This window comes from Chitinophaga hostae (genome assembly GCF_018224885.1).
Lineage (GTDB): Bacteria > Bacteroidota > Bacteroidia > Chitinophagales > Chitinophagaceae > Chitinophaga > Chitinophaga hostae.
In genome coordinates this window covers 576,716-687,011 of sequence record NZ_JAGTXB010000002.1, presented here as the reverse complement: position 1 = coordinate 687,011, position 110,296 = coordinate 576,716, and the positions used below count along the sequence as shown (strand labels likewise).

Genomic DNA, 110,296 nt, shown 5'->3' with positions numbered 1-110,296 from the left:
CGGATTCTGTGTCAATGATCTGTCTCTCTCCAGATCGCCCTGGGTAATGGGAAACAGGTACATCTTATTGTTCCATACTCTTCTCTGGAAAACGGTACGCTTATAAAACCCGGTGAAAGAAAACCCGAGCCCGTCGTCGTTGGCATTTACGTCCATGCCGTAGATCACCTGGTTTTCCGGGTTACCCAGCAGCTTGCGGCGCAGCAGCGTAAAGGTGCGGTCGCTTTCAAAGCAAAACTCTACCTGTCTTTCTCTCAGGATAATTTTTCGCATCTGGTCTTTATTACCTACTGCTGCGGGATACACCTCTTCTATTCCGGGTATGCCCGCCCTTTTTCTTACCAGGTTCAGATAAGTTACGATGTCGGCATTACCCGGATCATATTCATTCAATGCCTCCACATAATCGAGTAATACTTCGGCATAACGGATAAGGATATACGGACCGCGGTAACCGGTGTTATCAAAACGGATATTATCGTTCGGACTTATTCTTTTCAGCGGCAGGTAGCCGGTAATGTTACTGCTTGCCATAGCGCGCTGACCGGATTTGCCGGTATAGTAAAATTCCTGGCGTCCCAGACCGTTTGCGTTATTGGGGGAAGAATAGTAGTTTTTATCATCTACTGTTAACGCCGGTAATACCGGGCGGCCGTTATAGGCGATATAGGCGTAGAACCTTGGTTCTCTTTTTACATACATATTCCAGTCGCCCTGTTTATAATCCCAGCTGTGGCTGCCGTTGCCGGGGGCAAAACCAGTTTCCACATAGCCGGAAGCCGGATCATCGATGGTGCGGCCGTTGTCCATGGAAAAGGCGTCTACCAGGTTTTGTGTGGCGTTATACATGTTATAACCACCCGGGCCGGGAGAAGCGCATTTGGTAAATCCCCAGCGGCTCCAGTCAATACTTGCCAGGATAATTTCATCATTCCAGGAAGTGAGGAACAGGTCGCGAACGGAGAGATAAGGATCAAATGCAGCACCGGTGTTATCGGTATTGGTAAACAGTTTATAGCGGGCGGAATCAATAATGTCTTTTGCGGCTTTGGCGGCTATCCTCCATTTGTTTGGGTCGGCGGAAAGCGGCGCCAATGCTGTTCCATCGGCATTTTTGAAGTTGGCGAAATCAGGGTTACCATTCCATAAAGGGCTGGCGGCCAGTTGCGCTGCCTTTTCTTTAATCGCCATACAGGCGCCTTTTGTAATTCTGCCCAGGTTACCGGAAGAGCTCCATGCAGAAGGCAGGCCTGCTGCTGATTTATCCATCAGGTTATTAATATCGGCAATGCATGCTTCAAAAGGGGCGCGTGCGTATTTACTGTAATCTTCATCCTGCCCCAGTAAACCGGGTACTATCACATAAGGGCCATATTTTCTCAGCAACAACCAGGAAAAGTAACCGCGCAGAAAATAGTTTTCAGCTTTGTACTGCTGCTTCAATGCGTCGCTCAACTGTGTTTCCGGCACCTTATCGATATTCTGTTCGAAGATGAAAGTTTTACGGATAAATGCATACTGGCTTCCCCAGTTATCCCAGGGCGAATTAGAAGGGTCCCAGTTGCCCGCCACCATGTTCCTTACAGCAACGGTAGGAATGGCGCAGGAAGATTCGTCTGAAAAACCAAGGCTGGCCCAGTCGCCGCCATCGGGACCGCGCATGCCGCTGTAAATATTATTCAGATAGGCTTCTGCGTTAGCCCGGGTTTGCCAAATCTGGTCTTCTGTTAACAGGTTGTCCGGTTTCTTATCCAGGTATTTGCTGCAGGATACCAGGCTGATAGCGATCATACCACAAAAGAAGAGAAACAGGTATTTATATCTGGTCATAACATGATCTTTTTTGCTTGATTAGAATTGCGCTCTCACGCCGATGGTCACAGTTTTCGGATAAGGATATTTCGCGGAGTTGTTACCCAGCTCAGGATCCCATAATTTAAACTTCGTGAAAGTGAGCAGGTTGGTAGCGGCGCCATATACCTGCAGGCTGCTGATACCTTTGCGCTTCATCTGCGGCGTAATAAAGGAATAGCTGAGAGACGCCTGTCTGAGACGCATAAAGCTACCGTCTTTCATCCACCAGGTACTGTTTAAATAGTTGTTATCACCGGTACTCGCCTGTGTTAATCTTGGATAATGTACGTTCTGGCTGGGGTTGTCCGGAGTCCACCGGTTCAGCATATCGGTGATGCCATTGGCCGGGTACTGTCCCATTCCCGCGAAAGGTACCACGCCAACACCGGGCGCACCATCCTGTCCATGAGATATTTCTGATCCATTGGCCATAATACCCACATCGGCTACACCGGCAAATACAGCGGACAATTCAAAGTTTTTATACCCGATATTAAATCCATAACCATATGACCATACCGGGAACACTGATTTGCCCAGGTATCCTGCATCGTTGGCATCTATTTTTCCATCGCCGCTTAAGTCAGCATACTTTATATCACCGGGATAAACTTTCCTGATCTGCGTAGGACTTTTATCCACATCATTCTGGTCTGCAAATAATCCCAGGCTCTTATAACCATACATCTCGCCAAAGCTGTGTCCTTCCAGTTGCTGATAAGGGAAAATGGCTTTAGGTTTATCTGCGAAGAGGATCTTGTTTTTTGCGTAGGTGATGTTACCGAATAAACGGAATGTAACGTCTTTGCCTATATGATCAGTATACTCTACGCTTCCGTCAATACCCCTGTTCACCAGCTCTCCGAGGTTGCCATAGATGTTGGTTCCGTTGTAACCGCCGATAGACGATATAGAGCTGCGTCCCACCAAAATGGAAGTTCTTTTATCACGGAAGGCATCTACTACAAAATTCAACTTATTCCAGAAGCCCAGTTCCAGGCCGATATTTGTTTTAGCTGATTTTTCCCAGGTAAGATTTTGGGTACCGATAACAGTAGCGGCTATACCACCATAATAGGTAGGTGTACCGGATCCGCCAAATGAAGTACCGTTAGCGCCATCTATATAAGTCAGGTAACCAAATCTATCGCCATTACCAATAAGGTCATTACCTGTCATACCATAAGAACCCCTGATCTTTAGCAAACTGATTGTTTTCGTCAGCGGAGTAAAAAAATCTTCTTTGGAAATCACCCATCCTAATGAGGCTGCGGGGAAATAACCCCATCTTTTCCCTTTCTCAAAGTTTTCAGAACCGGTGGCCCCCATGTTCACCTCCGCCAGGTATTTGTCCATATAGGAATACGTAACCCTTGCAGCTGTATTCTGACTACGGAAAGGAATCGCCGTTTTCAGTTCACCCGCTGATCCGATCAGTCTGTTCCGGATAGCTCCTACCAGCAAAGCGCCGATATTGTGTTTGCCAAAGCTGCGGTCATAGTTAACCGTTCCTTCCAGGTACATCATACGTTCGCCTGAGGAAGAGGAACTATAACCGAGATAAGTGTTTCCCGTGCGGGTGCGTTCAAAATTCAGGCTGCCATCTTCATTTCTTCTGTCAGCAAACCAGAGGTCATTCAAACCTGTTCTGCTATTATCAAATTCACCGTAGGTGTCGAATGAAAATCTCACATTGGCGCTCAGACCTGCAGCTATTGCATCCAGTTTTTGATTAACGTTTAATACGGATTGTATGGAAGGTCTGAATTCGGTACTGTAACCGGAATTCTGCACCAGGTTAAAAGGGTTGGTACCACCGTTATTCCTGGGGCCAGCCCATTTATTACCGGGGTATTGAACAGGGAATGAAATAGGATTGGTGCCATAGGCAGAATACCAGATAGCGCCGGCGGAGTTGCCGGGATAACGGCTGTTCACCAGCATCGAAGCAAGGTTAAGAGAAAGAAGGGTTGTTTTGGTGACATTCAGATCTACATTGCTTCTGAAATCATATCTTTTAAAATTCAGGTTAGGGTTATAATCAACTTTGGATACATTATACTGACCATCCTGGTTATAGAAGGACATGGAAACATAATAGCGCATGGCTTCTCCGCCACCGCTTACGTTTACATTGGCATTGGTCATGGATGCCCATTTCTTATAAATAGTATTCAGCCAGTCCACATTCGGATACAGGTAGGGATCCAGTCCGCTGGCTGTTTTCCGGATCGTTTCATCAGAGTAGGTTGGGTTGTTGCCCATATTTACCTGCGCTTCGTTGTACAGTTTCATATAGCTCACGCCGTCCAGCATTTTCGGCAACTGGGTAAGGCCACTGAAACCGGTTTCCGCTTTGGCAGATACTTTGGGTTTACCTGCAATACCCCGCCTGGTGGTAATGATCAACACGCCGTTAGCGCCCTTGGCGCCGTATACAGCTGTTGCAGAGGCATCTTTCAACAGCGAAATACTCTGGATATCTTCAGGGTCTATATTGTTAAAAGCACCGCCATAGGTACTGTTAACATCTTCGCGTTGCACACCGTCCACAATAATAAGCGGAGAGGTGCTGCCTGTAAAACTTCCAATCCCGCGGATGGTGAAGTTGGGATTATCATAGCCTGGCTCGCCACCACCGCTTTGCATAGAAATAATACCGGCTACTTTTCCTACCAGGGCGTTCGTTAAGGAACGAACCGGTGTTTTCATATCCGCCATATTTACAGATGCTACGGAACCGGTTACGGTTACCTTTTTCTGTGCGCCAAATCCCACCACCACTACTTCATTCAGCTCATCTACTTTAGCGGATAAACTGATCTTCAGTGTTTTCTGGCTGCTCACCCGCACCTCTTCAGGTTTCATTCCCATCATGGCAATTTTCAGGATATCATCCTTGGCTGCATTGATGGAAAAAACGCCCATTACATCAGTAACAGTACCTTTCTTCGAGTCCTTTACGGAAATAGTTGCACCGGGCAGGGGGTTGCCATCGGCATCCATTACCAGGCCCCGGATCAGCCATTCTGCCTGCTTTTCGTCCGGCGTATTGCCGGGGGCGGCTGTCACCGGTTCCTGTATTGCTGCCTTTTTATCCAGCACAATACGGTTCCGCTGAATAACGTAACTGATGTTTTTACTTTTGAAAATAAAATTCAGTACATCATCCAGTTTGGCGCCTCTGAAATCAAGCGAAATTTTTTCCGCATCATTCAGCAGCTGGTTGCTGTATACCAGTGTAAGCCCCGTTTGCTTCTTGATAGCACGGAATACCTGCAACAGTGATACATCATTTCCCTTAACGGTAACAACAGACTGTAACGAAGGCGTGGAGGTTTGTGCCTGTACACTAAAAAATGAAGTACATACAAGGCCACATAGCACAAGTAAGCGTACCACTTTTCGCATAGCCAGTTGGTAGTGGCGTATACTTTTTCTCATTCGGGAATTGTTTACAAGTTAAAGTGATTATACAGCAAATGGCATTTACAAATGCTTGTCAATAGAACTACATCGATTTTGCAAAAACGGGTGACAGCAAAACTTAACTTTTTTTTTAGAACCATAAATGTGTTGTGTATAGCGCCAAAAGCGATAACCCCGCCATAGGGCAGGGAACAGCGATCCCGTTTTTTAACGCGGGCGACAATCTTACTACGTTATCTGAGGGTGGTGTTGATTACTTCAGTGTAATTTCATTACCAGACAATTGGTATTCGATATGCGCGGTGGTTTTAAGATCGGATAAAAAATCATCCAGTCTTTTCCTGTCCATCAATCCTGTGAGGGATTTACCGGCCAATTTATCCTTGTCCACCATAAAACGCACGCCATAAAAACGGGACGCTTCTTCTATGAGTGGCCCAAGCGGCATATGGTAATAATAGTATACGCCAGTGCGCCAGGATAATACCTCGTCTGCATCAAAATGGGTGGTCGTAAATCCTTTATCGGCGCCATAGTCGGCCTGTATGCCTGGCTGCAGGGTTTGTTGCTCGCCGCCTTTGCCGCGGGCAATAACGCTGCCTGTTACCAGTGCCGTTTTCACCGTACCTGCATGGTAAGTATTCACATTAAATGCAGTGCCCAGCACCTGGATGCTGTTCAGGGCGGTACGCACGATAAAAGGACGCCCGGCATCCTTCGCCACGTTAAAGTAAGCTTCTCCCTCTACATATACTTCCCGGGATGCCTTTCCGAAACGGAAAGGAAAACGCAGCCGGGTAGCGGCATTCAGCCATACCTCTGTACCGTCGGACAAGGTAAGGCGGTAACTTTCACCGGCAGGAACATCCAATGTATTTTGCACCGTATCGGAAGAGGTATATTGTAAGGCGCCGTTGCTGGTGGTCAGCGTGGCATTGTTTAAGGCAATGGTTTTGTGACTGCTGTCGCCACTCAGCACTACCGCATCACCATTACTGGTGAGCAGCCGCACCGGCTGTTTTTGTTGCTGTATAAAAGTGCTGGCACTAAGTGGCTGTTTGCCGGTATTATTATTACGGGAGAAGAATACATAAGTGCTGCTGCCTAATAATAAGATCACGGCGGCAGCTATCAGTAGCTTTTTCAGTGGCACTACTTTGTCAGCAACCGGCGGTTGCCGTTGTTCCCGGATGGCTTCCAGCGCAGCATCGGAATTAATACGTTGCAGGTAACCACCGGCGTTCATGGTTTCATCTTCCTTTACCAGCAAGTCCCACTGTGCTTTGAATGCAGCATCCTGCCGCAATTGCGTTTGCACATAGCTTTCCTCTTCTGCCGAAAGTGTCCCCGACAAACGTTGTATGTATAATTCAAATATTTTTTCCGATGCGAGTTCCATGATGTTAACAAAACGCGGGCTAATACCCTTTATGAGTGATTGCATGACGTAATACCTTCAAGCCCCGCTTCAGATGGGTTTTGAAGGAATTGATACTGATACCCATCTCATCTGCCGCTTCCTGGTATCGCTTCCCCTGGATATACACCATTTGTATAGCAGACCGCTTCTGTATTGCCATATCATTGATCACCGTCAGTACCTGTTTGTAATAATCGGGCAACATTTCCGGGTTGCTGATACAGGTTTCTTCCTGCAACTGCGTAAATGCGGCCTGCTTTTCCCGTTCCGCCTTTTGCTTTTTTAACAAAGTAAGACAACGGTTTTTGATGGCCTGATGCAGGTAACCCTTTACATCGCCATCAAATTGAAGATATAATTTTTTGTCCCAAATATCGAGGAAGAATGACTGTACCAGGTCGTTGGCTTCCGCTTCATCGCGCAGAAACCAATAGGCATTCAGGCAAAGCAGCTTATGATACTTCATAAACAAAGCATCATAGGCGGTGGCGTCACCCTCCTTTAACCGCTGCACCAATTCTATGTCTGAAGAATGATTCATTTAACAAGACAGCCTTATTAGTAATAATACATTACACGTGGTATAAACACATAACCTACCTGTTTACCATATAGCAAACGGCTGGAACAGGTACTGATGATTTAAAATGGTGCTGGAAGATATTGTTTACTTCCATCGTTCACTTTGTGACACTAAAGATTCTGGCCTATGACTACTAATTTGAAATCAAGGTAAATAATAAATTCGTAAAAACATAAGGGAGCCGGTAAAAAAAGTAAAAGCCCCGGTATTGTGTACCGGAGCTTTTTTTCACAGGGGGTTTCAGTAGACAGCTTATAACTTAAAGAAGATTTTTTTCTTATATAACCAGTAACACAGACCCCATTCGAGCCCCAGCACCACAAAAGCCGATATTATTTCCCTGATCCCCTCCGGGATACCCACCATACCGGTAAACCCTTTTACAAAAATACCGGTGACAGGATTCACCCACTGCCCTCCTACTGTTTCAAAAAACAGGTAAATAAAAATGGCGTTCATCCCCACCACGGTGGCCAGCCACGCATAGCGCATATTTTGTTTTACATCGATCACCCAGTACAGGAAAGCCAGCAACAACATCACCCAGCCCCCGGAGGCCAGCGTAAAGGATGCAGTGGCAATCCGTTTGATAATGGGGGTAATCCCTGCCCAATCCAGCCCGAAACCGGTGATCAGCCCCACTGCTCCCGCAGCCAGCAATATCCGGATCTTTTGCCCGGAAGAACGGCTGCTGATCAGCAACTTCCCGGCAAGCACCCCCCATATGGTATGGGCTGCTGTAGGTAAAAAATTAATAGTGACCCAACCGCCACCGTCATTTAATTTTCCCATCAGCACCATATCTATAAAAGAACCAAAATTATGATCCTGCACAAAAGGCTGATCATAACCAGGTAACAAAACAAAACGATAGAGCAGGTCGGTCGCCAGCAATAATAAAAGGCTTACACCCAGCTGGAATCCATAGGAACGGCGTATAATCAGATAAGCGATAATGGTTGTAACGGATAGTTGAGTCAGCACATTCCATAACTCCCATACTAACCGTCCGGCATATACGCAATGAAGAGCGGTCCCAAATATAAACAACTTTAAACAACGTAGCGCAATATGCCGGAAGTTTTGTGACCAGGTTACCCCTTTTTGTGTCTTATAATAATAAGAAATATACATAGCGGAACCGGCCATCGTCATAAAGGCAGGTTGCACCAGGTCCCAGGCCCGCAGGCCATTCCAGGGGTGATGAAAGAACTGTTCTATGATACTGCCGGCAATGCCGGGAGGATGCAGTTGTGATATGGATTCATATATGCGGGCGCTTTCTCCGGCCAGGAGAATCATGATAAGTCCGCGCATCACATCCAGGGAAATCAATCGTTGGTTGACGTTGGTGGTATTGTTCATTGTCCTGATTGTAGGCTTAAAATAATAATTATTCCGGCATATTTAATAAAAAAGAGGACGCCCCCTCGTCAGGAATAGTTCCCAGTTGGGTGCCCCAGTCGCTGGTAGTAGCCACCATACCGATACGTATAGCCGCCCCCGTAAAACCTTTTATTTTTGAACGGTCCAGCTTTCCTTCGAAACGGATGACTCCATTGGCCTCCGCCACCGTACCCAGTGTATAAAAATCGGTGCCGGACTGCGGATCAAAAGTGAAACCGGTTTGTGGTCCGTTGTGATAATACATCGCCATTGGAATAGCTGCTGTCGACAGTTTCAGCAACAGCTGCCCCTCCAGTAATACATCGTAAGCGCCACCGGTAAACAGGGAAGTCAGTAACCCCGTGCCTGCGTTATTGTCGCTGTCGATATACATATCAAAGATCACCCCGTCAGATTGTTTGCCGGCCATTTCCACATAGAAGTACATGTTCTGTCCGTCGTAATCAAATTTGGCCTTCTTAAATACACCGCCTTTCGGCCCTGCCATCATCATATTTACACTGATGGTATCCCAGTCGGCCAGGCTGTTATCATTCAGTTTCACGGGCGACGTTTTGGAAATCCGTATAACCGTCGACCCTTCTGCCGTTACCCCATCTCCCGAAGTAGCATACAGGGTAGGCACATACTTGCCTTTACCTTTATAGGTATGCACCGGGCTTTGCTCAGCGGAGGTGGCGCCGTCGCCAAAATCCCATTTCCAGGAAGTGGCGCCGGTAGTAGTGTTATTAAACGTTACTTTGTTACCATCTACTTCAATGGTGTATACCACCACCGGAGCGGGTTTGGTATCATCCTTTTTACAGGCAGACGCTGCAAACAGCAGCAGGAATATATAGCGGAGTGGTTGTTGCATGTTGAAACATTTTAAGGATTCTGGGTGCACAGTTTATTGGTTTCTATTTCATCGATCGGAATGTAATAGATGATCTTCGGATTATCCGGCTGTATCATCATACCGGCATAACCGGAAGGATTCGATGGTTTTATATCCGATTGCTTTAAACCCGGCAGGTGATAGCCCCAGTAGGTTCTGTTCATTGTTCTTTTATTCCGGTAGATATCATAACTGCGGTGCCCTTCAAAAGCCAGCTCCAGGCGACGCTCCTTCAATACTATATCCAGCGCCGATTTACCGGCTGGCAGCTGGCGGTGATACTGCGCATTGGTTAAACCCCGGTTGCGGCGGATCATATCCACATCATCCAGGGCCGCCGCCGTATTCCCCGCTTTGGCACTGGCCTCCGCCCGGTTAAGATACAGCTCCGCCAAACGGAACAAGATCGGTGAACTCAACGTAGGACTTTTATCCTGCCCCGAAAATTTCGAGATATAATAAACGTCGATACCATTCTTTTGCTGCAATACGCCATTATCATCTTTCAACGGCACAATATACTTCCAGCGCACATCTTCGGGGTTGGCCAACATGGTATCCCTCAGCGAAGCAGACGCAAATTCTTCTCCCCAGCCGGAGTTACCATCAGAATAGATCATGGAAGCGATTGACCCGAATTTGCGGTAATCGTCCAGTGGTGTAAAAGCGGCGCAAAAAATGGTTTCGCTGCCGGTCATCGCATTGGCAAACAAACCCGGATAAGTATCGCCGGTGGTGAGCGTGTAGCGGCCGCCATCAATTACCTTGCTGGCATAATAAATGGTACTGTCGTTTACGCCCTCATACAAATATGCCCTGGAAAGCAATGCCCATGCAGCCTCCCGGGAGGCATACTGCGGCCCCCTTGCCTGCCCCATCAATGCGGCGCCGCGCTGTGCATCCCCAATGATCTGTTTGTATACCTCTCCTACAGAGGCTCTTGCCTTTTGCCCCGGATCACTGGTCGACGTGCGGAGAATAACTCCCGCAGCACCCGGATTTTGTGTATAAGGCATCGCAAATAATTTCACCAGGTTAAAATGACTGAACGCGCGCAGGAAATAACATTCACCCAACAGCTGCTGCGTGGTGGCGTCGGGGTTAGCCTGCTTCTCCACCGCTTCTATTACGGTGTTGGCATCGTTAATGATCTTATAGGAGATATACCAGAAATACCGTGTATTCGTTTGCGTTGGAGAATGATCCAGCGAGAAACTGTAAAACAACGGGTCCTCTGTTGTTTGTCCGCATACAATATCATCACTGGCGAAATCTGACAGCTGGAAATATTGCCGCAGGTACATATTGTTATCGTCGGTAGTACCATTAAACGGCACATGGTCTTTTAGCAGCGAATACGCGCCGTTCACCGCATTTTTCAACCCGTCAGGCGTACTGGTAATTGTTTCTGTAGTCAGCGCATCGCTGGGGTTTACATCTTTCATACAACCGGTTTGCCATAACAGCAACGGCAGCAGTATCAATATTATAATAGCTGATCTCATGACAGGCATTTTAAAATCTGAAATTAATGTTGAACAGGTACTGGCGGTTGTTCGGGTACTTGAAATCCGATACACCGGGCATCACCTGTGAACCAGGCGTGATGGTGGTTTGCGGGTCCTGCCCAAGAAAATTGGTAAACGTATGCACATTGTCGGCGGTAAAACCTACGGTAATGCCATCCATCTTTAACCTGTTCACCAATGCACGTGGCAGCTCATAACTCAAACTGATATTGCGCAATGCCAGGAAGCTGCCGTCTTTTAAAAAGCGTGTAGACGTTTGCGTTGAATTTGCTGAATGCTGCGGACTGGGTTCAGTAGCGTCATCGCCGGGTTTACTCCAGGTACTGCTGCCTTTGGGCAGGTTCACCTGGTTGTAGTAAGGCTCATTTCCATCGTTTTCCACAAAGCGCAGGTTGTTGCTGTATACTTTGTTGCCTGAAAGGAAATAGATATTCACCCCTAGCGAAATACCATTCCAGGCAAAGGTATTGGTCATACCTCCCTGGAATTTCGGCAGGGCAGAACCTACCTCCTGGTAAGTGGCGCTGGCATAATCGGAAGTGGATTTCCTGCTGCCATCCTTATCCACTATTTCCCATAGGGGCGCACCGGTTTGTTTATCCACACCTAACCATTTGGGCATATAAAATTCATAGAGGTTACCACCATTGCGGTAGATCTGTGAAATGCTCCAGGTAGATTGCGTATTGATAATATTGGCCGGAAACTGTTGCAGCTTGTTAGTGTTGAAGTTAATGTTGAAATCGGTGTTCCACTGGAATTTCCCGCTGCGGATATTCAGGGTGCTTAACCCCAGTTCTATCCCGTTATTCACCAGTTCTCCTACGTTCTCCCACCTGGTTTCAAAACCGACAGACAGTGGCTGGGATACCTGCAGCAACAGGTTTTTGGTGATGTTGTTGTAGACATCTACGCTCAGGTCTATACGCTTAAACAAACTGATGTCGAGTCCGCCATTCCATTGGTATTTACTTTCCCAGGTGAGGTTAGGGCTGGGTAGCTGCGAAGGAGTGGCAGCCGTACCGGAATTATATTGGCTGGACAATGAAAACAGTGCCAGGTAACGCGACGAGCCAATGTCTTGCGTACCGGTAACCCCGTAACTGGCCCGGAGTTTTACATTGGTGAAAACTTCATTGTCTTTCAAAAAATCCTCATTGCTCATCAACCACGCGGCAGATACCGAAGGGAAGGAAGCGTAACGGTTGCTGGAAGGAAAATTGGAAGAGCCATCCACACGGAAGGAACCTGTTACAAAATATTTATCGAGGTAGCTGTAGTTGAGCTGCGAAATGAAGGATTGTATGATGGCTTCATTTACACTACCGTTTACCACCTGGTGACTGGATACAACATTCAGCACTTTTAAACCCACCGGTAATCCTTTTCCGGAAGCGCCCATCAGGTCTGTATTACTGCCTTCAAATGCCACACCGGCCAAACCGCTGATACGATGATCCCCCATGTGAAAATCTACCTTCAACAGGTTGTTGGACACATAGCCATAATTAAGTGTACTCCCTTCATTGAGAAAACCATCTCCGTGATATTGGCCTGCTACCGTGGGGGAATACCAGGTTTTGTTTTTGTTATATCCCAGCGACAAACGGTTGGTGCTGGCAAATGTGAGCCAGTTTGTGATACCGATGTTCAGTCCCATGTCGTAGTTCACATCAAAATTTTTATAGGGATGTTCGGAATTACGGATGGTATGAATGGGGTTTACTTTATCGCGCGACCACCACTTAAACGGGGAGTTGCCATCTACATACATGGCATTGCCGCTGCTATCGTACGGGTTATCCCAGGGCATGTTGAGATAGGCATAATACATATCGTTGTAGTCGTATGTTTTACCAAAGGAACCACTGAGATTGATGTTATTGGTTAAGCTGATATTTTTGGTGAAATGATAGGTAGCGTTTGCCCGCAGGTTTACCCGCTGGTAATTGGTATTCATAAAGGTGCCTTTCTCGTTGTAGTAAGAGAGGCCCAGGTAGTAATCTGCTTTTTCCGTTTTACCGCTGGCGGAGAGGTATATATTCTGCATCGGCGCGCGGCGGAACATGTCTGTTAACCAGTTATAGTTCTGGTTTTTGAGAGACAGCGGGCGTTCGTTGTAAAATTTCAGGAGATCAATTTTATAGGAGTTGTCGGCGGCGCCGGGAATATAATCGCGGTAATATTCTTTCTGCCGTTCGTATAGTTCGCTGCCGTTCATCATATCCATGGTGCCGAAATCGGGTGTGCGGAAACCGGTGGTGATTTTTGCCTGGAATCGTGTTTTCCCGGAGGCGGCTCTTTTGGTGGTGATGATGAGTACACCGGCATTGGCCTGGGAACCATACATGGCGGTAGCGCCGGCATCTTTTAATACTGTAACGTTTTCGATGTCGTTAGGGTCGTAGTTACCGCCAATAATTCCATCTACCACTACCAGCGGTGTTTGGGAGGCATTTACCGAAGAGATGCCCCGCATGCGGATTTCAGCGGCAGCGCCGGGAACGCCGGAGCTGCTCACCACCTGCAGACCCGCCACCTTGCCCTGCAGCATGGTGGCTACATCGTTGGTGGTAACGTCTTTCAGTTTAGCGGCATCTACTACCGTTACAGCGCTGGTGAGTTCACTTTTTTTCTTATCCGAGTAGCCCACTACCACTACCTGGTCCAGCTGGCTGTTACTGGTTTGCAGCGTCACCTGCATTCCTTGCCGGGCGGGCATTTCCTGTTTATCGTAGCCGGTAAATGTAAACACCAGTATTTCGCCGGGGTTGGCAGCAACGACGAATTGTCCGCCACTATTGGTAGCGTTCCCCCTTGTGGTACCTTTCACTATCACGGTAGCACCGGGAAGCGGAGTGCCATCGGGCGCTTTTACCGTACCGGAAATCTTGCCCAATGTATCTGCTGCCGGCGCTGCCGGCGGCGATTTGGGACGGATCACGAACACGCCATCGCTGATCATAAAAGTAACGGGCTGATGTTGCAGACATTGCTCCAGCACTGATTGTACTGAAGCGTCGCTTACCTGTAAGGTAACGGGGAGCGTGTTTTTAAGGGCCGACTCGTTGTACACGATGGTGGCGCCCGATTGCAGGATTATTTCTGCAAACACTTTTTGTAACGGCATATTTTTCACAGAGAGGGTAACCTGTTGTGAAAAAGTCCTGGCGCTTACATGTAAGCAGGCAACCAGGATCAGCCAGGTGGTCATTTTCATAACCCGCAAAATTTTGGTTAATAAAAGTCCCTTGGGGAGAAATGGATTCTCCTTAAATTTTAAATGCATACTTTTAATAAGGTTTAGAATTCTTAAATGATCATTCGACCGATCTTACAGGATGCTGGACTATAGCCGGGGGTGTTGTCACCACCTCCGGTTTTTCCATTGTTCAACAATTTATTTCATACGTTTTCTTTATCTCTTTTATGGTAATACAATTACTTTGTTCCCATCTGTTTTAAAGTGGTTGGTTCCGTTTTCCTCGAGTACGTGCAACACGGCTGATAAATTAAGATTCCGGCTGATCCCTCCACCATACAGCTCTTTGCCGGGTGTAGCCTGGTATACAATTTCCACATCGTACCAGCGGACTATTTCCCGCAGGATGGTAGGAAGGTCCATATTATTAAACACGAAGAGGCCATTCTTCCAGGCCATAATTTTATTTACATCGGCTTCGCCAATGGTAAGCTGATGCCCGGCAAGTGCCAGCACCGCCTGTTGACCGGGCCGCAGGATCTTATCCTGTACTTTTATTTTTCCATCTAATAAGGTAGCATTGATAGTAGGTTCATCCGCATAGGCCATCATATCGAACCGTGTGCCCAGTACCACTACCTCCATTTCATTGGCCTGTACTTTAAAAGGCTGAGCAGCTTTTCCGGCTATTTCAAAATAGGCCTGCCCCTGCAGGATTACTTTTCTTTCCGCGCCATTGAAGGCAGTAGGGTAACGCAATGAAGAAGCGGAGTTGAGCCATACTTTGGAGCCATCCGGCAACACCACCTGGTATTGACCACCACGGGGCACCGTGAGGGTATTATACACGGCCTCTCCGCCTGCATGATCAGCCTCGTAAGAGAGCTGTCCGCCTGTATTTTTAACCACCCTGGCGCCTCCCTGTTTCCCAAGGGCACCGTTGGCCACATCATCCAGCGCAATGGTGCTGCCATCGCCCAGCGTGAGCATTGCTTTTTTATTGGCAGGAAGCACTTCTTTCGTGGCAGGATGCGTAGCAATTATATTTTTTGGGGGAGATGCGTTCCGGTGTTGCAGTACTGCTATTCCCGCAGCGGCTACCAGTACAGCCACAGTTGCCGCCGCCGCATAACGCCGGTAAAAAGGTTTTTGAGCCCGTACCGGCTGCATGGCAGGCCGCAGCCTGTTCAGTAAACGCTGTTCCAGCTGCTGACGATCTTCTCCCGGCTCCAGCGGCAGGGATACCTCACTGTCGTCGAAGCTATCGTACCACTCATTCAGCGCACCGGTTTCTTCGGGCGTGGCGTTGCCTTTCAGATAACGTTGGATCAGGTCTTTTAAATGCTGCATAATAGTAGAGTACAGAAATAGGGTTGCTACCCTTAGTCCGGGTCAAAAAAATTTTCAGAGAAGGAAAGAAAGGTAGGGATATACGTCTTTCAAACGCAGACGCAAATGCTTCAATGCCTTGGTGAGATGGGCTTCTACGGTTTTTTCCGACAGCTGCATGGCGGCGGCAATTTCTTTATTGCTATACTGTTCGCGGCGACTGTATAAAAAAACGAGGCGGCATTTTTCCGGCAGACCGGCAATTTCCACACCCAGTCTTTCCTGCAAACGACAGAAATCGAGGTGGCTCATATCCGGATCTTCCACCAGCTGCCGCACTACATCCGGGTTATCAAGTGGCTGATCGGGCAATAAGCGGCTGATCTGCCGGAATACGGCGTAGCGGGTAGCGGTGGCCAGGTAGCCGGAAAGATGGCGTATTTCAAGCACATCTTTCCGCACCCAGAGACTGGCCAATACCTCTTGCACTACGTCTTCCGCAGCCGTGCGTATACGCAAACGGTTATACGCGATGGCGTACAATTTTTCCCAGTATCGATGAAATATTTCGGTGTAAGCCGCTTCATCAGCCTGTTGCAGTCGTTTTAATAGCGCTATGTCACTTTGATCCTCCACGTGGTAGTTGGTTGATATCCGGCAGATGCTATAAAAATAGCAATTTTTTCTTTTGCCAGGGAGTAAAGACTTTACAACCGCTCCCTGATCACTTTCACTGCCTTTCCTCTTTCCAGTTCATTATGTTCCTGCCACCGGCTTTGCTGCTGGCTCATCAGCAATCCCGTTTGCCACGCCAGGAACTTTGCCGCGAGGCGTTCAAGACACAACTGTTTATTCTGTAACTGGGAACGGCTGTCCATCGCCAGCACCTGTAAACCACTGGGCCGGTGTGTACCGCGAACGGCTGTTTCCACTTTGTTGACATGCTGCCCGCCAGGCCCTGCAGCGCGGCAGGTTTCCAGTACCACGTCTTTCGGATTCCATTGCAACTGCTTTTTCACATCGAAAACCGTTACACCTGCAAACCAATTTTTACGTTTGTGCATTTTACGGTAGGGGCTTGTTGCCACCCATTGAATAGTGCCTTCCCATTCTTTGATGAGTGCGGGCAACTGGCTGCCTTTGGCCAACAGCGTGGCCGACAGCAGTGTGCCGTTGATATCGCCTTTTATATTTTCGAGCACCTGTATGTCGATAGATGCCGCCCTGGCTTGTTTAATGATGAGTTCCTGTACCCTGGCCACTACCCTGCAACATTCTGCAGGGCCGCGGCCGGAGGTGATCTGTATAATTGCCTGTTCCATAATATTAGTCTTTATTCATTCTTACAATGGCGGGCATAAACCTGCCTTCTATATCTACTAAATCCTGCTGCGCATTGATCACATCTTCGATGTTTTTATATGCGAGGGGGTTTTCTTCCACGCTGCCACCGATCAGGGTAACGCCTGCGCCGGACAGCATTTTCTTTAAACCGGATACGGTCATGTTTTCTTTGGCTCTTTTACGGCTCATAGCCCTGCCTGCACCATGTGAAGCGGAATACAACGCGTTGTCTACTCCTTTGCCTTTTACGAGGTAAGCGGCGGTGCACATGCTGCCTGGAATGATGCCCATTTCACCGGCATGCGCGGGCGTAGCTCCTTTGCGGTGAACAATCACTGCGCGACCATCTGCCAGGGTATCTTCCCAGGCAAAATTGTGATGGTTTTCCACTTTGGCCAGCGCCTGCAAACCGAGCGCTTTGGTGAGATTGGCATGGATGCGGTCGTGACAGGCTTTGGCGTAATCGCCGGCCAGGTTCATCGACAGCCAGTATTCCTGTCCTGCTTCACTGTTCATATCCAGCCAGGCCAGCTGCTGCGCCGACTTTGGCAGTTTACAGGTATCCATGGCAATACGGGTGTAGTGCTGCGCAATATTAGCGCCCAATCCCCGGCTGCCGGAATGCGACAGCAACGCCAGGTATTTTTTGGGAGGTAACTGCAGGGCATTGTCTTCATACAGTTCTATTAACCCAAATTCCACAAAGTGATTCCCGCTACCGGATGATCCTAACTGCCGCGCCGCTTTGGCCTGTAACTTTTTCAACAGTTCCGTAAACTGGAACACGGGGCTGTCTAATACAGCATGTTCCTGTGAAAACGCCAGTCCGCCTTCCATACCAAAGTGCGTATAGTCTTTCAACGCTACTTTCACCTGGTGTGAAAAACGTTTTAAGAAACTTTCTCCTTCATCCAGGATGGTAAGCGCCATGCGGCAACCAATGTCTACGCCCACCGCAAATGGCAACACAGCATTTTGGGTAGCCAGTACGCCGCCGATAGGTAAGCCGTAACCGGTATGTGCATCCGGCATTAAAGCGCCTTGTACCGTTACCGGCAAAGACATGGCCAGTTCCATCTGTTGTTTGGCAGAACGTTCTATTTCTTTGGCGCCGTATATTTTCAGCTGTCCTGTTTTCTCCAGTAAATCATAAGACTGGAAATTACACTCCACCGGTTCATCCAGGAAAGTGTCCGCAATTTTGCCTAACACTTCATCCGCCCGGTATTTTGCCGGATCCGATTTTATGTTTGTTAATAATTCGATGATCTCCGGCTTGCTATGATGTTTGAAATGCCTGGAGATAATATTGATAACGAGGCTTCTCGCCTGGTCGTTTGTATAACCTATTTTACTAAGTTCCTTTGTTTTTATGCTTCCCATAAAAAGTGTATTGGGTGCGACTTTCCGGCGCGCACAATGCCGGCACAGGCAGGTCTGCCTGCGTGATCATGATATAATTAAATGAGCATATTGTTCCGTAACGGAATAGCTTTCGCGGCAACGCTGAGGGGCAAACAAATAGCTATTAGCTATTAGCAGTTAGCTTTTAGTAGTTGCCTGGTGTCTAAAGCTAATTGCTAACAACCAATTGCTAATAGCAACTGCTAAAAGCTAATAGCTAACTGCTAAAAGCTATTTTTCCTGCTTATGCAAAAGTAAAAACACTGCGTTTGCCTGATCAGGCAATGAGCGAAAGGGGCGATATGTGTGAATGTTCTGTCATGATTCCCTGCATTTTAAAAATGAAGAGTAAGGAATTCGGCTGCAAAGATATGGGTATTTTTCAAATACCGGTATACATTTTTTATCATAGCAATTTTATTGCTTTTACGATAGATTTTAACATTTCGCAGACGGATAAAAAAGGGTTTATAACAGTGCATGACGTAAATTTGTATACGCCCGCAATATTAACCTCCGGAACCCGCTCCGGACGGGCCATTTCAACAATAGTAAAACTTTTTCTCATGGACAAACAGCTCATCCGCAACGCTTACAAAGTGTACTGGCTGGAAAACGGCAAAGCACCTGTATCTGTTTATGCGCTCTGCAAAATTGTAGACATCACGGAAGCGACCTTTTACGAACAATATAGTTCACTGGAAGCTGTAGAAAAAGACATCTGGTTAGCCATCTTCCAGCAAACGCTGGAACAGCTGCAGGCAGATGAAGTATATCAGCAATACAATGCGCAGGAAAAACTGCTGGCATTTTATTTTCTCTGGGTACAGAAACTGAAAGAAGACCGCAGCTATCTGCTCTTACAGCGCAAACATTTCCGGTTGCCGGACTTTTACCGCAATAAGCTGGAAACATTCCGCCACGCATTCAACAGCTATGTAAGCGACCTGGTAAAAGAAGGATACCAGTCCAGCGAAATCAAGGAAAGAAAATACATCTCTGATCAATATGTGCACGGTTTCTGGCTGCAGGCCCTGTTTGTGCTCAAATACTGGCTGGATGATACCAGCAACCAGTTCGAGATGACCGATGCCGCCATTGAAAAAGCGGTGAACCTGAGCTTTCAGCTGATCAAATCCAATACACTGGATAGCCTGCTGGACTTTGGCAAATTTATATTTACGCGGAAATAAGCAACATGAAAGAGCAATCCAATATACCCACCTCCAAGGTGGAAAGGGCAGGCAAATTCGTTACGACCGGACTTAAGGTAGGTACCAACTATATCAAACACTACACGCGCAAACTGATGGATCCTTCCACTACAAAGGAAGAACTACACCAGGACAATGCCGCTGATATTTACGATACCCTGAGCAACCTGAAAGGCAGCGCCCTGAAAGTGGCCCAAATGCTGAGTATGGACAAAGGAATGCTCCCCAAGGCCTATACCGAAAAATTTGCGATGTCGCAGTACAGCGCTCCCCCGCTGAGCGGACCGCTGGTAGTAAATACCTTTGTTAAAACGCTGGGCAAATCACCGTCACAGCTATACGATAAATTTGAGATGCAGGCGTCCAATGCCGCCTCCATAGGCCAGGTACATAAAGCCACCAAAGATGGTAAAATACTGGCGGTAAAAATCCAGTATCCCGGTGTAGCCAACAGTGTAAAATCGGACCTTCGTATCGTAAAACCTTTTGCTATCCGCATCGTGGGTATGAACGAAGTAGATATGGACAAATACTTTGAGGAGATAGAAGGTAAGCTGCTGGAAGAAACCGACTATAAGCTGGAGCTCCGCCGCTCGGTAGCACTCTCCCAGGCATGCGCCCATATTCCCAACCTGCAGTTCCCCGGGTATTACCCGGACATGTCGTCGGACCGGATCATTACCATGGACTGGCTGGAAGGACTGCATCTGAAAGAATTCTTACTCACCAATCCCACCCAGGAAGCACGAAATAAAATAGGCCAGGCATTATGGGATTTCTACCAGTTCCAGGTACACAGCCTGAAACAGGTACATGCCGATCCTCACCCCGGCAATTTCCTGATGCGCCCCGATGGCAGCGTAGGTATTTTTGATTTTGGATGTGTGAAAGAGATTCCGGAAGATTTTTATGTAAACTATTTCCTGCTGGTAGATAAGGAAGTACTGAAAGATGAAAAAAGACGACATGAGATCTATACCAACCTGGAAATGATCCACCCATCAGATACCCCTAAAGAAGTGGAATTCTTCTCCGGTCTTTTCCAGCATATGATCGATTTGCTGACATTGCCATTTACCCTCGAAAATTTTGACTTTGGCAATGAAGCATACTTCAATGAAATATATGCTTACATGGATGAGCTGTACAACATGAAGGAAATCCGTGACTCCAAAGTAGCCCGTGGCTCCAGGCACAGTCTTTATATAAACCGCACCTATTTTGGGTTATACTCTATTCTCAGCGACCTGAAAGCCAATGTAATTACAGGTCCCGGGAGAATACAGGAATTGGTTAATGGTAAGCTGAAAGCATAAGGGATAAAGCAAAAAGCTATTGAAGCGAATGATCTGAGCGGAAAAATATTCATCTCAATCATTCGCTTCAATAGCTTTTTGCTTTATCCCTTATGCTTTATGCGCCTTCTATCAGAATGTTTTCTTCTTCTCCAGCGCTGGTAATGCTTCATCGATACGCTTACACAGCTCCGGCAATTTTATAGTAGGCACCGCCGGAAACAGGTGATGTTCCAGGTGGTAAAACATACTGAATGTAATCGCATTCTTCCAGCCGGTACGTTGCGTTCTGGCAATGGTATCATGATCACAGTCATGATGCACGCTCCATACGGCAAAAAATGCCATCATCAGCTCCCCGAAGATCATCACCACAATATGATACATCAGGAAATGTACCTGGAAATAAAACACCAGTCCTGTAAAGAGGACGATGGCGCCCAGCTCCAGCAACATATTCCGGCGATAGTTCCGGTTGCCCAGCTGCCAGGTTACCCGGTGAATGAGCCACATATGTTTAGGTCCGTAAAAAATGGCCCCCAGTGCGCTCATACCGGCAGACTTACCTTCATAATCTTCTTCCGATAAACAATATTTATGATGGCGGATGTGGTTAAATTTTACCGCATGGATAGATGCCATCATTAAAATACTGTTGAAGAACAAAGTAAACCAGGTCAGTTGTTTATTGGTACCCAGCGATTGATGGAATCCATTGTGCACCTGTCGCAATGCCGTGAGAAAGAAGAGTGCTGAAAAAGGCAATGCCAGCAGGTAATACCCGTACCAGGCCAGCACCCAGGAACCCAGCGCCCAGGGAATAGAAATATTGTTTTCGATCAGCATTTCGCGGACAGACAGGCGGGTTAAGTCTTTCCAGGCAATTTTGCGGGTGATATCAGCAGTAGCCATATACCGGGATTTAGGGAAATGAGGTAATCAGGAATTCGCGTGTAAAATTAAAACATTATTTAATACTATTGGTCGTATAATTATTGCAGTTGGTCGCAACCAGTACACGATAAATATATAAATACCTAATTTGCCGCCATGAATGAGGAATGGTATCAACAAAAATGGGCGGTAGCGGTAAGACATATCGTTGCCTGGCTGGTTTTTTTCTCGCTGCCCTATCTCCTGCATGCTACGAATGAAAGCTGGGAACGGGAGCATATAAACGAAAAACAGGCGTGGATAAACTACCAGTACTACACCGATGCGGTGCTCGTTATATTCTTCTACCTGAATGCCTGGGTGTTCATTCCTAAAATGATATATAAGAAGAAATTTTTTAAATATACTTTGTATATACTGGGTGTATTTATCTTTATGTTCACCAGCCGGTATATCTTTGAAAGGGTGATCCTGAAGTCCCTGCATCCTTTAGACCTGCGGCCCACCATCCTGTTTACGTTCTTTATCTTCTTTACGGTGCTGTCGGCCAGTACGGCATTTCAGATGATCGTTGACAAGTTAAGACAGGAAAGAAAAAACAGTGCAAAGGAAAATGAAAACCTGAAAACGGAGTTATCCTTGCTGCGTTCACAGGTGAGTCCACACTTTATGTTCAACGTGTTGAACAACATGGTATCGCTGGCCCGCAAAAAGTCGGATGTATTAGAGCCTTCACTGATCAAACTTTCTTCATTGATGCGTTATATGTTATATGAAGCGGATGAGGAAAAAGTACCCCTGCAAAGGGAAGCGGAATACCTGCAAAGTTATATAGACTTGCAGCAGCAACGGTTTGGAAAAAATGTGGTGATCAACGTATCGCTGGAAGCGGCAAACAGCAATTACGAAATAGAGCCCATGCTGTTGATTCCTTTCGTGGAAAATGCTTTCAAACATGGTACAGGGTTGATTACCGATGCCAGGATAGATGTTAATTTATCCACCCGCCCCGGCATGTTATTTTTTTCCGTACGCAACAAATACAATGAAACTTCTTCAGAAATAAAAGACAAAACCAGCGGTATCGGTTTGGCCAATGTGAAAAGGCGTTTAAATTTATTATATGGAGATAATTATGTTTTGCATATTGAAAAAAAAGAAGACTGGTTTATAGTATCCTTACAATTAAATCTCCACTGATGATGAAGTGTATTGCCATAGATGACGAACCATTAGCACTCGACCTGCTGGAAGACAATATCAGCATGGTGCCCTACCTGCAGCTCACAGGCAAATGCACCAACGCATTTGAGGCCATGGAAATATTACGGCATCAGCAGGTGGATCTTATATTCCTGGACATACAGATGCCGGGCCTTACCGGCTTACAATTCCTGGAATCACTGCCCAATAAACCTATCGTGATCCTGATTACCGCTTACGAAAAATATGCACTGGAAGGTTTTAACCTGGCGGTGACCGACTACCTCGTAAAACCCGTATCGCTGGAGCGTTTCATTAAAGCATGCAACAAGGCGCAGGAGCTTCACCAGCTCAAAACCGGCAGCAAAACCGCCAAGGAACAGGCCGACTTCTTTTTTATTAACGTGGATTATAGTCTGCTGAAAGTAGTATTTTCCGATATTGTATGGATTGAAGGGCTGAAAGATTATGTCAAAATACACCTCAAAAGCACCCATAAGCCGATTATCACGCGCATGAGCGTAAAAGGTATGGAGGAGCAGTTACCGCCGGCAAAATTTATCCGGATCCACAAATCCTATATTATCTCGGTAGCAGAGATCTCTTCCATACGGAAGAACAGCGTTTTCCTGCATGAGCAGGAGCTCCCCGTGGGGGATACCTACAGGGAAGGACTTTATGCCATCGCGGGGAAAAACATGTAACGCGGAATTTGTCTTGTCCAGGATTGTCTTGCCCAGGATTAAACTGATTATGATGATTTACATGATTTTTTCTTTTTTGATTTTTAAAAGATTCGGGAAGATATAAGCGAATCTTTATTGATATCTTCCTGAATCTTTTAAAATCAAATTATAATCACAATAAAAAAATCATGTAAATCATCATAATCAGTTTAATCCTGGGCAAGACAATCCTGGGCAAAAAAAATCCTGGGCAAAGACAAACCCATAGTTTCGTAGCAATATTTCTCCCGCTTATCTCATTTAATTTATTATTCCACTGCTGCGCTATACTTTTGCACGATCTGAATTTAATATAAAATGCAAAAGATTTATTTGTTTATCACCCTGTTTTTGCTTTCCATGAGTGCCTGGGCCCAGGCTCCGGGCGGCGCCGCCGGCAGAATGCCGATGGGCATGAACGGACATGTTTATGGGAAAATCATTGACCCGGACGGAAAACCCGTCGCTTATGCTTCTGTAATTATACTCCAAAACCGGATGGATTCCGCCACCAAAAAAATGAAGGAAAAGCTGCTGAAAGGCGCGCTCACCAAAGGCAACGGCGAATTCAGCCTGGAAGAGCTGCCGGCAAGAGGCCCCCTGAAGCTGAGAATTACCGCCACCGGCTATAAAACCGTCGATCAGGCGATCAGCTTTCCTCCTTTTGAAAAGGACCTTGGCAACATAAAATTGGCAGTAAGCACCACACAGCTGCAGGGCGTTACCGTAGCCGGTACCAAGCCACTGATGCAGATGGATATCGATAAAAAGGTGTTTAATGTGGAAAAGAACATCGTCAGCGCCGGTGGTACCGCCCTCGACGTAATGAAAAATGTGCCTTCCGTAAACGTAGATATCGACGGAAATGTAACGTTGCGTAACAGTGCGCCGCAGTTATACATAGATGGCCGCCCTACTACGCTTACGCTGGAACAGATCCCGGCAGATGCCATTGAAAATGTGGAAGTCATCACCAATCCATCGGCCAAATACGATGCTTCCGGTGGCAGCGCCGGTATCCTGAATATTGTGCTGAAAAAGAACCGCAAAACAGGATACAACGGTAACCTGCGCGCCGGTGTGGACAAACGCGGCGCCCTCAACGGCGGCGGCGACTTCAACCTCCGCCAGGATAAGGTTAATATCAGCGCCAGCGTAATGGGCAACCAGATGAAGGGCCGCACCAACGGTACCACAGAACGCAGCAACTTCGCGGATGTGCCTCCTACCATGATCAACCAGGATAACCACAACAAAACCAACGGCGGTTTCGTTTTCGGTAAACTGGGCCTCGACTGGTTTGTAACCAACCGCACTACCCTGTCGGTGGCTGGTATCAAGGTACATGGCGAAATGAACCCTTCCGAAACCATCAATATCAACACAGACACCCTGGGAAAAACCATTCCTGTCAGCGCTTTCAGTCAAAGGAACTCTTCTTCCCACAATAAATTCAACGCCAACGGTGTGGTACTGGGCATGAAACACCTGTTCCCTAAGGAAGGAGAAGAACTAACGGCCGATTTCAACTATTTCGGCGGTAAAAGCGATAACAACTCCGACTACCGGACCGACCGCTATCGTAGCGGGTTAGGCAGCAGCATTACCGGCAGCGATATCCAGCAGATCCTGGGTGGTGGCTCCGTAAGCTTTATGACTATTCAAACGGACTATGTAAGGCCATTTACCGGCAAATTAAAGCTGGAAACAGGACTGAGAGCTGCTATCCGTAATACGAAGAGTAATTTCAACAACTATATGTTCGACCAGGAAAACAATAAATTTGTATTGATTCCTGCTGCCTCCAATAATTACAAAAACAGCGATAATGTTTATGCAGCTTACGCCAGCGTATCTAACACCATTCGTAATTTTGGTTATAAGGTAGGTTTAAGGGCCGAAAGCTCCAATTATACCGGCGACCTGCTCAACAACGGGCAACATTTCAAAAATAACTATCCCATCAGCTTGTTCCCCTCCCTGTTTTTAAGCCAGAAGCTGAAACACGACCAGGAACTGCAGCTGAGCTATACACGCAGGATCAATCGTCCCAATTTCTTCCAGCTGATACCGTTCACCGATTCTACCGATAAGCTGAATATTACCAAAGGTAATCCAGGCCTGGTACCGGAGTTCACCACTTCGCTGGAAGCGTCGTACCTGAAAACGTTCAAAGGTAACAATACCTTGCTGGCATCTCTCTACTACAGGCATACCAACAACCTGATCACCCGTTACCTGACCAAGGAAACGGATCCCGTAAACGGACAGGAATTGCTGGTAAACACCTACATCAATGCTAATTCCAGCTACTCAGCAGGTATGGAGGTAACATCGATGAATACCATCACCAAGTGGTGGAGTATGTCGACCAACGTAAACCTCTACAATTCCAAAATCAATACCAGCAACGTCACGCAATCGCAGGACGCGCTCTGGAGCTGGTTTGGAAAGATCAATAACAGCTTTAAGCTGCCATTGAATTTCGAAATTCAACTCACCGGTACCTATCAGTCCAAAACTAACCTGCCGGTAAATGATAATAAAAATGTGCAGGCTGGTCCGCCGATGCAGCAATCACAAAATGCTTCGCAGGGTTACATCGCCTCCTTCTATGGAGTAGATGCCGCCATCAAGAAGAGTTTCCTGAAAAACAATGCAGCCTCCGTAACATTGAGTTTCAACGATATTTTCAGAACCCGCTGGTCTGACCAGTATTCCGAAAGTCCGTATTTCACGCAATACTACAGTCGCATAAAAGATCCGCAAATGATACGCCTGAACTTTGCTTACCGGTTTGGTAAAATAGATGCCAGCCTGTTTAAGAGAAAGAATATGGGCGCAGGCATGCAGGGAATGCAGGAAGTAATCCAATAAGAAGTTGTCTTATAGTGTTTAAAGCGCCGGAACGCGAAGGGAGTACACCTAAGCGTTCCGGCCTTTTTCATTTGGATACAGGAGATATACGCAGTCGCTTTGCCATACCTCTTTGGTATCCGCGTTCATGGCGGAAATTTTCCCCATAAACGCCGCGCCGGTATCAACATTATGTACATTCGCGGCCACCATGGGCATATCTTCCCCATAGTTCACGCTGGGTGTATGGCCAATATATATTTCGCGAAAGAGTTTCAGTCTTCTTGGATAACGCAGCGATTCCTTTGGAATGCGCGGGTCTACTGCGAGCGCCAGTTCCCATAGGCTGCGGTCCCAGTAAAGCATGGGTTCAAACCTTTCGTGGGCGGGGCCATGGGTGGAGGTAAACCCTGCATGGATAAACAAGCGGTTGTTATCGTCGGTATAATAAAGTCGCATGCGCTCCAGGAAAGCGGTGTGTACGGCCAGTTCAGCTGCCGACAGCTTATTAAAGCTCGACACGGTTGCTTGTCCGCCGTTTCTCAGCCAGGAGGCTTCCGGCATAATGCCATGCAGCCAGGATTCACACCAGGCGTCATGATTGCCTTTAATAAAAATGCAGCGGTGCTTTTGTTCCAGTTGCATCAGGTAAGTGATCACTTCTGCCGATTCAGACCAGCCATCCACATAATCTCCTAAAAAAACCAGTGTATCTTCCTTTTCCGGTGCGATCCGGTCCAGCAGCTGTTGCAGGGCCTTCAGTGCACCGTGTATATCACCTATAACGTAGGTTGCGGGCATGTGCTATTTTATTTGTACATAATATCCGTTCTCAGCACATATTTCACGCCGGCCGTCAGCAGGGAGCCTTCATGCCGCAGCGGATGGTGAAAGATCAATGCCGTACCGGTTTCCGGGCGGATGATCTCCCCGGAAGCAAAAATGGTTTCCCCACCGGTATATGCATCGTTCAGATAAATCATAAAAGTATATTGGCTGGCTTCAAAACGATTCCGCTCAAAACTGCCGTCTTTGTGCATTTTAAAGCGTTGTCCGGGGCTGTATTTATAAAACCGGAACAATTCGTTTACGCCAACGGCCTTCCTTTCATCTGTCCCTTCGGGCGCAAAATCTTTCAGCCGTTCCCAGATAAAGGTAGCATAAGCTTCCTCCTTATACAATACCCTTTCATTATTCCGTACGCCTTTTATCATACGTTGTACGCCGTGACCCACGTCTACCGTGGCTTCCTCGTAACCCATTGCTTCGCTTTTTTCTATCAGCGCGGTACATTCTCCGGGGGAAAGAAAATCTTTCAGGGTAAAAATCTGTGGGGTGTATTCATGTTTTTCCATAATGATGATTATGATACAGTGGGAACATTGATCTGGAAGTTGTTTTTCTTCAGCTGCTTGTTGAATTTATACAGTTCCGGATGACGGTTTTTCAGGCCTTCCCGCTTCATGCCGGTATTGATCACATATTCGGCGTCCAGGATCTTGCGCCGGAAGTTGCGCCGGTCGATGGTTGTTTGCAGGATACATTCATAGAGTTCGTGCAGCTCGGTGAGGGTAAACAGGTCATCGAGCAGCTCAAAGCCAACCGGGTAGTATAATATCTTCGATTTAAGCCGTTCGTGTGCCTGCCGGAAAATCTGTTTATGGTCAAAGCCCAGTACAGGCATTTTCCGGACATTAAACCATTGCACGTCGTTGGCCATGCTGCCTCCTACCACCTGGAATTTAGCCGGGTTGATCAGCGCATAATACCCTACCGCAATAACGCGCCCTCTCGGATCACGGTCCGGCGCATCAAAGGAATACAGCTGCTCCAGGAACACCTCATCCATGCCCAGCTTGGTTTGCAGGATACGGGAGCAGGTGCCCAGGAAGGTTTCTTCCATCTGCAAAAAGCCACCTGGCAGGGTCCAGCAATCCTTAAACGGCTCTTCCTTACGATTCAGCAGCAATACCGATAAGGTATTGTTGTGGTACCCAAATACCACCAGGTCTACCGCCAGGGAGGGATTTTTATATTCGTGGAAAGTCTTCATATTTTGTTTGCGTCAATTTAACGTGAAGTAACAAATTTTTTGGGAGATAAACAAAAAGGCGGCGCTTACGCACCGCCTTTTTTTATTTGGACCCGGGATAGGAATATTCCAGTCATCTCATAACCTACAACTGTTACACTGTTAAAGTAACAAGATGCAAAGATACAGGTAGCAACCCATAAAAAGTGGGCTGCTATCCCGCAGGTTAGCAACATTTTATACAGTATGCGCTGCTTTCACGATATCCCTCACCTCCAGCACCTTTTGCGGATACCCCAGGCGGGTAACGTTAATCATCGCCTGGCCCAGCTCAGCCAGTGATGACACCTGTTGTGGGAAAACACGCCGCAACACAGGATACATCCAGCTCATATACCGGTAAAACCCCTGCGTGTTTTGCAAACCTTTGGTAGGCTGCATATAGCCGGGGCGAAACATATACGCTGCCTTAAAAGGGAGCCGCAGCAATGCCTGCTCAGTTTTCTTCTTTATTCTCGCCCACATCAGGTCACGATCCGTACCCGCGCCGGATACATAGCAAAACACCATATCCGTATTCATGGTGACCAGGGTTTTGGCCACTTCCATGGTCAGGTCGTAAGTAGCATGCTCGTATGCATCCTCCTTCATTCCCACAGAAGAAACGCCCAAACAGAAATAGCAGGCATTGTAATCATGCAATTGCGCCGCCACCGGCAGCATATCGTAAAAGTTTTTGTGGATCAGCTCCTTCAGCTTGGGATGCTTTACCCCGCAAGGTTTGCGGTTGATCACCAAAACTTCCTTTACATCCGGATGCTGCAAACATTCATGCAATACACCTTCCCCCACCATCCCGGTACTGCCTGTTATTATGGCTTTTATCTCCATAGGAATATTTTAAACTTCAGTACTGAAATTTAAATATTTAGTTCCAATACTTCATTTTTATTATCGGGGCACATCCGGGCATTCAGCATTTGATCCATTACTACGGTTAAAACGCATTTTCTTCTCCCCTAACCGTATTCCGGATCGTTAAAAATATAATACGCAGATCCAGGTATACCGACCAGTTTTCCATATACCAGATGTCATGTTCAATCCTTCTGCGCAGATGTGATTCATCCGTGATTTCGCCGCGCAAACCGCTTACCTGCGCCCAGCCTGTAATACCGGGCTTCAAAAAATGGCGGATCATATACTGCTGTATCACACGCGAATACTCTTCTGTATGGCGCAGCATATGCGGGCGGGGTCCTACGATCGACATCTGCCCCATCCACACATTCAGGAACTGCGGCATTTCGTCCAGGTTCGTTTTTCGCAACAGGCGGCCAATCCTCGTAAAGCGACTATCATGGCGGGTGGCCTGTTTAGAATTGGCATCGTTATTCACATACATGCTCCGCAATTTCAGACAGGGAAAATTCTGGTTATTACGACCTGTACGATACTGGATAAAAAACACCGGGCCGGCCGATTCCAGTTTGATCAGCAACGCCAGCAAAGGGATCAGCCAGGTTAAAATAAACAGGATCACCAAACTGCTGAATACCATATCAAACACCCGCTTCCGTATCCGGTTGGCAATATCATCCAGCGGCTCAGCGCGTAAAGAAATGATAGGGATGTTATTAAAATAATCCACAAAGATCTGCCGGTTTACAAACAATTTAAAGTCGGGTACAAACCGGAAGTGGATCAGGTTTAACTCTGCCTCCCTGGCCAGCGTATACAGGTAAGGGAATTTCTCCGGCGACAATGTCGAATAAATCTCCCGGATATTATTGGATTGCGCATACGGTACACAGGCTTCCAGGTTGCCAATCACCGGATAATACGACAGCTCATGCACATTATTGTATTCCTCAAAATAGCCCTCAAATTTCAGGTTGCTGTTATCTTCCAGCAACTTACCCGCCAGCTCTTTCGACAGCTCATTATAGCCCAGTATCACCACTTTTTTTTCCACACCACTACGATGCAGAATGTGACTCGTAACCCGGTAAAATACCCAGCGCCCCAATAACACCATCATTATAAAACCCGTGCAATAAATAAGAATGAACAAACGGGAATATAATTGTTTGGAAAGAAACAGGAAGAGTAACAGCAACAACAGGTACAAAAGAATACTCTGTATCGTTTTCCTCGCAATCCGTTCAAACGACAACTGCTGACTAAGAAAATAGATACCGGTGGTATACAGCGCCACCATCCAGGAAAGATTTGACACCACCAGGAACACGTCCACATTTATATCCTGCATACGGTCGTACCGTTGCAGCCAGGAACTGCTGAGAAAAAACAATACATTCAAACAAATAAAGTCCAGTGCAATCAACTGGATGCTGCAAATTTTAAGATACCGGTTCAACATAAGAAAGAGATGGTTGATCAATAAAAAGCGCTACGCTACCTGTTCTTTAAAGCGCGTCATCACACCCGAAATAGAAAGATGGGCTGCTGCATAAGCCCGTGCATTTTTCGCAATGTCCGTTGTGTTATCCCATACGGCCCTTCCAATACCGGTGCGCAATGCCTCCTGGTTTTCGGCATCTACCAGTATACCCATATTATGCCTGCTTACCAGCTCATGTAACCCCGTACCGGAATTGGCCGTGATCAGCGCAATACCACCAACCGCCAATATGGTAGTAAGTTTGGAAGGCATCACCAGGTCACTGGCATGAGATTTCTGTATCACGAGATGTACGTCTGCCATGTTGAGAAAACGATTAAACTGCCCCGACGGTTGTAATGGTAAAAAGGTAGTATTGCTTAAGCCCAGCTGCGCTGCCATTTGTTCCAGCCGCACTTTATACGGCCCTGAACCGCAGATCAGGAACCTGATATCCGGTTGATGCTGCCAGTCGGCAGCGGCATGTAACAATGCCTCCAGTCCCTGCTTTTCGCCGATGGCCCCGGAATACAATACGATCTTATCAGTGGCCGCAAAACCAAATGCTTCCTTCAATGCTGCTTTATCCGCTAACGGATGATATTGTGATACATCCACCCAGTTGGGAAAAAGAAAAACTTCTCTGCCGGTTTTATCGCTTATTTTCCGGATCATTCCGTCTGCAATGCTACTTACATGATCTGCACTCCGCAGGATCAGTTGTTCCAGTTTTAACATCATACTAATAAGCCGTTTCGACCGGATCATCTGTAAATCACGCGCAGCCTCTATCTGCAGGTCCTGCACATGGTATACAAAAGTAGCGCCCCGCAATCGCTTGTAAAGCACCGCCAGCAACCCCAGGTGAAATGGCGGCGCTACCGTTATAACGATATCAAATTTACGCTGCCATACCAGCTGCATCATCTTTACAAATGCCGACATCGCAAAAGACACATCCTGAAACATCCGTTTCTTGCCGGAAGGCGCCGCCGGTACATATTGCGGACAGCGGTATATGGTCGTATTGCCGCTAACCTCTTTTTTAAACCAATGCTTTGCCCGGTGATAAGGTTCCTGCACCTCCCATTGCGGATAATAGGGATAAGAGGTAATTACCGTACATTCGTACCCGTTATCCGCCAGCCAGCTGATCATTTCGCCATTATACTTTCCAATGCCTGTTGGCTCCGGTGAAAAGTTGCCGCCTATCAGTAATATTCGTTTACCCATATACGTTATATTTAAATCTTATTTCTTCCAGCTCCACAGCAACCCAAGCATAAACCCAACGTTATTGGTCAGCTGGCCCTGATCCACTGCCACAGCTGCAGTAACAGTAATTCCGCGTCCCGGCAGCAGGTAACACAGTTCCTCCAGCGTATACCATTGCCGTTTCACCGGCGTAAAAAGCGCCGGGTTAGTGTAAGTGCCATAGTTCTGTGTATAGGTGATCAATGTTTTGCCCGATATTCTTTTTGTGAGATGATAAAGCACCCCGATATGCCCGCCCACCACACGGTTATTGATGATGTTCCCACCTTTCCCGCGGAGTGAATCCTTTGGCTGATCCCAGTTCATGGGTTTCATACCGGGAAAGTAATGCTGCCCCCTGTTCCGGTCTATAAATAATGGCGTGCCGATAATGCGCTCGTGATAATCCCAGCCGGTGAGGTACACGCCGTTGTTGTAATAGCTTTCCCTTAGCCGCTGCAGATAAAAATCGTTCGACTGTTTGGTATAAATAAATTCAGCTGTTATTTTGCTAAGCCAGCCATGTTCTTTTTTGTTGGTGTAAGATATTCCCAGCAGCCGGTCTATATTACGTATATCGATACCCTGACCGGATTCAAAAGGAGTTTGATGATACAGGTGTAATGCGAGTTGCTCATTCTCCCAATCAATACCACCTTCAATAATTCCCCGGTGATCGCCCGGCCGGTTAGGCTGTATATCCGCGTTACCTACTGTGCCATCATCTTTCGTTTTCACCAGCAACACATCCATAAATCCCTGCCAGTTACTGGTGATAGACGGAAGATCTTTACGGCTGCCACCCCATACCGCATAGTGCTGTATGCCGCCAAATAATTTGAGTTTGTTTTTCCCTATGCGGAGATAAAAATTCTTTTCATGCAGCCAGGCATTCCGGATGAACTGGTCCTTTCCCATCCAGCCATGACTTAACAGCCCCCTGAACTGCAACCATCCATTGGTAAAAGGTACGTTGGTGTATTTTGTTACCGCGAGCCCGATCTTTGGAATGGGTAATGCATTGCCGCTGATTCCCATAGAACCACTGCCCAGTAAAGGGTCTACCTCCCCGATAATTTCTTCGTACCGGCCTCCCCGGATTTCCCAGTTTTTATACCCGGCTTTTATATATCCCTGCTCTATAAAAGTGTGGCCAAACTGATCGTTGTTATATATATCCAGTCCATACTTTACATAGAAACCCTTTTTCCATACCAGCCGGTTGCTAAAACCCACCTGCGTGGATACATCGCCCTTCCGGTCGCTGATAGTGCCAAAATGATTCGAGAGCAGCCATAAGGGCTGATAGTCTTTACCGGCCGCCGTTCCTGTTGCGCCCGCATGTATTTCCAGCGAATCTGTAAGCCATTGCTGTGCCCTTAAACAAAGCGCATAGCACATAAAAAGTAACAGTATAATGCTTTTTTTCATATAGCCGCTACATTTAGAAAGGTGACCGGAGGCGCCGCCATATCGCGCTTACGCACCGCCGCGGCCGGGTTACCGGAATAGATCAGCCATGGCTGCAAATCTTTCGAAGCCACCCCATTCACTGTCAGCACGCTGTGCGAGCCACAGGTTACACCTGCGCACACCACTGCCATTGCGCCAATCCAGGCCCCGTTTTCTATATGAATATCTCCCAACCGGTAGGGAAAATCAGGCTGTTTATAGTCATGGTTACCTGTCAGCAACAGGGCGCCCTGCGAAATACACACATGATCACCCAGTGTTACATCTGCCAGGTTATCTATCCAAACACCTTCGCCCAACCAGCAGTGATCCCCGATGACCAACCGCCACGGATATTTGATCCGCACCTTTGTTTTAATAACCAGCCCTTTGCCAACGCTGGCGCCAAATAACCGCAGCAGCCCGCGTTTCAATGCATATGGCCAGGGGAAGGCGCTGTTCAGCACATAATAATTACAAAAGTACCAGGCCAGCACTTTCCATTTCGGACCGGCATTGTAAGTGCCGGTATTAAAAGTCGCGAGATTGGTTTTCATGTAAAATCAGATATGAATGTTATAATCCTGTTTTAACAATGCCATAATATCCTCCCTGCTTTCATCGCCTTTTAGCTTCTGCTGAAATTCCTGTACATTAACGTCTACGAGTAAACGATACCAATATCCCTGCATAAAATGAAACAAGAAACCCTTATACCCATCCAGGAAGCCATACCGCAGCACATAACGGAAAAGGAAGTACATGGAGGCCCGCGTACCCGGCGATAACGCGGCATACACTTTCTCTTTCAGAAACCGTTTACGCTTTGCCTGTGAGCCATGGGCCCTTAGCAAACGGTTGTCTGTTTGCCAGAAGCCATAGCGGATATTCAGCAAATCCACCATCTCCCGGATCGCATAGTTGTTATGCTTGTTCACCCACCAGTGAATAGAGTTTAAATTATCGTCTACAATATGTTCGTCAAACCGCATGGTAGTGCCTTCCGACAGCACTATGTGTTCATCCATCCAGCGCTGTTCAATACTTCCTATGCCGTTACGCCAGATCCTTAACAGTGTATGCGGATAAAAGCCCCCGTAGCGGATCCACTTTCCTTTAAACAATACCTTCCTACGTATATAGATGCCAGTTATACCGTCAGGCACGGTATCCATGCGCGTGGCAATTTCCTGCAGCAGACCGGGCTCCAGGTACTCATCTGCATCCATACGCATCACCCATGGTGCGCTAATACCTGCATGTTCCAATGCCCATTGGAACTGATCGGCATAATTGACCCATTTACGCCGGAAAACGGTAGCGCCGTAGCTTTCCGCAATAGCGACTGTATTATCAGTAGAAAAAGCATCCACCACATAGATGGCAGCAGCCACCTGCCGAAGGTTCTGTAAACAGCGCTCCAGGTGCAACGATTCATTATAAGTAAGTATCACTACCGCCAATTCCATCTAATTACATTTTTCATATAGTTCCACATAAGAGGATGCCAGCCGGGCATCGTTAAAATCATTCCTGATTTGCCCGGGGGCGTGCCGGCTAATGTGTTGGCGCCGTAACTTATCACGGTGGGCCTCCGTCAGCTGATCACTGATGTCTTCCACACGCTCAATGGAGGTGATCCAACCCAGGTCATGATCCCGGACATAGCCTGCCAGCCCCACCTGGTCGCTGATCAACACCGGGGTGCCTACATACAACGACTCTATTACCACGATCGCAAAATTTTCATTACGCGAGGTAAGGGCAAAAAGGTCGGTGGCAGCAAGGAAATGAAACTTATCCTCGCTGCCCTTCCAACCTACCCATTCGACGTTGTTATCCATATCCAACGAAGCAATTAATACTTTCAATTCCTGCACATATTTTTCATCGCCTGTACCGGCAATCAGCAAGCGGTAAGGGAAAGACACCCGCGACAACGCCTGAATCAACAGATCCAGCCCCTTCTTAGGGTCTACGCGCGATAAAAAACTGATCGTAAAAACGCCATTGTCTGCGCGTGTATAACTGCCTTCAGGCAGGTCAACCAGGTTGAATACCTGCCCGCCCTTCCAACCATTGTTTACCTGTTGACACTCCTTCCACTCCAGCTCCGATGACACATGCAGGTAAGTGCTGCGCAACAATCGTTTACCCATGACCGTATGCAACAGCTGTTTGCTGCGGTTATTCCTTGCGGTAAATACGTAGTCGCAGAACATGCCATGCGGCGACAGCAACGGTTTCAGCTTCTTCCATTTACAAATGAATGAGGCGCCGATTACCAGGAAATTCCACCACGAGTGAATATGTATTTTATCAAACTGCCGGGCGTTACGCCACACCGCTTTCCAGAGCGCCGGCGATACATGTGTATGATCCCCGGTGATCCGCCTGAAATAGGTCACTTTCACACCATCTGCCGTTACCGTAGTGTTGGCTGCTATGTCAAGCTCCCTTTCGCCATTAGCGGTAGTGGTGTACACCTCCACCATATGCCCCATTTGCACCAGCTGCTCGGCCAGGCGGGCAATCACCACAATAGGGCCGCCATATACATAAGCGGGTTTATAAGAAGGAACAATAAAAAGTATCTTCATAAAAATGAATATTATTGATTCATCGCATGCAGCGAATGCAAGGCATTGTCAACCATCGCCGTCATCGTCAGGTTTTCCCGTACAAAGCTCCTGGCCTGTTGCCCCATGGTATTGATTTCATTATCGGAGAGTTTATCCAGCATATATAAACATGTTTCCATGTTGTCAAAGATTAACCCGTTATAACCATCCCGGATATAGCTGTATTCCACACATTGCAACACGGCCTCGCTGCGTTTAAATGTACATACCGGTTTGCCATAGGCCATTGCTTCCACAGCAGACAATCCAACCCACCCCGGCTGAAAATAAATGTCTGCCGCCCCGAATAACTCCTGTTTTACCTCCGCATCGTATACGGCGCCAAAGTCATGAACATGCGTATACCCGTTAAAATCGGGCTTGTATTTACCTGCTCCTATAATAATAAAGCCATATTGTTCCGGGTCGGTTTCCGCTATCAGCTGCTGCAGCAGGTCAATCCGCCGCCCGGTTTCATTAAACCGCGCACAGTAGATCAACACTCTCCGGGCACGAATACCATACTTCTCCCGCAGCAATGTTTTATCAGGAACAGGCTGTTGAATAATCCGCTCTACTTCCGAAATAGTATTGTTCAGCGCCACGGCATTCATGCCTGGCATAATCTGCCGCCACAGCTCCATTTCCCGGGTGGTATAAAACCAGGTGGCATCTGCCAGCTGCATCATCCATTTCAACAGCAGGTTGGGTTGTTGTTCTTCCTGCACGTATCGCTTCACTGAAATACCATGTCCCCAGAGGATCACCTTTTGTTTAAAAAAGGGTTTAAGCAGCAGGATCATCCAGGTCGATACATGCGCGAAGTTGAGCATCAGCACCAATACTTTATAATCTGATCTAAAAAAGCGCAGTGGATTATATAACACAAACGGCCCTACGCTCCAGGCAGGTAATGATTTAACAGCGGTACTGCCGGCAGCCAGGTGCTGCTTTTGCAGGGCTTCGGCGCCATCATAGCAATACAGGTCAAACGGCGCCCGTTCGCGCAGGCGGTTAAAAAAATGCTCCCTGTAATGCGGTACCAGTGGCTGCAAAATCGCTATCATACCGGCACATTTTTATTTGCATGAATAATATTGCTTACGTCATATCCATAGATCAACCGGCTGCCTTCATGAATAGAATCGAAGGCTACCAGGCTACCATCCCGCTTCCACCGGGGATGCAGATCACAGTGCAACCCGCTGCGGGTAAAGGCCATCTGTTCCAGGGAAAAAGCCTTTAACACACCTTCATCCACACCATCCAGTAAACGGTCTGCCAGTCGCAGATCCGGCTTGGTATCAATCATACGGTAAGTACCCAACGTTGTTTTCTGCTGTGTGCTGTACTGAAAAAGGAACAACGTGCGGATGCCCTGCTGATCCGGATAGGTGTCACAGATCATCCAGTCGCGGTCTGCCGGGCAAAACATCGGATGACCATCTTCCGTTATGATATCCTTTGCCAGCATTGCAGGTATCGCGTTATCCACATCTTCCAGCAACAGCCAGTTAAAAGGCGCCACCGCTTTAGCCCCTTTCTCACGGGTATATAATAATTTCTTCAACACCTTCTTTCCATTGGCTATCAAACCGGCCGGCATCATTTTGTACAACAATGAACCGCGTAGTTTTTCTATGCCACTGCCCGTTCTGCCCCATATAGCGATATGTCTGTCATCTTTCCAGTCGAAATGGCTGAGAAAGCCGGTGGCCAGGCATCTGAGTCCGTTGCCATCTGTGCCGATAGTCATCAGCCGGGTGGTTTCCCCACCATCTTTTAATTTATACCGGTGCAAAAATGCCAGCCGGTTCTGCGATGGATTCAACAGCAAATGAGTGATATAATGATGCTGGCCAAGTGAAGGATTCATCCGGTAATTAGCCACTGTTGCGATAGACAGCAACAGCGACTGCTCACCTGAATATACATTATGTATTGTAATCCCGGAATCCACAGGCGCATGGATATGCGCCTGTTTATCAGGAAGTCCGGTATAACCATATCCACCTACACGGAATAGCCGGGCATAGTCTATTCCAAAAGCAACTCCTTCATCCGTAATCACGTGCGCGGGCAGCGGCAATGTGGATACACATTTACCGGCATTGGCATCGTAGATCCGGGCCCCCCATTTATCGTCCACACGATCATTCACAATGAAAGTATCCGTATCCCCTATCCACTGCTGACGGGCGCCCTGGGGATAATTATATGCATAGGTATTGCCAAGCTGACAAAATTGCTGCGCAGCATCAAAGTAGCCTACACCACAGGCTACGCGCGGGTCTGGCGGAACTGCAATATCCGGCGCCTGCAGCGCCAGCAGCTTATCACCCGCACTATTCCATGCTACCAGGTCATGAAAACCAAAAAAGAAATCTCCTTCTCCTGCTGATAATATAAACTCCTTTTGCATAACTAATGTGTTGTAATAAGTGAGGAAGTATCTATACACTGCTCTCTTTGTAACAAAAATATCTGGTCATGGATTTTGTTATCAATACGCCTGACCACGTCTTCTTCCGACAAATAAAATTCTGTTATGCCCTGTAACGTTTTCAGCAACTCTGTTTTCACCCTGTCCGGAGCGAGGAATTCTGCGCTGATACGATTACCGGAAAGCGATTTTATTTTTTGATGAAGGAAGGACTTACGATATAGCTTCACCGGCGTGGCGTTGATATTATAAAGATGAATGGCGGCCTGCCAGTCCATCCATTTAAACTCCGATACGCCGCTACCTTCCGTATGCGGGGTAGACAACACAAACCGGTGCCAGGGTACCCTCAGTGCATCGGCCAGGATGGCGCCATGCATCGCTTCCGCAATCACAAACTGTGACGCCGCAATTTCCTGTAAGGTATGCTCCACGCCTTTTTCGGATCGGGGAGAAATATAGTTAAAGCCTAATCGGTAACAGATACTCTCCCAATCAAAAAAAGGTACCGATTTAAAATAGGGGATCACACTTACCTTGTGTTTTTTGGGTGTCTGCAGCAGTTTCCCAAACTCAGGCAGCTGACGGATCGCATAAGCTGCATCGGCGATATAAGGGAACTGGTTATTGAAAGCATAGGCCGACAGGGGTCCCCGCAGGAAACGGATATCCCAGTTACTGTCCAGATGAAATGTTTTATGCACTGGCCGCACGCCGGTACCAAATACGATCTTACGTTGTGCTGTCAAATCGCGGAACAGCGGTGAACCTTCAAACAGGATGGACCCTATTCCCAGTAACACATCCGGATCAGTATCCTTCCCTTCTCCAAATAATTCCGGCCATAACCATCCGTTCAGGTCATCACCAAAATTCCCCTTCGGATCCTTATAATAAACATAATTCACGTTGCACTTATTTACAGGTTAGCAATACGTAAAACTTTACCGGCGTAGTTACTGTTGATCCAGTCTGTGAAATCAATGGCCCGCCTTCCCCAGTTATGCGCCGCGCTGTTAACCGTTGCCGGTTTCAGTTTACCCGATGCCAGCTGGCTGATCAGCGCAGCCAGCGATACCGGCGCATGGTTATCAAAGTAGTATCCGTCCTTCCCAAATATCTCCAGCGGCTCGCCGATCTTACACGTAAACACCGGCTTATTAAAAGGGATGTACATGTATATTTTACTGGGGCAACGCGCCCAATCCTGCACGGTATCATTCAGGGGAGATATAAAAGCATCGGCTGCAGCAAAGTAAGAACTCAATTCTTCTTCGGGTGTATAACCCAGGAATTGCACCTGCAGCGACAACCCTTTCTCTTTCACAAAAGCCTTTGCCTCTTCCTGGTGACGCCCCTGGCCCAGCAATAGCAGGTTTACATCCGAACGTTCCCTGCTGATCATCTCCATCGCCTGCAACATGGTAAACAAACCATAGTTGCGGGTAAGCGTACCCATATAGATGAGCAGTGTTTTACCGGCATACATTTCCTTTAATTCATCGTAGCGGACACGCGGTGACGCTACCACTTCGTTATTAAATGCGTAAGGTGAGTAAAGCACCGGTAACTGTTTCCGGAATAATTGTGCTGCCCTTTTTGTATATGTCTTACAGAGATACTTACTCGCGCATAACAATCCGTCGGCATACAATACCGACCAGTATTCCAGGGCCAGCATAGCATACCTGCGCAGGCCCCTGTTATCTGGAATACCGGATGGCAATTCTGAGTGTTCAATAATGATCGTGGGTTTCAGCTTCAACTTATTTTTTAAGATCCTGTTACGGAAACTAAAAGAGCAGAACAAAATATAATCCGGCGCTATCTCGTTTACCAACGCCGTTTTAGCACGTACTTCTTCTGCCGCCGTGCCCTCCGGGTAGTAATGCACCTGTACTGCCTCACTACATTCCATGGCTATACGCTTCCTGTTTTCACTGCTATCCTGTGCAATAATAACTACCTCCCAACCAAGCGACAGCAAAGGATCCGCCATGCCGATAGCGCGTTTCATAGTGGCAATGAATTGTATGTTACCGAGTGTAATGAAGCATATTTTCATAGCTGTTATTTTTATCCTTTTATATTTTCCCTCCGGGAGAAATTAAAACCGTTGTTTCGTTTATATCCGCTTCAACCACCGCCTCATTTGTTTCTTCCACGCATTCATAATATGCTCTCAGCAGGATAGCACCAATCGCAGGTATGTTAAACCGCAGCTGCTGTATCGGTGAAAAAAGAAAGGTCCAGATCACTCCTATCGTCATCAGTACCAACACCGGGTACAAGGCCGTATCTGCGGCATGGCGAACCAGGTAAAAACCCATTCTCAACAGCAAAATAAAGACGAGCAATACGGCTGCAAACCCGCCTAATCCGCAGTTTACCCATGCTCCCAGCAGGATGGAATGACTGGGAATCAGGTGCTCCGTTGAAGCAGCCAGTTGCTCATTCATCTCCTCATTCTGATACAACAACAGGATACGGTAATATTTCAGGTTATCGTCTTTAGCCCAGGAGCCGTGGCCAAACAACGGTGCATCGCTAATAGCTGCCAGTGCGGCAAAGGTTTCGCCTCTGCCTGTCATCAGCAACTCCAATGGATTGTATGGATTATCCAAACGATCTATCTGTTCCGAAGCATGCTCTCCTCCTATCTCATGATTCAATACGGCGTTGACATAACATACATAAGCAAACTGAAACAATAACAATCCCGCTATGCCAAATACCAGGAGCCGGTCGCGCGTGAGGTACATGCCGCTGTTGAAACAATAGATGATAATAGCACCCAGGAAAAATACCATCCCCGTAGATCGTGAATCCCGTGCAAAACATAAAAGACTATACGCCAGCAACAGCGCCAGCACAGCCTTCCACTGGCCTTTCCGGTATAATAAAAAGGACAGGACATAAACGCCGTAAGACAATATGGGTACCATTTTAAACTTGAAATACGACATATCCGTGTCCGCATTGTCATCTGTCCAGATAATATTTTTCAGCAGGGTCATACACAGAAAGAAGAAAATAATTTTATCATCTCTCAATGTTTTAAACAAAAAAATAAAGGAAAGAATGGACATAATGATCGCCGCCCACCCGCGCATAAAATTTTCAGAAGAACTATTTACGACAAACAGATCGGTGACTGCCTGGAAAATAAACAGTGCTACCAGTGCAACAATAATTTTTCTGAACAAAGGAAAGGCCTTGAAATCACGGATATCAAATACAAACGGTGCAAACAACAGCACCATGATCTCATTCAGCTTCAGCTGTCCGACCAGCGCCACATTCACGCCGCTAAGCAGGGTATATAACGCTATTTTAAGCCGGTTGAGCATGGGATGACCTTTTACCGCGCACGGCGTAGTTAACAATCTGCTGCAAACGCAGCCTGTTTACTTCGAGGCTGTACTCCTGCTGAAAATCTTCCTGCAACAGGGCGCCTTTATCGGTATCGCTGTCAAAATTGAGCAACGATGCTTTAAACGCAGCCGGTTGATCAGCCACTATAAAATGTTTACTTTTTACGCCTTCTACTCCCTTGGCAGTGCTGATAACCGGCGTTCTCAGCGCCATCGCTTCGAGGCACTTCAAGCGGGTACCGCTCCCATGCACCAACGGAATAATCACCGCCGTAGCCACAGAGATATACCATTTCACATCATCTACTTTACCAAAGGCTACAATATTCCGGTACTCTTCCTTGCCCGTGATACTTTTCAACGCTTCTTTTGATCCCCTGCCTACCAGCCACAGATCATATTTTTGGGAAAGCTCTTCATCCCATACATTTTCAACAAACCATTTCAGGCCGGCGAAATTCATATATACGCCGAAGTTAGCCGTCATCACCAATACCCTTTGCTGCTTTTTCCCAAACAGGTGATAATCTTTCTGATCAAGGAAATTGGGCACCGTAAACACTTTCTGCTTTGGCAGGAACCGGGTATGATACGCATGATCATCCTCACTTACCACGAGTACCGCTGCAGCTTTTTTAAAGTACAGCCGCTCATGTAATTTCTCCATACTGAACAACTGCAGCTTGCGCAGCCTGTCCAGCAGGCTACCCGAAGGCAGCTGCCAGGTGATCATCGGTTGCGCATTGTGCGTACCCAGTATCACCGGGATATTCCTGCTGCTGAAAAAAGAAATATAATGACCTACATAGCCGTAATCAAGGATAGCCGCCGCTACCGGGTATTCGCGGCATATTTCCCGGAATATATCCAGTATAGCCCGGGAGCGCTGGAAATATTGTTTGCCGGTAATGCGGGTAAGCAGGTCAAAATCTTTTGCTTCATAGGTATAAAAAGTAACATTGGGGAGATAATAAGGCTGCAGGTCTACCTTTTCCACATTCCGGACAACGGCAATTACCTCATATCCCAGTTGCGACAAGGCTTTGATCAGGTAATAACTCCTGATCCTTTCTCCGCCGTTTTGCGGAAAAGGCGAAATGTCTGTAAAAAAGAGTATATACATATACGTTAGTTCGCTTTTAATACTACCAGTCTTGCCTGAAGTTTTGAAAATACCCGGCTGAATAATTGCTCCATTTTTGTTGCTTCATCTGGTGTCAGGCCGATCAGCCGTACCCATATGATCATCGATATGGCGCTCACCAGCATCGTAATACCGAGCCGTGCAAAACCTTGCGGCATCAATAGCTGCGGTATCCCTGCCAGCACGGCGGATAACAACGCCGGTGTTATTGCCCGGATGATCACCTGCCTGGTAAACACCGGTGGCGATAACCCTGTAATTTTTTTTGCGGCGACCATACGATACAGTCCGCTCACCACTTCTATCCCGATGGCGCTCACTAACACCGAAGAAGAAGGATAGCCTGCTTTCAGCAACAGCCAGGCCATGGGCAGGTTCAGCAGCACCATGGTGCTTACTACTACCTGGTATTTCCTGATCTTCCCAACCGACTGTACCGCCACCTGTATCCCGGCCGACAGCTGGTTGATGAGTGTAGCGATAACAACCAGGCGGCACATCATCACCGTATAATCCGGTACCTGTTTCAGCCAGCATTGCAATACGAAAGGCATTTCTATCATCATGGGGATGGCAAAAAAAGCCAGGAGGTAAAAAGAGAACTTGCTGGCAATCATGGCCAGTCGCAGCATCCGTGGCCGATCGCCGCTGCCTTCACTTTTTATGATCTGGGGGTTTAAGGCTCTCAGCATGGTGACAGAGAAATAGCTTAATTGTGCATTTACCTGGTTGGCAATACCATAGGCGGCATTGACGATGGTACCAAAGAATATATTAAGCAACAGCCCCAGTCCCTGATTACGGGCCACTACGCTGCCTGCGCCAAACATGTTCCATCCGGCGTAAGCAAACATCTCTTTCAGTAAATGGCGGTCGAAGTACCGCCGTATCCTGATCCTGCTTTCATCATACTTCATGGCGCAATACACCTGTTTAAACAGGAGTAACAGTACTGTCAGCAATGCCATCAAACCACCATATACGATCAGCTTATCATAGCGGGTGTATTGCAGGGCAATGGCGATCAGTAACTTCCCCAGGGATTCCACCACTCCCAGTACCGCTACCATTACCATGTTTTCCTGTGCAATCAATGTAGCGTCATAGGGTACCGAAATGATGGTAAAAAAAGCGCTGACCACCATAAACTGGAAGATGAGCTTTGCCGCCATCGTACGTTCTGCCGGGTAATTCAGTACATGATCAAACAGGTAGCTGCCCGCTACTTCAAACAGCAATACCATCGTCATACCGAGTATAAAATGCAGCAACACGCTGGCGTTAAAAACCATTCTCAGTTTATGACTGTTTTTAGTACCGAGGTGAAAAGACATATACCGTTGTGTGCTGATCGTCATCGCAATGTTCAGAAATGATAACATGGCAATCACTCCGCTGATCAGGTTAAACAACCCGTAATCAGCTGCTCCCAGCAGGTTCAGCACCAGCCGGGTGGCGTACAAGGAAATAAAAACGGTGATGAGCATCCGTCCGTAAAGTGCGCCTGTATTCAGTATCACCCTGTTAGCTACCTGCATGACCGTTGATTTATCCGATTAAGTGTTCCAGTTGAGTGACTTCTTTCTTTGCAAATAATTCCACATCGGCCGCCATCATCTCCTTTACCAGCGCCGCCAGGTCATAGGCGGGCTCCCAGCCCAATACCGTTTTGGATTTTGTGGGGTCGCCAATGAGCAGCTCCACTTCGGTAGGGCGGAAATAGCGCGGATCGATGGCCACAATTTCCTTTCCTAACGGCAGCGCATATACTTCGTTTGTACAGGCAGTAACGACACCCGTTTCTTCCACGCCACTTCCCTGGAAGGTGATGGTGATACCCAGTTCCGCAAAGGCCATGCGCACAAATTCGCGAACCGTAGTAGTAATACCGGTGGCAATCACATAGTCGTCCGGCTGCTCCTGTTGCAGGATACGCCACATCGCCTCCACGTAATCCTTCGCATGTCCCCAGTCGCGTTGTGCATCCAGGTTACCCAGGTATAATTTATCCTGTAAACCCAGCGCAATCGCCGCTGCGCCCCTGGTGATCTTTCGGGTTACAAAGGTTTCTCCCCGCAGCGGGCTTTCATGGTTAAACAGGATACCATTACAGGCATACATACCATAAGCCTCGCGGTAGTTTACGGTGATCCAGTAGGCATATAACTTAGCTACGGCATAAGGACTGCGTGGATAGAAGGGAGTTGTTTCCCGTTGCGGTACTTCCTGCACCAGTCCATATAACTCTGATGTGCTGGCCTGGTAAATCCGGGTTTTCTTTTCCATTTTCAGGATACGCAGCGCTTCCAGCAAACGCAGGGTACCAATCCCATCTGCATTGGCCGTATATTCCGGCGTATCAAAGCTGACCCTTACATGACTCATGGCTGCCAGGTTATAAATTTCGTCGGGTTGTGTTTCCTGTATAATGCGGATCAGGTTGGTGCTATCGGTCATATCACCATAATGCAAACGGAAGCGAACATTTTCGCTGTGCATATCCTGGTACAAATGATCAATACGTTCTGTATTGATCAGGGAGGCGCGACGCTTTACGCCATGCACCATATATCCTTTTCCCAGCAGCAATTCTGCCAGGTAGGCGCCATCCTGGCCGGTGATACCTGTTATCAGGGCTACTTTCATACAATCGTTATTTTAGTGGTGATAGAATTAATTATTACAGCGGTGTTTACAGTGTCCTTATTGCACCAGCACGTTTACCGTGGTAGCGGCAGCGTTGCCGATACCGTAATAGGTGAAGCCCTGTTTAACCAGTTGCACATCATCATAGATATTGCGGCCATCGAATAACAGCGGCGATTGCATCAGCCCCTGCAGGCGTGCCCAGTCCGGCATCCGGAATGTATTCCACTCTGTTACCAGCAGCACCGCAGCTGCATCTTCCGCGGCGCTGTACATGTTATCCGCAAAGGTGACATTGCTGCCAAGGTAATTCAATGCCTCTTCCATGGCTACCGGGTCGTATACGCTTACGATGGCGCCGGCGCTGAGCAGACTGTTGATCAGCACCAGCGACGGGGCCTCTCTCATATCATCTGTGTTCGGTTTGAACGACAGTCCCCATACCGCAAACTTCTTATCCCTGATATCTCCATCGAAATGACGCAGCACTTTCTGAAACAACAGCCGTTTCTGGTCTTCATTCACAGCTTCAACCGCATCGAGTATGCGCAGCTGATAACCATATTCCCGGCCAGTTTGTATCAGGGCCTTTACATCTTTGGGGAAACAGGACCCTCCATAGCCGATACCCGGATAAAGAAAATGTTTACCTATCCTCGGATCGCTGCCAATACCTTTTCTTACCTGGTTGATATCAGCGCCTGCCAGTCCGCATAAATTGGCGATATCATTCATATAAGATATCCTGGTAGCCAGCATGGCATTGGCCGCGTACTTGGTCATCTCTGCCGATGCGATATCCATAAACAGAATCGGGTGTCCGTTCAACAAAAAGGGACGGTATAACTGCTCCAGCGTTTGTCTGGCCCGCATGGTATTCACGCCAACGACTATACGGTCGGGTTTCAGGAAATCGTTTACCGCAGCGCCTTCTTTCAGGAACTCCGGGTTGGAGGCTACGTCGTAGTCGAGGATCAGCCGCCTGGCAACAAGACTTTCCTTTATTGCCCGGTTCACGCGGGCGGCGGTACCCACCGGTACTGTACTTTTGGTAACGACTACCAGGTAATGATCCATCAGCTGTCCTATCTGGCTGGCTACCTGTAATACATATTTCAGGTCGGCGCTTCCATCTTCGCCGGGAGGCGTACCCACCGCAATAAATACTACCTCTGCTTTTGGTAGCGCAGCGGCCAGATCTGTGGTAAAAGACAAGCGTGCACCCTGCTGGTTACGCATCACTATTTCCTGTAATCCTGGTTCATAAATAGGCAGTATGCCGTTTTGTAAGCGGGCAATCTTCGCTGCGTCCACATCTGCACACACTACTTCTGTTCCAACTTCTGCCAAACAGGCGCCGGTCACTAAACCAACGTACCCGGTACCTACGATCACTACTTTCATACAACTGGTATTTAAGATTGTAATTTGAACTGATCCTGCTGCAGGAAGTCCCTGTAAGCCATTACCAGCCCTTCTTTCAGGCTGATACTATGTTTCCATCCCAACCGGTGCAGCCTGGATACATCCATCAGTTTACGGGGCGTGCCGTCAGGTTTGGTAGCATCGAATAATAATTCACCTTCATAGCAAACCACTTCTTTAATATACTCCGCGAGCTGCCTGATCGTTAAGTCTTCTCCTTTGCCGATGTTCACCGGTTCTCTGTCGTTGTAATGCAGCATCAGGTATACACAGGCATCTGCCAGGTCGTCGGCAAAAAGGAATTCCCGTTTAGGCGTTCCCGTTCCCCATACCGTTACCGATGGTCTATTATTCACTTTTGCTTCATGAAAACGACGGATCAACGCCGGCAACACGTGCGCATTTTCCGGATGGTAGTTATCGCCGATACCAAAAAGATTGGTCGGCATTACGCTGATAAAGTTGCAGCCATACTGGTCACGGTAAGCCTCACATAATTTGATACCGGCAATTTTTGCAATGGCGTAGGGCTCATTCGTTTGTTCCAGCAGTCCCGTAAGCAAAAAGCTTTCTTTGATAGGCTGTGGCGCCATACGGGGATAAATACAGGAGCTGCCGAGGAACTGTAATTTGGTGACACCATGTTTCCAGGCGGCATGTATTACATTGGCAGCAATCATCAGGTTATCGTACAGGAACGCTGCGCGATAGGTATTGTTGGCATGTATGCCACCAACCTTCGCTGCCGCCAGGAATACATAGGCAGGCTTTTCGGCAGCGAAAAACGCCTCTACGTCTTCCTGTTTGCGCAGATCAAGACTGCCGGAATTACGCGTAATGATACGCTGATAGCCCAGTGTTTCCAGTCGTCTTTTTATGGCGCCGCCTACCATCCCGCGATGACCGGCTATATAGATCGGATCATTTGCTTCCATATGCTTTAATAATTGTTTATAATAATTCGGGGCGGTTATCCCTCACCCACTGATGCAGTTGCTTGATATCCTGTCCGCGGCCCCGTTTCATGATCAGCAGGGCGCTGGCAGTATTGACTACCACCATGTTCTCCACACCTACCAGGGCCACGAGTTTATCCTTTCCGATCACCATATTTTTATGCGGATCACTTTCAATAAATACTGCCTGGTGATTACGGTATTGGTAGTGCTCAGAAAGCGCATCTGCCAGTGCTTCATAGCTTCCCACATCGCTCCAGTCCATCCGGGTAGGCACTACTTTTACAATACTGCTTTTCTCCAATACGGCATAATCAATACTGTCTGCCGGAATAGCTTCCATGGTTTCCTTCGACAGTAACCCGGTGCTTTTCCACTCAGCAGCGGCGATGGCGGCGGCCTCATAAATGGCGGGCGCATGTTGTTGCAACTCCTGCAGCATCACACGGGCTTTACAACAGAATATGCCGCTGTTCCAGAGGAATCCGCCGGCAGACAGCATGGCTTCCGCTACCACCCGATCGGGCTTTTCCACAAACCTCAACACATCATGACCGGAGTAACTGATATAACCAAACCCTGTTTCCGGATAGGTGGGTACCAGTCCGATGGTGACAATATGATTGCCGGCAGCCAGTATCCCCGCGGTTTCTATCGCCATGGCATACCTGTCGGGGGTACCAATGAGATGGTCGGCAGGCGTGATCAGTAAAATAGTATCGGGATCGGCCACAAAAGCAGCCAGCGCAATAGCAGCGGCTGTGTTACGCCCTACCGGTTCTGCCAGGCATACAGGTGCAGCCGCTCCTGCCTGTTCCAGCTGCTCTGTTACAATAGCGGCCTGTTGCTCATTGACAATGGCCATTACTTTGTTACAGGCAAAACGGTTTCTCCGGAAAGCCAGTTGCAGGAGACTATAACCATCAAACAGGGTTAATAACTGCTTGGGCGTTTGCTGGTTCGACAAAGGCCATAATCGGGTGCCGGAGCCGCCGCAAAGAAGAATATGCTGCATCATAAGGTTGGTTGTTTAAATCAGTAATGATGTCCGTTGACGGTTTTACTTCCGGTGATCACCGTTATTTCCCTTGATGGTATCCTGGCTACCAGCATGCAACCTAAACTGCTCAATTCCACCTTTACCCGGTTGCTGCTAAGCTGTATGATCTTTCCGCCGGCAGCCGGCGCCCTTTCTCCGCCTGCCTGTATAGGCACCTGTTCCACGGTTACCTCTTCATAGTCACGAAGGAAATGCCGGATCAACGCAATTTCGTGGTCGGGTATAATGGCCGGTTGCCCCAGCCAGTACACAAAATTCACCACATTGTCTGTTTCGCGTACCACCCAATTCCTGCTTTCAGGAATGTGTACAAACACATAAGAAGGGAACAGAGGTTCCTCTATCATCTTACGGGCACGCACCAACTGTTTGACGGGGCGATAGTGTTCCACTTTTTTACGCGTGAACAGATCAGCTACTTTTTTTTCGCATTTGGGCCGGGTATATACCGCATACCAGGCCAATGGTTGTTCATTAAACATAGGAGCCGGTTTTAAGGTGATCGGATAGTTCGTGCAGAATTTATAAGGGCAGGACGGGGCATACTTTTCCCGTTATTCGCGTGGTGTGATCTGATACAACAGCAGTTACTTCGCGCTGCGTTTGAACAAACCGGGTTTTCTTGTTATTTCCGTGTAGCCGTAACCGTTTATGTCACCGTATCCGGAGCCATATCCGTAACCTGCTACACCTTGTCGTTTTATACCGTTAAATACAATATTCAGTTTTCCGAGTTCCCTGTTCTGGTAAAGCTCTTCCACCAGTTTAAGATAGTGTTTTGGTGTACGCTGATGACGCACCACATACAGGGTGGCATCACAGAAGGGAGCAATTAACCTGGCATCTGTTACCAGTCCTACCGGCGCTGAGTCAATAATGATATAATCAAATCGTTCTTTCAACTCACTTAACAGGTGTTCCAGCTGCCCGTTAAGAATAAGCTCGCTCGGATTAGGTGGCATGATGCCGGCAGACAGCAGGTATAAAAATCCATTGTCGCCCACCTTTTGCAGGATATCCTGTAAAGATGCCTTACCTACCAGGTAGTTGCTGATGCCCGGGTCTGCACGCATATGCAGCATTTTACTGACCATGGGTTTCCGGAGATCAAATTCCAGCAACGCTACTTTTTTCCCTGCCAGCGAAAGGCTCATTGCCAGGTTGACCGATATAAAACTTTTGCCTTCACCGGAAATGGAAGAGGTGATCAGCAATGTTTTGCGGTCGCCATTCAAACCTATATACGACAGGGAAGTTCTCAATGCTCTGAACTGTTCTGCTACTGCGGTCCTGCTGTTATTACTCATCACTACGGGGTCTTTACTGTCGTGATGCATGATTTCAGCAGCAATGGGTGCGGTCGTTACTTTTTCAATATCCGCCCGGAACATTACCTCCCGGTTCATCATGTCTTTCAGTGACACAAATCCTACTACCAGCGCCATTGCTGCCAGTACAGAGATACCCAACACCATAGGTTTCTGCGGACTGAAAGGATAAGCAGCCGATTCTGCCGCATCTACCACCCGGCTGTCGGATACCGCAGCCGCGTATGCCAGCGCGGTTTCTTCGCGTTTCTCCAGCAGGAAGGTGTAGATATTATTTTTAATGACCTGTTGCCTGCTTACTTCCAGCAGTGCTTTTTCTTTTCCTGGTACGCTGCGGATGATGCTTGTGTTGCGGTTATTCTCTGCCTGTAGTCGTGACAACCCGGCCTGGAGGTTAGCGCGCAAACTCCCGATATTTTCCATGATGGCGGGTTTCAGCCGTTCCACCTGCCGGTTTAAACTGGCCAGCAGCGGACTGTTTTCCCCGGTTGTTTTTCGAAGCCGCTCCAGTTGCAATGCTGTTTCCGACAGCTTTGTCACCAGTTCCAGTAATACCGGATCAGAGAGGCCAATAGTGCCTGGTACAATATTGCCGTTTGGTTGTTGATTGTTAACATATTTTTCAATGGCGTCCAGCACAGAAAGCTGCATATTGGCCTCGCTGATTTTACGGTCATTTTCCTGAACGCTGGCCAGGAATAATTTGCTTTGCTCGCTGATGTCCACAATTCCTTCGGCAGTTTTAAAGTGTTCTACCTGTGTTTCTGCCTGTCCCAGTTCAGCGCTTACAATACGCAGCCGTTCTTCTACAAAGCTCATCGTGTTGGCGGAGGTTCTGTTTTTATCTTCTACTGCCGCTTTATTATAAACCCTGATCAGTTCATTTACAATTTCCTCTCCACGCTCCGGGGCAGCATCGGTATACTCCAGGTCTACCACGCTGCCGGCTTTGGCCGCGGGCATTATTTTTATGGTTGCCAGCAAAAGCTGCATCCATTGTTTTTCCGTCATCAGGTGCAGGGAATAACCTGCGGCAGTATCAACATGTTTTCCCTGCGGCTGTATCAGCAGTTTACCCCAGCGGGTTTGCACAGTGTCGCCTACCGGGTATTGCTGCCCATCGATGGCTACCTGTTTTGTTGTTTCATGATAGGTAAATGGCCATGTGCCTGTTGCGGCTAATTGTATGGCGTCCGGTTCCAGGAAAGTAAATTTCAGGGGGCTGTCTTTATAAAGTACCACATCCCTTATTTTCCCTTTTTCAATTACCTCTCCGTATAAATTAAGGTTTCGTATAACCGCCTTCGTTAGTGTGCGCGACTTTAGAATTTCAATTTCATTTTCCATGATTGTTTTGCTGCCGCCCATCAGGTCGAGCGATTGCAGCATATCGCTGGCACCAAGTCCGTTAGAGGCTTCCTGTACCAGTAACACGCCGGAAATTTTATACAAGGGAGTAGCATAGCGGAGATACAGAAATGCACCTGCCAGGGCGGTTGCCACGGCTACTGCAAACAGCGGCCAGTATGGCAGGTAGCGGGAACGGATGAGCGTGAGCAGGCTCAATGGCGTTTCCACCGACTGGGTTTTATGTCCGTTTACTTTTTGCATATACTACTTATTAATAACTAAACGATCCAGGACAATAACGAGCAGAGATAAACTGCTGAGCACAATGGGCAATATTTGCCGGGATCGGTCAGCCGTTGCTATCTTTGACTTGCTGGGTTCCACATATAGTATATCATTTGATTGCAGAAAATAGTAAGGAGAGTTAAGAACGCGTTTATCATTCAGATCCATGCGGCGGATGATCCGCTCCCCGTCTACCTCCCGGATTAACAGGATGTTATTTCGTTTACCGAATACCGTTATATCGCCTGCCATACCCAACGCTTCGAGTACGGATATTTTTTCGTTGGTTACATTTACTACCGTTGGTTTACTCACCTCTCCGAGTATGGTAACCCGGTAGTTTAAAAAACGGATGCTCACCACAGGATCTACCAGCAACTTACGTTCTATGAGCTGGTCGTGCAGGTAAACGGTGAGTGCTTTTTTGGTAAGACCGGTTACTTTTACCGGCCCTAATACGGGGTATTGAATATATCCCTGTTCATCTACCAGGAAGCCGCCCAACATAGCGCCTGCTCCAGCATTGGCGCCTCCTGCACCTGAGGCGGAAGTCATGTTGGATACATTGTAGATGATAACATCCTCCGGGTTAAGACTGCTTACATTGATCTGCAGTATATCGTTCTTTTGTATCCGGGGTTCGAAATTACCATCTACCGGCGATAGCACCGTGTCTTTTATGTCACTGAAATAAACAGCATTTTTGGTTGACACGCAGGAAGTAAACAAACAACTGAAGCATAGTAATCCCCATCCTATCCAGGTTAAGCAGGTTTTCAATATCATCATATGGCATTTTACATCATCACTTACACTGTCCTTGCATCTCCATACAATATTACTTCAGTTACTACTCGGATTCAATTACTCACTACAGTACAAATTACCTTCAGGCCATAGATCTTACTACTCGTTAAAGTAGATCAGCCAGAAAATCAGTCAACATATCAACAAAATAAAAATCTGAAAAATTTTCAGAGAGTGATGCAAAAAAGAAGAGGGAGAATAAATTATTTGACCAGATTTTTGAAATCAATTCTGATTTGGTGGAAACGTTCAACTTCTGATACACTTTTTTCAGGTGTTGGTTCACAGTAAACACGGTGACAAACAACTGCGCGGCCATTTCCTTATATGAGTAACCTTCTTTCAGTAACTCCACCAGCTCGTATTCCCTGCGGGTAAGTTTATCCCTGATGCCCTCCAGCGGATTTTTGTTGAGATGACTGATCAGCAGATGTGCTGCTTTAGGTGATAAGGTCGCACCGTTTTGTACCGTATCCATCACAGACTGGTAGATATCACTCAAACGGCTTGTTTTGATAATATAACCGCTGGCGCCTTTTTTTATGGACTCAATAATATATTGTTTACCATCATGTCCGGATAATACAATCACTTTCGTTTCAGGATAGCGCTGCTTTACCTCCGCTATTCCATCAATACCCGACATGCCAGGCAAGGTGATATCCAGCAACACCACCATTACATCCGGATACGTTACCGGCAGCGCAATAAATTCCTCTATTGACTTACATGCAAATACAACTTTACATTCCTGAAAATCCTCGAGAAATTCACGATAGTTGTTTAATAGAAAATGGTTGTCTTCAATGATTCCAATGTTAATCATAATTAAAGGGGTGAGGTTTTCGAATGATATGGTACAATAAAATAATCTGATAGTAAATATAGCTGTAAAAAGAATAGCCTGTTAGCACTAAAATACATATTATTATTTATCAATCAATTACACATAAAATTATCATCATAACAAGTCTAAAAAACAATTTATAATTAATTATATATTTATATTATCAGTAAAATAATTTTCACAAACAAAACAAAACAACATAATAATCATATAAAAATAATTACAATGTAATATTTAGAAAACTTATGTATATTGTGGTTGCAACCATATTTATCCTGCCAGTTCATATCCTTCGAAATAAACCTTATTTACCATTCAACCAAAAATCAGGAGTATGCTGAAAACGATCGACACGCATGCAGCCGGGGAAAAATCATTCATGGAAATGCGATACGAATACATTTCCATGGCAACCCATGAATTTAAAACACCCATCACAGCTATCTCATCTTCTATAGAATTACTGGAAACAAAAATGCAGCTGGATGAATTAATGCTGCCGTTTTATAAAAGGAATTTGTCCCGCATTAAAGAAGAAATAACAATTCTCAGCAACATGGTGGATGATATTCTCATCACCGGCAGTATGGTAGCCGGCAACCCTGTTACACGCGCGGAACTCACCAACGCAACGGCTTTTGCCAGGATGATAAAACAGCAATACTTTCACCAACGCCCCGATAAACGGCTTTTACGGATAAAAATTTCCGGTACCCGCCGCGACATTTATACCGATAAAAGCCAGCTGACAGGCATCCTCACCAACCTGGTGAGCAACGCTTTCAAATACTCCCAGGGACAGGACCCAACACTGAGTTTACACTACCGGCAAAAAGAGCTTTGCATCAAAGTAAAGGATAACGGCATCGGTATACCGGAAAAGGATATACGATTTTTATTCACGCCTTACTTCCGTGCAGGAAACGTTGGCAACAGGGAAGGCGCCGGCCTGGGGCTGGCCATTGTAAAGTGTTTCGTTAATGCCAACAACGGCACCATTACTGTGAGCAGCGATACAACCGGTACCGTTTTCACCCTCACATTTCCCTATGCACCAACAGATAACCGGGAATAGTTGAGGAGCTGTCTTCAGCGCAATAGTAATACGCTTCCTTTCAACAGATGCTGTTCCTGACGGCCGTCCGTAAACGTGCATATATATACGTAAGACTGTACATCTGACGGCACTCCGTTAAAAGTGCCATCCCACCCCGATTCCGGCAACTGGCTGATGAACACCAGCTTTCCCCACCGGTCGTATACCTGTAACCGGTAGTCACGGATCGCATCGTAAACCTTTGGCCGGAAAATATCATTTTGCCCGTCGTGGTTAGGTGTAAAAGCAGTAGGCAACACCACCAGGCAATTTTTCCAGGGTGATGTCACCGTTGTATCCACACCCGCACTAAAATCATGACTGTCTTTTATTTCGCCGGTATGTGGCCCGGATGCGAGATCTGTAAATACACTATCCGTTTGCCATCTTCCATTATCCAGCCTATATTGAAAGGGAGGTACACCTCCGTTTACATGCAGTGTAATGCGGCCATCTGTTACTGCCCCGCAGCTGCAATCCTTTACAGTAGCCCTTACCGCCGGCAGTAACAACTCGTCTATAGCAGATAGGTTATCTATCAGCAAAGCGATGCCGAACTGACTTTTGTTACAGGGTGCATCCGGGTACGCCCAAAGAGAGATATAACGCCAGGCAGCAACAGGACGAAATACAGCATGATAACGCTTCCAGTAGGTTTGTGTAAAACTTCCCGAAGACCATAGTAACTCCGCTGTATCACCGGGGGTATTGCCCCCGTAAACGGCCAGGTTACCATAACAGGCCGGGTAAAGATAATAGGCGGTAAAAGCCATATCAAAGCTTAATACATAGTTAACATGTGGCCGCAGCGCCTGTGGCAGTTCCTGTCCGATGCTTTCCAGGAAGTCCTTTCCGCTATGTAAGCCAATATAACTGTTACCGTCCGATGGCGCCAGTTTAATGTCAAAAACACCCGGTTGCGTATCAGGCGTGCCCGCTGCAATAAACCAGGGCGCAGGTACAATTCCCTTTCCCCGCCGGCCTTCCATAGAAGGATTGCCAAAGGTTATATGCTGTGCATTTACCCGTATACAAAGGGTTAAAAACAACCAGCAGCATAGCATTCCGTAAATAATACCAGGTCGTAAAAACATTCATCTGATTTGCTGTCATAAAATTACCGGTTATCAAAATGGCCGCATATACTCATTATAGTAGTTTGTATCCCTACATTTCTTTTGTTTTATCTGCCCGAAAAAATATCTTTGCCCCTGAAAATGCCCCGCACGCCCATGTGTGTAATTGATTAATCCGACATAAATACCTTAAACATCATGAAAAGAGCCATTCTGTACATCCCCATCGGCATCGCGTTGATTGCCACTTCCATGTCATGTAATGATACCGGGAAAAAAGGCAGTAATTCCGCTTACGAGGAAAAGTCAGCTTCCGCTGCCAACCAGGTGATTGAATATACCAACGCCATCGTTGACCTCTCTAACAAAAACTCCGACTATGTGGTACGCCTCGTGAAAAATGCTGACCGCGTAGAGGAAATCCTCAAAGGAAAAAGCAACCCTGTTTTCCTGGGCAGTATCATTAAACCGGTAATGATACCGACTTTCAATCACAACAAAATTTCAGCCGACAAACCAGTAGAGGCACTCAACAAAGAAGACCAGGCCTTCTTTAAAGAAAAAGTTGCCGGCTTCACCAGTTCCTTCGATAAACTGAAAGCTACCTACGCAAAACTGGACGACTACCTCAAAGCACAGGATTATAAAGATGATAAAGGGGAAAAAGGTCTCGCCCTGGCCGATTCTATCCGCAACGATGCACAATCCTTTTTTGATCAGAAAATAGTACTGATGAAAAGAGTAAATGAAGTAGCAGATGCCAGCGAGGTAATTATCCTGAAAGACAGTCCCCTGAAAGATTACATCATAGCGATGAAAGCAGATATGCAGGCTGTTCGTAATTATATCAACCTGTTGGAAGAAGGCGGTGAAGACTTTGCAAAAGTAAGCGCCCGCGCACAAACAGCTTATGATGCGCTGGAAAAAGACCAGGCCGCGCATGCTGCCATCGATCAAAAAAATGCAGAGAAAGAAAGTAAGGCATCGTCCTATAAAAGTTTCTACGACAGCTTCCACGACTTCCTGCTGATGGCTAAGAGAATAACCCGCGATGCTAAAGACAAGGGCGCCATTACAGAGAGCGAGCTGGAAAGTCTTGATAACTCACTCGATACCATGATCGGCCGGTATAACAGCTTTACCAAATAACAAAAAACCGCAGCCAGGAATGGCTGCGGTGCTTTTCTTATCCACTCGTTTATCGTTGTAAACTCAACTCGTTGTTTGTGGCAAACTGCTGTAGGGTTTTCGTAATTTCTTTTTCAAGTGCTTCACCAGCCAGTTCTTTTTTGAATGCCTTTTCTTCCAGCGCCATCATCACTTTATACAAAGGCTCATTATTCACCTTCTTTTGCAGATTAATAACACTGCTGGCGCCATACACCTTTTCCCAACCTTTGCGCACTACCGCCCAGAAGGCCTTGTTCTGCTCCCACCATTCCTTCGCCTGCAGGCACCTGCTTTCATCAGTGCGGTTATAGGTATTCAATCCTTTTTCACCTACAATAACTTTATCCTTACCATTGGCACGGATCACTTTCAGGTTATCCTGTTCATGCACGGAGCCAGCTGCGGTAATTTCATGGTGATTAATGCGATGCAATACATTGTAATCCTTACGCGTAGTATATTCCCTGCGCGGTAAAGGCGCATCACTGGCAGCCTCCCAATAATGGCGACCATCCGCATGCACCCAGGTGGCGCTGCCCTCATAACGGGGTTCATCATCCACACCATATACCTTCTGCGTCCATTGCCCTTTTACCTGCGCTGCGGGGAGCGTTACCTTCCTCCATTCATTATCCTGGTTGTACGCCAGCAACTGCTGGTTTTCATATTGCCAGTCTTCCGTCCAGTGCTTGATCACATTACTGTCTGCTATCAACAAATGCTGTAACACAATACGATGCCCGTCTTCCGCGGCTACTGTCACATACTCCACGGCATCTATAATCTTATGATAGCCCTTAGGTTTATAACTGCTGTCACCGGGAAAAGTTTCCGTATACTCAAACGTCACTTCCTGGCAGCCACACATACTTTTAATGGCTGCCTTGTCGGCCGTCAGCTTATCTGTAACTTTTTGCTGGGCAGTGGCACTCATGGCTATACAGGCTGCCGTAATGGTGATGATATGTTTCATGAAAATATTCTTTTAAAAAATTATTTAAAATTGCGGGAGCCATCTGCCTGGTATACATACTGGAAACGGTAGTAGCGGCTCAATGAATTGGCATCAGGAGTAGCAGGTGCATCTTTGTAATAACTGGTTACCTCCAGTTTGGCATAATTCCCGTTAGCAGTTTTCAACACGATCACGGCACCGGTCACCGGCGAAATAACATGTGTGGTCATGTTATAGGAATACCAGCCTGTAATAGCTTTTTTCGCAGCAGCGTCTGTCGTGTATCCCGACTCCGGCGCTACCAACAAGGTGCTGTATAAGCCACTCACTACCTGCGCTTCCCCTTTGCCCGGGCCGCTGCTGCCGCCGTTAATAATAATGGTGGTGGCCTTAAACCCGATATCCCATTTCGTGGTCGCAGAGTCGCTGTTTGGAACAACTTTATTATCTGCCAGGCTGTACAAGGTAAAACTGCCTTTGTTTCCCGCGTCGGCGTCCAGATTGGCCACTACTTTCGATTCCGGTGAAACAGAAGGAGCAGGCGTTACTTTGTCATCGTTTTTGCTACAGGAGAATAATGATACCAGCGACAGCATCAGTATGCCTGCTGTTTGAAATTGTATTTTCATATCAGGTGCTTATTGTTTATTTACGGCGTGATAAAAATTCCAGGTTAAACCCACCGAATATATGCGACCGGGCATGGTAGCAATATGTTGCGGATCGGTATAGTTAAAAATATTTTCAAGGGTGGCCTGCAACCGGAGTTGCTTGCTGAACAATGATTTTGCGGCAGCCAGGTTAACAGTGGTATACCCGGGTACAAACTCCGATTTCAGATCCGGCGTATTATTTCCATTCTCATCTGTGAAGCCATATTTACTGCGATACAATACCCTGGCATTGGCATCCACGCCCAAACGCGGATGGATATACGCTATTTTAATATTTCCGGAGTGATGGGAACGGTTAAACAATCCAAAATATTCGCTGGTCTTCAGCGCGCGGGTATCGCCGGTACCGGCATCTTTCGTATATACTTCGCCGTTCTTTACTTTTTTAAACAGGTCATTATCTTTCGACCGCAGGTACTGGTAGCCACCGGATACCTGCCAGTAAGCGCCCAGCGGTTGCAACAGCTCCACCTCCGCGCCGGAAGTGCTGATGCTGTGTACATTCACATAGCTGTATACCGCCAGGTCATTTGTTTTCACGGCAATGGTGCGGGTATCTATCAGGTTCTTCACCGCATTGTAAAAGAAGTTCACTTTAACCTTTGTATTGGCAAAAGCTTTTCCCTGTATACCCAGGTTATACGACCAGGAACTTTCTGCATCCAGTTCTTTTGTCTGCGCAGGGTCTATATTCACCTGTTTAATTTGTCCCTGCTGCTGCATTTCCTTCAACACTGCTGCGGCCAGCCGGGTTCCCAGTACAGTATATCCCACCGCGGCATTATTAAAATGCAGGTACAGCTGCCTGAAATCAGGTGCACGGTACCCGCGTCCAACGGCGCCGAGTATACGCCAGTCGCGGTTTATATTATACGACAGCGATACCTTCGGGCTAAACTGAGAAGGGTACTGGTTATGCGTATCAAACCTTCCTCCTATCAATATGTTCCATGCGCCGGCAGGTTTCCAGTTTTCCTGTATAAATACATAGCCTGAATTAAAAGCCATACGGTTATCGTACCTGGTAGCTTCCAGCGACTCGTGTATATAACCTATACCACCGGTAAGCTGGTGTTTCGGATGAAGCTGCCAATCAGCCTGGTATTCGGGTTTTATATACTGCTGTTTGAAGAACGACACATCATAGATACTGTTATCCTGCTGATAGCGCATCTCTTCATTGGTAGCATACCGTGAGTAATATAACCGCAGCACTTCGCTGAAATTTTTCCCGGGAGTATGACGCACCTGCCAGGAAGCGTTCATATCTTTTTCCTTTCCAACATCGCTTACGCGGCCTTTGGTATCCTGGAAATAGCTGTTGTAGCGTTGTTCATAATACCTGCCAGACAACGAGGTATGCCACCGGGGCGACCAGTCGTGCTCCCACCGGGATTGTGCCGTGTAAGTTTTAAACGGCGATACGGTAGGTGAAGCCGCATTTCCAAGCGTGTATCCGTTACTGTTATACATGCTGACACCGGCAGCAAAGGATCCCTTCTGATAAGGAATACGCGTATTACCATCCAGCGTGTACACATTATTGGAACCATACCGGCCACCAATACTGGTAACCCCTTGTTGTTTGTTACCGGCAGTAATAATATTAATAACACCGGCCAGGGCATCGCTGCCATACAGGGAAGAAACCGGTCCTTTAATGATCTCTATTCTTTCAATATTACTGACTACGATCCTCGACAGGTCAAAAGTGCCTGCAGTGCGCCCGATCAGCGGTTCGCCATCCAGCAGGATCAATGTATATTCGGCTTCGAGCCCCTGCATCTGCACGCCTGTTCCATGATTGGAGGTGATAAACAATCCTGTTTGTTCTGCCAGCACCTGCTGTAACAATACAGCACCCATCGACTGCACCTGTTGTTTGGTAATTACCGTTACCGGTACAGGCACTTTACTCAGCAGTTGCTCGTTGCGGGTAGCAGTTACTACCACCTCCTGCAATACTTTATTGCTGCCGGTAGTATCTGTTTGGGCAAAAAGGATCCCTGCCCGCATGATGCAGGCAAACAGGAATAGATATCTATACATGGTAAAGGTTATCTGAAATTGTGCAACAAAAGTAAGGGCATAAAAAAATTTTACTTTACGAGTTCGGGAAACATATTTGCGAGATCCGGAAATTTGATATTAACTTAGATTTAACCGGAAAAGCCTCCCGCTTTCAAACAATTTTAATCCAACTACTGTTCCTTAATATATGAAAATGCAACATTTCCCCGCCAGTGAAAGGGGGGTCAAAGATATAGGCTGGCTGAAAAGTAATTTCTTTTTCAGCTTCAGTGATTATTATGCTCCCATGCGCAGCGCCTTCGGATCGCTGATCGCTTTTAACGACGATTTCGTGGAAGCCGGCAAAGGCTTCGGTATTCACCCGCATGTAAACATGGAGATCATTTCCGTTTTGCTGAAAGGGAAAATGAACCATAAAGATACCATGGGATATAGCACAGAAATTGAAGCACCCGCGGTACAGATTATGAGTGCCGGCAGTGGACTAAGACATGAAGAATATAACATAGGTTCGGAAGAAGTAAACTTCCTCCAGATCTGGATTGCGCCTAAACAGCAAAACATTGCTCCCCGCTACCAGCAGCGGAGCTTTCCGAAAGCAAACCGGAAAAATAAACTGGTGACCATTGTTTCAGGAGAAGAGGGGCTGCAGCATTGCTGGATTAACCAGAACGCAAAATTATCGCTCGGCTATTACGAGCAGCCTACCCAGCTCAGCTATACGTTTAACCCGCTCAATAAATGTGTCTTCATTTTTTCTATTGCCGGTGGTTTAAGGGTACAGGACCAGGTATTGCAGGAACGCGACGCCATCGGGCTGTGGGAAACCGGTGAGGTAACGCTGCAGTGTGCTGAAAAAACGGAATTCCTGGTGATAGAAACACCTGTTAATCAGAAGTAGATCAGGTATTTCTCAAATGCAGGGCGGGGTTTGTTACCGCAGACCTGACAGCATGATATCCTACTGTTATCAATGCAATCATAGCAGTAGCAGCTCCACCCACACCAAATACCCACCAGCTCAGCGGCGTACTATAGGCATATGATTGCAGCCACTGATGCAGGAAATACCAGGCCAGCGGAGCCGCCAGCAAAAATGCGGCGCTAACCAGCAGCATAAACTCCCCGGAAAACAGGTAAACGATATTGGCTGTAGTGGCGCCCAGTATTTTCCGGATTCCTACCTCTTTTAGCCGCTGTACGGCCATATAGGACGACAGCCCGTATAACCCCAGGCAGCTGAGAAAAACAGCGATGGCGGCGAATAACTGGTAAAGCCGGGTCAGCTGTACTTCATGTACATAAAAAGCAGCAATGGTATCGTCCAGGAATCGCGGATCATAAGGATCATTCGGATACAGCGACTTAAAGATCGTTCCTATTTTATCGACCGTACCTGGCAGCCCGGCCGCCGTTAGTTTAACTGATGCCATGTTACGGCTGTTCGGGTAATTATAAAGCATCACCGGTGGTACCTTGTCTTTCCCGGAAGAAGTATTAAAATCTTTTACTACCCCCACAATAAGCCCTTTCACAGCGCCATCCCACAGCGCTATTTCCTTATTGAGCACATCCTCAGCATGATGATAACCCAACTGCTTTACCATGGTTTCATTTATCATGAACTCCCGGATGCTATCAGTAGCCGTTACATTTCTGCCGGCAGCCAGCGACATCTGGTAAAGCGACAGAAACCTGGCATCCACCGACTTATAGACTGCCTGAAATGGGGCAGGCTCCGGGGCATGATTAAAATTAAAGCCTGTATAGGTATTATTGCCATCAGCCGGGGGCGCCATACTAAAGCTGATATCGGCTACTGCGGGCAAGGCAGCCACCCTGCCATGCAGCAATCCAATTTTACTCATCCCCGCGCTATCGCCGGCAACCGGAACATTCAGGATCAGCCGTTTCTCAAATCCCATTGGCATGGTATCAAAATAATACGTTTGTTTTACCATCACCAGCATAGCAATAATCAGTGTTTGCGCCACTGCGAACTGAAATACTACCAGCGTTTTACGCAATGTAAATCCACCCGCCGGTATAGTCAGCAACTGTCCTTTTAATACCTGCACCGGGTTAAACCTGGTGATGATAACAGCCGGATAAAAACCTGCAGCCAGTGTAACCATTACCGTTACCAGGAAGAAAAAAATCATTACCTGCGGTTGAAAAAGAAGGGTCAACTGCAGATTAATATGCAACAGGTTCCCTACCGCCGGCAAACTTGCCGCCACCAGTAACAACGCCAGCACTCCGGCGGTGAATACCAATATAAATGTCTCGGCCAGGAACTGTCTCCTTAGCTGGCGGTTATTACCTCCCAGCACTTTGCGAACACCCGCTTCCCTCGCTCGTTTCACTGCCTGAGCGGTTGACAGGTTTACAAAGTTCACTCCCGCTACCAGCAGAATAAGCAGGGCAATGCACCACATCATCCGGATGCGGCTTTTATTAATGCCATTACCACCCATATTAGACAGACTATCGTCCAGGTGAACTGCCGACAAAGGCTGGAACTCGAGCGTATTATTTATTTCCGGCGGAATATACTTGTGTGCCAGCAGGTTGAGTTGTGTTTGTAAACGACGTTCATCGGCATGCGGCGCCAGCAGTGCATAACACTGATGACTCTCTGAAACGCTTCCCCAGTCAGTAGAAGAGGGAAATATTAACTGGTAGGGAAGCATCGCCTTAAAACAAAATTCTGTATTGGCGGGAATATCCACGATACCACTCACTTTCATGGGTATAGGTCCCGGCATCTCCACCGTTTTTCCCATCGCCTGCCGCCAGTCGCCGAAATAACGCGTCGCCGTTTCCCTGGATAATACAATGGCATCCATTTGCGAGAGTGCCGCCGGTGTTCCTGCCAGCCAGGAATAAGAAAATACCCGGAAGAATGCCGGCGAAATAGCCACCACGCCTTTTTTTTCTTTAAATGTTTTCCGGTTGATACGCTTCTCATCCGGAACTGTCAACGGCATATCCTGAAGTGATGCGATCGGCGCTACCGCCGCCACCTGGGGCACTTCTTCCTTTAATACGCCCGGTAGTGCAAACGGTGTTCCCGACGACCGGGGAACGCCGTTCAGGGAGTGGTTAAACCTGGTCAACAACCTGACAACACGGTTACCCTGTTGGTGAAAATCATCATACCCCGTTTCAAAACGGATCAGTATAAAAATAGTAATGCATACAGCCAATCCTACCGTAAGACCGGTAATATTGATCAGGGTATATCTCTTGTTACGGAACAAACTCCGCATAGCCGTTTTCAGGTAGTTTTCCAGCATAGCTTTTTGTGGCGCCAATGAAATGCCAATACAATATGGCGATTATTTTTAAACAGTTATCCATACAATAAAAAAAACTATGTTCATTATAAAACACTTAACGTTCATTTTTGGACAAGCCGTATTTTATTCCACCGGGAATCATTAAATTTATACAGCACCGAAGAAAGGGTCATTACCTGTATGATTAACATCGCCCAAAATAATTACATAGGTTTCGAAGTACTCTTTAATCACGCCACTGTTGGTATATTGGTAGCCGATAGCCATAGCAATATACTCATGGCTAACCCCTTCCTGCTTAACCAGTTCGGCTATACGAAAGAAGACATTACCGGGCAGCCCATATCTCTCCTCCTGCCCTGCAACGACACAGAATATAGTGCACTGCGGAAAGACGGCAGTAAATTCCCCGTAGAAGTGAGCAAAGGCGAGCACAGCACACCGGAAGGAGTACTAACCATCATCTACATCATGGACATCTCCGACAGAAAAACCTCTGAGCAAACCAGGCAGCAACTGGATCAGCAGAAAAAGGAGGCCGCCATCAAAGATGGTACCCTCCAGCGGATGAACAGCTTGCTAAACAGCCTCTGGTCCAACGCCGGCGCCATGATCATTGTTATCAATACCGATGGCTTTATAAAATGGTTTAACCCCGCTGCCGAAAGGATACTCGGCTATAAAGCCAGCGAAGTCATTGATATATATACCCCGCTCATGCTGCACGACCAGGATGAAGTAGCCCTGCGGGCAGAAGAATTTTCCAGGCAGCTGCAGCAACCGGTAGAACCCGGTATGGAAACGCTAACGATCAAGGCTAAACTAAATCTGTTCAACGAATACGAATGGCTGTACATCCGGAAGGACGGCAGCTCTCTCCCGGTATCACTCACGGTATCGGCTATCCGTGAAGGCAACGACATTACCGGTTATATCGGGATCGCCATTGACCTCTCCAGCATAAAAGAAGCGGAATCCGAACTGCGGATATCCCTGGAAAAGGAAAGGGAGCTCAACGAACTGAAATCAAGATTTGTATCACTGGCCTCGCATGAATTCAGGACACCCCTCAGTGCCATCCTCTCTTCCGTGTACCTGGTATCGAAATATGAAGCCGCCGAAGACGTGGCTAAACGGGGCAAACATATCCAGCGCATTATCTCCTCTGTAAATATGCTCACCGATATACTGAACGACTTTCTTTCCGTGGGTAAAATTGAAGAAGGAAAGATACAGGTACGCTATGCAACTTTTGACGCCGCCAAACATATCGGTAACATCCTGGGCGAAATGGAGGGACTCAAAAAATCGCAGCAAAACATCTACTATGCACACCATGGCGCCACCCAGGCGTACCTGGACCCTACACTGCTTAAACATATTGTTATGAATCTCGTATCCAATGCCATCAAATTCTCTCCCGAAAGTGCCATCATCTCTATCCGCACGCAATGCAGCGATTCCACCTTCCAGCTGTCCGTAAAGGACAAAGGAATCGGCATTTCTGAAGAAGACCGTCAGCACCTGTTCGAGCGGTTTTTCCGCAGCCAGCATGTATCCAACATTCAGGGCACCGGCCTTGGCCTCCATATCGTGGCCAGGTATGCTGAACTTATGAATGGCAGCGTGTCGTGCAACAGCGTTCCCGGAAAAGGTACGGAGTTTATCGTCTCCCTTCCCTTCCCCAAAAACTGATGACCATGGAAAAAATATTGCTGATAGAAGATAACGTGGCTATCTGTGAAAACGTGGCCGAGATCCTGGAACTGGCCAACTACCAGGTACTCACCGCTACCAATGGAAAAGAAGGCGTGTCTATGGCTTTAGAACACCTGCCCGACCTCATCGTATGCGATATCATGATGCCGGTACTGGATGGATACGGCGTGTTACACATGCTGCATAAAAACAAAGCCCTTCAAACAACCCCCTTTATTTTCCTGACCGCCAAATCAGAAAGAACGGATATACGAAAAGGAATGGAAATGGGCGCCGACGATTACATCACCAAACCGTTTGAAGGCACCGAGCTGCTGAGCGCTATCGAAAGCCGCCTGAAAAGATGCGCGGAAATAAAACAGGCGCCGGCCACCGGCTTGCAGGGAATAGATATACTCCTCTCCGCCAGCAACGGCACAGCACAGCTTTCCCTGTTGAAGGAAGACCGCAATACCAACCACTATAAAAAGAAACAGAATATTTATGCTGCCGGTAACAGGCCCGAATACCTGTATTACCTGCTGCATGGAAAAGTAAAAACCTATAAGCGCAACGACGACGGCAAAGAACTGATCGTGGGCCTCTACAATGAAGGCGATTTCCTGGGCTATACGGCGTTGCTGGAAGGTGGCAATTACCAGGAGAATGCGGAGGCCATGGAAGACTCCCTGCTGGCCGTTATCCCTCATAAAGATTTTCAGCAGCTGATCAGCAGCAACCCGGAAGTACTGGGAAAATTTATACAACTGCTCTCCCGGGAAATGGCCGAAAAAGAACAGCTGCTCATCGGGCTGGCCTACAATTCCCTTCGGAAAAAAGTGGCCGAAGCACTGATCACGCTGGATAAGAAATACAATACAGCAGGAGATAAAAATTTTACGATTGACATCAGCCGCGAAAACCTTGCGGCAGTGGCTGGAGTTGCCAAGGAATCACTGATACGCACACTGGGCGATTTCAGGGACGAAAGACTGATCGCCTTAAAAGAAGGACAGATAGCGTCCCTGTCTATCAAAAAATTAACGGAAATGATTAACTAAACATTATACTTTTTCTTCAGCAACAAATACCAGGAAAGCCAACTTTACCTTTTCATGCTCCTGTATCATTCCCTGTACATCATTTTGCAATACTATATATGGATGAGGACACGACATGCCAGACGGCTGTTTCTCCAGCCACTCAAGCTGCTCTCCTATTTCATGGCGCAGCAGTACCATCGACTCTTCCCGGTCCAGCATCCTTAGCTGAAACTCCTCCGCCTCTTCTATAAAAGAGCGGCGCGCACTTTCCTTCAACGCTGCCGCAAGACGGTTTATCAGCGATGCATTATCTTCTCTTAAGGTTTTCAGGATCCGGATCCACGTTTTGCAGGCTTCCAGGTAAGCAATACGGTCCGGATCACGTTGCAGTTCATACGACATCTCTTACACTAGTTGTAATAGGTTTGAAGACCATGCTGGTTCTTGTCGGTTTCCCATCTTTTCAGCAGCTGGCAAAGGTTCTTCTGAACAAAATACATTTCTTTAATATCCGACTGTAACTCCATCAATTGACGCTGATGTGATATCTCCGGAAAATTATATTCTTTTACCAACACTTCATCCAGCAAGTGCACAATAGTTTTACTCTGTAATACAAACTCCTTTACAAGTTTATATACCTTGGCAATATGATCATATCCCTGTTCTGATAACGACGCTTCTCCCTTCTTTGGTTTCAGCAATGGCTTTAATTCCTCTTTCAGGTTGCGTAACACCACGCTGTGATATACTGTTACCTCGCGGTAGTAGTGAATAAATAACTCGTTGAAGTCCTGTAAAGACCCCGATACATGAGTGGCTTCCGCCTGTATCCTGGTATAAAAATCTTCCATATTGGCCAGTACCCGCCCCGCCTGTGGCATGGCGCGCTGCGAAATATAACGGTCAATATTTTCAGCATGACCGGTATTGTAGTCCAATATATTCAATTTCATATCCAGCAATGCTTTCACTCCCGAGCGACGATCGTATTGTCTGAAAATAAAATTCCCGTGTTTACGTAAATGTTTGATAGGAAAAAATAAAAACCCTTCGCAAAATTTGCGTTGCCGGGAACTGGGAGTTAATCCGCTAAACATGATTTGCATTTTTTAGATCTGCAGATAAAGAGTATCACCGCCAGTGAAACGGTGATACTTCTCAACAGCACATCTCCGTTCATTCATTAATTGTTTACGCTCAGGGACTCCAGGTGGATGTCCGATTGCTGATGTAAAACTACCTATGTTTGCATGGCTGAACAATGACGGGTATTAACCCGCCCACTGACTGTTGTCATTTTTTGAGATGACCATCATCATCTTTTCGGCTGCGGCGGCCGGTAGCCGATGCAGCGAAATACGAGGAACTTCCGTACCACACGGCCCTGCTGCTTCACTACAATGGGAGGCAACGGCGTAACGGAACTGAAAAAGGGAGCGAGTTCTTCCACAAAAGCCTGTTCATCCACATCGTCCTTTACATCGGTAAGGGAATTAATAAAAATGGCGTTTCTGCCTTCGAGGGTATGGATGTCTGTTCCTATAAAATCAAATTGAAGTGCATTTTCACCAATCACATTCCTGGAATATACCATGCGACCCAGGTATAAATTCAGCATCGCACTGGTTTTATAATCATCTGCAGAAAAAATAAAATCGTCAGGATATTGTGCGGCCAGTTTCTTAACACCCGCGCCCAAACCACTCCAGCCAATCATGGTATCATCAGAGTGAATAGGAACCGGGTAAAAAATGATCTCCGCAGCCAGTGCCAGGTGTATCACCAAAGAACAGATCCACTGCCAGCGTATATATTTCACCGTTATCCAAGTACTGATCCAGATAATACCGGTAATATAGGCCGGCATCATCCAGTTGATCTTTACCCAGTACACCGGCGATATCAGCAGGAAAATCCCGAAAATGGGCAGAAAAAAACATAACAGGAACAGCTGCCGGGCAGGCACCCTGCTGGTATGCCATTTATACTTGCGGATAAATTTATAACTGTAGTAAAACAATGCCCCCAACAACACCGGCAACAATATAGCTGCCTGGTGCCCAATCACTCCGAAGAAGTCCAGCGGATGGAATTCCACACCGCCTACCCGTTCGGACGATTGAAACCGGAACGAGGCAAACTGGTTATCTACATTCCAGATCACCACCGGCGAAATAGTCAGCGCGAACACTACAATGCTGGCAAAAAACCAGGGCGACCATAAATAACGACGATGCTCCTCCGAGAGTAACAGGAATAATACCGCGCCTGCCGGTAAAAATATTGCCGTGTACTTGCTGTCGAAAGCCAGTCCCATAGCTAAGCCTGCCCATATCCAGTATAGTTTCCGGTTTTCAAATACCGCATGGTATACCGCTATCAGCGAAATACTCCAGAACAACAGCAGCGGTACATCCGGAGTGGATACCAGCGAGAGGATCGTCACCATTAAAGTAGCCAGCAGCAACAGCAATCCGTTCCAGGCCCTGCGCAGGGGTAGAAAGCAACGCGCGAGCCGGAAAAAAGCCAGCAGCGCTCCCGCCGTTACCAGCGTATCGGCCAGCTTAATTACAAATACATGACGGCCAAACAAATCGGTAAATGCCCGCAGAATCCAGGCAATAGCCGGCGGATGATCAAAATAGGAAAGCGCAAAATGTTGTCCGTAGAAATAGTAATAAGCATCCTGTGGCATCGCGCCCATTACACCGATAAAGGAAAGTCTTAGTATAACGACGATAAGGATGGCTGCCGTCATCCACTTATTTGCGATGATATAGTCAAAAAAACGATTAATCCCGGCCGGTTCCCGCATATGAAATGCTGACAGTTATAATAGTGACAGATGATGTGATAATATAGGTCCCGCAATCATTGTGCCGCATGGTAATGCGTCACGTCCGCTTTAACTATAATTAACACAGCCCTGCGCTTACTGTTCAACTATCAATCGGCCCGTAAACTGTGAACTGGATTCACACTTGCCGCCCGCCATGCCCGTAATCCCACGGTAACCAGGGCGATCAGCAAAGCACCTACGCCGGCTACCACAAAAAGATACCAGCTAACCTCCACCCGGTAAGCAAAATCCTGCAGCCAGCGTTCCAGCAGGTACCACGCCACCGGCGCCGCCAGCAGCACCGAGAAAATCACCAGTATGAGGAAATCTTTTGACAGCAGTGCTACAATACCGCCCACACTTGCTCCCAATACCTTACGGATCCCTATTTCCCGGGTACGCTGTTCCGTAACATAGGCCGTCAACGCCAATAAACCCATTACCGCAATAAAAATGGAGATCAGGGTAAACACCCGGATGATATATTGAACCCTTTGGTAGTTGCTGAACAAACGCTGAAAATTATCGTCGAGAAAAGAGTAATGCAGGGGAAGTCCCGGTTCCACCGTTTCCCATAACCGGTTAATATCTACCAGGGTTTTATCCAGGTTGGCAGTACCTACTTTCACCAGCAAAGCGCCACCCGACTGGTATGTGCAATGTTTATTGGAAATACTGTATAACGTAGGCCGTACATGGCTATCGAAACCCTGCACCTGGAAATCCTTTACTATGCCCACTATTTCATAGGGGATGCTGTCGCAGGCGGCATAGCTGATCTGCGATCCCACCGCCGATGCCTGTACACCGAGCCTTCTGGCAGCCGACTCGTTGATAATAGCCGTATTGTCCTGGTCTTCCGGATGCGCTTCGCTGAACATTCTGCCCAGCAGCACCCGTATGCCCAACGTCAGGAAGAAATCATTACTCACGCGTACAGAGGTCAGCGCTGTTTTATTACCGGCATAGTGGAACTCCATCGACGAAGTATCCAATCGCTCGCTGCCCGGAACTGCCGTGGTTTTGGCCACATATTGCACACCCGGAATCCGCAGCAGCCTGGCCCTTGTTTGATCAAAATTCTCTTCTCGGGTAGGCTGCATTGCTTCAATCTGCACTACCTGGGCAGGATTAAAACCAATATCCCGGTGCTTCATAAAATTCATCTGGTGCGCCATCACCAGCACGCTGATGATAAAAAATACGGATACAGCAAATTGCACTACAATCAGCGAACGGCTGAAATGCTTACCCGTAGTACCCATACTAAAGTTCCCTTTCAATACCCTGACGGCGCCCATCCGTGCAAATACCAATGCAGGATATACCCCTGAAATGATGACAATCGCTATCAAAGCAGCTGCGCATTGCCATAACATAGTATAGGATTGCATCTGCCGGGAGAAAGATAACGAGAGTCCAAAAGTTTGATTAAATAACGGTAACGTGACTACGCAGAGGAGAAATGCCAGCAACAGGCTAATTCCGCATTGCAGGGATACTTCCAGCAGGAACTGTCCCAGCACCTGTTTAGTGCTGGAACCCAGTACTTTTCGTACACCCACTTCCCGTGAACGCTGCAGGGTTCTTACGAGCGACAGGTTGCTGGAGTTCAATGCGCCGCTCAACAGCAGTAAGCCTGCCAGCAAGAAAAGGATCATCGTTGTTTTGAAAGGGCTGTTTCCAAACCGCGGGAAATTGTGGATATCCTTCACCGCATCCATCAGCAGCGATGGCGTGTTCCCTGCGGCGACAAAAGCTTCGTAGCTTTTGCCATCTTTCTTTTCATGATAATCGTAAAAAATACGGTTTGCTTTATCTTCCAGTTCCGCCAAAGGCATGGCCTTTCTGACACGGATATACGAAATAAACGAAATATTGGACCAGGCATTATTATCCGGCATCCCGGACATACGCAACACCAGGGACGCGTGAAGATGCGAAGGCCCATCCGTAGCTATTATCCCGGTAATGGTAAAAGGAACCTGGTTGCGTAACAGGATCACCTTTCCAATGGGATCTTCCTTACCAAATAATTTATTCGCCAACTCCGGAGTGATCAGCGCAGATCCCTTTTCACGGAAAGCAGTAGCCGCATGGCCGGCCAACAGCCGGTAAGGGAATACCTGCAGAAATCCGCTGTCGGCCATCACGATATCTCTCTGGTATACCTTCTTTTCACCATAACCCAACAGCGCCTCATAACTACCGGAAGGCTGGATACGGGTATAAGCTGTAACTTCAGGCATATATTGCTGCAACAACGGAGCCAGCGGCGCCGGTGTAGGGTTATCATTATAATTCCTGGCAGATATCCGCGATACCCGGTACACCTGCTGCAGGGAAGGATCCCAGCGATCATAACTCAGCTCGAAATTCAGGTAAAGTAAAATAATCAGGAAACTGGCCAGGCTCACGGCCAGGCCGCCTATGTTAACAAACGAAGTGAACTTATTTTTCACCAGGTTTCTAAACGCGATTTTACAATAGTTCCTGAACATTGCATAAGGATTTGCAGGAGTATCAATAAAAAAAGTGCCGGAATCCGGCACTTTTGATAATCAATGTTTTAGATGTTCAATCAAGCAGTTGTTTTGTTCATTTTCAGTAACAGGCGTTCATTTCTGAACAGGATGTCTTGCCCAGGATTAAACTGATTTTGATGATTTTCAGGATTTTTTTGTTTTTTGATTTTAAAAGATTTGGGGGAGATAAAAGCGGGTCGCCTATATCTCCTTTAATCTTTTTTAAATCTTACAAGTCACAAGAAAAAAATCCTGAAAATCATCAAAATCAGTTTAATCCTGGGCAAGACAAACCACACATTTATTGCTCCGTCCATCTCTTCTCCCACTGGAACATATCCGGCGTCTTTGCTTCTTTGCCTTGCAAATCAGCGGTGAGCGTGGCGATAAACATTTTCCAGCGGGGAATATAATAGCTCCGTATTAAACCGCCCCACTCCTTGTTGGCGTACTCGTGGAGGTCTGTTGCGGGGTTGTTATCCGGCCCCCAATAGGTGAGCTGTACTTTCGCGTTTTTAACCAGCAATGCTTTCTCTGCCGGTGTTTGTCCCATTTGTTGCGCAGCATTCACCCAGGTATCCAGGCGGAAATGGCTGTTACCACTCAGTAACAGGTCCTGCTGTTGCATGAGCGACAAAAAGCTGCCGGAAGTTTGTTTGAAGGCGGCGAGATCTCTTTTCTCATAAGCGGTTACCATGGCGGCATAGATCTCTTCTCCGCGATTAGCATTTACCTGCCGTTGAAAATCGATCGCATCAATTTCATAGTTGCCGTTGCCTTTCATTTTTGGAGCCGCCTGCATAAAGGTAGCTACGGCTGCCGCAAAAGCTTTCGTGTCGTAGTTACGTTTGCGCGTACCCCAGGACGATACCGGCACATCTTTCAGGGTTGGGCGTGCACAGAAAACAGATTCGTTGGGGCCTTCCTGGTACTGTGGAAAACTGCTGTAAGCGGTAGCCAGCAATCCCTGCCAGGCTTCCTGCAGCTGCGGATTATCAGTACCATAACGGTAACGTACATATGATTTTATCCAGTGTTTTACTTCCACTTTTGCCGGGTGCCAGGCCAGCTCCAGTATCAGGTCATAAATCACCGGGTTGTTGTGGATGCCTTCAGGCATAATGCCTACACCTTTAAACAGCGGTGCGTAGGGGCTATGCGCGGCACGCCAGGTTTCATCTGCAAAACGCTGCAACTTTCCATATAACCCGAGCTTCTCGCCGAAATTGGTGACGCTGCACCAGATAAATGGGGCGCCTTCATATCCTTTGCGTGTTTCCCAGTTGGCGGTATTTTCTCCAAAAAGTTCCTGCACCAGCACTTTAGACTTATCAAGCCCCGCCAGCAACGCGCCGGAAGGATTGGCCTGCCAGCCCTGCAGCACCCAGGTGCTGCCCGGAAAATGCTGCTGCATAGTTTGCTGAATAACACCAGCAGCAGCGCTCACGTCCACACCTTTGCTGATACCCCCTTCATGAAAAGGATCGCCGGCAAAGAAGCGGATATTGCTGCCATATAATTTTTTCAGTTCTTCATAGTAGATACCGGCCATCTTCGTGAAGTTACTATCACCGGGAATAAGGAAATCCGGCCGCTGGAAGCCACCGGCCCACTTACCTTGCTCTATCACTTTCACCGGCATTTTCTCTTTCAGGTTCACAGGAACCATTCCGTAAAAGCCCTGTAATACAGGTGCAATACCCAAACCATCCATACGCGACAGTATCTTTTTTTCCAGTGCCATTTGCTGATCTATCATTTGCTGGGTTACAGGTCCGCCCCAGCCCTCCAGGTTGCCCATGAGCCACCAGGCCGTAAAACCGGGTCCGGCCACAAAACGGCGCGCCTCCTCTGAGCTGTAGCCCAGGCGCTCCAGCGTATGCTGCCACACTGCTTCCGTACCTATAGTGGCCAGCATCACATTCACGCCGTTAAGCGCCATCCAGTCCAGCTCATGCTCCCAATCCTTCCAGCTATAAAAGCTCATGGTATAACTGATAGTGCAATAGTTCAGCGCATAACGATAATCATAGGTGGTATTGATATGCACCGGCTGTTTCACTACCGGTAAGGGCGTTACCGGCGACAGGTTATCTCCCATATGCGACATGGACCGGTTACAATAGTACTTCAGGTACCAGTTGAGCCCGGCTGCCGCTGCACTTGGGCTGGAAGCGGCGATCTGTACCTGCTTACCCGGTGTGGAAATTTCAAATACGTCTTTACTATTTTCCGCCGGTATATTTTTCAGCACCAGCGATTTTGCCAGCCAGGGCACCCGGCGTTGCGCGAGCTGCTGTACTGCGGGAAAATCTTGCGCAAATACAGCGGTAGACAGGCATAGGAGCAGCCCTGCCAGCAATTTTTTTCTTTTCATTTGTTTCACTGTTAGGATAATGAGAACATAAAGATAGCGATTACAGCTTTTAGCTGTTAGCTTTTAGCTGTTAGTAAATGCAGCGAAGATTAAGAGAACACCATCTTTGACATGCTCTTAAAGGCTGAACGCTTTGAGAAGCAAAGATAGTGTTCTCTTAATCTCCGCTTTAGTCTTCGCTACATTCACTAAAAGCTAACAGCTAAAAGCTAAAAGCTATCACATTCTTCGTAAATTTAGCCCTGCACTATTCACCAAAACAACCGATATGGCTGGACAGATGAATCTACCGGAACACATTAAAGGTTTGGATGATGCCGCAGTAGCTGCCTCCCGGGAAAAATACGGCAGTAACACCTCGCCCGCCCCCGACAATAACCCGCTGATGCAACTGCTGCAGGAAATACTGAATGAGCCCATGTTGGTATTGCTAATAGCCGTTACTGCGATCTACTTTGTTATGGGACAGCTGGGTGAAGCCTATTTTATGCTGGTGGCAATTGCACTCGTATCCGGCATTTCCGTGTACCAGGACAGTCGCAGCCGCAAGGCGCTGGAAGCCCTTGAAAAAATAAATGAGCCACTGAGTAAAGTGATCCGTAACGGAGTGCTGAAAAGTATTCCTACCAGCGAAATAGTAACCGGCGATAGTATGCTTGTTTCCGAAGGCAACACCATCAACGCCGATGGTATTATTATACACAGCAATGATTTTTCCGTAAACGAATCTGCACTAACCGGCGAAGCCTATGCCGTTTTCAAACAGGCCGATGCAGCAGATAACAAAGTATACAGCGGCAGCGTAGTCGTATCCGGGCTGGCCATCTGCGAAGTACAACAGGTAGGCGCCCAAACAAAGATAGGGCAACTGGGTACCGCCATTCTTAACATCAAAGAAGAGCCTACCCTGCTGCAGTTGCAGATAAAACAATTTGTAAAATGGATGGCTGTTGCCGGCGCAATCGTTTTCCTGGCAGTATGGCTGTTTAACTATATACGCAGCGGCAGCCTGACAGACAGTTTGCTGAAAGGACTTACACTGGCCATGTCTGTTTTACCGGAAGAAATACCTGTTGCCTTTGCCACCTTTATGGCGCTGGGTTCCCGGCGGCTGATGCAGATGGGTATCATCGTAAAAAAAATCCGCACCGTGGAAGCATTGGGCAGCGCTACTATTATCTGCTCAGACAAAACAGGTACTATTACGGAAAATAAAATGAGCCTGCCGGCCGTATACCGTGGCGCCGATCATACATTATATGAGGCAGCGCATTTACCGGAAGATGTGATCACCATGGCCATGTGGGCCAGTGAGCCGGTACCTTTTGACCCTATGGAGAAAACACTGCATGGGCTATACGAAAAAATGACGGCATCCGATAAGCGTCCTGATTACACTATTGTGCATGAATATCCGCTGGCAGGTAAGCCGCCGATGATGACGCATATATACGAAAACGCGGCGGGTCAGCGCATCGTGGCCGCAAAAGGAGCACCGGAAGCTATTCTCCAGGTTGTTCATCTCCCGGAAGCAGAAAAAAAACAAGTAGCCGTTCAGGTGAGTACCCTGGCGGAAAAAGGATACCGGGTGCTGGGAGTTGCCAGCGCTGAATTCACAGGTACCGCATATCCTGCGGTACAACAGGACTTCCCCTTTACCTTCGTAGGGTTACTGGCATTTTATGATCCGCCAAAAGCTAACATCGGTGAGGTGTTCAGCAAATTTTACCAGGCGGGTATCAAAGTAAAGATCATCACGGGCGATAACGCGGTTACCACCTGTGCCATCGCCAGGCAGGCGGGCCTGCAACATGCCGACTATGCCGTAAATGGCGATCAGCTCATGCAGATGGACAAAGCACAGATGCGGCAAACGCTGCAATCCACCAATATATTTACCCGTATGTTTCCCGAAGCCAAACTGGCGGCCATAGATGCACTCAAAGCTGATAATGAAATAGTGGCCATGACAGGCGATGGCGTAAATGACGGTCCCGCACTGAAAGCCGCACATATTGGTATTGCCATGGGAAAAAAGGGAACAGAAATCGCCAAACAGGCAGCTGCCCTTATCCTTGTTAATGATGACCTGAGCGGAATGGTAGACGCCATTGCTATTGGCAGAAAAATTTATACCAATATCAAAAAAGCGGTCCAATATATTATCTCCATTCATATTCCTATTATTCTTACCGTTTCACTGCCCTTGTTTTTGGGCTGGATCTATCCGAATATTTTTACACCGGTGCATGTTATTTTCCTGGAAATAATTATGGGCCCCACCTGCTCCATTGTATATGAAAATGAACCCATGGAAGAAAATACCATGCTACAGCCTCCGCGTCCCATCACGCAAACTTTTCTCTCCTTTCGTGAAATGAACATCAGCATCCTGCAGGGACTGATTATTACCGCAGGCGTGCTAACAGCCTACCAGTGGAGTATTTCACAGGGATATAATGAAATATACACCCGCAGCATGGTGTTTACCACACTGGTACTCGCCAATATTTTCCTTACCTTGGTAAACCGTTCGTTCTATTATTCTTTTATACACAGCATGCGCAACCGTAACAGGCTAATGGCAGGCGTCATCATTGTTACACTGCTCCTGCTGGCAGCCATGTTGTATATTCCTCCGGTTGCGGATTTCTTCCGGATCACTGCTCTCCGGTTAGCACAACTACTGGTTTGCACCGGCATTGGAGGTGTTTCTGTACTATGGTTTGAAGTATGGAAATTATGGAAAAGAAATATGCACTTCCGAAAAAAAGAACGCAGCAATGCCCTTGCAGCAGCGGGCGCCGAAAGTATATAATGATGAGTTTCAAAAAATATTTTTTATATGAAGGTATTCACAACACGGGTAATTCCGGAAGAAGGGTTAGCACTTCTTCAACGTGCAGGCATCACCGTTACACAATGGTCAGATTTAACAGAAATTCCCGCAAAAGAAAGAATTGCAAAATGTAAGGAAAGCGATGCCATGCTTTTTGCCGGCGGCCAAAAAATAGATCGCGCCTTCATGGAACAGTGCCGGCATTTGAAGGTGATCAGCCTGCTGTCTGTTGGTTATGATAATGTAGATCTTAAAGCTGCTACGGAACTGGGCTTACAAATCACCAACACGCCCGGTGTGCTAAGCAATGCTACCGCCGATAGCGCATTTTTACTGATGCAGGCGGTAGCCCGGAAAGCTTTCTTCCATCATAAAAGAATATTAAAAGGGGAATGGGGATTTTCTACACCCACCGCAAATCTTGGTGTGGACATAGAAGGAAAAACACTCGGTATTTGGGGGCTCGGAAACATAGGAACGGTAATGGCTAAACGCTGCCGCGCAGCTTTCGGCATGAAAATAATTTATAACAACCGCCATCGCAACGAAGCCGCAGAAAAAGACCTGGATGCCACCTTCGTATCTTTCGATGAACTGTTGCAGCAAAGTGATGTGATCAGCGTACACACCTCCCTTACACCAGACACAAAAGAAAAATTCAATGCAGCGGCCTTCAGCAAAATGAAGCCTTCCGCTATCTTTATCAATGCAGCCCGCGGCGGTGTCCACAATGAAAAAGATCTTATCGCTGCCCTCCAAACCGGGCAGATATGGGGCGCAGGACTGGATGTAACCAATCCGGAACCCATGAATGCGGACAACCCTTTACTGGAGATGCCTACCGTAGCGGTATTACCGCATATTGGCTCTGCTACCATAGAAACCCGCAACGCCATGTCGCGTATCGCAGCAGCAAATGTCATTGCTGCTTTGAACGGGAAACCGGTACCGAATCCGGTGAACCACTTGTATAGTCTTTAGTGTTTTTTTGTCCGTTTTTTTTTGCCCAGGATTAAACTGATTTTGATGATTTATAGGATTTTTTCTTTTTTGATTTTAAAAGATTCAGGAAGATATAAGTAAAGAATCGCTTATATCTTCCTGAATCTTTTAAAATCAAATTATAATCCCAATAAAAAATCCTATAAATCATCAAAATCAGTTTAATCCTGGGCAAAAAAAAATCCGCTGCATTTGCTAACTTTAATAAAAGTACTACGCTATGAAAAAGGTCGCTATTATAGGCGGACTGCGCATCCCCTTCGTAAAATCCTTCAAAGACTACAATCATATCAGCAACCAGGAAATGTTGACCACTTGTTTAAATGCACTGGTAGCCCGTTATCAGCTGTCGGGAAAACGACTCGGTGAAGTGGCCCTGGGAGCATTGCTGAATCGCTCTACAGAATGGAACTTTGCCAGGGAATGTGTGCTGGGCACAGCACTGGATCCGCATACACCGGCTTATAATTTAACAAGGGCTTGTGGTACCAGCCTCGATGCGACGATACAACTGGGATTACGTATCGCATGCGGACAAATTGAAACCGCTATCGCCGGCGGCAGCGATACTAACAGCGACATCCCGTTGTTACTGCGGCAACAGCTGGCCTGGAAGCTGACAGACCTCCGCAGCGCCAAAACATTGGGCCAGCGACTGAAAATCCTGGCTGCTATCCGGCTCAAAGACCTGAAACCCGTTTATCCATCTATCGTGGAACCCAGAACCGGTTTATCGATGGGACAACATACCGAAAAAATGGTCAAAGAATGGGGTATTACCCGGGAAGAGCAGGATGCATTAGCCTACCAGAGCCATATGAATGCGGCCAAAGCCTATGCTGATGGTTTTTTCAATGACCTTGTCATTGAATTCAAAGGTGTAAAAAAAGATACGATCATACGTGGCGATACCACACCGGCAAAACTGGCCGCGCTGAAACCAGCCTTTGATTTCAGCGGCCATGGTACGCTTACCGCCGGTAATAGCACTTTATATACCGACGGGGCTTCTGCCTTGCTGATGGCGTCTGAAGAATATGCGCAACAACAAAACTGGCCCGTACAGGCGCACCTGGTAGATGCAGAAACCGCAGCAGTGGATTATGTAAACGGCGAGGGCCTGCTCATGGCGCCTACCTATGCCGTTGCCCGCATGCTCAAACGCAATCACCTGAAACTCCAGGATTTTGATGTCTATGAAATTCATGAAGCTTTTTGCGGGCAGGTGCTCTGTACCCTCAAAGCCTGGGAAGATGCAGCCTACTGTAAAAAGCTGGGCTGGGATACGCCACTGGGCAGTATAGACCGCAGCAAGTTGAATACAAAAGGTGGCAGCGTGGCGATCGGCCATCCTTTTGCCGCTACCGGTACCCGCATCCTGGCACAAACAGCAAAGATATTGCAGGAACGCGGCAGCGGAAGGGCGCTGGTGTCTATTTGCACAGCCGGCGGTATGGGTGTAACCGCCATACTGGAACGCTGATGGTTATTTTTTCAATGAAGCCAGGTATTCCACCAGGTTTACCAGTTCCTGCTGCGGCATGGCCGTGGCCAGCCCCGTTGGCATCAGCGAATGCTCATACGCTTTCCGGGAAGCAATCTCCTTCTTCTTCAATTTTACACCCTGTCCTCCTGCCGTTCTCACATCTACCTCTTCATCCGTTTCTCCGGCGGCATATCCCAATACCTGGGAACCATCTTTCATAGTAAAGAAATATCCTTCAAAACCAAAACTGATACCGGCATCCGGTTGTATGATGGCGTCGTAGAGCGCGCTTTTCGTCAGCTTGCTGCCTATTTCCGACAATGCAGGACCGAAGTTTACACCGGTATTACCTGCCAGGTGACAGGTAGCACAGTAGCTGACAAATACTTTTTTTCCTCCGGAGATGTCACCCTTCAGGGTTACTAACTGATCAACGGGCTTCAGGTCGTGATGCGCTGCTGCCGGTTCATAATGAGCGACGGCTTTTGCTTTGATATCCTGTCGCCAGGCATGGGTCAGTACCGCTCTTGCTACAGTGTCCAGGTCGGCCGGCATAGATTTACGTTCTACCATGTTCCACAGGTCAGCATACCCTTCCCATCCATGACCCAAATTACGGGCGGCCTGTTGCCTTAACGCCAGCGGGTATACGTTATTACGCATAATCACCGACAACAGTTCCCGGTTAGTCCGGTCCTGTGCTTTACCGATGGCTTCTACCAGTGTAAAAGTAACAGCGGAATCTTTCCGGCCCATCGATTTTAGCACGAGTGGTTGTCCTCCGCATTGCAGCAATGTTTTCATGGCGTATCCCTGCAACTCACCGTTACGCGTGTCCTTCGCCATCTGCAACAAAGTTTCGTTCTGATCCCGGAGATGGTATTTGAGTACCAGTTCTACAAACTCCATATGACCGCTAAATGCTTTCAGACTGCTGTTTAGCAATGCTGTCATGGCAGATGTTTTAGGAACCGCTGATGCATCCAGTTGTAAAAAGGCGAGGGCGTTAATCGTGGCCTGTTGAGGATGATCACCTTTCAGCAGCCCCAGTAACACCGGCGTACTTTCTGCCGCAGGATAAAAATCGAATGCCCTGAAATAGCGTTTATGGAGCATCGGATCGCTGTTGTGCTGTTCGATCAGGGATGCCAGCATGGGCAGCGCCGCTGCTGTTCTGGCTCTCCATACAATGTCATGATCGGCTTCGGGCAGTTGTTTATTGGGAGGCAGCTTTCGCCAGGCGTTAAAACAGGCGTCCCAGTTTCCGTCGGCGGCAATACCCAGCGCCTCAAGGTACCAGCGGTCTTTGCCGTCATACTGCGCTGCCAGCAGTGCCCAATTGGCCGGCATATCTGCTTCGCGGCTGTGATACATGGAGAGCAATGCCTGTCGCCGCACAGCCGCTGAAGTATCAGTTACCAGCAAATTTCCATAAGAAACACCGCTCTCTTTGGCGGCACGGATAGCTGTAATACGAATATCTTCATCTTTGTCTCTCAGCGCCGTTTGAATATAGCCGGCGCCGTTAGGCAACTTGCTCAGCAGCCATAGCGCGCGGGCCCGATAACGGGGATTCGTATCATTGTACATGGCCAGCAGTTCCTTTTCCGCCCGTGCTCCCATGCTGTACAATTTTGTCCAGGCAAGATAACGGGTACTGAGATTAGGATTTTTCAAGGCGGCGACTGCGCCGGCAGCGTCATTGAGTACCGGCGGCTTTATTTTATACGTACTACCGGCCGGGGCTATACGAAATACACGGCCACGGTCCAGATCGGCTACCTGGTGCCCGCCTACACCGGGATCGTACCAGTCCGCTACAAACAGCGACCCATCCGGCGCCACACTTACATCCGAAGGACGGAACCACTGATCCGTACCGCTTTCCAATATATTTTCAATGACCGCCGTATAGCCGGCCCCATTTTTCTTTACAGGATAAGACCTCACCACATTATGACCAGGTTCTCCATGGATCATCTGGTTACGGAACACAGCCGGCAGCAAATCGCCCTCATATACCACCATACCGGTAGGCGAGCCGGAACCCGTTTGTAACAGGTTGGGAACCACGCCGGGATCATTCAGATGCCAGTGCCGGTAAGGGATAGAGTCTTCCATATTCATACGGCGGGATGACCAGCCTGCGCCGGTCATCTCATCCGTATATCCATAGTTGCCGTGCTCTAAAATATAATTGATGCGAACACCCCGGTTGCCGTCATCATCATTATCACTCTGCCACATGTTACCAAAAGCGTCTACTGCTACTTCATAGTTGTTACGAAAATTATGCGCCATTACTTCCAACCCGCTGCCATCCGGATTACAACGAAAAATCATTCCCTGCCGGTATGGCTTACCCTTATTGGCTATCAGCCGGCCTTCCGCGTCCTTTATTACTACCCCGTTCTTATCAAGAATGCTATCTCCCGCATTACCAAAATTGAAATACAGTTTTCCATCCGGTCCAAACGTAAACGCATGGATGGCATGATCATGCTGTATACCACCAATGCCACGGAACAGCAACTCCTTTTTGTCGGCTTTGTCGTCACCGTCTGTATCCGTAAAAATAAAAACGTTGGGACTGCAGGAAACAATCACTTTGTTGCCCAGCACACAAATACCCAGCGCAGCATTAATACAGGTATCCTGGTAAAACACTTTAGCCGTATCTGCTTTACCATCGCCGTTAATATCTTCCAATATCATAATACGGTCGCCCGCCTGTTTGTAAGGATGACCCGGGTTCAACTCATTACGATAGTTATAAGCTTCTGTAATCCATATCCTTCCCCTTTCATCGATATCCATGTTGGTAGGATTCATGATCGACGGCTCGCTGGCAAACAAAGTTGTTTCCAGGTCATCCCGGGTTTTTAACCCGGCAACGGCATTTTCAGGTAAACGTTGTTGCGCTTCCGTTAGTGTTACGGTAGCCACAGAAGGTTTGTTAGCATTACAAGCGCCTATAATCACAGGTACTATCAGTAATAACCGGTGGATGTATTTCATACGTGGATTCGTTAAATGTCAACTCAACACGAATTAAAAGTAATAAAATAAATTACATTTTTTATAAAAAAACCCGTCCCGGGAAACCGGAACGGGTGATCATTTGTCATTCATTTCACCGAATTAAAAATTCGTGCCGGCATAGCACAGATACGATACCGGAAATGAACGATACAATACGGTTGCTGCTAGTGCAATATTTTTTCAAGCGCCTCTTCCAGTGCCGCACCACGCAGGTTCATGGCAACGATGCGTCCTTGCGGATCCAGCAGGAAGTTCTGCGGGATGGAATTGATCATGTATAGTTTAGCGATATCACTCTTCCACCATTTCAGGTCGCTTACGTGGTGCCAGGTAAGACCATCCTTTTCAATAGCGGCGGTCCATTTCGCCTGATCGCCGGTTCTGTCGAGCGATACGCCTAAGATATCAAAGTTCTTATCCTTGAAACGATTGTATGCTTTTACCACGTTCGGATTTTCTGCACGGCAGGGGCCACACCAGCTGGCCCAGAAATCGAGCAGTACATATTTTCCACGCAGATCGGAAAGCTTCATATTTTTACCGTCAGGTGTAGGCGCAGTAAAATCAGGCGCCACCTGGTTCACCGCCAGCAAAGCAGATGCTTTCAGCAACTCGGCTGCTTTCAGACCAAGGGTTGACTGCCGCAATGCGGGTGAAAATTTATCCAACACTTTTTGCGTGCCTTCTATGTCCATCACACGGCCGCCCATTTTTTTACGCAGGGCAACAAGACTTACATAGTAATCGGGATGTGCCAGCATGAATTTTTCCTGGAGGGCATCCTGCGTTTCGAGCAACCCGTCGAAAGCCAGGCTCATCTGGTAATAACCAGTAGTATCCCTGGGCTCCGTCATCATCATTTTCTGTCCGATGCGGCGCAGGGAATCTATGCTTTTTTTGTTGGTAGCCAGCGTGGCATCCAGTTCATCCTGTTGTTTGGTAAACGCTGATCCTTTTATTTCAGCGCCTTCCATCAGGTTCAGATCACTGCCTGTTTTTTTCAGGGTAAACTTCAGGTTGTCTGCCGGCGTAATGTATACCGCCCGGTTGCCACTAAGCGGCTTCTCTCCTTTCAAACGGATCGTCAGCATCGCTTCTGCGGTATCTTCCACCGCATAGCTGAGCTTAAACGCCCCTTTTTCCACCAGCGCGGAATCCAGTTTGTTGTAGCCGTTGCCGGCAGCTTTAAAGAGATAGATATATTCATTGTTGAAGGCATGGGGAACTTTCCCTGTGATGCTGGCTTTCTTTTGTGCAAACGCACCCGAAACAGCCGCCGTTGCGAGGCAGCCAAGGATAATTTTTTTCATTCGTTTTAATGATTGGTTGGTTAACCCGAAAGTAAAAAAATGCCCCGGCAGCTTCAACCGCATAATGACAGGCGGTCATGGTAAGTTGTTCACCGGTCCGGAGTCAGGGTAGCAACACCATCCTGCTTCCGTTACCCGTTTCAAGATTCCACACCGCAGCCACATCTTTCAACGGCGCCTCGCAGATATCGATGCTAAGTTTACCCGCTGCAACACATTTTATAATCTCAGGAAAGGTGCTCAAAATAGCCTCCGGTGCGATGCTTCCTCCACCGCTGCCCAGTATTTCCAACCGGGAACTGCGCAGCACTTCCGCCGGAAGCTGGATCTTGTCTCCTGCCATAGCGCCCACCTGCACCAGGCGGGTACGCGGCCCTTCTTTCATTAACGCTTTACCGGTAATAGCCGCCAGCAGCATACTCACCGGCGCTCCCCACAGGTAGTCAATCACCACATCATAGGGTTGAGCGGCAAAGGCCTTTATAAGGTCGTCCGGCGATTGATCCAGCGAAATACACACGTCTGCCCCCAGGACCGGCAGCTGCGCTAAAACCGCCTTATTACGGCCCGCAGCGATCACTTTGCCCGCACCCAGTTCCTTTGCCACCTGCACGGCCAGCTTTCCGGCTACACCGGTGGCGCCCAGTATCAGTACGGTTTCTCCCGGCTGTAATTGTCCGCGGTATTTTAACGCCAGCCAGGACGACATTGCCGGGTTGAAAACAGCCGCTGCCACACTGTCGCTGATATTATCGGGCAACGGCGCACACCACTTCTCACCCAACACGCTATACTCCGCCATCGTGCCATATGGTTTACGCAAACTGCCAAAATAAACCCGGGTCCTATCTTCTCTCGTACCTACCCCATCTACCCCGGCTATAAAGGGCTGGTCACCTCCCGCCGCCGAGTAATGCTTACCCGCGGCAATGGCCTTTACAATAGGATGCAGGGCTGCCGCCTTTATTTTGATCAGCTGCTCACCGGGACCCGCTACCGGGTCAGTGAAAAAACCATACTGTGGTACCTGTCCGGCAGTTGTTACAATTGCTGCATTCATAAAGATCTGATTGTTGTCTGCCAAAGATCGGCCGGCTCAAAACAGCATCTCTTTACAATTGTTAAGAAATTATTTTTGAAACTTATTCCGGATACGGCTCAGGGAAACCGGGGTAATACCAAGGTAGGAAGCAATATATTGAAGCGGAACCCGCTGCAGAATATGGGGTTGGTCGGCCACCAGCGTCGCATATCTTTCCTGCGGCGTATCCCTGATCTGGCAAACAAACAATTTGCGGTAATGTAATAAACGCTGAAAAACGGCCTCCTCCAGCGCCGCCTTAAATCCCGGGGTGCTATCGGCGATCAGGTCAAAATTTTCTTTTGAGATCTTCAGTAACCTGGCGGCCGACAATGTTTCTATTGTATACATACTGGGCTGTCCCGTACGAAAACTCTCCATAGCAGATACGCCTTCCCCTTCAAAAAAGAACTGGAAAGAGGTTTCTTTGCCCTTATTATTAAACCAGGCACGTACGCCGCCCTCCCTGATATAATAGGCATACCGGGCCACCTTTCCCTCTTCCAGCAAAATAGTGCGGGCAGGTACGCTGATCTCCTCATAAAGATCCCGGTATTGCTCCCAGGCAATAAGCAATGACTGATTCATATCTTACTCAGCTGAAAATATCCCAGGTGAATATCATCTACCGCCGTTATAGTTGCGGGCTTTATATCCAGCGTATACTTTTCTTTCAGGTATGCCGGTAAGATGTCCTTCACCGCATGTACATCATCTACATCCACGCCATACTTATCATCTACGTGTGAAGCAGCGCCGTCAAAAGTGGTATGCTTAAAAAAAGTGGTTTCTTTAGATGCCCGGATAGATGCGCCAATATCTTTTTGTACGCTGAGGATCTTGTAATGAAACTCTTCCATTTCATTGGGCTTATAGCCACCCAGGTTCAGAAAAAATAATTGCATGTCCTGTTGGGTCGTCGCCTCTTTCTCCACCACACTGACCTGATGCCCGTCTACCGTATTCACTTCCCTCCATCCATCAATATGCAGTTTGTCTTTCGCCTCCGGCCAAAAAGCCTGCATATCCGGAATGAGATCCCTCAACTGGTAACCAATCCCGAAAAACACATCATGTTGTTCGGTATGACGCCCTTCCGGCTTGCATCCCAACAGGACCATAAACAATTTTAATTCCGCCATTTTCTTATCAATTATGAGCGGAAGGTAGGATATTTTTAATTGGCTTTCATGGCAGCACGCAGCTGCTGCTCTTTGTCGGCGCTCCAGTATTTACAATCCAGGTTAATAAAAACAGAAGAATAGGCAAGGGTAGTATTTGTTTTCAACACCACTACTTTAAACAGCCCTGCCGTTTTATCCATCTTCGCAAAAACAGAATCGTGTAACAATGTTTGTACAGCCTGTCCTTTAAAAATAGTTTGCAGCGAATCACGGTAACCCGCAGATCCCGGCACAAACGACAACTCTTTATCAAGATAAAGCAACGGACTTACATGAGTGCCTTTGCCCAGCTCATGCAGCGTATAGCTGGCCACTTCCGGCAACATGGCATCAGTATTAATGTATACCATGCCCGGGGCCGATTGCAGCGGAAACGCTTTATCTGCAATAATGATCCAGTTGCGATGGCCTAGCAGCGGCAACACGCTATCCAGCTGCGATTTCCACCCGGTTGTATTCCCTGCTGCTACAGGCCGGTTTTCCGGCTTGCAGGAAAACAAACTTATAACAGCAACGGCTATATGAAAATAGTTCTTCATCCTTATGCAATTGTAATTTTAAGGGATTGCCCTGCATGCAGGCGCACCAGTCCCACCGGGAGTGTAACAAATCCGTTTTCTTCCGTAAAATGCAACGGCGCCTCCCGGCCTTCGAGAATCGCCAGCTTCACACCGGTATGGGCAAACTGCAATGTTTGCAGTGACAATGTTCCGTACTTCAGGTGCAACGTATGCTGACCTCCCTTTTGTGTATAGGTACCCCAGCCTTCAGCGGTAACAAAAGGCGCTTTAAAATGATCTTTATTCAGGGCAGGAGCAAATGCCATAAAGCCTTTCGGGCCATGATAGCGGAAGCCACTGGCAGTAACAAAAGTACCGTAGCTGGCCATGGCGCGGGCATAGTGATCGCTGCACTCTATTTCATTAAAAGGATTGCGCTTATACGCATGATAGCGGTCATGTACGGCACGGGTAAGCGTTAGTGCTTCTTCCGTCATTCCTTCTGCCATCATATGCGAGGCCACCTGGTGTTCAAACCCGGTCATACACTCGTTAAAATATCCCAGCTGCCACGCATTTTTTACACCGAAAGGAAATTCCTCGTTGCGTGGATTGGTATTCAGGATCATACCGGCTTCGCCGGCCAGTGCATATGGACGGCCACCAGGATGCGCCGCAATGTAAGGACCCACATCCTGTTTGTAATTGTATTTGTATAATGCTTTTAAAGCCGACAACGTTTTTTCTTTATCTATCACCCGGTCCATACCTACCTGGAATGCCCAGCTTTGTCCATATACCTGGTCGATATGACAGGTATTATAAGAACCTATTACGGAACGTCCTTTCAACTTATCCGGTTGATGAATAAAGTATTCGCCGTTGAACAGCTGCGATTCCATATTGCGCTGTCCTTTCTGCGTATAGTCATTACAGATAGTTTCAAATTCTTTGTCGTTCACTTCTGCCGCCATCAGCGATGCTGCCTTTACAGCAGCGATACACAATCCTACTATCCAGGCAATTTCACCATCCCATACGGCGTCGAGCGTATTTTCCATCGGTGTATCTTCCATCCCGTCGCCATTACGGTCCTGGTGGATAATAAATAACGCGGCCTTTTTAATGTTAGCCCAGTTGTGTTGCAGGAAGCTGCTGTCTTTACTCATCTGGTGTTCGCGGTAAATACGCAACACGGTACCCGCCTGACCGTCGATCGCGGGCCGCTTTTCCGCTTCCCCCCTGAAAAGAATACCGCCATCCGGCATCTGACCGATGCCCAGGTCTACCCGTTGCCGGGTATCTCTTTCCAGCGCAGGGAAAATACGGCCTACTGCCTGTGCGTACTGCCATACGTGGGTACAGGTACCGTCGCAGGCGCCTACCCCTTCCCAAGCGTAAAAACGGCCCGAGCGGAAACGATGCGCAGTGGTGGTGGCCAGCGTGGATATGTTGAGGAAGGTACGCTCCATAAACCACCAGGGCAACGTAGCATCATACCAGGTATCTTTCCATAAACGGCTTTCCCTGCTCAGCCGCAGGTAATTTTTCTGTACATAATTTATCACGGCTACGGCATCCGTAAATTTGTTGGTGTAATACCGGCCTTCTCCCTGGATATTATTAAAATACAGGTTTGGGGTATACCAACTGATGGCATAATCATTTCGTATAGTCTTTCCAGGTAGTATTGTATTCCGGATGGCCACACTACCGGTCAATTTTTCACCGGTACCTTTTACCGCCTGTTTTGCCGACATCATCGTAAAGCTGGTGGCGGACAACCCACCGGCCGGCAGCTGCGGATTTACCATTACCTTGTTGCCCAGCGCAGCAAGACAAAGATTACCATAATCATATTGCTTACTGAATGCTTCGTTGCTACCGGATTTCACCCGTACCGTAGCATGCACACCGCGCCAGTTCTTTTCATTCACCACGGTATTCACCCGCTCATGCGCATCACCGGCGCTGTAAATAGCCGCCTTGTTTTCCAACCAGCCCAGTACAGTGGCGGTAACCGGTGTTTTACCGGTATTGGTTATTTTATAAGACAGGATAGTAACGGGTAATCCTGAATCATCTTCGTTCAACGGAATAAACGGCGAAAAGGCTTCCAGCGTAACCGCTACCGGGAGCGACGGATCAGCATAACGGATGGTGGCCATCGGGTAGGTGGCTTCAAAGCTGATCTCCGGCCAGCTTGCTTCATCAAATGAGCGGATAATGGTTTGCCCGCCATAAGTGAGCTGCAACGCAAATCCCTGGTCCAGCGGACGGATATTTTTTGACGGTGCGATATAGCAGGCCCCATCCCGGGAACGGACTTTTTTTCCGCCATCCAATACGTTTGCATTATAAGGCACTTCCTTAGGCTCTATCCCTTCCTGGTTTTTATTAAAAATATCCCATAACCACAAACGTCCGTCGCCACCAAGATACACGGTACCGCACATAATGCCACCGACCGGCATACCGATGTATTGCAGTTCATTCCTGCTTTTCAGATAGGTGGTTACCGTGCCGCGTTCATACAGGGAAGCAATCCATGCAGCATCCGGTTGCCTGGTGGTGAGCAGATGATGACTGTTTCCTGCTATCGCGCGTCCAACCACCGGCAGGCGCAGTGTAACTGCTCCTGCCATGGTTAATCCAATATTTCTTAAAAACTTTCTGCGTTCAATTCCCATAGATGACATCGTTTATTTCCATGAATTGGTTTGTACCAGGTTTTTATTTTTATCGAGGGCCTCCTGGGGTATAGGCCAGGTATAATGTTTCAGTGGATTAAATGTTCTGTCCTGCGCTTTAAATGCCGGTTGGGTCCAGTCTCCGATCGCTGCTTTTTCATTCTGATTAATACCGTAGGCGGGTTTATTCAGTACTATTTCTGCTGTTTTCCAACGTAAAATATCAAAATACCTTTTATGTTCCGCTACAAACTCATGGCGGCGTTCATCCCGGATCTTCTCCCGCATGGTAGCCTGGTTACCGAGTAATCCGTCTACCCCCGGTAAACCTGCGCGGGCTCTTACCTGGTTCATTGCTGTTACAATCATATGATTACCCGGGTCATATTCGTTGAGTGCTTCTGCCAGGATCAACAATGTTTCTGCATACCGGTAAAGCGGGAAGTTCATGAAGGCTTCCTCTGGCTTGGGATTGTCGGGCTCTGCAAATTTGAGATACATAAAACCTGTTAAGCCACCACCTTCATTATTCATTCTTTCCGGCTTGTTATAAGACGGATGCGGCTCATAAGGGGAATAGCTGCCATCGGGGCGCAGACAGGGCACTCCGGGCAACAGGAATGTTTTTTTCAAACGGGCATCGCGGTTTTCCCAGGGATTTGTTTTGCTGTATAACGCCGACGACTGTATGTTTTTCCCATCTGTGCATTCATAAGAATCTACCAGGTCGCGGGTAGGACAAAAACTCGCCCAGCCTTCCCCTGTGATAGAGCAACCGGTAGGCAATGCCAGCACCGGCAACATGTTTGTAATTTCATTCTGGATATACTGAAATGCCAGTATCACTTCTTTATTGGCATTATTCGCTTCGTGTTTAAAAAGATAAGCGTAATCATTCTCCAATCCGTAGGCGCCGGTATTTACCACATCCTGCGCTGATTTAGCCGCTTCTTTCCATAACAACGGATCATCTGCACCGCCATGAAATTTTCTATAGCTGCCCATGTACAGGTATACATTTGCGCGCAGCATCATCGCGGCCGCCTTGTTAATACGACCGGTATTGGCGCCGGTATAAGCATCCGGCAGCATGGAAATAGCATCATCTACGTTCTTTACCACATAATCCAGCACCTCCTGCTTAGGACGCTTTGCTACATTGGATTCCTCTATGGAAACCGGTTTTTCTTTGATTAGCGGAATATCTCCATAAAGCTGCGCCATACGGAAATAGCGGAGGGCCAATATAAAGCGGGCTTCTCCCATATATTGCTTCTTTTTAGCAGCATCAATCGTCATGCCGTTGAGTTTATCTATGGCGGTCAATGCCCGGTTAATGTAATCGTATCTCCATTCTTCTTTGATATAATCGTCCGTGGCCGACTGGCTGCCCTGGCAGATATATCCCATTCCCCCTTCTCCCCATGCGTTGGTCATCACGGAATTATCGCTGCTGCAATCCCGCCAGAAATCGCGGCTATCGGGCAACGTAGCATATAAGGCATTAATGCCCTGTTCCGCATCGGTGGCCGTTTTCCAGAATCCTTCCGAGGTAGCGTTTGATAATGGTGTTCTGTCCAAAAATTTGGAACAGCTTTGCAGTAATCCTGCTATGATAACAATTATATAAATGCTGGTCTTTTTCATAATCATCAGAATTTTAAGTTCACACCAAATGCCCATGTTCTTGATAACGGGTAATATCCTCCTTCCGGATCAAAGCCGTCGTAGCCGCTGAAGGTGGCCAGGTTCTGACCGGATACAAACACCCGCAGGTATTGCATCTTCAGCCGCGTGATCACACTTTTGGGCAAGGTATATCCCAGCTGTACATTCTGCAGTTTCAGGTAGTCGGATTTGCGCAGCCAGTAACTGGAATATTTGGTATCATTGGAGGTGTACTGGATCGACAAACGTGGATAACTGGCGCTCTGATGCTCCGGCGTCCAGGCATCCAGGTGCATGGGCCTTGCATTTTGTGACAGGTAAAATGCCCAGCCTTCATAACCGCTGATGTAACGGTAGGTATTCATAGTGCCGTATATGTTAGCGGAGAAGTCGAAGTTTTTCCAGCCTGCATTCAGGTTCAGCGCATAACGCACCGGTACCTTTGTATTCAATATCACCCGGTCGTTGCCATCTATTTTGCCGTCGTTGTTTTCATCTTTATACTTAATATTTCCGGGAAATACATTCGGTCCCTGGTCAGGGCTTTTCTTTATTTCATCTGCATCGTGGAAAAGACCGGTCGCCTGCAAACCATATGGCAACTGGTACTGGTTATTTTCCGCCGTATAGGCATTGCCGGTAATCCAGGGTCCGGTGCCTGCGAGATTAGTTATCTTATTCTTTGAGAAGCTGACATTAGCATTCACCCCCCAATTGAAATCGCCCAGTTTATCTTTGTAATAAACCGATGCATCCAGTCCGCGGTTCTGCATAGCCAGCAGGTTGGTGTAAGGAGCATTCAAACCCAGCTCCAATGAAACGGGCGCCTGGTATAAGATTTTATCCCGGTTGTTAACAAAATAGTCAATTGTAAAACCCATTTTATTTTGCAGGAATCCTGCGTCCAGTCCTATATTGGCCAGCTTTGCTTCTTCCCAGGAGAGATTCATGTTCACGGCAGCATCTGTGTAAGCACCCGCCACGATGCTGTTATTAAATCCATAAATATTAGGAACAAAATTTAAAATAGAAGCAGCGGCATAGTATCCCACTTTTTCTGCATCTCCTAATATACCCCATGAAGCCCTCAGCTTCAGCTCCGAGATCCAGCCGATATTATCTGCCATAAAGTTCTCCCGGTGTATATTCCATCCGGCAGAAAAAGAAGGGAACACTCCCCAGCGATGGCCCGGTGCAAAACGGGAGGATCCATCTGCACGCATGTTGGCTTCCAACAGGTACTTGCCATCGTAGTCGTAGTTTAGCCTGCCAAATACGGAGCGAATAGCCACGTCATTGGCGTTACCACCATTTTGTTTGTTCAGCGTTCCAATATCCAGTACATCTAAACCGGCAAACGGAATTCCATCCCTCGATGCATAGAAGTTGCTGGTATTGTAAAGTTCCTGCGAATAACCCAGCAGTCCTTTAAAATGATGCAACCCGGTGCTGAAGGTATAGTCGGTGAGTAATTGCAGCGTGTTGCGGTAGCTCGCGTCTGACTTGTTGCTTAAACTGTTTACCTGGTTTTTTACAGCGGCCACATTCCCGTTATCGTCGTACAGGTTATAGGTATTCAAACGGCTCGATAAGAAACCATCATAACTATACTTCGCATAGTTTCCGGTGATGTTCCAGTTCTTAAGTGGCGAATAGGTGATATCAAATATCGCCATCAGCTCCTTTACTTTATTTTTATTCACACCACCTTCGTTCACGCCTGCGATAGGATTACCGGCCATGGAAGAGCCAAGACCATACTGTCCTGTGGCAGCATAAATCGGAGAAACAGGTGAAATACGGGCTGCCTGCGATTGCCAGCCGGTAGTGCCACCCTGCGGTTCTGTGATCTGCGTTTCGGTATACTGAATATTAGCCGATACAGACAGGTTTTCCCGCAGCTTTATGGATACGTCGGGCCTTACGGTATAGCGGCGGTAGTCGTTGTTGGGCAGTGTGCCATCCTGGTAGTCGTAGGAACCCGAAATACGGTAGGCAATATTATCTTTCTGCCCCGAAACAGCAGCATAGTTGTTATTGATCACCGTATTTTTCTTGTAGATGTCTTTATACCACCTGTTGTCCGGCAGCTTACCAGCTTTCAGGTCGTCCTGTCCTTTTTGCCCGTATACCGGCGCTTTCCCATCGTTCACCAGCGCCTGATCCCACAGCTTCATATAATCTGCTGCGCCTACAAAATCGAGTCTGAACTGCGGTTGTTGTACGCCTACGCCCGATGATACGTCCACCACCGGCTCTGCGCTGGCAGCTCCTTTTTTAGTGGTGATCAGGATAACGCCGTTGGCTGCGCGCGACCCATAAATAGCAGCGCTGGCAGCATCTTTCAGCACAGATACATTGGCGATATCGTTGGGGTTAAGGGTGTTAATATTACCGGGAATACCATCAATCAGTACCAGCACGCCGGAGCTGTTGCCGATGGTGGAGGTACCCCGGATATTGAGACTGGCGCCGGAGCCTACTGCCCCGGAACCTTTGCTTACATTGAGTCCGGGCACTGTTCCTGCCAGCAATTCCTGCGTATTGGTAACCGGTCTGGATTTAAAGGCCTGCGCTACATTTACGGTACCTACCGCACCGGTAAGATTGGCTTTCTTTTGTGTGCCATAACCTACTACCACCACCTGGTCGAGGTTACTGGTGGATGTACGCAGCACTACATCCACGGTGGCACGGTTGTTTACAGGTACTTCCTGGGAGGTAAAACCGATCAGGGAAAAGGTCAATACCGCATTTCCGTCCACATTCAGCGTAAAGGCGCCTTTATCGTCCGTTAATGCGCCTTTACCGGTGCTTTTATTTAATACCGTGACCCCGGGTAAAGGCTGGCCACTGGCATCTGTTACGCTCCCGGATACCGCAATGAGTCCCTGCATCTGGACGCCGGGTTCAATAAGCACCAGCCCGGAAGGCCGTATTTCATATCCAAATCCGGTACCCGCCAGCACCGTGCTGAGCACTGTTTCCAGGGAGGCGTCCTTTAATTTCACACTCACTGTTTTCTGTGCAGGCAGCGTGTTATCGTTATAAAACAAACGATAATCCGATTGTGTCATGATCAGCTGTAATACCTCTTTAAGGGATACATTTTTCACATTCACATTCAATTTCTTTTGCGAGAAGGCTACGGATGCCTGCACCTGCAGAAGGGCAGCCATCATTAATACTGCTGTAATTTTCATAATTCGCAAGCACTTGCGGAAAAAAGGCCGGTACAATAACCTTTGTTTCCTGTAGTCATTTTTCATAAGTTTGTGTTGGATTGTTGAAGCAATAGACACCCCTTTCCTTCAAAGCAAGGATGTCTGTTTCTGATAACATTTTCGGGGGGAATGCCGCAATCATTCTCCCCTTTTTCATTTTGCTGTGGTGATTACACTAATGGCATAACATACCTGATTTTGGGTGAAATTATTTCCTGCTTATTCTCAAAACCCTGCTGGCCTGATTGTAATGGTAGGTAAACTGCCCGGAAGAGCGGCTTAATACAGTCATTACTTCATTGATCTGTTCTCCTTTTATACTACCGGAAAATTCCAGTTTCTTCAATACCGGTTGCTCAAATACAACAGTGATATTATACCACCTTTCCAGTCGCGTGGCCAAACTGGCAAATGATTCTTTATCAAAGGAAAGCGTGTTGTCTTTCCAGGCAATTTCTGTAATTGGTTGTTTTGGTTTATTCCACAGCAGCTCCCATTGTGGTGTAAAGGTGCTGCTGCCTGTGGGATGGCGGGTCAGGATAAGCTTTTGACCCGGCTTCAACAATGCCTGGTGTGTGCTCCCCGGCTGCTTGTATTGTAACTGTACGCTTCCGCTGATCAACGCAGCTTCCACCATCGTTTCCTCCGGGTATGCCCGCAGGTTAAAAGTGGTGCCCAACACCTTTACGGTAGCGTCTTTCACCCGTACTTCAAACGGAATATCTGCCTGGCGGGCTACATCAAAATAGGCTTCGCCCTCCAGTTGCAGCAAACGTTGATGGATGCCATAGTTGTCGTCGTACACTAATTTACTGCCTGCATTCAGCCATACCAGGGTGCCATCGGGCAAGGTCACCTGGCTGCGTGTACCACGATTGGCGACTACTTCGTGGGAAGTTATTTTTTGTGCCCGGGAAACCAGTAAAAAATAACCACCGGCGCCAAGGAGTAAAAACAATCCGGCTGCCCAGGCCAACCGGCTGCGCCAATGCCGGGCGGGCGCTTTTGCCGGCGCCAGTTCAGGCACCCGCTGCTCCAGCAAAGCCAGCAGGCGTTGCGCCTCCTCCGGCGATACTGCCGGCATTTCCTGCTGCCATACCTGCTCCAGGGTTTCACTGGTGCGGAGCTTATCACCATGTTGCGCCAATAACGCCTCCAGCTCCGATAATTCATCCGGAGTTGCTTCACCATTAAGCTTGCGTGCTGTTAATATCCAATATCGCTGTATAGGCATCAAAAACTGGTTCGTCCTGTTAATAAGACAAACCAACTTTCCAAATCACCTAAAAAGATTTAAAAATTATTTTACAAGGTGGGAATCCACCGCAGCGTGGATACGTTGTAGGGCAATGGCCAGCTGGCTATCAATCGTGCGTACGGAAATACTGAGAATGGCGGCGATCTCTTTATACTTTAATTTTTCTTCCCTGGCCAGCCTGAAGATGAGCTTACATTTTGGAGGGAGCTTATCGATCGCCTCCTGCATGGCCAGCGTCATTTCTCCCATGATCAGCTGCTGCTCGGGGTTGGTGGGGGCTACCAATGGTTCCAGCAACACTTCCATGTCCTCAAACGCATAAAAGGTGATCCGGTCGCGCCGCTGCAGGTAGTTCATACAGGCATTTCTGACACTGGCAAAAAGATACACCCGGAGATGCTCTATTTTCATCAACCCGCTGCGGTTACTCCATAAGGCAGCAAAAATATCAGCCACAATATCCTCCGCCGCCAGCGGATCTTTTACAAAGGAGTGGGCAAATTTCGACAAACCCGGCATCAGGTGCAGATATAATGCCTTGAAGGCATTACTATCATTGTTCAATGCTATATTTTCCTGCCAGGTGCTGATCATAACGAGTATACAGGCAATATAGAGAACCTTTCCCATGGTTGGGCAGGGTTGTTAAAGGAGCGTCACTAATTGTGAAAAAATCATCACCGTAGTGCGGACATAAAAAAGGCGGCGCCCGGTTAAAGGCGCCGCCGATAGGCATAATGGCGGTTATAATATCTCCTTCAGTTTTTGTTGCAACGCCTCCCCTCTCAGGTTTTTGGCGACTATCTTCCCGGTAGGATCTACCAAAAAGTTAGTGGGTACTGAACTTACACCATATAACTTTACCGCAGGATTCTTCCAGCCACTCAGATCAGATATATGCGTCCAGGTAAGATGATCTTTGGCAATAGCTGCTTTCCACTTTTCGGCGTTGTCGTCCAGGGAAACACCAAGAATGGTAAAGCCCTTGTCTTTATACGCTTCGTAAGCTTTTACTACATTAGGGTTTTCAGCGCGACAGGGACCACACCAGCTCGCCCAGAAATCTATCAGCACATATTTTCCTTTGAAGTCTGCCAGCGATACTGTTTTCCCGTTTACATCCTTCATGGAAAAAACAGGCGCTTTTTTCCCCTCCGATGTTTTAGCAGCGGTGGCAAGAAAAGCCTGGATGGTTTCTCCATACAGCGAGGTCTTAGCTACAGGCCCCATCTTATCATACCACTCTTTTGCTTCCTTATCTTTACCCGGACCGGTATGAAAACGGTTAACAAGGTATGCTTCCAGCACCGTGTTATGCTTTGTGGTGATGTAATGCTGCACAATACTGTCGCCTTTTAAATCCAGTCCATGGAACCCAGCTGTCACCGCTGCCGCAGTCAGTGAATCCACCTTACCGCCATTGGCTTTACGGGAAGAATCATATAACGCATTCAGGCTATTGGCTACAGGAAATAATGTTTGCAGCGCACCATCAAAGGCAGTCCAGTCCTTCTGCGCAGGTCCGCCGGTGATCACTGCTTTTTCCAGGTTATGATCAGGGCTTTCCACCGTCGCCTTACCGTTTTTCTCCAGCATCAGCGATCTGTATGCCTGTGTGCCGGCAACATTCAGGTGATAAAGATTCGTGCCGGAAGATTTTATGGTAAAAAGAAATTTCCCGTTTTTTATCTCGGCAGAATCTTTTACCTCCTCCTGCTTAACATCATAGCTCAGGTATGCGCGGCCGCTGCTGCCGTCTTTAATAGTTCCGTGTATCACTGACTGTGCTTGAGTTACAGCCGACAGGAAGAGAAGTGCCGCCGAAACGGTGAGTAGTTTTTTCATATGTTATTAGTTGTTGTAACCATCATTTTGACTGATAGCCGGGTTTGTATTTAATTCGTATTGAGGTATGGGCCATAGGACCGAAGTAGGTTTCCAGGTTGGTTTCAATGCACGCAATACTTCATCTGCTTTATTAGTGCGAACCAGGTCAAACCAGCGATGTCCCCACTCGGAAAACAGTTCTATTCTTCTTTCCTGTGCTACCGCAGTTAACAGCGCATTCTTATCCAACCCGGCCGGAAGCAGCGGCAGTCCTGCTCTTGAACGGATACTGTCCATATCAGCAATGGCGGGTACCGTATTACCCAGTTGTGCATTTGCTTCTGCGCGGATCAGGTACTGTTCACCCAAACGAAACACAATTTCATACTCCGCAGCATTGGCGGGAACGGTAGAAGCGCCCACCCGCACTTTATATTTTGCAGGATAGAGATAATTAACGTTGTTATATTTCTTGATGCCGGTCCAGTTGTCCAGGCGTTTGTCACCTGCTTCAAATGCCTTGACCAATCCCGCATTCAACGCATACTTCGGTGCAGACGAAGCACTGGTATCCGGAACGAACATGTTACCGGTAAAGGTATTTACGCCCCTGTTGCCCACCGGCATCAGTTCCCATATTGCTTCTCCGCTCTCCTTCAGGAATACTTTATTCAAATCTTTCACTAACGTATACGGCCCTCCGATAATTTCTCCTGCTTTTGCGGCGGCTTCCGCGTACCTGCCACGATACAGGTAAGCACGGGCCAGTAATGCAGACGCGGTATAGCGGTTGGGCCTTACCTTGCCGCTGGTGGGATAAGTAGCCTGCAACAAGCCTTCTGCCAATTTAAGATTAGCAATAATGGTATCGTATACCACTGCTATTTCACTCCGTGGCAATGCGCTGTTAGTCTGGTAGTCAGTCGCCTCCGTTAAAGGTACTTTGCCATACAGGTTGGTGAGCTGGAAATAAATAAAAGCGCGGAGAAAATAGGCTTCTCCCAGCAGCTGTGATTTCGTGGGCGCACTCACGCCGTTTGGCGCCTGCAGCCCTTGTAAAATAGCGTTCACCCGGTACATGGAAGCGTAACCGTACTGCCAGCAATAATCCGCCGCCGAACTGGACTGGAAGGTGAGCTGGTTGGTGCTGAACTCCAGATCTGCCTGATTAAAGCTATAAATTTCATCGGCGGTTAAACCGCTGTAAACACTCAATGTACCATTGGCAACCCGCGGATAGGAGGAAATCATCATATCCTGGTATACACCGGATATTGCTGCCAGTGCATTGGCATCGTTATTAAAAAGATGGTCTGCCGGCACCACATCTTTTGGCGGATCAGCATCCAGGAATTTCTTGCAGGATACCATCGTTACACAACATAACAGCAATACTATCAGCAGGCTGTTCTTTTTCGTATATACATTTACGTTTTGCATCTTTCAAATCATTTTACAAGGATAACTGGATACCTGCAGTGTACATTTTCAATGGCGGCTGGAAAATCCCCTGTGTTTCAGGGTCAAAGCCGAGATAATTGGTAATGGTCAGCAGGTTTTGCCCCTGGAGATAAATACGACAACTGCTCAGTTTTAACTTCGACATCAGCGCGGAGGGTATATTATATGCCAGGTACACGTTTTTCAGGCGTATAAAGGACGCATCGCCCCAGTTTTCAGAAGAGGTCATATAGTTATACCAGGTAGGCAGGTACGTAGTTGCTTTCGGGATATTGGTAACATCCCCCGCCTTTTGCCAGCGGCCCAATGCGCTCACATCAAAATTACCCAGTGCCCCGATATTGTTCCAGGCGTTGTTGTAATAATTATATCCCGATTGTTTGCTGTACTGGAAGAAGATATCGAGCTGCCAGTTTTTGTACCGCAGGGTGTTCTGCAAACCGCCATAATATTCCGGCGTTCTGCTGCCCAGTACTGCGCGTTTATTAAAATCAAGACTCTCAAACCCTGGCAGCCCGGTTTTGGGATCTACCTGTGTAAGAACATATCCCTTCGTCACCATCAGCGGTTGGCCTAGCGCGTAGTTATAGCGGTTAGTAGAACTTTCCAGTCCGGGGTAACTTACCAGTTTATTTTTCGGGATCGTAATATTAGCGGATGTGGTCCATTTAAATGCACCACGGGAAATATTGGTACTGGTCAATTCCAGTTCCCATCCCTGGTTGCGCACCACTGCCGGCAGATTATATTGTATAGTGGTAAAACCGGCTGTATAAGGCAGGTTATACCCTACGAGCTGATTGGTAGTACGGTTGCTGTAAAAATTAATATTAAACAGTATCCTGTCTTTCAAAAATCCTGTTTCCAGCGCCACATCCGTTTTAGCTACCTTTTCCCACCCGAAGTCTGAATTGGCAATACGGGAAGGACTCAGCGCAGACACGCCATTATACGCGCCGCCACTCACCGTCCAGGTGGCCAGGTAGCCATAGTCACCGATCATATCGTTACCCGTAGTACCATAGCTCGACCGCAGTTTACCAAAACTTAAAAATGGCAGGTGTTCTTTTACGAATGATTCCTCTCCAAAGAGCCATGCAGCGCCAATCGCCCCGAAGTTACCATAGCGGTTTTCCGGTGCAAAACGGGAAGATCCGTCACGGCGCATCGTTGCATTCACCACGTATTTACCCTGCAGGTTATACGTTAAACGGCCAAAAAAAGACTGGTACCGGTAATCATTGAAACCTACATTGGGATTACCATAAGAAGAAGATGCCTGCAGCGAAGTAGCTCCCTGCATGGTGCCAATAACCTCATCAGTGGGGTAGCCGGTAGCGGTAATATAATATCCGTCAGATGTTCTTTTCTGCCAGGTGGCTCCCGCCAGTGCTTTCAGGTTTCCGCTACCTAATTTAATATTATAGTCCACCTGTGGTTCTACGATAAAACCTTTTCTTTTAGTATTACCAAAACTGGCGCTCGACTGTTTATAATAACGGGGATCCAAAGATGCCAGTGGGTTGGCCAGGTATTGATCCATACTGTTTTCATTATATCCCAGGTTGACCTTCACCTGCAGGTTTTCCAGTATTGCATAACGCATGGTAACGTTGCTGTTCAGGTAACCTGTTTTGTTGTTGTACCGCTGCATCAGCCTGGCTGCAGGATTGTCGCCCATATCCCAGTTCATTTTCCCATCGGCCTTATACAAAGGAAAATTGGGTGGCAGGTTGTACACAGTAGCCAGGTCACCGGAAAAATTCTTATCATCATCGTTGGTGTAATTTGTCGCAAAGGCAAGGTTAAAGCGATTGCTTTCAGATGTAAAATCATAAGAAGCATTTACCGCAATACGCTTATCACGTCCATCACCAGGATTAACGGTCGTTTCATTATGATAGCTGCTGCTGAGCATAAAACGGTTCTTGCTATCGCCGCCACTCAGGCTTACCTGTGCATTGGAGATATGTGCAGTACCACCAATTAAATATTTTTGCCAGTCGGTATAGGCATGCTGGTCATAGGTAACGAGATCGGGGGCGTTAGCTGCTGTAGGGGTAATGCTGTCGTTGGCAAAGGCTTCTTTTCTCAGTGCAAGATATTGCTCTGTATTGAGCATATCCAGCATATGCGTTACTTTTCCGGCACCGGCATATACGTTGGCGTTTACTGCCAGCTTACCGTTTCGTTTAGCCTTCTTCGTGGTAATCAGGATCACACCGTTTGCGCCTTTAGAACCATAAATAGCCGTGGCGTCTCCATCTTTCAGAATTTCAATGCTGGCAATATCATCCGGGCTGATACTGTTGAGCGGACTCCGGGAACCTTGTACCGGCGTACCCAACGCATCAAACTGGTTTAAGGGTACCGAGAAAAAAGGTACGCCATCCACAATGTACAAGGGTTCATTGCGGGTTACGTAGGGACTGTTTTCACCAATGGAATTTTGTCCGCGGATCTGCACAGACACATTGGCCCCTGCCTTTCCGCTGGTAGAAGTGATCAGTAAACCCGGCGCCCTGCCCTGCATCGCCAGCAGCGGATTACCCACCGGTTGTTCTTCAAATACAGCGCTGTTGATCCGGCTGATGGCGCCTGTATTATAGCGCTTGGTGGTAGTACCATACCCCATGATCACGGTTTCATCGAGTACGCTGGTGGCGCGCGCTAATTTTATGTTGATGACCATTCTTTTGCTGACAGCAATATGTTGGGATACGCTGCCTACATAGGTAACTTCCAGTACAGCATCTTCCGGGATACCATTCAATACATATTCTCCCTGTGATCCTGTACTGGTACCGGCATTGGTGCCTGTCACCTTTATTGTTACACCTGGTAACGGAACACCATCCGTATCTGTTACTTTGCCGGATAATGCAAATGGTTGGGCAATCACTATATTGCTGTTGCCCACTCTTCTATTTAATACAATAACCTGGTTCCGCCTGATTTCAAAACTGATGTTCCTGTTACTGAGTACATAATTTAATACGTCTTCCAGTTTTGTGTCTTTGAAATCCAATGATACTTTCTCCTGGTCATTGAGCAAACGGCTGTCGTAGAAAACGGTAAGCCCTGTTTGTTTTTTGATGGCTTTAAAAACACTTTCCAGTGTCAGTTGCTGTCCTGAAACGGTTATCCTTCTTACCTTTCCGCCATCCTGTGCATGCAGGACGCTGGTGAATGAAACGGAAAGCAGTGCGGTGATACTACCACAGACCAATAACTGCCGGAGCCATCTCCGCAGTGAGTTTCTCCCCATAAAATAGATTTTGGTTTAATCCGAAATAATCAACATCGGACTAACTACAAATGAAAAAACGGTTCGGGTGAACGGTAGTAACAAATTTTTTAAGGAAGGTAAAAATGCAGCTCCCGGCCGCTGAAGTAATAGCCTATGTGGGTAGTTGTTTGCAGATCCTGTAGAAATTCCGGTAACTTGTTCCTGGCGATCATACCTGTCACCACTGTATTTCCCAACGCCGGCTGGTCAAATATTACCTGCACATCAAACCATCTTCCCAGCGTTGGCGCTATATCGCCCAGGGCGGTATGATGGAAATAATAAAAGCCTTTCATCCAGCTGAGCACATCTTCTTCGTCAAAATGCTGCACCTTGAATTCGGATGCGTTGCCAAGCACTGCTTCCTGACCGGGTTTCAGCAGCACCTTTTTAGTGCTGTCGTATCCGGTTACTATAACGGCGCCTTCTGTCAGAGAAATAGTCTGTTTTGGCGTATAGGCATTCAAATTAAATGCGGTACCCAGTACCTGTACCGTAACATGCGATGTATACACGATGAAAGGATGGTCACTGTTTCCAGCCACTTTGAAATATGCTTTTCCGCTACTAAGATGTACTTCTCTGTTACCACCGGTAAAACTAAAGGGAAAGTGAAACCGGGAACCGGCGTCCAGCCATACCTCTGTACCGTCTGATAGCGTAATATGATAATCCATGCCGCCCGGCACCAGCAGCGTGTTCATACGATCATTGCCGCCGTTGTCCGTGTATACAAGACCCCCTGCACCATTTTTCAACTGTACATTGTCTGACTGCAGCTGTGCAATAGCGCTGTCGCCGGTAAGCGTTAACTGTTTGCCACCTGTTATCAGCATCACATTATTCTTTGCCGGCTGGTAAATCTTATTTGCCGTAACGGGAGGCTTAGGGCCCGGGCGCAATATAAAATAAAGACCAGCAGCGGCCACCAGCATGAATACGGCCGCGGCGCGCATCCACCATTGCCTGTTGGCGCGCAGTTTAATGGAAACAGGCGTTTCCTGCTTATCTGTAAAAGCGCCAAAAGCCGGCCGCTCATTAGCCGTCTGGGCGGCATGCAGCAATGCCAGCTCCGCTTCGGGGTCCAGCACGGCAGCAAAAGAGGCCGCATCCAACACCGTCGACTCTTCTTCCAGCTCCGCCCATATAGCGCGCACCTCCGCATCTGTAGCCAACAGTTGTGCCAGCTCCTCCGAAGCGGATTCGGACAAGGTGCCGGTAAGTTGTTCCATGAACAAAAGCCGTATGTGTTCGCTACTCGTGGTCATTACAGTTATAATACAATTAGTGTATCCGATCGGGTGAAGACAACCCGCTGATTTTTATTTTTTCTCTCAACAGCTTCAAGGCCAGTTTCAGGTGGGTTTTCAACGAGTTAATGCTGATCCCCATCTCATCTGCCGCCTCCTGGTATTTCTTCTGTTGCAGGTACACCAGCCGGAAAGCCTGCTGCCGCTGCGCCGGTAACTCCACCATGGCGGCAGTTACCTGCTGAAACAGGGCAGGAGAACGGCTTTCAGGAATCATATCCCGTTCCAGCTGCAAACCATATGCTTCCAGTTCCCGCTGTTGATACTCCTGCTTCTTCAGCAAATTCAGGCAACGGTTCTGCACTGCACGGAAAAGATATCCTTTGATCTCCCCATGCAGCTGCCGGTACAACTGCTTATCCCACATCTCCAGGAAAAACTGCTGCACCAGGTCTTTGGCGGCCTGTTCGTCCTGTAAAATAAAATACGCATTGGTACAAAGCATCCGGTAATACTTGAGAAAAATGGCGTCGTACGCCAATTTATCCCCGGCATTCAACCGCTGTAACAATAATATGTCCTGCTGTTCCTCCATGACTGGCTCCACGTCCGAAATACACTGGTTGATTGGTTTTTGCAGGATAAATGTAGTAAAAAAGGGATCAGGTAGTATAAGAGGCGGCGTTTTTTACCGGCGGGAATCGGTTAACGGCTTGTTATTTAAAGCCCGGGATCAAACAAAAACGGGGCATGCCGCGCATCCGGCAGCCCCGTTATGTATCTATTGTACAATTAACGTACAGATAGAATGTGATAAACTTTTCATTGCGACAGCCTTTCAGCTATCCGTAAATGAAAAGGAATTTCTTTGTCGGCAACCAGCCGCTGCAACAGCTCTGCAACAGCTGTAAAAAATAATTGCTTCATAAAATCATTAATGATCTTTTACCAGACATAAGTAGCCACCTCTCCGCCATTCAGCGACGTGGTGGCCAGTTTATGCTTTACCCTGATCTGGAACTGCTGTGGCGCATCATCTGTATTCACCACGATCAGCACCGTTTTTCCTGCCGGCGTTTTAAACGCCACATTATCCAGTTTACCGGCTATATTGGACCCAATCCTTACAGAGCCGGCCGGCACAAATTTAGCTGCATGGCCAATCACGTAATAAGAAGAATTGCGCGATATAGCACTGCCATCAATCGTAATACCGCCCAGGCACTGTGAACAACCGCCCTTATCGGTATGCGGGTTCCATTGCGCATCTGCGGCCAGGTTCCACTGCAGCACGTTGCGGCTCCAGTTACGGGTAGCGCCGATGATCAGTTTGCTGGTATTATTTTTCAGCTCATTGGCAAAGCTGCCTTTACCATCGGACCATTGCTCCGTGAAGTACAGGTGCTTCGCCGGAAATTGCTCATGCACCGTGCTCAGCGCATCGATGGTGCCGCCATATAAATGAAACGCAGTGCCATCAATAAAAGGATAGGCAGCTGTATCGTTTAATATCGACATCGGGTACTCCGGTTTATCGCAATTATGATCGTACAGGATGATCTTTGTTTTCACACCGGCTTTTTTAAACGCGGGGCCCAGGTGGTCTTTGATAAACACGGCCTGCTCCGGCGCCAGCATCAGCATGCTGGGATTATTTTTCGGATGCAGCGGTTCATTCTGGATGGTAATAGCGTCAATGTTGATACCCACCGCTTTCATCTCTTTCACATATTTCACAAAATACTGTGCATAAGCCCTATAGTATTCCGGCTTCAAACTGCCGCCGATAAAGGAATTGTTGGTCTTCATCCAGGCAGGCGGTGTCCAGGGTGATCCCAATATTTTTATAGCCGGATTCAATGCTACAATTTTCTGCAGCACCGGAATCAGGTCCTTTTTTTCTTCGTTGAGATTGAAATGCTGTAACGTGGGATCTGTTTCCCCATCGGGCATATCATCGTAGGTAAACACCGACGCGCTCAGATCAGAGGCGCCAATGCTGAGGCGCAGGTAGCTGATCCCGATGCCATTATTTTTTGCCAGGAATAATTCCTTCAGCAACGCCTGCTGCTGCGCTTCCGGCAACTGATGAATAAGTGTGGCGCTGCCGCCGGTGAGCGTAAAACCAAACCCGTCTATCGTCTGGAATTTCTTTGTATCTTCTATGGTAATGGTCGCAATACCTTTATCTGTTGCGGTAAATGGCAGCGCATTGGATTGCTGTTGTAATGCCATTTTTTTTTCGGGAGAAGTTAACCAGTAACTGATCCCGTTTGTTTTTTTCTGCTGACCATTAGCAGTGATTGCACTGCCTGCCACTACGAGGCAACATAAAAGATGAGCGGTTTTCTTCATAACAAAATAAATTATTGATAGACAAAAGTATTCCCGGAATGTTGGAATTCCTTATACCGCCATTCTCCGGCAAGAAAAAAAAGGTAGCACAAGGAATCCCAAAAATACGGGAAGACAGCCTTAGCTCTTCGACCATTCCGGTGTTTGCTTCAATTTGGTATTTTCCAGTTCCAGGTAAGGAATAGGTAATATCTCGTTTTTGTTTGGCACAAAGCTCCTGTTAGGGATGGCGTTCAATACTGCTGCTGCCTGCCCGGTTCTTACCAGGTCAAAGAAACGATGTCCCTCTCCTGCCAGTTCCAGGCGTCTTTCTTTAAAAATATTATCAAAAGTAGCGTCAATAGCGGGCAGTCCTACACGGGCACGCACCGCATTTAACAACTGGTAAGCGCGGGTGCCGGCGCCGCTACCCTCCCCGGCTTTTATACGGGCTTCTGCTTCCATCAGGTAAGTATCCGCCAAACGGATTTCATACAGGTTTTGCGGAAAATTTAATTCCATTACACCACCGCCTTTGGAGATGTTGGAAGTACGGCCCACAAATTTGTTCAGGAAAAATCCCGTATCGTCAAAACTGGGGGAATAAGTCGCTTTCTTAGCATCCACCAGCTCTTTCATGTTTAATATAGTAGCAGCATAACGCGGATCACCTTTCATCACAGCTTCCAGCTGTTGGGAAACGATGAGAAAACCCCAACCCGCTACATACTGCGATACTTCATTGGTGGCAGGTGTAGGGACCAGACTGCGTGGTCCGCAGAGAATATTCAGCAGGTTACCATCTGTTTTCCCTGCACCATCGGTCCAGTTACCACCGGAATTGGCGGTATAGGATACTTCGAAGATAGACTCGCTGTTAAACTTATACGCATCTTCCGACCTCCAGAGATCTGCAAAATTCGCTACCAGTTTGTAGTTATATTTTGCGCTGGCCTGTCCGGGTGTTTCGCCATTTACTTCTTTAAATTCAGCAGCTGCTGCTGTCCATTTTTTCTCGTATAAATACACCTTGCCCAGCAACGCATGTGCAATGCCTTTTCCCATGCGGCCGCCTTCTGTGGTGCGCGGCGGAACATCGGGCAAATTGGCTTCGGCAATACCATCTTTCAGGTCCTGCTCAATTTGTTTATACACTTCTTCAGGTGTTGCCTGGGTAATGTTTTTTGTTTCTTCCGTGGAAAGCGGCGCGGTCATCAGCGGCACGCTTTTGAATAAACGAACCAGGTCGAAATAAAAATGAGCCCGCAGCACTTTTGCTTCCGCGGCATATCTCTTCTTAAGGTTTTCATCCATTGGTACGCCGGGGAGTTTGGACAGCAACACATTGGCACGATAAACACCCGAAAATCCTTTCTTCCACAACTCTTCCTGTGGCCCGGTGAGCGGCGTCAGCAGGTTTAAGCGGGTCATTACCTGGAATACGTTAATATCGCCCGAACCACCGCCACCGGTCCAGTGATCATCGGAAGCAGCATCCATAGCGCCGGTTTTGTTGGTATAATTACCGGCCTGGTAGCCCACCATATCATATATGGCCACCAAACCATTATAGGCTTCCTGCTGGTTCTTGTAATAACTGCTCTCAAGGAAATTACCTTTGGGAGCAACTGTTACAAATTTATCACTGCAGGCAGCAGCCAACTGTAAGCCTGCTGCAATAGCCACTATATATTTAAAGTTTCGTTTGTTCATTTTAATCAGCTTTAAAATTATCAGAAAGTAACATTCAAACCACCCATAAAGGAACGTGCCTGCGGATATACGCCACGGTCAACACTCAATGCATCGGTACCGCCAATTTCCGGATCGTAACCGGTGTATTTGGTGATGGTAAGGAGGTTTTCACTCATCACGTATACACGTATTCTCTGTAAGCCAATTCTTTTTACCATAGCAGATGGCAGACTATAACCTAATTGAATGGTCTTGATTCTGAAGTACCCGCCGTCTTCGAGGTAAAAAGAAGATAACCTGTTATAGTTGCTGTTAGGATCTGATTGCGTTAATCTTGGATGAGTAGTGGATGGATTTTCCGGTGTCCAGCGATCCAATGCTTTGGTCGACCAGTTTGCATTTGGAATATCGAGGCGGCGTAAGCCCTGGAAGATTTTATTACCGGTGGCGCCCTGTCCGAATGCTATGATATCAAATCCTTTATAGGCAGCGCTCAGCGTAATACCATAGGTCCAGCTGGGAGTTGGGTTACCGATAAACGTACGGTCCTTGTCCGTGATCACGCCGTCTCCATCAAGATCTGCCCATTGAAAATCTCCGGGCTTCGCGTTTGGCTGTATTTTCTGTCCGTCTTTGTTCGTATAAGCGTCAATGGTTTTCTGATCCTGGAAAATGCCCAGCGACTGGAAACCATAAAAAGAGTTAAAGGCGTGTCCTACCTGTGTTCTCACAATGCCGGGCATATTCTGGAAATTCACATTTTTATCATCCAGTTTTTCTACACCGTCGCCCAGGAAAGTAACCTTGTTCTGCATGTAGGAAGCATTACCGTTAGCAGAAAATTCTACTTCGCCGATTTTTGCATGATAACCCAGTTCCAGTTCCACACCACTGTTAGTCATACTGCCCACATTGGCGGCAGAGTTGGCAATGGCGCCGGTAAATAAAGGCAACCGGGGTTTCATCAGGATGTCTTTTGTTTTCTTGTTATACCAGTCGAAAGCCACGGTGATATTGCGCAAAATGGTAGCTTCAAAACCTACGTTCGCCTGGCTGGTAGATTCCCATTTCAGATTAGGATTGGCCGGCGCGTTGGGACTATATCCAACCGTGTAGTCGTTTAGCCCGAAGTTATAGTTTCTGCCACTGCCGATAGTAGATTCATAAGCCTGGTCATCAATTTCATCGCTACCTACCGTACCGTAACCGCCACGGAATTTCAGGAAATCGATCACTTTGTTTTCAGGCCAGAAACTTTCTTTGGAAGCGACCCATCCCAATGAGTAAGAAGGGAAAATACCATACTTGTGATTAGGTCCGAAACGGGTGGAACCATCGCGGCGAAGGATTCCTTCTACCAGGTATTTCTCTGCATAGTTATAGTTGATGCGTCCGAAAAGGGAAGATACTTTGTGGTCCACATTTTCTTTGCCATCAGAAATACGGTTGGCAGCAGCCGACTTAAAATTAAGCGATGCCTGCTCAAAAGTTTCTGCCGGAATATCATAGAACAGCACGCTGGTTTCTTTCTGACGGTTATCCATGTAAGCGCCCTGGCCCGCCAGTAAAGTAATATTGTGTTTGTTGAAACTGCGTGTATAGGACACCGTATTTTCCAGGTTCCAGGCATAGCCCTGATGCTGGCCACGGTTAAAAGAAGTACGGGTACCTTTGGTTACACTGTTGTAGTAAAAAATGGGGGTAAAAGTTTCATCTCCCCAGAAAGAAATTTTAGCGCCCAGCGTAGAACGGAATTTCAATCCCTTTATTGGTTCCATTTCCAGGAAAGTATTGCCTACCACATTATGCGACCAGTTGTAGTTTCCCAGGTGCGTACTGATATATGCCAGCGGATTTGCAATTTCCTGCGCTACCTGGTCAGAAATACCATAAAACTGGCCGGCAGCATTTTTTCGCGCACCTTTCTGCAGGTATTGTCCTGTAGCAGATTCCGCCGGATCAGTAATCACTGCTTTTGTAATAGGGTCCAGGTTGATAGCGGAACTCAGCGGGCCTCCAAATTCGTTGTTGGTATTACCGATACCAATATTTTTTTCGTAAGAATAACCTACGTTTTCTCCCCAGGTAAGCCACGGTGTAATTTTGTGCGTGGAGTTCAACCGGAAGTTAACCCGCTCATATTTTGAAATAGCCGATGCAATCACCCCTTCCTGTTTCAGATAACCAAAAGAAGAATAGAAGGTTGATTTTTCGCTGCCACCACTGATACTCAGTTCATGATTCTGGCGGATGGCACTGTTATTAAATATTTCGGCCTGCCAGTCGGTGCCCTTGCCATAAGACGAAGGATTGGCGAATGGTAAAGGTTTACCATCATTGGTGGCTACTTCGTTTCTTAGCGTAGCATATTGGG

Annotated in this window: 80 protein-coding genes (1 of these 80 only partly in view); 13 read left to right on the top strand and 67 right to left on the bottom strand. The window is 47.5% G+C overall.

Annotated features, from left to right (window positions below; genetic code table 11):
- The 12 genes from KE626_RS07060 to KE626_RS07005 all read right to left on the bottom strand — a co-directional run.
- Window positions 1-1,830 (bottom strand): RagB/SusD family nutrient uptake outer membrane protein (locus tag KE626_RS07060; RefSeq protein ID WP_211972152.1); only part of this gene is annotated, 1,830 nt, incomplete at its 3' end.
- A 21-nt stretch (window positions 1,831-1,851) separates the two neighbouring features.
- On the bottom strand, window positions 1,852-5,298 hold the full coding sequence (locus KE626_RS07055) for a TonB-dependent receptor (protein ID WP_211972151.1): 3,447 nt from the start codon (window positions 5,296-5,298) through the stop codon (window positions 1,852-1,854).
- 238 nt (window positions 5,299-5,536) lie between these two features.
- Window positions 5,537-6,727, bottom strand: coding sequence for a FecR domain-containing protein (locus tag KE626_RS07050; RefSeq protein WP_211972150.1), 1,191 nt, complete (start codon window positions 6,725-6,727; stop codon window positions 5,537-5,539).
- On the bottom strand, window positions 6,702-7,244 hold the full coding sequence (locus KE626_RS07045; protein WP_211972149.1) for an RNA polymerase sigma factor: 543 nt from the start codon (window positions 7,242-7,244) through the stop codon (window positions 6,702-6,704). Before KE626_RS07045 ends, KE626_RS07050 begins: the two co-directional genes overlap by 26 nt.
- Window positions 7,245-7,538: 294 nt before the next feature.
- Window positions 7,539-8,651 carry an acyltransferase family protein gene (locus KE626_RS07040; RefSeq protein ID WP_211972148.1) on the bottom strand — a complete coding sequence of 371 codons (1,113 nt, stop codon included), beginning with the start codon at window positions 8,649-8,651 and terminating at the stop codon, window positions 7,539-7,541.
- Window positions 8,652-8,679: 28 nt separating this feature from the next.
- The gene (locus KE626_RS07035; RefSeq protein WP_211972147.1) at window positions 8,680-9,549 is read right to left on the bottom strand and encodes a PKD domain-containing protein; all 870 of its coding nucleotides are present in this window, start codon (window positions 9,547-9,549) and stop codon (window positions 8,680-8,682) included.
- Window positions 9,550-9,560: 11 nt separating this feature from the next.
- The gene (locus KE626_RS07030) at window positions 9,561-11,075 is read right to left on the bottom strand and encodes a RagB/SusD family nutrient uptake outer membrane protein (protein ID WP_249207307.1); all 1,515 of its coding nucleotides are present in this window, start codon (window positions 11,073-11,075) and stop codon (window positions 9,561-9,563) included.
- 10 nt (window positions 11,076-11,085) lie between these two features.
- Window positions 11,086-14,319 carry a TonB-dependent receptor gene (locus KE626_RS07025; protein WP_211972145.1) on the bottom strand — a complete coding sequence of 1,078 codons (3,234 nt, stop codon included), beginning with the start codon at window positions 14,317-14,319 and terminating at the stop codon, window positions 11,086-11,088.
- A 207-nt stretch (window positions 14,320-14,526) separates the two neighbouring features.
- Entirely contained in the window at window positions 14,527-15,651 is a 1,125-nt protein-coding gene (locus KE626_RS07020; protein ID WP_211972144.1) for a FecR family protein, read from the bottom strand.
- A 54-nt stretch (window positions 15,652-15,705) separates the two neighbouring features.
- Complete coding sequence (locus KE626_RS07015) at window positions 15,706-16,266, bottom strand: RNA polymerase sigma factor (protein ID WP_211972143.1); 561 nt, start codon at window positions 16,264-16,266, stop codon at window positions 15,706-15,708.
- A 71-nt stretch (window positions 16,267-16,337) separates the two neighbouring features.
- Window positions 16,338-16,952 (bottom strand): peptide chain release factor H, encoded by a 615-nt coding sequence (gene prfH / locus KE626_RS07010; RefSeq protein ID WP_211972142.1) that lies wholly within the window; start codon window positions 16,950-16,952, stop codon window positions 16,338-16,340.
- Window positions 16,953-16,956: 4 nt separating this feature from the next.
- Window positions 16,957-18,357: an RtcB family protein gene (locus tag KE626_RS07005; RefSeq protein WP_211972141.1), complete on the bottom strand. Its 1,401-nt coding sequence runs from the start codon at window positions 18,355-18,357 to the stop codon at window positions 16,957-16,959.
- Between the two features lie 587 nt (window positions 18,358-18,944).
- Here KE626_RS07005 and KE626_RS07000 point away from each other — a divergent pair.
- Both KE626_RS07000 and KE626_RS06995 read left to right on the top strand, forming a co-directional pair.
- Window positions 18,945-19,571, top strand: coding sequence for a TetR/AcrR family transcriptional regulator (locus KE626_RS07000; RefSeq protein WP_211972140.1), 627 nt, complete (start codon window positions 18,945-18,947; stop codon window positions 19,569-19,571).
- A 5-nt stretch (window positions 19,572-19,576) separates the two neighbouring features.
- Entirely contained in the window at window positions 19,577-20,908 is a 1,332-nt protein-coding gene (locus tag KE626_RS06995) for an ABC1 kinase family protein (protein WP_211972139.1), read from the top strand.
- A gap of 111 nt (window positions 20,909-21,019) precedes the next feature.
- Here the strand turns inward: KE626_RS06995 and KE626_RS06990 are convergent, their stop codons facing one another.
- On the bottom strand, window positions 21,020-21,799 hold the full coding sequence (locus KE626_RS06990; RefSeq protein WP_211972138.1) for a fatty acid desaturase: 780 nt from the start codon (window positions 21,797-21,799) through the stop codon (window positions 21,020-21,022).
- Between the two features lie 138 nt (window positions 21,800-21,937).
- Here KE626_RS06990 and KE626_RS06985 point away from each other — a divergent pair, with 138 nt between their 5' ends.
- The 3 genes from KE626_RS06985 to KE626_RS06975 all read left to right on the top strand — a co-directional run bounded on the left by KE626_RS06985 (window position 21,938) and on the right by KE626_RS06975 (window position 26,586).
- Window positions 21,938-22,981 (top strand): sensor histidine kinase, encoded by a 1,044-nt coding sequence (locus tag KE626_RS06985; protein WP_211972137.1) that lies wholly within the window; start codon window positions 21,938-21,940, stop codon window positions 22,979-22,981.
- Complete coding sequence (locus tag KE626_RS06980) at window positions 22,981-23,688, top strand: LytR/AlgR family response regulator transcription factor (RefSeq protein ID WP_249207306.1); 708 nt, start codon at window positions 22,981-22,983, stop codon at window positions 23,686-23,688. The genes KE626_RS06985 and KE626_RS06980 overlap by 1 nt, the downstream gene beginning before the upstream one ends.
- Window positions 23,689-24,027: 339 nt before the next feature.
- On the top strand, window positions 24,028-26,586 hold the full coding sequence (locus KE626_RS06975) for a TonB-dependent receptor (protein WP_211972136.1): 2,559 nt from the start codon (window positions 24,028-24,030) through the stop codon (window positions 26,584-26,586).
- Window positions 26,587-26,634: 48 nt separating this feature from the next.
- Here the strand turns inward: KE626_RS06975 and KE626_RS06970 are convergent, their stop codons facing one another.
- The 25 genes from KE626_RS06970 to KE626_RS06850 all read right to left on the bottom strand — a co-directional run bounded on the left by KE626_RS06970 (window position 26,635) and on the right by KE626_RS06850 (window position 53,972).
- Complete coding sequence (locus KE626_RS06970; RefSeq protein WP_211972135.1) at window positions 26,635-27,366, bottom strand: metallophosphoesterase family protein; 732 nt, start codon at window positions 27,364-27,366, stop codon at window positions 26,635-26,637.
- A gap of 8 nt (window positions 27,367-27,374) precedes the next feature.
- Window positions 27,375-27,920: a prolyl hydroxylase family protein gene (locus KE626_RS06965; protein WP_211972134.1), complete on the bottom strand. Its 546-nt coding sequence runs from the start codon at window positions 27,918-27,920 to the stop codon at window positions 27,375-27,377.
- Between the two features lie 8 nt (window positions 27,921-27,928).
- The gene (locus KE626_RS06960) at window positions 27,929-28,618 is read right to left on the bottom strand and encodes an NUDIX hydrolase (protein WP_211972133.1); all 690 of its coding nucleotides are present in this window, start codon (window positions 28,616-28,618) and stop codon (window positions 27,929-27,931) included.
- A gap of 216 nt (window positions 28,619-28,834) precedes the next feature.
- Entirely contained in the window at window positions 28,835-29,488 is a 654-nt protein-coding gene (locus tag KE626_RS06955; protein WP_211972132.1) for a Rossmann-fold NAD(P)-binding domain-containing protein, read from the bottom strand.
- Between the two features lie 106 nt (window positions 29,489-29,594).
- Window positions 29,595-30,980, bottom strand: a complete 1,386-nt coding sequence (locus tag KE626_RS06950; RefSeq protein ID WP_211972131.1) for an undecaprenyl-phosphate glucose phosphotransferase — start codon at window positions 30,978-30,980, stop codon at window positions 29,595-29,597.
- Between the two features lie 30 nt (window positions 30,981-31,010).
- Window positions 31,011-32,234, bottom strand: a complete 1,224-nt coding sequence (locus KE626_RS06945) for a WcaI family glycosyltransferase (protein WP_211972130.1) — start codon at window positions 32,232-32,234, stop codon at window positions 31,011-31,013.
- An 18-nt stretch (window positions 32,235-32,252) separates the two neighbouring features.
- A complete protein-coding gene (locus tag KE626_RS06940; protein ID WP_211972129.1) occupies window positions 32,253-33,686 on the bottom strand; it encodes a capsule assembly Wzi family protein in 1,434 nt (477 codons plus the stop codon).
- Window positions 33,683-34,264 carry a WcaF family extracellular polysaccharide biosynthesis acetyltransferase gene (locus KE626_RS06935; RefSeq protein WP_211972128.1) on the bottom strand — a complete coding sequence of 194 codons (582 nt, stop codon included), beginning with the start codon at window positions 34,262-34,264 and terminating at the stop codon, window positions 33,683-33,685. Before KE626_RS06935 ends, KE626_RS06940 begins: the two co-directional genes overlap by 4 nt.
- A gap of 6 nt (window positions 34,265-34,270) precedes the next feature.
- Window positions 34,271-35,176, bottom strand: coding sequence for a glycosyltransferase family 2 protein (locus KE626_RS06930; RefSeq protein WP_211972127.1), 906 nt, complete (start codon window positions 35,174-35,176; stop codon window positions 34,271-34,273).
- Window positions 35,177-36,307 carry an XrtY-associated glycosyltransferase XYAG1 gene (locus tag KE626_RS06925; RefSeq protein ID WP_211972126.1) on the bottom strand — a complete coding sequence of 377 codons (1,131 nt, stop codon included), beginning with the start codon at window positions 36,305-36,307 and terminating at the stop codon, window positions 35,177-35,179.
- 11 nt (window positions 36,308-36,318) lie between these two features.
- The gene (locus KE626_RS06920) at window positions 36,319-37,395 is read right to left on the bottom strand and encodes a glycosyltransferase (RefSeq protein ID WP_211972125.1); all 1,077 of its coding nucleotides are present in this window, start codon (window positions 37,393-37,395) and stop codon (window positions 36,319-36,321) included.
- Window positions 37,392-38,750, bottom strand: a complete 1,359-nt coding sequence (locus tag KE626_RS06915) for a hypothetical protein (RefSeq protein ID WP_211972124.1) — start codon at window positions 38,748-38,750, stop codon at window positions 37,392-37,394. The genes KE626_RS06920 and KE626_RS06915 overlap by 4 nt, the downstream gene beginning before the upstream one ends.
- A gap of 2 nt (window positions 38,751-38,752) precedes the next feature.
- On the bottom strand, window positions 38,753-39,679 hold the full coding sequence (locus tag KE626_RS06910; protein WP_211972123.1) for a polysaccharide pyruvyl transferase family protein: 927 nt from the start codon (window positions 39,677-39,679) through the stop codon (window positions 38,753-38,755).
- A gap of 11 nt (window positions 39,680-39,690) precedes the next feature.
- The gene (locus tag KE626_RS06905; protein ID WP_211972122.1) at window positions 39,691-40,836 is read right to left on the bottom strand and encodes a glycosyltransferase family 4 protein; all 1,146 of its coding nucleotides are present in this window, start codon (window positions 40,834-40,836) and stop codon (window positions 39,691-39,693) included.
- A 19-nt stretch (window positions 40,837-40,855) separates the two neighbouring features.
- Window positions 40,856-42,121 carry a hypothetical protein gene (locus KE626_RS06900; protein WP_211972121.1) on the bottom strand — a complete coding sequence of 422 codons (1,266 nt, stop codon included), beginning with the start codon at window positions 42,119-42,121 and terminating at the stop codon, window positions 40,856-40,858.
- A complete protein-coding gene (locus KE626_RS06895; protein ID WP_211972120.1) occupies window positions 42,105-43,268 on the bottom strand; it encodes a glycosyltransferase family 4 protein in 1,164 nt (387 codons plus the stop codon). The genes KE626_RS06900 and KE626_RS06895 overlap by 17 nt, the downstream gene beginning before the upstream one ends.
- A 5-nt stretch (window positions 43,269-43,273) precedes the next feature.
- Window positions 43,274-44,827 (bottom strand): lipopolysaccharide biosynthesis protein, encoded by a 1,554-nt coding sequence (locus KE626_RS06890; RefSeq protein ID WP_211972119.1) that lies wholly within the window; start codon window positions 44,825-44,827, stop codon window positions 43,274-43,276.
- Window positions 44,828-44,837: 10 nt separating this feature from the next.
- Window positions 44,838-45,935, bottom strand: coding sequence for a GDP-mannose 4,6-dehydratase (gmd, locus tag KE626_RS06885; protein WP_211972118.1), 1,098 nt, complete (start codon window positions 45,933-45,935; stop codon window positions 44,838-44,840).
- A 57-nt stretch (window positions 45,936-45,992) separates the two neighbouring features.
- The gene (locus KE626_RS06880) at window positions 45,993-47,339 is read right to left on the bottom strand and encodes a UDP-glucose dehydrogenase family protein (protein WP_211972117.1); all 1,347 of its coding nucleotides are present in this window, start codon (window positions 47,337-47,339) and stop codon (window positions 45,993-45,995) included.
- A gap of 11 nt (window positions 47,340-47,350) precedes the next feature.
- Window positions 47,351-48,295 (bottom strand): GDP-L-fucose synthase, encoded by a 945-nt coding sequence (gene fcl / locus KE626_RS06875; protein ID WP_211972116.1) that lies wholly within the window; start codon window positions 48,293-48,295, stop codon window positions 47,351-47,353.
- Window positions 48,296-48,311: 16 nt separating this feature from the next.
- On the bottom strand, window positions 48,312-49,334 hold the full coding sequence (locus KE626_RS06870; RefSeq protein ID WP_211972115.1) for a mannose-1-phosphate guanylyltransferase: 1,023 nt from the start codon (window positions 49,332-49,334) through the stop codon (window positions 48,312-48,314).
- A gap of 17 nt (window positions 49,335-49,351) precedes the next feature.
- The gene (locus KE626_RS06865; RefSeq protein ID WP_211972114.1) at window positions 49,352-49,858 is read right to left on the bottom strand and encodes a transcription termination/antitermination NusG family protein; all 507 of its coding nucleotides are present in this window, start codon (window positions 49,856-49,858) and stop codon (window positions 49,352-49,354) included.
- 105 nt (window positions 49,859-49,963) lie between these two features.
- Window positions 49,964-52,315 (bottom strand): GumC family protein, encoded by a 2,352-nt coding sequence (locus tag KE626_RS06860; RefSeq protein ID WP_211972113.1) that lies wholly within the window; start codon window positions 52,313-52,315, stop codon window positions 49,964-49,966.
- Window positions 52,316-52,318: 3 nt separating this feature from the next.
- A complete protein-coding gene (locus KE626_RS06855; RefSeq protein ID WP_211972112.1) occupies window positions 52,319-53,128 on the bottom strand; it encodes a polysaccharide biosynthesis/export family protein in 810 nt (269 codons plus the stop codon).
- 124 nt (window positions 53,129-53,252) lie between these two features.
- Window positions 53,253-53,972, bottom strand: coding sequence for a response regulator (locus KE626_RS06850; RefSeq protein WP_211972111.1), 720 nt, complete (start codon window positions 53,970-53,972; stop codon window positions 53,253-53,255).
- A 355-nt stretch (window positions 53,973-54,327) separates the two neighbouring features.
- On the opposite strand from KE626_RS06850, the gene KE626_RS06845 reads away from it, so the two are divergent.
- Window positions 54,328-55,068 (top strand): sensor histidine kinase, encoded by a 741-nt coding sequence (locus KE626_RS06845; RefSeq protein WP_211972110.1) that lies wholly within the window; start codon window positions 54,328-54,330, stop codon window positions 55,066-55,068.
- A 14-nt stretch (window positions 55,069-55,082) separates the two neighbouring features.
- Here the strand turns inward: KE626_RS06845 and KE626_RS06840 are convergent, their stop codons facing one another.
- Window positions 55,083-56,183, bottom strand: a complete 1,101-nt coding sequence (locus tag KE626_RS06840) for a T9SS type B sorting domain-containing protein (RefSeq protein ID WP_211972109.1) — start codon at window positions 56,181-56,183, stop codon at window positions 55,083-55,085.
- Window positions 56,184-56,363: 180 nt separating this feature from the next.
- Between KE626_RS06840 and KE626_RS06835 the strand changes: the two genes are divergently transcribed.
- Entirely contained in the window at window positions 56,364-57,314 is a 951-nt protein-coding gene (locus KE626_RS06835; RefSeq protein ID WP_211972108.1) for a YiiG family protein, read from the top strand.
- Between the two features lie 49 nt (window positions 57,315-57,363).
- On the opposite strand, the gene KE626_RS06830 is transcribed toward KE626_RS06835, so the two are convergent.
- Genes KE626_RS06830 through KE626_RS06820 form a run of 3 tightly spaced genes read right to left on the bottom strand, consistent with a single transcriptional unit; the run spans window position 57,364 to window position 61,013 of the window.
- Window positions 57,364-58,308 (bottom strand): DUF6607 family protein, encoded by a 945-nt coding sequence (locus KE626_RS06830; protein ID WP_211972107.1) that lies wholly within the window; start codon window positions 58,306-58,308, stop codon window positions 57,364-57,366.
- Window positions 58,309-58,328: 20 nt separating this feature from the next.
- Complete coding sequence (locus KE626_RS06825) at window positions 58,329-58,919, bottom strand: HmuY family protein (protein ID WP_211972106.1); 591 nt, start codon at window positions 58,917-58,919, stop codon at window positions 58,329-58,331.
- A gap of 9 nt (window positions 58,920-58,928) precedes the next feature.
- Window positions 58,929-61,013 carry a TonB-dependent receptor plug domain-containing protein gene (locus KE626_RS06820; RefSeq protein ID WP_211972105.1) on the bottom strand — a complete coding sequence of 695 codons (2,085 nt, stop codon included), beginning with the start codon at window positions 61,011-61,013 and terminating at the stop codon, window positions 58,929-58,931.
- Window positions 61,014-61,188: 175 nt separating this feature from the next.
- Between KE626_RS06820 and KE626_RS06815 the strand changes: the two genes are divergently transcribed.
- Entirely contained in the window at window positions 61,189-61,896 is a 708-nt protein-coding gene (locus KE626_RS06815) for a pirin family protein (RefSeq protein WP_249207305.1), read from the top strand.
- Between the two features lies 1 nt (window position 61,897).
- On the opposite strand, the gene KE626_RS06810 is transcribed toward KE626_RS06815, so the two are convergent.
- A complete protein-coding gene (locus tag KE626_RS06810) occupies window positions 61,898-64,294 on the bottom strand; it encodes an FtsX-like permease family protein (RefSeq protein ID WP_211972103.1) in 2,397 nt (798 codons plus the stop codon).
- Window positions 64,295-64,477: 183 nt separating this feature from the next.
- Between KE626_RS06810 and KE626_RS06805 the strand changes: the two genes are divergently transcribed.
- Together KE626_RS06805 and KE626_RS06800 are read left to right on the top strand one after the other, a co-directional pair.
- Window positions 64,478-65,992: a sensor histidine kinase gene (locus tag KE626_RS06805; protein WP_211972102.1), complete on the top strand. Its 1,515-nt coding sequence runs from the start codon at window positions 64,478-64,480 to the stop codon at window positions 65,990-65,992.
- A gap of 5 nt (window positions 65,993-65,997) precedes the next feature.
- Window positions 65,998-67,056 carry a response regulator gene (locus KE626_RS06800; RefSeq protein WP_211972101.1) on the top strand — a complete coding sequence of 353 codons (1,059 nt, stop codon included), beginning with the start codon at window positions 65,998-66,000 and terminating at the stop codon, window positions 67,054-67,056.
- Window positions 67,057-67,059: 3 nt separating this feature from the next.
- On the opposite strand, the gene KE626_RS06795 is transcribed toward KE626_RS06800, so the two are convergent.
- The 5 genes from KE626_RS06795 to KE626_RS06775 form a co-directional block, all read right to left on the bottom strand.
- Window positions 67,060-67,440: a hypothetical protein gene (locus KE626_RS06795; protein WP_211972100.1), complete on the bottom strand. Its 381-nt coding sequence runs from the start codon at window positions 67,438-67,440 to the stop codon at window positions 67,060-67,062.
- An 8-nt stretch (window positions 67,441-67,448) separates the two neighbouring features.
- Window positions 67,449-68,138, bottom strand: a complete 690-nt coding sequence (locus KE626_RS06790; protein ID WP_211972099.1) for a hypothetical protein — start codon at window positions 68,136-68,138, stop codon at window positions 67,449-67,451.
- Window positions 68,139-68,356: 218 nt separating this feature from the next.
- A complete protein-coding gene (locus KE626_RS06785; RefSeq protein WP_211972098.1) occupies window positions 68,357-69,856 on the bottom strand; it encodes an ArnT family glycosyltransferase in 1,500 nt (499 codons plus the stop codon).
- Between the two features lie 131 nt (window positions 69,857-69,987).
- Complete coding sequence (locus KE626_RS06780; protein WP_211972097.1) at window positions 69,988-72,381, bottom strand: ABC transporter permease; 2,394 nt, start codon at window positions 72,379-72,381, stop codon at window positions 69,988-69,990.
- Between the two features lie 325 nt (window positions 72,382-72,706).
- Window positions 72,707-74,782, bottom strand: coding sequence for an alpha-N-acetylglucosaminidase (locus KE626_RS06775; protein WP_211972096.1), 2,076 nt, complete (start codon window positions 74,780-74,782; stop codon window positions 72,707-72,709).
- Window positions 74,783-75,050: 268 nt separating this feature from the next.
- Between KE626_RS06775 and KE626_RS06770 the strand changes: the two genes are divergently transcribed.
- From KE626_RS06770 to KE626_RS06760, 3 genes are all read left to right on the top strand, one after another.
- Complete coding sequence (locus tag KE626_RS06770; protein WP_211972095.1) at window positions 75,051-77,600, top strand: cation-translocating P-type ATPase; 2,550 nt, start codon at window positions 75,051-75,053, stop codon at window positions 77,598-77,600.
- A gap of 27 nt (window positions 77,601-77,627) precedes the next feature.
- On the top strand, window positions 77,628-78,602 hold the full coding sequence (locus KE626_RS06765) for a 2-hydroxyacid dehydrogenase (RefSeq protein WP_211972094.1): 975 nt from the start codon (window positions 77,628-77,630) through the stop codon (window positions 78,600-78,602).
- A 241-nt stretch (window positions 78,603-78,843) separates the two neighbouring features.
- Window positions 78,844-80,106 carry an acetyl-CoA C-acetyltransferase gene (locus KE626_RS06760; RefSeq protein ID WP_211972093.1) on the top strand — a complete coding sequence of 421 codons (1,263 nt, stop codon included), beginning with the start codon at window positions 78,844-78,846 and terminating at the stop codon, window positions 80,104-80,106.
- Between the two features lie 3 nt (window positions 80,107-80,109).
- On the opposite strand, the gene KE626_RS06755 is transcribed toward KE626_RS06760, so the two are convergent.
- From KE626_RS06755 to KE626_RS06665, 19 genes are all read right to left on the bottom strand, one after another.
- Window positions 80,110-83,127, bottom strand: coding sequence for a PVC-type heme-binding CxxCH protein (locus tag KE626_RS06755; protein ID WP_211972092.1), 3,018 nt, complete (start codon window positions 83,125-83,127; stop codon window positions 80,110-80,112).
- Between the two features lie 188 nt (window positions 83,128-83,315).
- The gene (locus KE626_RS06750) at window positions 83,316-84,461 is read right to left on the bottom strand and encodes a TlpA disulfide reductase family protein (RefSeq protein WP_211972091.1); all 1,146 of its coding nucleotides are present in this window, start codon (window positions 84,459-84,461) and stop codon (window positions 83,316-83,318) included.
- 103 nt (window positions 84,462-84,564) lie between these two features.
- Window positions 84,565-85,521 carry a quinone oxidoreductase family protein gene (locus KE626_RS06745; protein ID WP_211972090.1) on the bottom strand — a complete coding sequence of 319 codons (957 nt, stop codon included), beginning with the start codon at window positions 85,519-85,521 and terminating at the stop codon, window positions 84,565-84,567.
- Window positions 85,522-85,590: 69 nt separating this feature from the next.
- On the bottom strand, window positions 85,591-86,130 hold the full coding sequence (locus KE626_RS06740) for a Crp/Fnr family transcriptional regulator (protein WP_211972089.1): 540 nt from the start codon (window positions 86,128-86,130) through the stop codon (window positions 85,591-85,593).
- A complete protein-coding gene (locus tag KE626_RS06735; RefSeq protein ID WP_211972088.1) occupies window positions 86,127-86,684 on the bottom strand; it encodes a DUF1543 domain-containing protein in 558 nt (185 codons plus the stop codon). Before KE626_RS06735 ends, KE626_RS06740 begins: the two co-directional genes overlap by 4 nt.
- A gap of 35 nt (window positions 86,685-86,719) precedes the next feature.
- A complete protein-coding gene (locus KE626_RS06730; RefSeq protein WP_211972087.1) occupies window positions 86,720-87,265 on the bottom strand; it encodes a hypothetical protein in 546 nt (181 codons plus the stop codon).
- A gap of 2 nt (window positions 87,266-87,267) precedes the next feature.
- Complete coding sequence (locus KE626_RS06725; protein ID WP_211972086.1) at window positions 87,268-89,916, bottom strand: GH116 family glycosyl-hydrolase; 2,649 nt, start codon at window positions 89,914-89,916, stop codon at window positions 87,268-87,270.
- 12 nt (window positions 89,917-89,928) lie between these two features.
- A complete protein-coding gene (locus tag KE626_RS06720) occupies window positions 89,929-91,563 on the bottom strand; it encodes a RagB/SusD family nutrient uptake outer membrane protein (RefSeq protein WP_211972085.1) in 1,635 nt (544 codons plus the stop codon).
- A gap of 5 nt (window positions 91,564-91,568) precedes the next feature.
- A complete protein-coding gene (locus tag KE626_RS06715) occupies window positions 91,569-94,787 on the bottom strand; it encodes a TonB-dependent receptor (protein ID WP_211972084.1) in 3,219 nt (1,072 codons plus the stop codon).
- Between the two features lie 229 nt (window positions 94,788-95,016).
- Window positions 95,017-96,042: a FecR family protein gene (locus KE626_RS06710; RefSeq protein WP_211972083.1), complete on the bottom strand. Its 1,026-nt coding sequence runs from the start codon at window positions 96,040-96,042 to the stop codon at window positions 95,017-95,019.
- Window positions 96,043-96,108: 66 nt separating this feature from the next.
- A complete protein-coding gene (locus KE626_RS06705; protein ID WP_211972082.1) occupies window positions 96,109-96,696 on the bottom strand; it encodes an RNA polymerase sigma-70 factor in 588 nt (195 codons plus the stop codon).
- A 114-nt stretch (window positions 96,697-96,810) separates the two neighbouring features.
- Window positions 96,811-97,911: a TlpA disulfide reductase family protein gene (locus KE626_RS06700; RefSeq protein ID WP_211972081.1), complete on the bottom strand. Its 1,101-nt coding sequence runs from the start codon at window positions 97,909-97,911 to the stop codon at window positions 96,811-96,813.
- Between the two features lie 6 nt (window positions 97,912-97,917).
- Window positions 97,918-99,333, bottom strand: coding sequence for a RagB/SusD family nutrient uptake outer membrane protein (locus tag KE626_RS06695; protein WP_211972080.1), 1,416 nt, complete (start codon window positions 99,331-99,333; stop codon window positions 97,918-97,920).
- A gap of 13 nt (window positions 99,334-99,346) precedes the next feature.
- Window positions 99,347-102,622, bottom strand: coding sequence for a SusC/RagA family TonB-linked outer membrane protein (locus KE626_RS06690; RefSeq protein ID WP_211972079.1), 3,276 nt, complete (start codon window positions 102,620-102,622; stop codon window positions 99,347-99,349).
- Between the two features lie 89 nt (window positions 102,623-102,711).
- Window positions 102,712-103,875: a FecR domain-containing protein gene (locus tag KE626_RS06685; RefSeq protein WP_211972078.1), complete on the bottom strand. Its 1,164-nt coding sequence runs from the start codon at window positions 103,873-103,875 to the stop codon at window positions 102,712-102,714.
- Window positions 103,876-103,927: 52 nt separating this feature from the next.
- On the bottom strand, window positions 103,928-104,500 hold the full coding sequence (locus KE626_RS06680) for a sigma-70 family RNA polymerase sigma factor (RefSeq protein WP_211972077.1): 573 nt from the start codon (window positions 104,498-104,500) through the stop codon (window positions 103,928-103,930).
- A gap of 338 nt (window positions 104,501-104,838) precedes the next feature.
- A complete protein-coding gene (locus KE626_RS06675) occupies window positions 104,839-106,248 on the bottom strand; it encodes a glycoside hydrolase family 30 protein (RefSeq protein WP_211972076.1) in 1,410 nt (469 codons plus the stop codon).
- Window positions 106,249-106,368: 120 nt separating this feature from the next.
- The gene (locus KE626_RS06670; protein WP_211972075.1) at window positions 106,369-107,940 is read right to left on the bottom strand and encodes a RagB/SusD family nutrient uptake outer membrane protein; all 1,572 of its coding nucleotides are present in this window, start codon (window positions 107,938-107,940) and stop codon (window positions 106,369-106,371) included.
- Between the two features lie 20 nt (window positions 107,941-107,960).
- A protein-coding gene (locus KE626_RS06665; RefSeq protein WP_211972074.1) for a SusC/RagA family TonB-linked outer membrane protein crosses the window boundary here: on the bottom strand, window positions 107,961-110,296 show its 3' portion. The gene runs 1,021 nt beyond the window's last position; 2,336 of the gene's 3,357 nt are visible here — the last part of the coding sequence; the start codon falls outside the window, past its right edge — the gene reads right to left on this strand; the stop codon is at window positions 107,961-107,963.

What these genes read in the sequence shown, in the direction of transcription:
- KE626_RS06895 (WP_211972120.1), bottom strand. Translation starts at nt 43,268, where the DNA reads ATGTATATACTCTTTTTTACAGACATTTCGCCTTTTCCGCAAAACGGC.
- KE626_RS07035 (WP_211972147.1), bottom strand. Translation starts at nt 9,549, where the DNA reads ATGCAACAACCACTCCGCTATATATTCCTGCTGCTGTTTGCAGCGTCT.
- KE626_RS06700 (WP_211972081.1), bottom strand. Translation starts at nt 97,911, where the DNA reads ATGAAAAAACTACTCACCGTTTCGGCGGCACTTCTCTTCCTGTCGGCT.
- KE626_RS06765 (WP_211972094.1), top strand. Translation starts at nt 77,628, where the DNA reads ATGAAGGTATTCACAACACGGGTAATTCCGGAAGAAGGGTTAGCACTT.
- KE626_RS07040 (WP_211972148.1), bottom strand. Translation starts at nt 8,651, where the DNA reads ATGAACAATACCACCAACGTCAACCAACGATTGATTTCCCTGGATGTG.
- KE626_RS06975 (WP_211972136.1), top strand. Translation starts at nt 24,028, where the DNA reads ATGCAAAAGATTTATTTGTTTATCACCCTGTTTTTGCTTTCCATGAGT.
- KE626_RS06800 (WP_211972101.1), top strand. Translation starts at nt 65,998, where the DNA reads ATGGAAAAAATATTGCTGATAGAAGATAACGTGGCTATCTGTGAAAAC.
- fcl (WP_211972116.1), bottom strand. Translation starts at nt 48,295, where the DNA reads ATGGAAGCAAATGATCCGATCTATATAGCCGGTCATCGCGGGATGGTA.
- KE626_RS06825 (WP_211972106.1), bottom strand. Translation starts at nt 58,919, where the DNA reads ATGAAAATACAATTTCAAACAGCAGGCATACTGATGCTGTCGCTGGTA.
- KE626_RS06860 (WP_211972113.1), bottom strand. Translation starts at nt 52,315, where the DNA reads ATGCAAAAAGTAAACGGACATAAAACCCAGTCGGTGGAAACGCCATTG.
- KE626_RS06775 (WP_211972096.1), bottom strand. Translation starts at nt 74,782, where the DNA reads ATGAAAAGAAAAAAATTGCTGGCAGGGCTGCTCCTATGCCTGTCTACC.
- KE626_RS06890 (WP_211972119.1), bottom strand. Translation starts at nt 44,827, where the DNA reads ATGCAGGTAGCTAACAGGGTGATACTGAATACAGGCGCACTTTACGGA.
- KE626_RS06780 (WP_211972097.1), bottom strand. Translation starts at nt 72,381, where the DNA reads ATGTTCAGGAACTATTGTAAAATCGCGTTTAGAAACCTGGTGAAAAAT.
- KE626_RS06905 (WP_211972122.1), bottom strand. Translation starts at nt 40,836, where the DNA reads ATGAAAATATGCTTCATTACACTCGGTAACATACAATTCATTGCCACT.
- KE626_RS07050 (WP_211972150.1), bottom strand. Translation starts at nt 6,727, where the DNA reads ATGCAATCACTCATAAAGGGTATTAGCCCGCGTTTTGTTAACATCATG.
- KE626_RS06980 (WP_249207306.1), top strand. Translation starts at nt 22,981, where the DNA reads ATGATGAAGTGTATTGCCATAGATGACGAACCATTAGCACTCGACCTG.
- KE626_RS06710 (WP_211972083.1), bottom strand. Translation starts at nt 96,042, where the DNA reads ATGCCTATACAGCGATATTGGATATTAACAGCACGCAAGCTTAATGGT.
- KE626_RS06760 (WP_211972093.1), top strand. Translation starts at nt 78,844, where the DNA reads ATGAAAAAGGTCGCTATTATAGGCGGACTGCGCATCCCCTTCGTAAAA.
- KE626_RS06810 (WP_211972103.1), bottom strand. Translation starts at nt 64,294, where the DNA reads ATGCTGGAAAACTACCTGAAAACGGCTATGCGGAGTTTGTTCCGTAAC.
- KE626_RS06735 (WP_211972088.1), bottom strand. Translation starts at nt 86,684, where the DNA reads ATGGCGGAATTAAAATTGTTTATGGTCCTGTTGGGATGCAAGCCGGAA.
- gmd (WP_211972118.1), bottom strand. Translation starts at nt 45,935, where the DNA reads ATGAAAGTAGCCCTGATAACAGGTATCACCGGCCAGGATGGCGCCTAC.
- KE626_RS06685 (WP_211972078.1), bottom strand. Translation starts at nt 103,875, where the DNA reads ATGGAACAACTTACCGGCACCTTGTCCGAATCCGCTTCGGAGGAGCTG.
- KE626_RS06720 (WP_211972085.1), bottom strand. Translation starts at nt 91,563, where the DNA reads ATGAAAAAGACCAGCATTTATATAATTGTTATCATAGCAGGATTACTG.
- KE626_RS06840 (WP_211972109.1), bottom strand. Translation starts at nt 56,183, where the DNA reads ATGTTTTTACGACCTGGTATTATTTACGGAATGCTATGCTGCTGGTTG.
- KE626_RS07055 (WP_211972151.1), bottom strand. Translation starts at nt 5,298, where the DNA reads ATGAGAAAAAGTATACGCCACTACCAACTGGCTATGCGAAAAGTGGTA.
- KE626_RS06795 (WP_211972100.1), bottom strand. Translation starts at nt 67,440, where the DNA reads ATGTCGTATGAACTGCAACGTGATCCGGACCGTATTGCTTACCTGGAA.
- KE626_RS06725 (WP_211972086.1), bottom strand. Translation starts at nt 89,916, where the DNA reads ATGGGAATTGAACGCAGAAAGTTTTTAAGAAATATTGGATTAACCATG.
- KE626_RS06955 (WP_211972132.1), bottom strand. Translation starts at nt 29,488, where the DNA reads ATGGAGATAAAAGCCATAATAACAGGCAGTACCGGGATGGTGGGGGAA.
- KE626_RS06705 (WP_211972082.1), bottom strand. Translation starts at nt 96,696, where the DNA reads ATGGGAAAGGTTCTCTATATTGCCTGTATACTCGTTATGATCAGCACC.
- KE626_RS06815 (WP_249207305.1), top strand. Translation starts at nt 61,189, where the DNA reads ATGCAACATTTCCCCGCCAGTGAAAGGGGGGTCAAAGATATAGGCTGG.
- KE626_RS07000 (WP_211972140.1), top strand. Translation starts at nt 18,945, where the DNA reads ATGGACAAACAGCTCATCCGCAACGCTTACAAAGTGTACTGGCTGGAA.
- KE626_RS06945 (WP_211972130.1), bottom strand. Translation starts at nt 32,234, where the DNA reads ATGGGTAAACGAATATTACTGATAGGCGGCAACTTTTCACCGGAGCCA.
- KE626_RS06785 (WP_211972098.1), bottom strand. Translation starts at nt 69,856, where the DNA reads ATGCGGGAACCGGCCGGGATTAATCGTTTTTTTGACTATATCATCGCA.
- KE626_RS06670 (WP_211972075.1), bottom strand. Translation starts at nt 107,940, where the DNA reads ATGAACAAACGAAACTTTAAATATATAGTGGCTATTGCAGCAGGCTTA.
- KE626_RS07030 (WP_249207307.1), bottom strand. Translation starts at nt 11,075, where the DNA reads ATGAGATCAGCTATTATAATATTGATACTGCTGCCGTTGCTGTTATGG.
- KE626_RS06970 (WP_211972135.1), bottom strand. Translation starts at nt 27,366, where the DNA reads ATGCCCGCAACCTACGTTATAGGTGATATACACGGTGCACTGAAGGCC.
- KE626_RS06915 (WP_211972124.1), bottom strand. Translation starts at nt 38,750, where the DNA reads ATGCAAAAGGAGTTTATATTATCAGCAGGAGAAGGAGATTTCTTTTTT.
- KE626_RS06790 (WP_211972099.1), bottom strand. Translation starts at nt 68,138, where the DNA reads ATGTTTAGCGGATTAACTCCCAGTTCCCGGCAACGCAAATTTTGCGAA.
- KE626_RS06900 (WP_211972121.1), bottom strand. Translation starts at nt 42,121, where the DNA reads ATGCTCAACCGGCTTAAAATAGCGTTATATACCCTGCTTAGCGGCGTG.
- prfH (WP_211972142.1), bottom strand. Translation starts at nt 16,952, where the DNA reads ATGGAACAGGCAATTATACAGATCACCTCCGGCCGCGGCCCTGCAGAA.
- KE626_RS06745 (WP_211972090.1), bottom strand. Translation starts at nt 85,521, where the DNA reads ATGAATGCAGCAATTGTAACAACTGCCGGACAGGTACCACAGTATGGT.
- KE626_RS06880 (WP_211972117.1), bottom strand. Translation starts at nt 47,339, where the DNA reads ATGAAAGTAGTGATCGTAGGTACCGGGTACGTTGGTTTAGTGACCGGC.
- KE626_RS06930 (WP_211972127.1), bottom strand. Translation starts at nt 35,176, where the DNA reads ATGGAATTGGCGGTAGTGATACTTACTTATAATGAATCGTTGCACCTG.
- KE626_RS06960 (WP_211972133.1), bottom strand. Translation starts at nt 28,618, where the DNA reads ATGAAGACTTTCCACGAATATAAAAATCCCTCCCTGGCGGTAGACCTG.
- KE626_RS06830 (WP_211972107.1), bottom strand. Translation starts at nt 58,308, where the DNA reads ATGAAACATATCATCACCATTACGGCAGCCTGTATAGCCATGAGTGCC.
- KE626_RS07005 (WP_211972141.1), bottom strand. Translation starts at nt 18,357, where the DNA reads ATGGGAAGCATAAAAACAAAGGAACTTAGTAAAATAGGTTATACAAAC.
- KE626_RS06965 (WP_211972134.1), bottom strand. Translation starts at nt 27,920, where the DNA reads ATGGAAAAACATGAATACACCCCACAGATTTTTACCCTGAAAGATTTT.
- KE626_RS06675 (WP_211972076.1), bottom strand. Translation starts at nt 106,248, where the DNA reads ATGAAGAAAACCGCTCATCTTTTATGTTGCCTCGTAGTGGCAGGCAGT.
- KE626_RS06730 (WP_211972087.1), bottom strand. Translation starts at nt 87,265, where the DNA reads ATGAAGAACTATTTTCATATAGCCGTTGCTGTTATAAGTTTGTTTTCC.
- KE626_RS07045 (WP_211972149.1), bottom strand. Translation starts at nt 7,244, where the DNA reads ATGAATCATTCTTCAGACATAGAATTGGTGCAGCGGTTAAAGGAGGGT.
- KE626_RS06925 (WP_211972126.1), bottom strand. Translation starts at nt 36,307, where the DNA reads ATGAAGATACTTTTTATTGTTCCTTCTTATAAACCCGCTTATGTATAT.
- KE626_RS06990 (WP_211972138.1), bottom strand. Translation starts at nt 21,799, where the DNA reads ATGGCTACTGCTGATATCACCCGCAAAATTGCCTGGAAAGACTTAACC.
- KE626_RS06740 (WP_211972089.1), bottom strand. Translation starts at nt 86,130, where the DNA reads ATGAATCAGTCATTGCTTATTGCCTGGGAGCAATACCGGGATCTTTAT.
- KE626_RS06755 (WP_211972092.1), bottom strand. Translation starts at nt 83,127, where the DNA reads ATGAAATACATCCACCGGTTATTACTGATAGTACCTGTGATTATAGGC.
- KE626_RS06770 (WP_211972095.1), top strand. Translation starts at nt 75,051, where the DNA reads ATGGCTGGACAGATGAATCTACCGGAACACATTAAAGGTTTGGATGAT.
- KE626_RS06870 (WP_211972115.1), bottom strand. Translation starts at nt 49,334, where the DNA reads ATGATGCAGCATATTCTTCTTTGCGGCGGCTCCGGCACCCGATTATGG.
- KE626_RS06715 (WP_211972084.1), bottom strand. Translation starts at nt 94,787, where the DNA reads ATGAAAATTACAGCAGTATTAATGATGGCTGCCCTTCTGCAGGTGCAG.
- KE626_RS06690 (WP_211972079.1), bottom strand. Translation starts at nt 102,622, where the DNA reads ATGGGGAGAAACTCACTGCGGAGATGGCTCCGGCAGTTATTGGTCTGT.
- KE626_RS06920 (WP_211972125.1), bottom strand. Translation starts at nt 37,395, where the DNA reads ATGATAGCGATTTTGCAGCCACTGGTACCGCATTACAGGGAGCATTTT.
- KE626_RS06865 (WP_211972114.1), bottom strand. Translation starts at nt 49,858, where the DNA reads ATGTTTAATGAACAACCATTGGCCTGGTATGCGGTATATACCCGGCCC.
- KE626_RS07025 (WP_211972145.1), bottom strand. Translation starts at nt 14,319, where the DNA reads ATGAAAATGACCACCTGGCTGATCCTGGTTGCCTGCTTACATGTAAGC.
- KE626_RS06995 (WP_211972139.1), top strand. Translation starts at nt 19,577, where the DNA reads ATGAAAGAGCAATCCAATATACCCACCTCCAAGGTGGAAAGGGCAGGC.
- KE626_RS07020 (WP_211972144.1), bottom strand. Translation starts at nt 15,651, where the DNA reads ATGCAGCATTTAAAAGACCTGATCCAACGTTATCTGAAAGGCAACGCC.
- KE626_RS06940 (WP_211972129.1), bottom strand. Translation starts at nt 33,686, where the DNA reads ATGAAAAAAAGCATTATACTGTTACTTTTTATGTGCTATGCGCTTTGT.
- KE626_RS06805 (WP_211972102.1), top strand. Translation starts at nt 64,478, where the DNA reads ATGATTAACATCGCCCAAAATAATTACATAGGTTTCGAAGTACTCTTT.
- KE626_RS06845 (WP_211972110.1), top strand. Translation starts at nt 54,328, where the DNA reads ATGCTGAAAACGATCGACACGCATGCAGCCGGGGAAAAATCATTCATG.
- KE626_RS06695 (WP_211972080.1), bottom strand. Translation starts at nt 99,333, where the DNA reads ATGCAAAACGTAAATGTATATACGAAAAAGAACAGCCTGCTGATAGTA.
- KE626_RS06835 (WP_211972108.1), top strand. Translation starts at nt 56,364, where the DNA reads ATGAAAAGAGCCATTCTGTACATCCCCATCGGCATCGCGTTGATTGCC.
- KE626_RS06935 (WP_211972128.1), bottom strand. Translation starts at nt 34,264, where the DNA reads ATGAAAACCAATCTCGCGACTTTTAATACCGGCACTTACAATGCCGGT.
- KE626_RS06750 (WP_211972091.1), bottom strand. Translation starts at nt 84,461, where the DNA reads ATGAAAAAAATTATCCTTGGCTGCCTCGCAACGGCGGCTGTTTCGGGT.
- KE626_RS06950 (WP_211972131.1), bottom strand. Translation starts at nt 30,980, where the DNA reads ATGTTGAACCGGTATCTTAAAATTTGCAGCATCCAGTTGATTGCACTG.
- KE626_RS06985 (WP_211972137.1), top strand. Translation starts at nt 21,938, where the DNA reads ATGAATGAGGAATGGTATCAACAAAAATGGGCGGTAGCGGTAAGACAT.
- KE626_RS06820 (WP_211972105.1), bottom strand. Translation starts at nt 61,013, where the DNA reads ATGTATAGATATCTATTCCTGTTTGCCTGCATCATGCGGGCAGGGATC.
- KE626_RS06850 (WP_211972111.1), bottom strand. Translation starts at nt 53,972, where the DNA reads ATGATTAACATTGGAATCATTGAAGACAACCATTTTCTATTAAACAAC.
- KE626_RS06855 (WP_211972112.1), bottom strand. Translation starts at nt 53,128, where the DNA reads ATGATGATATTGAAAACCTGCTTAACCTGGATAGGATGGGGATTACTA.